Source organism: Bacillus sp. N1(2025), assembly GCF_053470005.1.
In genome coordinates this window covers 1-97,890 of record NZ_JBLTJB010000012.1, presented here as the reverse complement: position 1 = coordinate 97,890, position 97,890 = coordinate 1, and the positions used below count along the sequence as shown (strand labels likewise).

At 36.5% G+C, this 97,890-nt stretch carries 138 protein-coding genes and 9 pseudogenes; 16 read left to right on the top strand and 131 right to left on the bottom strand.

Annotated features, from left to right (window positions below):
* The 5 genes from ACNFN4_RS20040 to ACNFN4_RS20020 all read right to left on the bottom strand — a co-directional run.
* A partial coding sequence (locus tag ACNFN4_RS20040) for a T7SS effector LXG polymorphic toxin (protein WP_269770609.1) occupies positions 1–176 on the bottom strand: 176 nt, incomplete at its 3' end.
* A 327-nt stretch (positions 177–503) separates the two neighbouring features.
* Complete coding sequence (locus tag ACNFN4_RS20035) at positions 504–1,259, bottom strand: N-acetyltransferase (RefSeq protein ID WP_022553297.1); 756 nt, start codon at positions 1,257–1,259, stop codon at positions 504–506.
* Between the two features lie 96 nt (positions 1,260–1,355).
* Positions 1,356–1,772: a UPF0715 family protein gene (locus ACNFN4_RS20030; RefSeq protein WP_022553298.1), complete on the bottom strand. Its 417-nt coding sequence runs from the start codon at positions 1,770–1,772 to the stop codon at positions 1,356–1,358.
* 180 nt (positions 1,773–1,952) lie between these two features.
* Positions 1,953–2,096: a hypothetical protein gene (locus ACNFN4_RS20025; protein ID WP_007611678.1), complete on the bottom strand. Its 144-nt coding sequence runs from the start codon at positions 2,094–2,096 to the stop codon at positions 1,953–1,955.
* Positions 2,097–2,188: 92 nt separating this feature from the next.
* Positions 2,189–2,392 carry a hypothetical protein gene (locus ACNFN4_RS20020; protein ID WP_017417852.1) on the bottom strand — a complete coding sequence of 68 codons (204 nt, stop codon included), beginning with the start codon at positions 2,390–2,392 and terminating at the stop codon, positions 2,189–2,191.
* Between the two features lie 908 nt (positions 2,393–3,300).
* On the opposite strand from ACNFN4_RS20020, the gene adhP reads away from it, so the two are divergent.
* Entirely contained in the window at positions 3,301–4,317 is a 1,017-nt protein-coding gene (gene adhP / locus ACNFN4_RS20015) for an alcohol dehydrogenase AdhP (protein ID WP_205160584.1), read from the top strand.
* A 149-nt stretch (positions 4,318–4,466) separates the two neighbouring features.
* Here the strand turns inward: adhP and ACNFN4_RS20010 are convergent, their stop codons facing one another.
* The 3 genes from ACNFN4_RS20010 to ACNFN4_RS20000 form a co-directional block, all read right to left on the bottom strand.
* Complete coding sequence (locus tag ACNFN4_RS20010; RefSeq protein WP_072177783.1) at positions 4,467–4,967, bottom strand: DinB family protein; 501 nt, start codon at positions 4,965–4,967, stop codon at positions 4,467–4,469.
* A 63-nt stretch (positions 4,968–5,030) separates the two neighbouring features.
* Complete coding sequence (locus ACNFN4_RS20005; protein WP_110124169.1) at positions 5,031–5,945, bottom strand: helix-turn-helix transcriptional regulator; 915 nt, start codon at positions 5,943–5,945, stop codon at positions 5,031–5,033.
* Positions 5,946–6,558: 613 nt separating this feature from the next.
* A complete protein-coding gene (locus tag ACNFN4_RS20000) occupies positions 6,559–6,744 on the bottom strand; it encodes a hypothetical protein (RefSeq protein ID WP_003154035.1) in 186 nt (61 codons plus the stop codon).
* Between the two features lie 499 nt (positions 6,745–7,243).
* Between ACNFN4_RS20000 and ACNFN4_RS19995 the strand changes: the two genes are divergently transcribed.
* Positions 7,244–7,342 (top strand): YjcZ family sporulation protein, encoded by a 99-nt coding sequence (locus tag ACNFN4_RS19995; protein ID WP_003154037.1) that lies wholly within the window; start codon positions 7,244–7,246, stop codon positions 7,340–7,342.
* Positions 7,343–8,126: 784 nt separating this feature from the next.
* Here the strand turns inward: ACNFN4_RS19995 and ppsA are convergent.
* The 3 genes from ppsA to xylA form a co-directional block, all read right to left on the bottom strand.
* Entirely contained in the window at positions 8,127–10,724 is a 2,598-nt protein-coding gene (gene ppsA, locus ACNFN4_RS19990; protein ID WP_182072743.1) for a phosphoenolpyruvate synthase, read from the bottom strand.
* A 174-nt stretch (positions 10,725–10,898) separates the two neighbouring features.
* On the bottom strand, positions 10,899–12,398 hold the full coding sequence (gene xylB / locus ACNFN4_RS19985; RefSeq protein WP_088056496.1) for a xylulokinase: 1,500 nt from the start codon (positions 12,396–12,398) through the stop codon (positions 10,899–10,901).
* Positions 12,399–12,529: 131 nt separating this feature from the next.
* On the bottom strand, positions 12,530–13,867 hold the full coding sequence (gene xylA, locus ACNFN4_RS19980; protein ID WP_017417840.1) for a xylose isomerase: 1,338 nt from the start codon (positions 13,865–13,867) through the stop codon (positions 12,530–12,532).
* A 263-nt stretch (positions 13,868–14,130) separates the two neighbouring features.
* Between xylA and xylR the strand changes: the two genes are divergently transcribed.
* On the top strand, positions 14,131–15,285 hold the full coding sequence (gene xylR, locus ACNFN4_RS19975) for a transcriptional repressor XylR (protein WP_448200437.1): 1,155 nt from the start codon (positions 14,131–14,133) through the stop codon (positions 15,283–15,285).
* Positions 15,286–15,427: 142 nt separating this feature from the next.
* Here xylR and xynB read toward each other — a convergent pair whose 3' ends face one another.
* The 3 genes from xynB to ACNFN4_RS19960 form a co-directional block, all read right to left on the bottom strand.
* Positions 15,428–17,029: a xylan 1,4-beta-xylosidase gene (gene xynB, locus ACNFN4_RS19970; protein ID WP_448200436.1), complete on the bottom strand. Its 1,602-nt coding sequence runs from the start codon at positions 17,027–17,029 to the stop codon at positions 15,428–15,430.
* Between the two features lie 42 nt (positions 17,030–17,071).
* Positions 17,072–18,463: an MFS transporter gene (locus tag ACNFN4_RS19965; protein ID WP_021493442.1), complete on the bottom strand. Its 1,392-nt coding sequence runs from the start codon at positions 18,461–18,463 to the stop codon at positions 17,072–17,074.
* A 948-nt stretch (positions 18,464–19,411) separates the two neighbouring features.
* Positions 19,412–19,591, bottom strand: coding sequence for a hypothetical protein (locus ACNFN4_RS19960; RefSeq protein WP_191389769.1), 180 nt, complete (start codon positions 19,589–19,591; stop codon positions 19,412–19,414).
* 791 nt (positions 19,592–20,382) lie between these two features.
* Between ACNFN4_RS19960 and ACNFN4_RS19955 the strand changes: the two genes are divergently transcribed.
* Positions 20,383–21,438: a DUF4917 family protein gene (locus ACNFN4_RS19955; RefSeq protein WP_448200435.1), complete on the top strand. Its 1,056-nt coding sequence runs from the start codon at positions 20,383–20,385 to the stop codon at positions 21,436–21,438.
* Between the two features lie 20 nt (positions 21,439–21,458).
* Positions 21,459–21,878, top strand: coding sequence for a hypothetical protein (locus ACNFN4_RS19950; protein WP_191389765.1), 420 nt, complete (start codon positions 21,459–21,461; stop codon positions 21,876–21,878).
* 25 nt (positions 21,879–21,903) lie between these two features.
* Here ACNFN4_RS19950 and ACNFN4_RS19945 read toward each other — a convergent pair.
* Positions 21,904–22,473: pseudogene (locus ACNFN4_RS19945) on the bottom strand (peptidoglycan-binding protein); the annotation flags it as partial.
* Between the two features lie 128 nt (positions 22,474–22,601).
* Positions 22,602–22,814, bottom strand: coding sequence for a hypothetical protein (locus tag ACNFN4_RS19940; RefSeq protein ID WP_448200434.1), 213 nt, complete (start codon positions 22,812–22,814; stop codon positions 22,602–22,604).
* A gap of 413 nt (positions 22,815–23,227) precedes the next feature.
* Between ACNFN4_RS19940 and ACNFN4_RS19935 the strand changes: the two genes are divergently transcribed.
* Together ACNFN4_RS19935 and ACNFN4_RS19930 are read left to right on the top strand one after the other, a co-directional pair.
* A complete protein-coding gene (locus ACNFN4_RS19935; protein WP_448200433.1) occupies positions 23,228–23,410 on the top strand; it encodes a type II toxin-antitoxin system HicA family toxin in 183 nt (60 codons plus the stop codon).
* 67 nt (positions 23,411–23,477) lie between these two features.
* On the top strand, positions 23,478–23,894 hold the full coding sequence (locus ACNFN4_RS19930; RefSeq protein ID WP_191389759.1) for a type II toxin-antitoxin system HicB family antitoxin: 417 nt from the start codon (positions 23,478–23,480) through the stop codon (positions 23,892–23,894).
* Positions 23,895–24,561: 667 nt separating this feature from the next.
* On the opposite strand, the gene ACNFN4_RS19925 is transcribed toward ACNFN4_RS19930, so the two are convergent.
* The 11 genes and pseudogenes from ACNFN4_RS19925 to ACNFN4_RS19875 all read right to left on the bottom strand — a co-directional run bounded on the left by ACNFN4_RS19925 (position 24,562) and on the right by ACNFN4_RS19875 (position 34,298).
* Positions 24,562–24,816 carry a hypothetical protein gene (locus tag ACNFN4_RS19925; protein WP_017417832.1) on the bottom strand — a complete coding sequence of 85 codons (255 nt, stop codon included), beginning with the start codon at positions 24,814–24,816 and terminating at the stop codon, positions 24,562–24,564.
* Between the two features lie 20 nt (positions 24,817–24,836).
* Entirely contained in the window at positions 24,837–25,010 is a 174-nt protein-coding gene (locus tag ACNFN4_RS19920; protein ID WP_014417984.1) for a hypothetical protein, read from the bottom strand.
* A 777-nt stretch (positions 25,011–25,787) separates the two neighbouring features.
* Positions 25,788–26,201, bottom strand: a pseudogene (locus tag ACNFN4_RS19915) (ERCC4 domain-containing protein).
* A gap of 594 nt (positions 26,202–26,795) precedes the next feature.
* The gene (gene glnA, locus ACNFN4_RS19910; protein WP_007410365.1) at positions 26,796–28,130 is read right to left on the bottom strand and encodes a type I glutamate--ammonia ligase; all 1,335 of its coding nucleotides are present in this window, start codon (positions 28,128–28,130) and stop codon (positions 26,796–26,798) included.
* Between the two features lie 57 nt (positions 28,131–28,187).
* Positions 28,188–28,592, bottom strand: a complete 405-nt coding sequence (gene glnR, locus ACNFN4_RS19905) for a transcriptional repressor GlnR (protein ID WP_007611631.1) — start codon at positions 28,590–28,592, stop codon at positions 28,188–28,190.
* 109 nt (positions 28,593–28,701) lie between these two features.
* Positions 28,702–29,967 carry a methionine gamma-lyase family protein gene (locus ACNFN4_RS19900; protein ID WP_448200432.1) on the bottom strand — a complete coding sequence of 422 codons (1,266 nt, stop codon included), beginning with the start codon at positions 29,965–29,967 and terminating at the stop codon, positions 28,702–28,704.
* A gap of 16 nt (positions 29,968–29,983) precedes the next feature.
* Positions 29,984–31,246, bottom strand: coding sequence for a GTPase HflX (hflX, locus tag ACNFN4_RS19895; protein WP_015239904.1), 1,263 nt, complete (start codon positions 31,244–31,246; stop codon positions 29,984–29,986).
* Between the two features lie 129 nt (positions 31,247–31,375).
* Positions 31,376–31,801: pseudogene (locus ACNFN4_RS19890) on the bottom strand (stage V sporulation protein K); the annotation flags it as partial.
* A complete protein-coding gene (locus ACNFN4_RS19885; protein WP_029974580.1) occupies positions 31,767–33,470 on the bottom strand; it encodes a recombinase family protein in 1,704 nt (567 codons plus the stop codon). The gene ACNFN4_RS19885 and the pseudogene ACNFN4_RS19890, both read right to left, overlap by 35 nt.
* 85 nt (positions 33,471–33,555) lie before the next feature.
* A complete protein-coding gene (locus ACNFN4_RS19880) occupies positions 33,556–33,702 on the bottom strand; it encodes a hypothetical protein (protein WP_215532348.1) in 147 nt (48 codons plus the stop codon).
* Complete coding sequence (locus ACNFN4_RS19875; protein ID WP_161512154.1) at positions 33,699–34,298, bottom strand: Holliday junction resolvase RecU; 600 nt, start codon at positions 34,296–34,298, stop codon at positions 33,699–33,701. The genes ACNFN4_RS19880 and ACNFN4_RS19875 overlap by 4 nt, the downstream gene beginning before the upstream one ends.
* 97 nt (positions 34,299–34,395) lie before the next feature.
* Between ACNFN4_RS19875 and ACNFN4_RS19870 the strand changes: the two genes are divergently transcribed.
* Positions 34,396–34,635: a helix-turn-helix domain-containing protein gene (locus ACNFN4_RS19870; protein WP_014470254.1), complete on the top strand. Its 240-nt coding sequence runs from the start codon at positions 34,396–34,398 to the stop codon at positions 34,633–34,635.
* Positions 34,636–34,859: 224 nt separating this feature from the next.
* Here the strand turns inward: ACNFN4_RS19870 and ACNFN4_RS19865 are convergent, their stop codons facing one another.
* From ACNFN4_RS19865 to ACNFN4_RS19845, 5 genes are all read right to left on the bottom strand, one after another.
* A complete protein-coding gene (locus ACNFN4_RS19865) occupies positions 34,860–35,312 on the bottom strand; it encodes a macro domain-containing protein (RefSeq protein ID WP_448200431.1) in 453 nt (150 codons plus the stop codon).
* Positions 35,305–35,982 carry a hypothetical protein gene (locus ACNFN4_RS19860; protein WP_160182744.1) on the bottom strand — a complete coding sequence of 226 codons (678 nt, stop codon included), beginning with the start codon at positions 35,980–35,982 and terminating at the stop codon, positions 35,305–35,307. Before ACNFN4_RS19860 ends, ACNFN4_RS19865 begins: the two co-directional genes overlap by 8 nt.
* A 3-nt stretch (positions 35,983–35,985) precedes the next feature.
* Positions 35,986–36,150 carry a hypothetical protein gene (locus ACNFN4_RS19855; RefSeq protein ID WP_160182745.1) on the bottom strand — a complete coding sequence of 55 codons (165 nt, stop codon included), beginning with the start codon at positions 36,148–36,150 and terminating at the stop codon, positions 35,986–35,988.
* Between the two features lie 36 nt (positions 36,151–36,186).
* Positions 36,187–36,492 carry a hypothetical protein gene (locus ACNFN4_RS19850; protein WP_448200430.1) on the bottom strand — a complete coding sequence of 102 codons (306 nt, stop codon included), beginning with the start codon at positions 36,490–36,492 and terminating at the stop codon, positions 36,187–36,189.
* A gap of 207 nt (positions 36,493–36,699) precedes the next feature.
* A complete protein-coding gene (locus tag ACNFN4_RS19845; protein WP_094295867.1) occupies positions 36,700–37,029 on the bottom strand; it encodes a hypothetical protein in 330 nt (109 codons plus the stop codon).
* Positions 37,030–37,195: 166 nt separating this feature from the next.
* On the opposite strand from ACNFN4_RS19845, the gene ACNFN4_RS19840 reads away from it, so the two are divergent.
* On the top strand, positions 37,196–37,408 hold the full coding sequence (locus ACNFN4_RS19840) for an alpha/beta-type small acid-soluble spore protein (RefSeq protein WP_094295866.1): 213 nt from the start codon (positions 37,196–37,198) through the stop codon (positions 37,406–37,408).
* Here the strand turns inward: ACNFN4_RS19840 and ACNFN4_RS19835 are convergent.
* The 7 genes from ACNFN4_RS19835 to ACNFN4_RS19805 form a co-directional block, all read right to left on the bottom strand.
* A complete protein-coding gene (locus tag ACNFN4_RS19835) occupies positions 37,405–37,740 on the bottom strand; it encodes a hypothetical protein (RefSeq protein ID WP_448200429.1) in 336 nt (111 codons plus the stop codon). The genes ACNFN4_RS19840 and ACNFN4_RS19835 overlap by 4 nt on opposite strands.
* A 218-nt stretch (positions 37,741–37,958) precedes the next feature.
* Positions 37,959–38,729 carry a hypothetical protein gene (locus ACNFN4_RS19830; protein WP_448200428.1) on the bottom strand — a complete coding sequence of 257 codons (771 nt, stop codon included), beginning with the start codon at positions 38,727–38,729 and terminating at the stop codon, positions 37,959–37,961.
* Entirely contained in the window at positions 38,717–39,073 is a 357-nt protein-coding gene (locus ACNFN4_RS19825; protein WP_448200427.1) for a hypothetical protein, read from the bottom strand. Before ACNFN4_RS19825 ends, ACNFN4_RS19830 begins: the two co-directional genes overlap by 13 nt.
* Positions 39,074–39,132: 59 nt before the next feature.
* Positions 39,133–39,498: a hypothetical protein gene (locus ACNFN4_RS19820; RefSeq protein ID WP_448200426.1), complete on the bottom strand. Its 366-nt coding sequence runs from the start codon at positions 39,496–39,498 to the stop codon at positions 39,133–39,135.
* A 129-nt stretch (positions 39,499–39,627) separates the two neighbouring features.
* A complete protein-coding gene (locus ACNFN4_RS19815) occupies positions 39,628–40,134 on the bottom strand; it encodes a dihydrofolate reductase (RefSeq protein WP_448200425.1) in 507 nt (168 codons plus the stop codon).
* Positions 40,134–40,973 (bottom strand): thymidylate synthase, encoded by an 840-nt coding sequence (locus ACNFN4_RS19810; RefSeq protein WP_448200424.1) that lies wholly within the window; start codon positions 40,971–40,973, stop codon positions 40,134–40,136. Before ACNFN4_RS19810 ends, ACNFN4_RS19815 begins: the two co-directional genes overlap by 1 nt.
* 775 nt (positions 40,974–41,748) lie before the next feature.
* Positions 41,749–42,048, bottom strand: coding sequence for a hypothetical protein (locus ACNFN4_RS19805; protein ID WP_448200423.1), 300 nt, complete (start codon positions 42,046–42,048; stop codon positions 41,749–41,751).
* A gap of 115 nt (positions 42,049–42,163) precedes the next feature.
* Between ACNFN4_RS19805 and ACNFN4_RS19800 the strand changes: the two genes are divergently transcribed.
* A complete protein-coding gene (locus ACNFN4_RS19800) occupies positions 42,164–42,598 on the top strand; it encodes a hypothetical protein (protein WP_064778443.1) in 435 nt (144 codons plus the stop codon).
* Positions 42,599–42,697: 99 nt separating this feature from the next.
* Here ACNFN4_RS19800 and ACNFN4_RS19795 read toward each other — a convergent pair whose 3' ends face one another.
* From ACNFN4_RS19795 to ACNFN4_RS19570, 46 genes and pseudogenes are all read right to left on the bottom strand, one after another.
* Complete coding sequence (locus ACNFN4_RS19795; RefSeq protein ID WP_448200422.1) at positions 42,698–43,126, bottom strand: dUTP diphosphatase; 429 nt, start codon at positions 43,124–43,126, stop codon at positions 42,698–42,700.
* Between the two features lie 81 nt (positions 43,127–43,207).
* The gene (locus ACNFN4_RS19790; protein WP_448200421.1) at positions 43,208–43,417 is read right to left on the bottom strand and encodes a hypothetical protein; all 210 of its coding nucleotides are present in this window, start codon (positions 43,415–43,417) and stop codon (positions 43,208–43,210) included.
* Positions 43,410–43,652 (bottom strand): thioredoxin domain-containing protein, encoded by a 243-nt coding sequence (locus ACNFN4_RS19785; protein ID WP_448200420.1) that lies wholly within the window; start codon positions 43,650–43,652, stop codon positions 43,410–43,412. Before ACNFN4_RS19785 ends, ACNFN4_RS19790 begins: the two co-directional genes overlap by 8 nt.
* Positions 43,649–44,056: pseudogene (locus tag ACNFN4_RS19780) on the bottom strand (ribonucleotide-diphosphate reductase subunit beta); the annotation flags it as partial. The gene ACNFN4_RS19785 and the pseudogene ACNFN4_RS19780, both read right to left, overlap by 4 nt.
* Positions 44,057–44,232: 176 nt before the next feature.
* Positions 44,233–44,754 carry an HNH endonuclease signature motif containing protein gene (locus tag ACNFN4_RS19775; protein WP_448200419.1) on the bottom strand — a complete coding sequence of 174 codons (522 nt, stop codon included), beginning with the start codon at positions 44,752–44,754 and terminating at the stop codon, positions 44,233–44,235.
* 107 nt (positions 44,755–44,861) lie between these two features.
* Positions 44,862–45,446 (bottom strand): annotated as a pseudogene (locus ACNFN4_RS19770) (ribonucleotide-diphosphate reductase subunit beta); the annotation flags it as partial.
* Between the two features lie 230 nt (positions 45,447–45,676).
* Positions 45,677–46,633 (bottom strand): annotated as a pseudogene (locus tag ACNFN4_RS19765) (ribonucleotide-diphosphate reductase subunit alpha); the annotation flags it as partial.
* Between the two features lie 280 nt (positions 46,634–46,913).
* Positions 46,914–47,336, bottom strand: a pseudogene (locus ACNFN4_RS19760) (ribonucleotide-diphosphate reductase subunit alpha); the annotation flags it as partial.
* Positions 47,337–47,489: 153 nt separating this feature from the next.
* Positions 47,490–48,173, bottom strand: a complete 684-nt coding sequence (locus ACNFN4_RS19755) for an HNH endonuclease (RefSeq protein WP_264818652.1) — start codon at positions 48,171–48,173, stop codon at positions 47,490–47,492.
* A gap of 106 nt (positions 48,174–48,279) precedes the next feature.
* Positions 48,280–48,999: pseudogene (locus ACNFN4_RS19750) on the bottom strand (ribonucleotide reductase N-terminal alpha domain-containing protein); the annotation flags it as partial.
* The gene (nrdI, locus tag ACNFN4_RS19745; RefSeq protein ID WP_448200418.1) at positions 48,962–49,357 is read right to left on the bottom strand and encodes a class Ib ribonucleoside-diphosphate reductase assembly flavoprotein NrdI; all 396 of its coding nucleotides are present in this window, start codon (positions 49,355–49,357) and stop codon (positions 48,962–48,964) included. The gene nrdI and the pseudogene ACNFN4_RS19750, both read right to left, overlap by 38 nt.
* A complete protein-coding gene (locus ACNFN4_RS19740) occupies positions 49,354–49,704 on the bottom strand; it encodes a hypothetical protein (RefSeq protein ID WP_022553148.1) in 351 nt (116 codons plus the stop codon). Before ACNFN4_RS19740 ends, nrdI begins: the two co-directional genes overlap by 4 nt.
* A gap of 18 nt (positions 49,705–49,722) precedes the next feature.
* On the bottom strand, positions 49,723–49,872 hold the full coding sequence (locus tag ACNFN4_RS19735) for a hypothetical protein (protein ID WP_020954075.1): 150 nt from the start codon (positions 49,870–49,872) through the stop codon (positions 49,723–49,725).
* Positions 49,873–49,902: 30 nt separating this feature from the next.
* On the bottom strand, positions 49,903–50,262 hold the full coding sequence (locus ACNFN4_RS19730) for a hypothetical protein (protein ID WP_326156187.1): 360 nt from the start codon (positions 50,260–50,262) through the stop codon (positions 49,903–49,905).
* Positions 50,263–50,283: 21 nt separating this feature from the next.
* Positions 50,284–50,514, bottom strand: coding sequence for a hypothetical protein (locus ACNFN4_RS19725; RefSeq protein ID WP_448200417.1), 231 nt, complete (start codon positions 50,512–50,514; stop codon positions 50,284–50,286).
* 104 nt (positions 50,515–50,618) lie between these two features.
* Positions 50,619–50,825, bottom strand: coding sequence for a hypothetical protein (locus ACNFN4_RS19720; RefSeq protein WP_448200416.1), 207 nt, complete (start codon positions 50,823–50,825; stop codon positions 50,619–50,621).
* Between the two features lie 89 nt (positions 50,826–50,914).
* Positions 50,915–51,382, bottom strand: a complete 468-nt coding sequence (locus ACNFN4_RS19715) for a hypothetical protein (RefSeq protein WP_448200415.1) — start codon at positions 51,380–51,382, stop codon at positions 50,915–50,917.
* Between the two features lie 80 nt (positions 51,383–51,462).
* The gene (locus ACNFN4_RS19710; protein WP_448200438.1) at positions 51,463–51,591 is read right to left on the bottom strand and encodes a DUF1653 domain-containing protein; all 129 of its coding nucleotides are present in this window, start codon (positions 51,589–51,591) and stop codon (positions 51,463–51,465) included.
* A 32-nt stretch (positions 51,592–51,623) separates the two neighbouring features.
* Positions 51,624–51,815, bottom strand: coding sequence for a hypothetical protein (locus tag ACNFN4_RS19705; protein ID WP_448200414.1), 192 nt, complete (start codon positions 51,813–51,815; stop codon positions 51,624–51,626).
* Positions 51,816–51,851: 36 nt separating this feature from the next.
* A complete protein-coding gene (locus tag ACNFN4_RS19700) occupies positions 51,852–52,145 on the bottom strand; it encodes a hypothetical protein (RefSeq protein ID WP_014470225.1) in 294 nt (97 codons plus the stop codon).
* A 44-nt stretch (positions 52,146–52,189) separates the two neighbouring features.
* Positions 52,190–52,387, bottom strand: a complete 198-nt coding sequence (locus tag ACNFN4_RS19695) for a hypothetical protein (protein WP_041482547.1) — start codon at positions 52,385–52,387, stop codon at positions 52,190–52,192.
* On the bottom strand, positions 52,380–52,820 hold the full coding sequence (locus tag ACNFN4_RS19690) for a hypothetical protein (protein ID WP_022553144.1): 441 nt from the start codon (positions 52,818–52,820) through the stop codon (positions 52,380–52,382). Before ACNFN4_RS19690 ends, ACNFN4_RS19695 begins: the two co-directional genes overlap by 8 nt.
* Positions 52,821–53,189 (bottom strand): hypothetical protein, encoded by a 369-nt coding sequence (locus tag ACNFN4_RS19685; RefSeq protein ID WP_423734638.1) that lies wholly within the window; start codon positions 53,187–53,189, stop codon positions 52,821–52,823.
* Between the two features lie 92 nt (positions 53,190–53,281).
* Complete coding sequence (locus tag ACNFN4_RS19680; protein ID WP_041482546.1) at positions 53,282–53,461, bottom strand: hypothetical protein; 180 nt, start codon at positions 53,459–53,461, stop codon at positions 53,282–53,284.
* A 62-nt stretch (positions 53,462–53,523) separates the two neighbouring features.
* Positions 53,524–53,862: a hypothetical protein gene (locus ACNFN4_RS19675; RefSeq protein WP_021493493.1), complete on the bottom strand. Its 339-nt coding sequence runs from the start codon at positions 53,860–53,862 to the stop codon at positions 53,524–53,526.
* A gap of 72 nt (positions 53,863–53,934) precedes the next feature.
* Complete coding sequence (locus ACNFN4_RS19670; protein WP_021493494.1) at positions 53,935–54,132, bottom strand: hypothetical protein; 198 nt, start codon at positions 54,130–54,132, stop codon at positions 53,935–53,937.
* Positions 54,133–54,360: a hypothetical protein gene (locus ACNFN4_RS19665; protein ID WP_448200413.1), complete on the bottom strand. Its 228-nt coding sequence runs from the start codon at positions 54,358–54,360 to the stop codon at positions 54,133–54,135.
* A gap of 535 nt (positions 54,361–54,895) precedes the next feature.
* Positions 54,896–55,654: a hypothetical protein gene (locus ACNFN4_RS19660; protein WP_103526879.1), complete on the bottom strand. Its 759-nt coding sequence runs from the start codon at positions 55,652–55,654 to the stop codon at positions 54,896–54,898.
* A gap of 187 nt (positions 55,655–55,841) precedes the next feature.
* Positions 55,842–56,039 carry a hypothetical protein gene (locus ACNFN4_RS19655; RefSeq protein WP_041482544.1) on the bottom strand — a complete coding sequence of 66 codons (198 nt, stop codon included), beginning with the start codon at positions 56,037–56,039 and terminating at the stop codon, positions 55,842–55,844.
* A gap of 279 nt (positions 56,040–56,318) precedes the next feature.
* Positions 56,319–56,537, bottom strand: coding sequence for a hypothetical protein (locus ACNFN4_RS19650; protein WP_014417940.1), 219 nt, complete (start codon positions 56,535–56,537; stop codon positions 56,319–56,321).
* Positions 56,538–56,587: 50 nt separating this feature from the next.
* A complete protein-coding gene (locus ACNFN4_RS19645; protein WP_022553141.1) occupies positions 56,588–57,373 on the bottom strand; it encodes a DNA-methyltransferase in 786 nt (261 codons plus the stop codon).
* Between the two features lie 38 nt (positions 57,374–57,411).
* The gene (locus tag ACNFN4_RS19640) at positions 57,412–58,173 is read right to left on the bottom strand and encodes a DNA-methyltransferase (protein ID WP_022553140.1); all 762 of its coding nucleotides are present in this window, start codon (positions 58,171–58,173) and stop codon (positions 57,412–57,414) included.
* A 39-nt stretch (positions 58,174–58,212) separates the two neighbouring features.
* Complete coding sequence (locus ACNFN4_RS19635) at positions 58,213–58,710, bottom strand: AAA family ATPase (RefSeq protein WP_022553139.1); 498 nt, start codon at positions 58,708–58,710, stop codon at positions 58,213–58,215.
* Positions 58,707–58,865 (bottom strand): hypothetical protein, encoded by a 159-nt coding sequence (locus ACNFN4_RS19630; RefSeq protein WP_022553138.1) that lies wholly within the window; start codon positions 58,863–58,865, stop codon positions 58,707–58,709. Before ACNFN4_RS19630 ends, ACNFN4_RS19635 begins: the two co-directional genes overlap by 4 nt.
* Before the next feature lie 4 nt (positions 58,866–58,869).
* A complete protein-coding gene (locus ACNFN4_RS19625) occupies positions 58,870–59,073 on the bottom strand; it encodes a YorP family protein (RefSeq protein WP_022553137.1) in 204 nt (67 codons plus the stop codon).
* A gap of 11 nt (positions 59,074–59,084) precedes the next feature.
* Positions 59,085–59,810, bottom strand: a complete 726-nt coding sequence (locus ACNFN4_RS19620) for a 3D domain-containing protein (RefSeq protein ID WP_448200412.1) — start codon at positions 59,808–59,810, stop codon at positions 59,085–59,087.
* Positions 59,807–61,531, bottom strand: coding sequence for a DNA polymerase domain-containing protein (locus ACNFN4_RS19615; protein ID WP_169061528.1), 1,725 nt, complete (start codon positions 61,529–61,531; stop codon positions 59,807–59,809). The genes ACNFN4_RS19620 and ACNFN4_RS19615 overlap by 4 nt, the downstream gene beginning before the upstream one ends.
* A 6-nt stretch (positions 61,532–61,537) precedes the next feature.
* A complete protein-coding gene (locus ACNFN4_RS19610) occupies positions 61,538–62,605 on the bottom strand; it encodes a PD-(D/E)XK nuclease family protein (RefSeq protein WP_169061529.1) in 1,068 nt (355 codons plus the stop codon).
* 15 nt (positions 62,606–62,620) lie between these two features.
* Positions 62,621–63,637 carry a hypothetical protein gene (locus ACNFN4_RS19605; protein WP_103526884.1) on the bottom strand — a complete coding sequence of 339 codons (1,017 nt, stop codon included), beginning with the start codon at positions 63,635–63,637 and terminating at the stop codon, positions 62,621–62,623.
* 21 nt (positions 63,638–63,658) lie between these two features.
* Positions 63,659–65,140, bottom strand: a complete 1,482-nt coding sequence (locus ACNFN4_RS19600) for a DnaB-like helicase C-terminal domain-containing protein (protein ID WP_094295836.1) — start codon at positions 65,138–65,140, stop codon at positions 63,659–63,661.
* Complete coding sequence (locus ACNFN4_RS19595) at positions 65,137–65,688, bottom strand: hypothetical protein (RefSeq protein WP_103526885.1); 552 nt, start codon at positions 65,686–65,688, stop codon at positions 65,137–65,139. Before ACNFN4_RS19595 ends, ACNFN4_RS19600 begins: the two co-directional genes overlap by 4 nt.
* Positions 65,689–65,736: 48 nt before the next feature.
* The gene (locus tag ACNFN4_RS19590) at positions 65,737–66,852 is read right to left on the bottom strand and encodes an AAA family ATPase (RefSeq protein WP_053574344.1); all 1,116 of its coding nucleotides are present in this window, start codon (positions 66,850–66,852) and stop codon (positions 65,737–65,739) included.
* Between the two features lie 55 nt (positions 66,853–66,907).
* A complete protein-coding gene (locus ACNFN4_RS19585; RefSeq protein ID WP_053574345.1) occupies positions 66,908–68,149 on the bottom strand; it encodes a hypothetical protein in 1,242 nt (413 codons plus the stop codon).
* 20 nt (positions 68,150–68,169) lie between these two features.
* Entirely contained in the window at positions 68,170–69,099 is a 930-nt protein-coding gene (locus tag ACNFN4_RS19580) for a DHH family phosphoesterase (RefSeq protein WP_053574346.1), read from the bottom strand.
* Between the two features lie 14 nt (positions 69,100–69,113).
* Positions 69,114–69,488: a hypothetical protein gene (locus ACNFN4_RS19575; RefSeq protein WP_103526886.1), complete on the bottom strand. Its 375-nt coding sequence runs from the start codon at positions 69,486–69,488 to the stop codon at positions 69,114–69,116.
* A gap of 506 nt (positions 69,489–69,994) precedes the next feature.
* A complete protein-coding gene (locus ACNFN4_RS19570) occupies positions 69,995–70,372 on the bottom strand; it encodes a hypothetical protein (protein WP_029974400.1) in 378 nt (125 codons plus the stop codon).
* 72 nt (positions 70,373–70,444) lie between these two features.
* On the opposite strand from ACNFN4_RS19570, the gene ACNFN4_RS19565 reads away from it, so the two are divergent.
* Positions 70,445–70,681 carry a hypothetical protein gene (locus tag ACNFN4_RS19565; protein ID WP_029974402.1) on the top strand — a complete coding sequence of 79 codons (237 nt, stop codon included), beginning with the start codon at positions 70,445–70,447 and terminating at the stop codon, positions 70,679–70,681.
* Between the two features lie 37 nt (positions 70,682–70,718).
* Here ACNFN4_RS19565 and ACNFN4_RS19560 read toward each other — a convergent pair whose 3' ends face one another.
* The 6 genes from ACNFN4_RS19560 to ACNFN4_RS19535 form a co-directional block, all read right to left on the bottom strand.
* Positions 70,719–71,243, bottom strand: coding sequence for a hypothetical protein (locus tag ACNFN4_RS19560; RefSeq protein ID WP_174747191.1), 525 nt, complete (start codon positions 71,241–71,243; stop codon positions 70,719–70,721).
* Positions 71,244–71,409: 166 nt separating this feature from the next.
* Complete coding sequence (locus ACNFN4_RS19555; RefSeq protein ID WP_014417926.1) at positions 71,410–71,805, bottom strand: hypothetical protein; 396 nt, start codon at positions 71,803–71,805, stop codon at positions 71,410–71,412.
* Positions 71,806–71,888: 83 nt separating this feature from the next.
* Positions 71,889–73,634, bottom strand: a complete 1,746-nt coding sequence (locus ACNFN4_RS19550) for a right-handed parallel beta-helix repeat-containing protein (RefSeq protein ID WP_094295829.1) — start codon at positions 73,632–73,634, stop codon at positions 71,889–71,891.
* Positions 73,631–74,455: a poly-gamma-glutamate hydrolase family protein gene (locus ACNFN4_RS19545; protein ID WP_014417924.1), complete on the bottom strand. Its 825-nt coding sequence runs from the start codon at positions 74,453–74,455 to the stop codon at positions 73,631–73,633. The genes ACNFN4_RS19550 and ACNFN4_RS19545 overlap by 4 nt, the downstream gene beginning before the upstream one ends.
* A gap of 261 nt (positions 74,456–74,716) precedes the next feature.
* Positions 74,717–75,127 carry a YopX family protein gene (locus tag ACNFN4_RS19540; protein ID WP_160342513.1) on the bottom strand — a complete coding sequence of 137 codons (411 nt, stop codon included), beginning with the start codon at positions 75,125–75,127 and terminating at the stop codon, positions 74,717–74,719.
* A gap of 61 nt (positions 75,128–75,188) precedes the next feature.
* Entirely contained in the window at positions 75,189–75,407 is a 219-nt protein-coding gene (locus ACNFN4_RS19535) for a hypothetical protein (RefSeq protein WP_160342514.1), read from the bottom strand.
* Between the two features lie 72 nt (positions 75,408–75,479).
* Between ACNFN4_RS19535 and ACNFN4_RS19530 the strand changes: the two are divergent.
* A pseudogene (locus ACNFN4_RS19530) lies at positions 75,480–76,149 on the top strand (SOS response-associated peptidase).
* Between the two features lie 69 nt (positions 76,150–76,218).
* On the top strand, positions 76,219–77,031 hold the full coding sequence (locus ACNFN4_RS19525) for an ATP-dependent DNA ligase (protein WP_160342515.1): 813 nt from the start codon (positions 76,219–76,221) through the stop codon (positions 77,029–77,031).
* A gap of 73 nt (positions 77,032–77,104) precedes the next feature.
* Here ACNFN4_RS19525 and ACNFN4_RS19520 read toward each other — a convergent pair whose 3' ends face one another.
* The 6 genes from ACNFN4_RS19520 to ACNFN4_RS19495 form a co-directional block, all read right to left on the bottom strand.
* Complete coding sequence (locus tag ACNFN4_RS19520; protein ID WP_160342516.1) at positions 77,105–77,512, bottom strand: hypothetical protein; 408 nt, start codon at positions 77,510–77,512, stop codon at positions 77,105–77,107.
* A 169-nt stretch (positions 77,513–77,681) separates the two neighbouring features.
* Positions 77,682–78,515 carry a hypothetical protein gene (locus ACNFN4_RS19515; RefSeq protein WP_448200411.1) on the bottom strand — a complete coding sequence of 278 codons (834 nt, stop codon included), beginning with the start codon at positions 78,513–78,515 and terminating at the stop codon, positions 77,682–77,684.
* A 294-nt stretch (positions 78,516–78,809) separates the two neighbouring features.
* A complete protein-coding gene (locus ACNFN4_RS19510) occupies positions 78,810–79,304 on the bottom strand; it encodes a dUTP diphosphatase (protein WP_276351197.1) in 495 nt (164 codons plus the stop codon).
* Between the two features lie 40 nt (positions 79,305–79,344).
* Positions 79,345–79,566 (bottom strand): hypothetical protein, encoded by a 222-nt coding sequence (locus ACNFN4_RS19505; RefSeq protein ID WP_029974422.1) that lies wholly within the window; start codon positions 79,564–79,566, stop codon positions 79,345–79,347.
* Between the two features lie 226 nt (positions 79,567–79,792).
* A complete protein-coding gene (locus tag ACNFN4_RS19500) occupies positions 79,793–79,984 on the bottom strand; it encodes a hypothetical protein (RefSeq protein WP_029974423.1) in 192 nt (63 codons plus the stop codon).
* 342 nt (positions 79,985–80,326) lie between these two features.
* Positions 80,327–80,491, bottom strand: coding sequence for a hypothetical protein (locus ACNFN4_RS19495; RefSeq protein ID WP_165882051.1), 165 nt, complete (start codon positions 80,489–80,491; stop codon positions 80,327–80,329).
* Positions 80,492–80,605: 114 nt separating this feature from the next.
* Between ACNFN4_RS19495 and ACNFN4_RS19490 the strand changes: the two genes are divergently transcribed.
* Positions 80,606–80,980 (top strand): YoqO family protein, encoded by a 375-nt coding sequence (locus ACNFN4_RS19490; protein WP_029974427.1) that lies wholly within the window; start codon positions 80,606–80,608, stop codon positions 80,978–80,980.
* A 13-nt stretch (positions 80,981–80,993) separates the two neighbouring features.
* Here ACNFN4_RS19490 and ACNFN4_RS19485 read toward each other — a convergent pair whose 3' ends face one another.
* The 10 genes from ACNFN4_RS19485 to ACNFN4_RS19440 all read right to left on the bottom strand — a co-directional run bounded on the left by ACNFN4_RS19485 (position 80,994) and on the right by ACNFN4_RS19440 (position 85,513).
* Complete coding sequence (locus tag ACNFN4_RS19485; protein WP_029974429.1) at positions 80,994–81,209, bottom strand: hypothetical protein; 216 nt, start codon at positions 81,207–81,209, stop codon at positions 80,994–80,996.
* A 251-nt stretch (positions 81,210–81,460) separates the two neighbouring features.
* The gene (locus ACNFN4_RS19480; protein ID WP_050569593.1) at positions 81,461–82,882 is read right to left on the bottom strand and encodes an SEFIR domain-containing protein; all 1,422 of its coding nucleotides are present in this window, start codon (positions 82,880–82,882) and stop codon (positions 81,461–81,463) included.
* 93 nt (positions 82,883–82,975) lie between these two features.
* Positions 82,976–83,404, bottom strand: a complete 429-nt coding sequence (locus tag ACNFN4_RS19475; RefSeq protein ID WP_448200410.1) for a hypothetical protein — start codon at positions 83,402–83,404, stop codon at positions 82,976–82,978.
* A complete protein-coding gene (locus ACNFN4_RS19470; RefSeq protein WP_014418499.1) occupies positions 83,401–83,619 on the bottom strand; it encodes a hypothetical protein in 219 nt (72 codons plus the stop codon). Before ACNFN4_RS19470 ends, ACNFN4_RS19475 begins: the two co-directional genes overlap by 4 nt.
* Positions 83,616–83,819 (bottom strand): hypothetical protein, encoded by a 204-nt coding sequence (locus ACNFN4_RS19465; protein WP_003231041.1) that lies wholly within the window; start codon positions 83,817–83,819, stop codon positions 83,616–83,618. The genes ACNFN4_RS19470 and ACNFN4_RS19465 overlap by 4 nt, the downstream gene beginning before the upstream one ends.
* A complete protein-coding gene (locus tag ACNFN4_RS19460) occupies positions 83,816–84,250 on the bottom strand; it encodes a YopX family protein (protein WP_423734326.1) in 435 nt (144 codons plus the stop codon). Before ACNFN4_RS19460 ends, ACNFN4_RS19465 begins: the two co-directional genes overlap by 4 nt.
* On the bottom strand, positions 84,247–84,528 hold the full coding sequence (locus ACNFN4_RS19455) for a hypothetical protein (protein WP_185855142.1): 282 nt from the start codon (positions 84,526–84,528) through the stop codon (positions 84,247–84,249). Before ACNFN4_RS19455 ends, ACNFN4_RS19460 begins: the two co-directional genes overlap by 4 nt.
* 32 nt (positions 84,529–84,560) lie before the next feature.
* The gene (locus ACNFN4_RS19450; protein WP_448200409.1) at positions 84,561–84,785 is read right to left on the bottom strand and encodes a hypothetical protein; all 225 of its coding nucleotides are present in this window, start codon (positions 84,783–84,785) and stop codon (positions 84,561–84,563) included.
* A gap of 108 nt (positions 84,786–84,893) precedes the next feature.
* On the bottom strand, positions 84,894–85,139 hold the full coding sequence (locus ACNFN4_RS19445) for a hypothetical protein (RefSeq protein WP_021493551.1): 246 nt from the start codon (positions 85,137–85,139) through the stop codon (positions 84,894–84,896).
* 74 nt (positions 85,140–85,213) lie between these two features.
* Positions 85,214–85,513 carry a hypothetical protein gene (locus tag ACNFN4_RS19440; RefSeq protein ID WP_014417911.1) on the bottom strand — a complete coding sequence of 100 codons (300 nt, stop codon included), beginning with the start codon at positions 85,511–85,513 and terminating at the stop codon, positions 85,214–85,216.
* Between the two features lie 165 nt (positions 85,514–85,678).
* Between ACNFN4_RS19440 and ACNFN4_RS19435 the strand changes: the two genes are divergently transcribed.
* On the top strand, positions 85,679–85,900 hold the full coding sequence (locus ACNFN4_RS19435) for a helix-turn-helix domain-containing protein (protein WP_021493552.1): 222 nt from the start codon (positions 85,679–85,681) through the stop codon (positions 85,898–85,900).
* Between the two features lie 220 nt (positions 85,901–86,120).
* On the opposite strand, the gene ACNFN4_RS19430 is transcribed toward ACNFN4_RS19435, so the two are convergent.
* From ACNFN4_RS19430 to ACNFN4_RS19360, 15 genes are all read right to left on the bottom strand, one after another.
* Entirely contained in the window at positions 86,121–87,104 is a 984-nt protein-coding gene (locus ACNFN4_RS19430; protein WP_021493553.1) for a phage lytic cycle repressor MrpR family protein, read from the bottom strand.
* Positions 87,105–87,124: 20 nt separating this feature from the next.
* Complete coding sequence (locus tag ACNFN4_RS19425; RefSeq protein WP_021493554.1) at positions 87,125–88,474, bottom strand: DNA sulfur modification protein DndB; 1,350 nt, start codon at positions 88,472–88,474, stop codon at positions 87,125–87,127.
* A 76-nt stretch (positions 88,475–88,550) separates the two neighbouring features.
* A complete protein-coding gene (locus tag ACNFN4_RS19420; protein ID WP_021493555.1) occupies positions 88,551–89,609 on the bottom strand; it encodes a tyrosine-type recombinase/integrase in 1,059 nt (352 codons plus the stop codon).
* A gap of 9 nt (positions 89,610–89,618) precedes the next feature.
* Positions 89,619–89,783: a hypothetical protein gene (locus ACNFN4_RS19415; protein WP_021493556.1), complete on the bottom strand. Its 165-nt coding sequence runs from the start codon at positions 89,781–89,783 to the stop codon at positions 89,619–89,621.
* A 38-nt stretch (positions 89,784–89,821) separates the two neighbouring features.
* A complete protein-coding gene (locus tag ACNFN4_RS19410) occupies positions 89,822–90,052 on the bottom strand; it encodes a hypothetical protein (protein ID WP_014471999.1) in 231 nt (76 codons plus the stop codon).
* Between the two features lie 25 nt (positions 90,053–90,077).
* Positions 90,078–90,278, bottom strand: a complete 201-nt coding sequence (locus ACNFN4_RS19405) for a hypothetical protein (protein ID WP_448200408.1) — start codon at positions 90,276–90,278, stop codon at positions 90,078–90,080.
* 149 nt (positions 90,279–90,427) lie between these two features.
* Positions 90,428–90,583: a hypothetical protein gene (locus ACNFN4_RS19400; protein ID WP_021493558.1), complete on the bottom strand. Its 156-nt coding sequence runs from the start codon at positions 90,581–90,583 to the stop codon at positions 90,428–90,430.
* Positions 90,584–90,710: 127 nt separating this feature from the next.
* Positions 90,711–90,842, bottom strand: coding sequence for a lysogeny pheromone AimP family peptide (locus tag ACNFN4_RS19395; protein ID WP_021493559.1), 132 nt, complete (start codon positions 90,840–90,842; stop codon positions 90,711–90,713).
* 29 nt (positions 90,843–90,871) lie between these two features.
* Positions 90,872–92,011 (bottom strand): AimR family lysis-lysogeny pheromone receptor, encoded by a 1,140-nt coding sequence (locus ACNFN4_RS19390; RefSeq protein WP_127010664.1) that lies wholly within the window; start codon positions 92,009–92,011, stop codon positions 90,872–90,874.
* A gap of 161 nt (positions 92,012–92,172) precedes the next feature.
* The gene (locus tag ACNFN4_RS19385) at positions 92,173–92,583 is read right to left on the bottom strand and encodes a type II toxin-antitoxin system HicB family antitoxin (protein WP_022553109.1); all 411 of its coding nucleotides are present in this window, start codon (positions 92,581–92,583) and stop codon (positions 92,173–92,175) included.
* A gap of 82 nt (positions 92,584–92,665) precedes the next feature.
* Complete coding sequence (locus tag ACNFN4_RS19380; RefSeq protein ID WP_021493562.1) at positions 92,666–92,998, bottom strand: hypothetical protein; 333 nt, start codon at positions 92,996–92,998, stop codon at positions 92,666–92,668.
* Positions 92,999–93,003: 5 nt separating this feature from the next.
* On the bottom strand, positions 93,004–93,549 hold the full coding sequence (locus tag ACNFN4_RS19375) for a hypothetical protein (protein WP_022553107.1): 546 nt from the start codon (positions 93,547–93,549) through the stop codon (positions 93,004–93,006).
* 48 nt (positions 93,550–93,597) lie between these two features.
* The gene (locus ACNFN4_RS19370) at positions 93,598–93,729 is read right to left on the bottom strand and encodes a hypothetical protein (protein WP_021493564.1); all 132 of its coding nucleotides are present in this window, start codon (positions 93,727–93,729) and stop codon (positions 93,598–93,600) included.
* Between the two features lie 11 nt (positions 93,730–93,740).
* A complete protein-coding gene (locus ACNFN4_RS19365; protein ID WP_041482534.1) occupies positions 93,741–93,956 on the bottom strand; it encodes a hypothetical protein in 216 nt (71 codons plus the stop codon).
* A 2-nt stretch (positions 93,957–93,958) separates the two neighbouring features.
* A complete protein-coding gene (locus tag ACNFN4_RS19360) occupies positions 93,959–94,210 on the bottom strand; it encodes a hypothetical protein (RefSeq protein WP_014470146.1) in 252 nt (83 codons plus the stop codon).
* Between the two features lie 70 nt (positions 94,211–94,280).
* On the opposite strand from ACNFN4_RS19360, the gene ACNFN4_RS19355 reads away from it, so the two are divergent.
* Complete coding sequence (locus ACNFN4_RS19355; RefSeq protein WP_448200407.1) at positions 94,281–94,463, top strand: hypothetical protein; 183 nt, start codon at positions 94,281–94,283, stop codon at positions 94,461–94,463.
* A 10-nt stretch (positions 94,464–94,473) separates the two neighbouring features.
* Here the strand turns inward: ACNFN4_RS19355 and ACNFN4_RS19350 are convergent, their stop codons facing one another.
* From ACNFN4_RS19350 to ACNFN4_RS19310, 9 genes are all read right to left on the bottom strand, one after another.
* On the bottom strand, positions 94,474–94,698 hold the full coding sequence (locus ACNFN4_RS19350; RefSeq protein ID WP_448200406.1) for a hypothetical protein: 225 nt from the start codon (positions 94,696–94,698) through the stop codon (positions 94,474–94,476).
* 30 nt (positions 94,699–94,728) lie between these two features.
* Positions 94,729–94,953: a hypothetical protein gene (locus tag ACNFN4_RS19345; protein ID WP_113792290.1), complete on the bottom strand. Its 225-nt coding sequence runs from the start codon at positions 94,951–94,953 to the stop codon at positions 94,729–94,731.
* Between the two features lie 52 nt (positions 94,954–95,005).
* Entirely contained in the window at positions 95,006–95,476 is a 471-nt protein-coding gene (locus ACNFN4_RS19340; RefSeq protein WP_448200405.1) for a hypothetical protein, read from the bottom strand.
* 12 nt (positions 95,477–95,488) lie between these two features.
* Complete coding sequence (locus ACNFN4_RS19335; RefSeq protein ID WP_238810272.1) at positions 95,489–95,806, bottom strand: hypothetical protein; 318 nt, start codon at positions 95,804–95,806, stop codon at positions 95,489–95,491.
* A 53-nt stretch (positions 95,807–95,859) separates the two neighbouring features.
* On the bottom strand, positions 95,860–96,135 hold the full coding sequence (locus ACNFN4_RS19330) for a hypothetical protein (RefSeq protein WP_033885301.1): 276 nt from the start codon (positions 96,133–96,135) through the stop codon (positions 95,860–95,862).
* Between the two features lie 107 nt (positions 96,136–96,242).
* Positions 96,243–96,458 (bottom strand): hypothetical protein, encoded by a 216-nt coding sequence (locus tag ACNFN4_RS19325; protein WP_062623507.1) that lies wholly within the window; start codon positions 96,456–96,458, stop codon positions 96,243–96,245.
* Positions 96,459–96,536: 78 nt separating this feature from the next.
* Positions 96,537–96,764, bottom strand: a complete 228-nt coding sequence (locus ACNFN4_RS19320) for a helix-turn-helix domain-containing protein (protein ID WP_448200404.1) — start codon at positions 96,762–96,764, stop codon at positions 96,537–96,539.
* 58 nt (positions 96,765–96,822) lie between these two features.
* Positions 96,823–97,035, bottom strand: a complete 213-nt coding sequence (locus ACNFN4_RS19315; RefSeq protein ID WP_215601714.1) for a helix-turn-helix domain-containing protein — start codon at positions 97,033–97,035, stop codon at positions 96,823–96,825.
* 93 nt (positions 97,036–97,128) lie between these two features.
* Positions 97,129–97,566 carry a hypothetical protein gene (locus ACNFN4_RS19310; RefSeq protein WP_215601715.1) on the bottom strand — a complete coding sequence of 146 codons (438 nt, stop codon included), beginning with the start codon at positions 97,564–97,566 and terminating at the stop codon, positions 97,129–97,131.
* Between the last annotated feature and the right edge of the window lie 324 nt (positions 97,567–97,890).

Sequence of the window (97,890 nt, the reverse complement as noted above, 5' to 3'; positions counted from 1 at the left end):
TCCTGGAAAAAGGCTTTGATATTGTCGGCGCCTTTGCCTGAAAACTCACTGTCGTCTAAGTCAGCCATTCCCTGAAACGCTTTTCTGAGATTAATAAATTGTTCTCTAATCTGATCGTATTGTTTAGCCCGCTTTTCTGCGGCTGAAATGAACGAGGCTGCTTCAAATACTTTCATTTACGTCTCCTTTCCGCTTCTTTCTGTCTAAATTTCACCATAGGATATAATGCCTGAAGAACTTCTTTTTTGTTGCGTTGAACTTTCTCCGTTCATAAAAATAACCATCAAACTGATGTTTTCTCCCGCAAGTCAAATCAGGGAAAATGCACCGGCTGATGGTTATAAAGAGTATGGATCCCAGTCTTAAATGCAGGGAAGTGAGATAACGAGTACACCTAGATGCCTTCATATGTGACAACCCAATATTATTTATGCCATAAACAGCTAACAGCGCAGTAAAGGTCATTACAGCATTCATTTCCCTCGAAGTTATTCTTAAGATCGTTAAATTAAACTATTGAGTATTTTTTCAAACTTATTCACGCTCATCATCTCATGAGTGAGAAATGTCCCATTATAAAACACGCTGAAAGTCGTCCAAACTGCCGGGGATTTTTGCGCCATATCTTTTGTCGTTATTCGCCGGGCCTGAAAATGTAGTCCTTTCTTTTCAGTCAGTTCCTTTACATCCTTTAACAATCCGACTGCAAATGGGCATTGAGCTGTATAAAATATTTTGATTCCCTCATCATTAACGGAATTACTTTTCACCTGTTTTTTAAATACAGAAGGATGTGCATGTTTATTCCACGTCAGTGACATCAACTGAAAATAGGGTTCTGCTTCATCTTGCACAGCAAATCCCATATGTTCAAAGAAATGCTTATCACTTAAATAAGGGAGTTTTTTCTTCCCCACTATATGAACTATCCCATCCATACCGCGGGATTTTGCATCTGACACACATTTTTCTAACAAGTGTTTGGCATGTCCGTTATTCTTATATTTACCTGAGACCCAAAGACAATTAATAAACATAAAATTAGGTGCGCTTACCGGAACCCACGCTTCTTCTGCAGGTAAATATTCAATAAAAACTTTTGCCCGTTCGTTTAGGCGATAGAACACCAAGCCATCACTCATCCGATCTTTGAGCCAGCTCTTCTTTTCATTTACCGCATCCTCATATTGTTTCGTACCTAATGCACAGCAAATATGATTGTCATCAATATTGTCCCTAGTCAACTCAATGTATTCCATTTTTCCTCACCCGCTTTCTGGATTCATCACATGAATTTCAATTTGAACAATGCAGACTGGGCATGGCGCTAGTCGGTCTTTTTTAGAACATCAGCTTTACTTCTGGGGAGTATTGTAAATTCTCAGAAATATAGAGTCCCAGAACCAATATATGAACGCAGCAACAATGCTCATTATGTAATAAATGAAAGTTCTGAAAACTGAGAAATCAATTAGCGGATTATCTATGTACCAGAACAAGAACACAGCTAAAAAAGCGACTGCTGTATAAATGAAAAGATGAACCAAACTAAACTTTTTAGGCTTCTTTCTTAGCCATAGTTGCACAGGAACAGCAAACAAAAGGTAAGTAATGAATGCGTAAAAAGCAATGATAACCACAGTAACCAATGCAAATGGCACAAAACCCGAGTATACAAACATATATAGTCCGAAGATCAAACCATACGACAAACTTGAAAAAGCCAATGTGTAGGTACAGCTTTGACTTTTGCTCCAAGACGCTGCTTCCATATAGTTCACCTGCTTTTTATCAAAATACATTTCTCATTTTTTCCTACTGTTTAAAATCAATATATATCCATCACTTTAAAAGATCTATGTTTTTTGGCAGATCATCAATTCACTATCTTAATATCCAGAAATTTTATTGCCATTAAAAAAGGTCAAGGAAATACCTTGACTGTGTATCGCTCACCAATCTGCATCCGGTTCATCGTGTTCGAATCCGTAAAAGCCTTTAATCCACACATCTCCGCAGCCGGCTCCTTTTGTGATCAATAAGTAATGATTTCTGTTTGCATCACCATTCACCTTATCAGCCGCGCTCAAGTTCAAATGATTACCCGTGAAATTCTTTTCACTAAGGGTAAAATCATATCCTGCCAGTATAATTCTCTGCAGTTTAAGCTCAAATATCGGCAGAAAGATTATGACCACAAATTCAAAGCAAGAAACGACAGCCCCCATGCAGATAGACCAAACATTACAAAGAACCTAAGCAAAGCTTCGAATTTTGTAAGTCTTCGCTCCCTTTTCGTTTTACCCAATTTCCAATAAACGGCGTAGCAGGAAAACACCAAAATGAGTTGTCCAAGTCGCGACACAGATTCTAAGAATTCTATACCATTCATTGATTTTCACCTCGTTTATTTAAACAGAGAGTCTTTCTTACAGCGTTTATCCAAAGCACTGATTTTAAAAACCGCTTGAGGAATTGTTTGTAAAATGGTTTGCCTGCCGCTTGATAAAAACGGCCCATCCTTACTCCCCCATGTATCAATCAATATGATTTTTATTATCTCAGATAGAAAGACGATTTCCAACAGTTAAGTAAAAATAAGTAACTTGCAAGATGTTTAATTGTATAAGAAAAGTTGTCTTATCCAGCAGAACCATGAGTGCTGCATTTCTCCATTAAAGCGTTAAAGGTGAATTATAAAAGAGCCGCTTTTAGGCTCATTCGCGAAGCTTTAGGGCCATGAATGAGAGCATCATGTCCGACACTTACATTGTTTCCGATATAAATGAAATATGCCTTATCTTTGACTGAAACAAATTGTGTTAACAAACCATGTAAAATGACTCCGTCTTGATTTGAACCAATCGCACGAATAGCTGCATTTGACGTTACTTAAACATTGTCCTTTATTCTCACGTCTCCTTTCACGCTGGAAAACGGACTTATGAACGAAGTTTTATCGATTTTAGGGTGTCTTTGAACCGGATTAAATGATGTAACAGGGTTAGGGCTGATAAGGGCAAAAACTTAGTGAGCCGGTGATTGTCAAATTTATCTTCCGTCAGCTTTTTATCGCTCAAAAAAAGGCCTCCTTTGAAAACGTATCTATTCATGTATATATGTAAATTCTGTGCATTTGGAGATGATAAATCATCCATAGAATCCTCCCTGCATAGCTCCCTCAATTTTTATAGAGACACTTGTCCGCAAAAAAATGTAAGGGTTTTCAAAAGAAGAGCAGTGTGCTAAATTGTAAGATAAGTAAAAATTTTCTGCGAATATTTGAAAGGGGTGTATGATTTGAAAGCAGTAGTAGCAACAAAAGACAAAAGTATAGCGATCGTACAAAAAGAATTACGTCCTTTGCGACATGGTGAAGCCAAAGTTAAGATGGAATACTGCGGTGTATGTCATACTGACTTACATGTTAAAAATGCTGATTTCGGGGATGTTACAGGCGTCACTTTAGGTCATGAGGGAATCGGCATTGTAACTGAGATTGGTGAAGGTGTAACAAGCCTGAAAAAGGGCGACCGCGTCTCTATTGCCTGGATGTTTGAAAGCTGCGGCTGCTGTGAATATTGCCTAACTGGCCGTGAAACCTTGTGCCGGGATGTAAAAAATGCCGGCTATACAGTTGACGGCGCAATGGCTGAAGAAGCAATCGTAGCGGTTGATTATGCAATAAAGGTGCCGGAAAATTTAGATCCTGCAGCAGCAAGCAGCATTACTTGTGCGGGTGTAACAACTTATAAAGCCGTTAAAGTCAGTGAAATTAAACCAGGTCAATGGATCGGTGTATTTGGAGTCGGCGGTTTAGGCAACTTGGCTGTTCAATATGCAAAAAACGTCTTTAACGCTAAAGTGATTGCTTTCGACATTAGCGATGAAAAATTGAATTTTGCTAAGAGCTTAGGCGCTGATGCGGTTGTAAACAGTTTAAACGAAGACCCCGTCGCTAAAGCAAAAGAAGTGACTAACGATTCAGGGCTTGATGCTGTGGTCATCACGGCTGTCTCTAAAACCCCTTTCAATCAAGCGGTTGATGTTGTAAAAGCAGGAGCCCGTGTAGTCGCTGTCGGTTTACCGGTGGACAAAATGGATTTAGATATTCCCCGTCTCGTGTTAGATGGGATTCAGGTAGTAGGTTCATTAGTAGGTACCAGAGAAGATTTGAAGGAAGCTTTTCAATTTGCTGCAGACGGTAAAGTTGTACCTAAAGTGACAAAGCGCCCGATTGAAGATGTGAATGATATTTTTGAAGAAATGGAGCAAGGTAAAGTGACCGGCCGCATGGTTATCGATTTTACTTCCTAATCTTAAGGCTGCCGGGAATGATACGGCAGCCTTTGATCTCGATTCTTGCTCAGCGCCCCACCCAGACTGAATGAGACTTTGTCATTTAGTTCAGAAAAGAAGCTCTACAGACCATTCAGCGGACATTCATTTAGCGAGTACTGCCTGAACTAACCCTGATACCAATATAATGCAAGGTCAGTCATTGCCGAAGCGTAGCCCTGCTGTCTTAACATAGTTGTTATGCTGCCCCGATGATAAGTTCCGTGATTGGCAACATGGAATAAAATTTCTGAGTAAGCAGTTTCTCTGTAACCTAACCAAGGATTATTTAAGTTCATTTTTTGTTCTAAATCTGTTTGGCTATTCATCCATTCTTCAAACTGTGAAGCCAGTTCTTCATAAGACGCCGCAAATTCATCTGCAGAATATAAATGAGCCCTTTCCGCATAAGCCATAGAACCTTCCAATGCTTCCTGCATGTCTATTCCTTTAAGTACTTGCAGCCACATAACATCCACCGCGCAAATGTGACTGAACGTTTGAGCAATTGTAGGATATGAACTGTGAACCTCTTCATAAAGGACATTACTTGGTAATTCCTTTATTCTTTCTAATAACGCTTTATTCGCCCAAACATGGTACTGATACATGTTTTTCACATGGTTCATTTAACATCTCTCCTTTAAAGTTGATACTTGTGATTATAAAAAAAGATATATGACAGCAGATTGTCATACATCTTTATAAATTTTCATTATTTTTTCAGCTTCATCTATTAAAATTGATTGCAGTTCCACCGGTTTTATAATTTTAGCGCCACTGCCAAAGCTCAAAAGAATTGATTTAAGCCATCCGGCATGCTGAGGCCGATACACAGAGATTGTAAACGTCATACTTCCATCTCTGTTCATGACTTTTGAAGCGTTCTGAAATTGATCTAATACTTTAGCTATGGAATTAGGATTAACCCAAATGACTACATCCGCAAACCCTCCCAGGTCGGATTCTGAATAAGATGGTTCATCTTTCACTTTGTGACTGCGCAAAAACTCTTCTTGAGTAAGCGTTATATTCATCATACGTGATACTCTAAATTCTCTATCATCTTGACGTTCTCTGCAGAAGCCATATACATACCAATTACGAAACTTATAATGAAGGTGGATAGGTTCTACTTCACGTGATGTAAATTCATTTTTATTACTGACATAATCAAAGCGTACTGCCTTTTTTTCCTGTATAGCTTTTCGCAGCCGGATTAATGAATTCGGTTCTGTTCTAAGGCTTTCCAAGTTAACATACAAAGTCCTGCTGCTTTCGCTTGTATCCAGAGATTTTAATCTATCTATCGTGTGTTCAACTTCCTTATCTTCAAAAACACTCGACAAACTGCTTAATACTGTAATTAAATTCAATACATCATGAGAACCGATTAAACTTTTATCAAATTTGTATCCTCTCATTATCCCAAAACCGCCGTTAGCCCCTTGGTATGAAACGACTGGTATTCCAGCTGCACAAATCACTTCGATGTCTCTATAAATTGTCCGCGTTGATACTTGAAATTCATCAGCTAAACTGGAAGCAGATAAAATTTCATTATGTAAGAGCTTGAATATGATTGATAACAAACGTTCTAATTTCAATTCTCAATTCCTTTCCTTATTAGAATTGGAAGTGCTCTTTTTGCTCTGACACATTTATGCCGCTCACCTCCTGTCACTTCAAGATACCACGCAGAAAGCTTAATTTTTTCACCTAACCGCATAATACGCGAATTACCATATGCTTTATACTTTGCGACACCGATAAACCCTTCTATTGCTTCATCTGATATTCAATAAAACGCCTGTTGAACCTTTGCTTATGTATACAGCTTCATCTTCACTGAGTAATTTGACGCCCAATTTAATCTACATAATAGTTCACTGAATCTCTCAACAATTTTAGATAAACATCTTCTTTTTATAGAGATGTTCGGTCAATCGACATCCTTGTGTTATATATGGTAAAATTTATAAAAACAAAGGAGCGTTGTTACATATGAGTCTTATCATTTTAGCATCCATGCTTTTATGGGGTGCAGTGATCCACGAGCTAAACAAACCTTCAAAAAAGCAAAGTAAACGAAAAATGATCCCTTTGGTATCCCTCAGTTCTTTATCTACTTTAATCATCACAATTTCGCTTTTTTCTCATTTAATTGGTTGATATTTGTTATGAGGAAACCCGCCAGAGGTTCCTCATAACACTAAAAACCTACTCACTGCACTTTTTACAGCAGACCTTATCAGAGTGTTTGCTTAACACTTTGTCCATTCTCCCCACAGGCATCTTCTTCTCACTCGGAAGTGTAAGATAAGCTGTTATCTCATCCCCTGATTTTAATGTTTTTCCGCAGATAGAGCATTTTAACTCAGTATTAAAGAAATTTTTTAATCCCATTCAGAAGCCTCCTTACTTACCTTTATAAAAGTAATACGTTAATGCTTTATAAAAGTTTCACGTTAAAGAAATACTCCTTTGCTTGGGAATATACTTCGTTTCAGTTGATCCGCAGCCGCCCCGGTCATCGTTGCCTATAACTTTATCTACATCACAAACCCGCAAGCAGCCTCCTTGTATCGTACCTTCCGTCCCTTTGTGATTTGTTTTGATTTGTCGTATACTGCGCTTGCCCGGGAAATGATGAATATTTTCGTTAACTATAATTTCCCTGTACCTCTTCGTATGTGGCTCTGCATGATGAAGTAACTTCATGATCACCAATTTCATACACAGTTTTATTGCGTGTTTGGCCATATCCCTCCTCTATTATTTATTGTCTTAGAAGCTCTTCATTTTAGACATAACATCCATTTTTTCTTATTTAGACTTAAATCTATGTCGAAATTTATCGTCCGGCATATTATGTACTATCCTAACAACAGGAGGTGGCAATAATATGGGGAACTACGGTGGAAATTACGGTGGAAGCTCTTTCGTATTGATCGTTGTGCTGTTCATTTTGTTAATCATTGTAGGTGCTGCATTCCTTTTCTAGCACATTGACGATTTATATTCGTCTCCCAAACATTGCATCCCTTAGTTCGGACAGACGCCATAAGAAGTTTTATGGCGTTTTTACTTTTTGAAAAAATCCATCTAAGATAAACATTTTTTATTTTTATTCTGGTAAGCGGGAGAGTTTCCTCCCCTGCCTGCGCCAATATTGCCGCTATGAAGGATGAGGCGAACAATCCAAAAAGCATTGATCTATTCTTTAAAAACGATTCCGAAAATCAACAATTCGTAAGCAGTTCCATATAAAATAGCTAAACCAGTGATTGCCCATTGGCTAATATTCTTATCGCCTAAACAATCTGATACATTTCCAGTCCAACACTTAGCACTCAGCATGTTTGATGATGGCCCCGTTGTATCTTCTGCAGACTTTTCTCTTTCAAAGACACCAGACTTATCTTCATCTTTAACTCCCTTAACCCAAAATGTCATTTTGTTTTGAATAAAGACTTGTTCATGAACATAGCCCCTAAATAGTTGTTACTAAGGCGTTTTTAATTCATCAGGATTACAGATGTTGTGAACTTAAAAAGGATATTACTCACCTTTATAAAATTGTCATTTGTTAGATTTAGTCACTGAATCTTTTTGTTTGGTATCTTAGCGGCCTTCCACACTCATATAAAAAGGGTTCACCCACAAAATGCGGTGTTCACACATTAAGTCATTTTCACATAAAAAAAACCGGATTCCTCCTCTAAGAGGTTCCGGTCTTTCTTAGTAAAATGCAGGAAATATCTAGTGACGTGCTGCACACCCCGCTATTATAATATTTCAATAGAGCCTTCTGTTCCATGAACGCGTATTCGCTGTCCATCTTTTATCAATTGGGTTGCATTTTCAACTCCAACAACTGCAGGTAAGCCGTATTCACGCGCGATAACCGCTCCATGGGTCATCAGTCCGCCAACTTCAGTGACCAGGCCTTTTATGGATACAAACAATGGCGTCCAGCTGGGATCAGTATAGGAGGTAACTAATATATCTCCATCTTCCAAATCGGCATCTTCCATGTTTAAAATAACCCGTGCCCGCCCTTCTATGACTCCCGAGGAAACGGGCAGCCCTGCAATCGCACCGGCCGGGAGATTTTCTCGTTTGTACTCGCCTGTAACGATTTCACCGTCAGATGTGATAACACGCGGCGGAGCTAGTTTTTCATATACTTTGTACTCGCCTTTTCGTGTGCTGATGATTTGGTAATCCAATTTATGTGTGCGTACGACTTCCTGAAGTTCTTCAAAAGTGAGATAGTATATGTCTTCTTTTTCATGAATAACGCCCGCTTCTGCGAGTTGTTCGGCTTCTTTCAGTAAAGCCTGCTTATAAACGAAGTAGCGGCTGATCATGCCGTATTTTGGATATTCTCTGAACCCGCTGAAGTTCCGGATGATGCGGATCATTCGTTTGGTTTCTTTGGCTTTTTGTTCACCATCCGGTAATTGCTTCAATCGGTCTAATAACTCTTGTTCTTTCTTCAACGCCTCCTGCCGCCCTTGCTCAAATTTCCGCTGGCTGGCATTTGGCTCAAAGTTTTTGAGATTATTAAGAATCATAGAGACAAGTGCAGTTGGTTTTTCGCTCCATCGAGTTCTTGTCATATCAATTTCTCCGGCACATCGCATTCCGTACTTGTTGAGATAAGCATAGATAGCGTCATAGGTTTCCCGCCCGCCTTCAAACGTCACCAGCCTATCCAAAAAGTGATCATCTTTTACATTCTCTAAATAGGCAATTACTTCTGGATAAGGGCGGATCACATCAGCGACGTCTAATAGCGCAAGCCCCATTTCTGAGGTAATATTATGGGATACAGATTGAGAAAGCGTGTCTGCTGCGTTTTTTTCACCTAACCACTCGTTCATTTTTTCGTTAATCCATGATGAAGCATCCATTGCAGTTCGAATCAACACCGAACTTTTTGGGTTAAATAAAATCTTCTTTAATTCCTGGATATCTTCCAAAATAAAACGAAATAAATCAGATCCTGATTTCGCCTGGATGTTTTGTTTTAACTCTTCTATCGATGCTTGACTGCTCTTAATCAAATCAGAAACAATTGCCGGATCGTTTTCAGCTTGTTCCGGCATATCTGCATCGCCTTTGCCGGGAATCGGTGCCGTTTTATCAGGTATCGGCTTAATGAAATCATCTCGCTCTATTATGGTCATAAGTGCGTCTTTTAAGAGCGGATCGTGCTGCCCCATGCCTTTTAAGAAAACTTCTCTGACATTAGGAGATGCCAGCTGATGTGTGACATCAACGAATAGCCTTCCGCCGGCTTTACGCATGGGTGCAGCAGTCGTCAACAGAAAAAAAGACAATCCAAGGGGTTTTATGGGATCCGTCATCATTTGCTGATGACCAACAGAGATATAGACGTGATTTTCTTGATCGTTCGCTTCAGGAACGGGGTATAACGTTGTGATCGGACGACTTTGGACAATATAAAAAGTATCGCGATCCAAACACCATTCGATATCTTGCGGCTGGCCGAAATGAGCTTCGATCTGTCTCCCGATACGTGCCAGCTGTAAAATTTGTTCATCAGTCAGTGTTTGAATCTTTTGCTGATCAAGAGCGATCTCCTGTGTTTCTGTTCCGCCTTCTTTTCGTCCATAGATAGCCAATTTTTTAGTTTCTATTCTCTTATCGACGATTTGCCCGTCCTGTACTTTATAACAATCGGCAGAGACTAAGCCGGAGACAAGTGCTTCACCAAGTCCAAAACTGGCATCGATGGACAGCAGCTTTCGGTTTCCGGTTATCGGATCAGCGGTAAATAAAATTCCCGAAGCCTGAGGGAACACCATCCTTTGGATGATAACGGATAAATAAACTTGGCTGTGATCAAATCCATTTTGCATACGGTAAATGACCGCGCGATCCGTAAATAGGGACGCCCAACATTTACTGATATGCTGCAAGATCGCATCGACGCCGGTAATATTTAAATAGGTGTCTTGTTGACCGGCAAAAGAGGCATGCGGTAAATCCTCAGCTGTCGCACTGGAACGTACGGCATAGGCATGTTCTTCGCCGAATCGGGAGAGATGGCAAGCAACTGCTTTGACTACATCTGAAGGAATTTCTGCTTCCATAATGGTTTGCCGGATTTTTTTGCTGACTTCACCAATTTGATTCCGATTCTCCACTTTCAGCATGGTCAGTTGATCCAACAGCGCTTGTAACGTTTCGTTTTGTTCAATGGCTTTTTGATATCCTGCGGTTGTGACACAAAATCCTTCCGGTACTTGTATTCCTTGAATTTTTGATAATTCCCCTAAATGTAACCCTTTTCCTCCAACGAGCAAAGGCTGTGTTTTTTCAATTTCGTGAATGCCGAGAACCAAAGAACTCATTCTATATCTCCCCTTCAAAAAAATTTGACAAGAGCTTTTCAGCATGATATAATCATAATATAAGATGGATAACTATGAATTTTCACACAGAAAGCACGCGTGTTCTGATTATATCACCGTGTCTGTTTTTGTGCAATATAAAAAGAACCTGGCCAATTTGGCGAGGTTCTTTCTTTATTTTTGTCTAAAGCTCTTTAAAGCTGTGTTGAGATCTTTTGTGTGAACGTAAATGTTCTTATACAACTCGAATAGTGTTTTATATTTTTGAACATTTTGTTCTTTTGGATAAAATGCAGCTGCTTCATGAATGAACTGCTCTGCGCATTCTTCAAGAGAGTCAAACCACCCGCTTCCGAAGGCAGCTAACATCGCAGCCCCCATGGCGGGACCTTGTTCATTCTCTAACTTAACCACCCTCGTATTGAAAATATCAGCCTGCATTTGAAGCCACGTTTCATTTTTAGCTCCCCCGCCAATAGAGACAACCGTATCAACTGATTTTCCCGCTTCGCGGAATAGCTCAATTGATTCATATAAAGAGAATGTGATGCCTTCCATTATCGCCCTCAAAAAGTGCTCTCTTTTATGGGCTCCGTCCATTCCGATCAAGCTTCCCCGAATAGATGAATCAGCATGCGGCGTTCTTTCACCGACTAAGTAAGGAGTGTACAGCAGTCCATTTGCTCCTATCGGAACAGATTCCACTCCCCGCAATAATTGTTCAAACGATTCGTTTGGCGCAAACGTTTTTTTAAACCAGTCCAAGCTGTACCCTGCAGCGAGCGTGACCCCCATCGTATAAAATGAATCCTTTTTTCCATGATTAAAAAAGTGCACTTTCCCTTTAAAATCTCTTTCTTTGTCTTCTTCACAGGAAAGTATGACTCCTGACGTCCCAATGCTGCATAACGTTTTTCCGGAAGAAAGAATACCGGCTCCGACAGCACCGCAAGCATTATCTGCTCCCCCAGCGTACACTTTTGTTTTTTCCAACAGCCCAGTCTCCGCCGCAACGCTCGGAAGCAGCGATCCTACACAGTCATGGGATTCAACAAGCGGAGGACAAATTTCCGCTGAAATACCAAATTGATTGCAAATCTCATCGCTCCACTCTTTGCGGGTCATATGTAAAAGTAACGTTCCCGCCGCATCGGAGTATTCGGTGTGAATGGCGCCAGTCATGCGGAATCTCACATAGTCTTTCGGAAGCAAAAAAACAGCGGTTTTGTTAAAAAGTTCAGGCTCATGTTCCTTCACCCATAACATTTTAGGTAATGTAAACCCTTCAAGAACACGGTTTTTTGTGATATCAAGCAGATGATCGCCAAATGTCTCGGTTATCCTGCTACATTGAGGCGTCGTTCTGGTATCATTCCAAAGAATCGCATGACGCAGCACCCGCCGATCTTGGTCAAGCAGTACTAACCCATGCATTTGTCCTGAATAGCTAATCCCGTCAATATCCCCGGCTTGAACGTTGGATATCGAAATCAATTCAGCCAATGCTTCAATTGTATGCTGCACCCAGTCTTCAGGATTTTGCTCACTATATCCCGCCTTCTCTTGGATGAGCGGGTAACTTTTGGACGTTTCTGCACAAACCTTGCCGTTTTGATTGACTAAAATGGTTTTAACGGCACTCGTTCCAAGATCTATTCCAATGACATACTTCATTTTTTCACTCCTTCCTCTCTAAATAGATCCCCATTGAAATGACCCGCCATAACAGTAACTTCATGACGGGCAATTCCGGGAACTTGGCTGCCTGCATTTTTTTACAGCGGGATCTGGAGCTTCTTTTTTCATTATACCTGTAAAATGTATTGGTTTAATATCGCTTTTAACCGCTCCTGTCTCCCTGATTCGTTTTTAATTGGCTGATTGTTCAGCGCATATTGCTCAAGTGTCTTAAAATCAGCTCTTCCTTCTGCAATTTCAAGACCAATCCCTTCAGTAAAACTGCGGTAACGGTGTTGAATCACATCTTCAAACACACGATCTTCGATTAATTTGTGGGCGGCTTTCAACCCTCTTGCAAATGTATCCATCCCTGCAACATGGGCATATAGTAAATCATCAGGCTCAAAAGAAGATCTTCTGACTTTTGCGTCAAAGTTTAATCCGCCGCTTCCAAGACCGCCATTTTGCAGGATTTCGTACATTGCTAATGTCGCAGAATATAAATCTGTCGGAAATTCATCTGTGTCCCAGCCTAAAAGGGGATCACCCTGATTCGCGTCAACAGAGCCAAGAAGGCCATGCACTCTCGCCATGCGTAATTCATGTTCGAATGTATGCCCGGCTAATGTGGCATGATTGGCTTCGAGATTTAATTTAAAATGATTGTCTAAGCCATATTGCTTTAAAAAGGCAATGGTTGTTGCTGCGTCCGTATCATATTGATGGGTGGTCGGCTCTTTTGGTTTTGGTTCAATCAAAAACTGCCCTGTATACCCGATTTCCTTCGCATAATCCACTGCCATATGCATAAATCTGGCCATATTATCAAGCTCAAATTTTAAATCGGTATTTAACAAAGTTTCGTACCCTTCACGTCCGCCCCAAAATACATAGTTCTCCGCGCCAAGCTCTTTTGCTGTTTCTAATCCTTTTTTTACTTGGGCTGCGGCATACGCAAATACATCTGCATTACAAGAAGTCGCCGCACCATGGACGAAACGGGGATTCGTAAACATGTTTGCAGTATTCCATAATAACTTAACGCCGCTGGTTCTCATGTAGTCTTTTATCATGTCCACGATTATATCCAGATTTTGATTTGTCTCTTTTAACGTACTTCCTTCCGGTGCGATATCCCGGTCATGAAAAGCAAAAAATGGCGCATCCAGTTTTTCAAACAGCTCAAACGCTGCATCTACCCTCGCTCTCGCCAGATCCATGCCTTTATAGTGATCCCACGGTCTCTGCATCGTAGCTGCGCCAAAAATGTCTGTGCCGTCAGCGGTAAATGTATGCCAATAGGCAATAGAAAATCGCAAATGCTCTTTCATCGTTTTTCCGCCAATTACTTCTTGAGAATTATAGTATTTAAATGCTAAAGGATTCGTGGATTCTTTCCCTTCGTAAATCACTTTGTTTACGCTTTCAAAATAGTTGACTGAACCGGAATGAGAGTGAGCCATGTGTGATTTCCCCCTTAAAAATAAATTCTAAACATGATCATTCAAATACAGATGCTTTTATGTCATGTTGCACATTAGTTTGTTGCCCAAACAAACTAACTTATTTTCATCTTATATAACCTCATCAGTATTTTCAATATTTTTTTTAGTTTTTTACGAACACATTAGATATAATAAAGGTTGGATTCGCTATGTACTGCGTTTCGCACGATAACACAGAACGTTCAACTTAATTTAAAGATTATACAAATGGAGTGGATGAAGTGGATATCGCTGATCAAGCCTTTGTCAAAAAAGTTAACCAAAAGTTATTACTAAACGAAATACTTAAGAATTCTCCTATTTCAAGAGCAAAATTATCTGAAATGACCGGATTAAATAAATCAACTGTTTCGTCACAGGTAAACACATTAATGAAAGAAAACCTCGTATTTGAAATAGGTCAGGGACAATCCAGCGGCGGCAGAAGACCTGTCATGCTTGTTTTTAATAAAAAAGCAGGATACTCCGTAGGAATAGATGTTGGCGTGGATTATGTTAATGGCATTTTAACAGATCTTGAAGGGACGATCGTCCTTGATCAACACCATCGTTTGGAATGCAATTCTCCAGAAATCACTAAAGATATTTTAATTGAGATGATTCATCACTTTATTACGCATATGCCCCAATCTCCGTACGGGCTTATTGGTATAGGTATTTGCGTGCCCGGGCTGATTGACAAAAATCAAAAAATTGTTTTCACTCCGAACTCCAACTGGAGAGATATTGACTTAAAATCTTTCATCCGAGAGAAGTTCAATGTGCCCGTTTTTATTGAAAATGAGGCAAATGCCGGCGCATATGGAGAGAAAGTATTTGGAGCTGCAAAAAATCACGATAACATGATTTATGCAAGTATCGGTACAGGAATAGGGATCGGCGTTATAATCAACAATCATTTATATAGAGGGGTTGGCGGATTTTCTGGAGAAATGGGACATATGACAATAGACTTTAAGGGTCCTAAATGCAGCTGCGGAAACCGAGGCTGCTGGGAATTGTATGCTTCAGAGAAGGCTTTATTAACATCTCTTCAGACGAAAGAGAAAAAAGTGTCCAGCCAAGATATCATAGACCTCGCCCATCTGAATGATGTTGGAACTTTACAGGCATTACAAAATTTTGGTTTCTATTTAGGAATAGGCCTGACCAATATTTTAAATACATTTAATCCGCAAGCCGTCATTTTAAGAAACAGCATCATTGAATCGCATCCTATGGTTTTACATTCAATTAAAAGTGAAGTGTCATCCAGGGTTTATTCCCATTTAGACAATAGCTATGAATTATTACCATCTATCCTAGGAAAAAATGCACCCGCTTTAGGAATGTCCTCTATTGTGATTGATCATTTTCTCGACATGGTTCATAACTGAAATGTACATACTTCTATGTTTACGCTCATCTTTAAAGATGGGTTTTTTTATTCTATGAGTATTTCTGAATCAATACTGACATAGGCACCTTCTAATATGAAAAAGGAGTTCTAAAATAGAAATCTCCTTTTTCATGTGCTAATTATTTTTCTTTATAACGGAAATATCTGAAGTCGGCCGGAATATGATTACCGCTCGTATCTTGGCATTGCATCCCTACAAAAGCTCCTGTAAAGAATCCCCCGCCGCGGATGTAATCATCTGATAATTTTTTCGATTCCAATGCAATGTCAATTTTGTGCCAATCTTCGTTGTTAAATGAATAGAAATAATAATATTTTTCGTTTTCAATATTCACTTTTAAATAGACATACTTGTCTTCACGAGGAATCACAATTTTATTTTTTAACGGTTGTGAAAAAGAGAAATTATCACATATCGTTAATTCAAGAATACGGCCAAGTTCTTCATCATACGTGACTTGAAGAGCCGTCCAGTTCTCTGTATTGTAATAGTTCACCAATCCAGCGGCTTGCTGAAAATTTTCCGGATAAAACGCAACAGCCGTTTCGGCTTCAAAATGGAGACTTTGCCAGCGTCTGGCTACAAATGCCTGAGTAAATGTCGAAGTTAAGGATTCATGGCCGTATAATCGTAAATGATTTGGCACTTGAGTTAATGATCCTAATTTCTCCGTAAACGGAATTCTTAACGTTTGAAAATTAATATTTAATGTTGCATCCTCAAATTCATCAACTTCCGGGTACGTTGCTTCAAACATTGTTTCAGGTATAGAAGGCGCATCCACCTCCAAGCTCCCTTCTTTTCCGCCTTTTACATAAGGCCAGCCATCTTTCCAATAGAGCTTTTGAATAGCAGTTTCTCTGCCCAGAGGACAATATCCTCTCTGCTGAAAAATTGAATCATTGTCCGGATGAATGGGACGTCCCGTTAAATGAGCTAAATACCACTCATCTGTATGTGTTTGTACAATGGATGCATGTCCGCATTTTTGCAGCGGATTTTCCGGCGCATGCCATGACGTTAAGATAGGATTATCAGGATGAACTTCATATGGACCCTCAATATTTGCAGAACGGGCAATTGTAGCAGCATGTTCGAACCGCGTTCCTCCTTCTGCGGTTAATAAATAATAATAGTTCCCGATACGGTAAAGGTGCGGCGCTTCTGTCAGCTTTCTTTCAGTTCCTTTAAATATCACTTTCGGTTTACCGATTAGTTTTTGCTCCTTATCAGAATATTCCTGCATGACAATACCTCCAAAGGAGTGCCGATCAATACGCTGATCCCATAACATATTTAATAAATATTTTTTTCCATCCGTATCATGGAACAAAGAAGCATCAAAACCCGAGCTGTTTAATGTGATCGGCTCCCCCCACTCACCATTAATCGTGTCACAAGTCACTAAATAATTGTGGCAATCTTTCCAGGCGCCATCTACGACCTTAACATCCGTATAGATCAGCCAAAACTTTCCGTCACTGTAACTTAAACATGGCGCCCAGACCCCGCCTGAATTAGGATTTCCTTTCATGTCTAATTGCGATACTCTCTGTAATGGATGTGCAACTAAGTGCCAATTGACTAAATCTTTTGAGTGGTGTATCTGGACTCCCGGAAACCACTCAAATGTAGATACAGCGATATAATAATCCTCTCCAACCCTGCAAATACTCGGATCGGGGTTGAATCCTTTAAGTACTGGATTGATAATCTTCATTTTGAACTCCTCCTCAGCTATTTTCTGTTGACTCATCATGTTTTAAGCTTTGAAATCGTCAATATGATCCAAATAAACTTTGTCTCTATTCTCTAATTCTCGAACCATGCTTTTATATTTTTTCTCATCTAAGTTATAGAAATTAATATCAATCATGGCCAGAACCAGTAAGAACACGGGAATAATGGTTGTTGTAATTAAAATTCCCGTCAATGCCTCCGGCGTTTGCACCTGATTTGCCACATATCCAAACTGATCTAGAACCAAACCCGGTACAACCCCTCCCAAAGCCATACCGAATTTAAAGAAAAATCCGATAATAGCGTATATGAGACCGCCCATTCTTTTCCCAGTCTTATACTCTCCATATTCTATTGTTTCAGGAATAAGCGCCCACATATATCCCCCGGCAGTGAGACTTCCGGCAGCGGCCAGTAATCGAAAGGAAAGTATGAGGAATACATTACTTGACGGAACGAAAAGTAAAGCTAAGAGGCCGATCATATTCAGTAATAATGCATAGTTTAGTAATTTCTTCTTCCCTAATAATTGATGAAGCTTTGGAATAAACGGTAAAATGACCAAAGCAGGCAAACTTCCCAACAAACCGTACCACTTCACCAAATCCGCTCTTTCTAAATTATACGTTACGTAATAAATGCCGACCGAATTACTGATTGAATTCACTCCAAAAATAATAATAAAGAAAATACTTAATACAACTAGAGGCCGATTCACACGAAACTGCTCAAATATATCCGAAAATTTAATTTTTTCTTCGGATTTTTGAAGCGTGACACGCTCTTTTGTGCTTTTAAAACAAAAGATTAAAAGGCACCCGCCTATAACTCCCATAATACCCATGGTTAGCTGCCAGCCAAGAGATTCGCTGCCGGAAGTATCGCTTAAATAAGCAGCCAGTAAGGGAACAAAAAATGCAACGACAAGTCCCCCAAGATTCGCAAATAACATACGGACAGACGTTATACTAACAACTTCTTGATTATTTCTGGTCATTGCAGATGTTAACGCGCCATATGGCACGTTTATCATGGTGTATGTAAGCGATAAGCCGACATAGGTGATATAGGCATATATTAATTTCCCCATATCCGAAAAATCCGGGGTTGTAAAACAGAGTATTGCCAATATGACAAAGGGAAAAGCTCCGAATAAAAGATACGGTCTAAAGCGGCCAAACCTGCTATTTGTTCTGTCAACTATTGTTCCGATAAAAGGATCAGCGAGAGCGTCGATGATTCTAACCACTAAAAACATCGTACCGGCTGCTGCTGCCGATAAACCAAAAACATCTGTATAGAAGAACAAAAGATACGTAGACACTGTTGCATAAATTAAATTACATGCAAAATCTCCAGACGCATATCCAACTTTTTCAACCATGCTGATCTTCTTTACATTTTCACTGAGCATGATTTCCTCCCCTTTTCGATCCTTTACATAAGGAACATGATGAAATGGTATAACATTTCTTCAATTTTATCGGCCAGTGAGCGGCATATAAAAGCGCTTTCAAAAAATGACAGCGGTTTACTTTCACAGAGCATTTTCAACATCCAAATGGTGATCAGATAGCAGTGAACAGGATAAAAGCTTGGCTTTCGCTTTTTATATACCTCCAATTAAATCGAGCCTCTTATCCCCCTCCCATTTAAGACCTTTACATGATGGACAATTAAAGTGGTTTTATTAGTTTGTTGATCGAACAAACTAACTTGATTTCATATTATAAAATCTTTTCTGCTTTTTCAACTCTTTTTTCAGAGAATTTAAATCAGGTTTGAAACAAAATGACTGCTCCAGTTTTTGTATATTCAGGTTCGCAAATATTAAGAAATGTCAGCGTGCGGTAAAACTGAATTAGAGTTGGTAAAGGTGGCTGCAGAGATAAGTATGGAAAGTCTGTAATGACTAACCGAGGGTTTAATGGATATGTGAAACAGAAACACACTGCGGTTAAAAATATCGGCAGCATCTTAACTTTTAAGTGACAGTTTCCCTCAATCGTCCTCTGTGCCAACCTGAAAATAAAAAAGCCAGAGAGTATGTGAGGATACTACCTGGCCTAGTGCTGTTTAACCCGGCAAGAGCAGGAAAAATGACTTTGAGAAGGCTCAGTAGGGTCGTTTGAAGAAGTTAACGATAATGAGCAATTCACGAGACAACCGTGAGTTTTCCGCCGCTGGGGACTAAAAGCGGGTATTTTTTTGTTATTAAGTTCATTTGTCAGGTGTAGAAGGAGCCAGCTGGATTTTGCACAGCGATAAACAGCCTTTTATGCTCAGCACAAGAAGTTCCTCCGTGAGCTACTGACATAGGTGAGATGGTTAAGAAAAAAACTAGAGTAACAGAAATTATAAGTCATTTACTCTTTTTTTCAACTTTTACTTTGTCATTACCAAACATGTAGCCAAAAGCTATCAATATTGCCCCGCCAAAACGAAGATATTGGCGATATTCAAAATCTTTAAAAACAGTAACCGCTCCAACTATCAACAAAATACCTATTATAATAAAGGCATTCAAAACTTTATCTCTCAAAAAAACGCCTCTTTTATAAATTGTATCTACACTTCATTATACCTATTGTGGATTATTTTACCACACAAAACACTTCTTGATAACTGGAACAGGTCTAAAATATATAAGTACGCAAGTTATCAATAATCTCCTTCGGTGGTTTCCCCAGCGCCTATCCGACTTATCTTTCATCTCCACATAAAAATATAACCATCACTTCTGACGTGTACTCTGATATCTCAGAGAAACGAAAATTCGTCAGTTGATGGTTATGAAGAATATATGAACTACTCCCCCATGTCTGGTCAAAAGATGGTTAAGTGGACTGCCGATTTCAACTATATCTTATGGCCAAAATCAAAAAATCCCCTGACACCAATAGTGTCAAGGGATTGAGAGATTAATACTGAGACATGTATTGTTCGCACTCCTACGGATGAACCTGTGTGTGGATTATAACTTAGGCAATATTTCAATGTCATAACACATGATAAACGTTGAATTAAAAAGGTTTTGTTATGTCTCTTCGAATAAGAAATCATCAAGTATATTATATTTGCGGGTATTTTGGGGTGCCCACACCTGTTCATTTTTAAATTTTTATTGTAATCTAAAGATATACATATAAAGGGAATGATGTCATTGAATATAAATAAAATAAGATCGACTTTATATAAGACTGCGAAGATTTTAGGCGATGTAAACGCAGCAAAAAACGGCACATTAGGAAAAAGAGTGGCTCGCCGTGCAACTGGAAAAGCTACAAGTAAGATTATCAAAAGTATATTTAAGTAAGGAATGAGGCATTTAATTTGGCTGAACTATATAAGTTTGAAACGTTATCTAATGATTACCCTGAATTATTAGAGAACCTTCTAACAGGGAATGGGTTCTCCATTGAATTTAATGATAGTTTTAAATACGGTGGGCTCCTTGATTATCTAAATCATGAGCAAAAGTTGGACAATATAGAGCAAGAATTGTTCAAATCATTTAATACCACTAACTTTGAATTTGTCTTAAATTCTTTATTAACAGCAATTAAAATTAATGGGACTTATAAAATAAAAACTGAAGATTTATGGAAAAGCTATGAGACAATAAAACAACACTTGATTTATGCAGTAAAAGGAATTCACCCTGAACGATATAGCCTGGATATCAAGAAATTAGCTTGGAGTTTTAATATATTTAAAAGCAACATCTTCACTACAAATTACGACTTATTGTCATATTGGGCATTATTAGAGGTGAAAAGGTCTAAGGGGAAGAACAATACTGGTGATTTCTTTCTCGGAAGAAGACCGGAAAATTTGACTTTTCAACCGGATTATTTTGAAGAACATCAGTTCAAACTTTATTATCTCCATGGAGGATTGCACTTTTTTGAAAGTAACGGAGATATAATAAAAATTAGATCGGATAAGTACAAGATATTAGACACTTTAACTAATGAATATGATAGAGGGAAATTTCCTTTATATGTATCTGAGGGCACTTATCAAAATAAACTTGCACAAATTAAAAGAAACAGATACTTAAATTTTTGTTATGACAGACTTTCAAAAACTTGTAAAGGAATAACTTTATTTGGGCAGAGTCTACAACCTAAATATGACCAACACCTCATTGACGCTATAAAAAAGTCTAATGTAAAGTATATAGCTTTTGGAGTTTATGAAACTCCCGTAGAATCTAAGGAATTTATTATGGAAAATATAAAAAAGAATTTTAGTGATATAGGTGATAAAGAAATACTTTACTTTGATTCTCATAAATTCTTTGATTCAGTTAAATCAATAGCTCACAAAAAAGCTAATACGCAAGGCTTTGGAACAATATTTGATGAATTCCCTGACCTTGTCTAATTCTAAAAGGAGTGATTTTTTTGAAAGAATTTTATGAAATTAAAGAGATAAAAACAGATGTTAATAGATACATAAAAGATGGTTGGATATTAATTGATTCTTATAAAAAAAGAAATTATGACGATGGGGAATATATAATTTATACAGTTGGTTATCCGTACAATAGGAAACTAGAGGATCTAACAGAGATAATTAATATCTATGAAAAATACGGTTTTAAAGAGCATTTATTTAAAAAAGTTGCAAAAGATAATGGTGAAGACTTCTCTAAAATAACTGATTATAGCTACATAGATTCTGAAACAAATAAAACAACCACATTTATGAATTGGTTTGAGAAAAAATTAGGAACTAATCGAAAATATGCTGTAAAAGTGAAAGAAAAAAAGAGCCGGGATGATGAAAGTAAAATATTTGAAGAAAACCTCCCTTTTGAATAAAGCCCTCCTCAATGAAGGGCTTTTTTTATTTTAATGAAGCTTCCAATTTTGCTTTCATTTTCGGCCCGAAGATACCGTCAGCAGACAGGCCATACATGGACTGGAATCGTTTGACCGCATTTGCTGTTTTCGGCCCGTAATAGCCATCTATTCCGTTGTTCTTTGCTCCTTTGTCCGGATAGTAATAAAGAGCCGCCAGAGCTGTCTGGATTTGTTTTACGGCCGATCCCTTAGTTAAAGGGCTTGTCACTTTAAAAACGCCTGATGGCAGCGTGTAAGATGATTTCTTTTTACCGGATGAAGAGCTAGCCGAGCCAGTCAGCTTTAATACTTGGCCGACTTTGATAAAATTCGGATTCTTGATGCCGTTCAACCTTTGCAGGGTGGCCATGCTCACGCCATTTTTCTATGCAATGACAGAAAGAGCGTCGCCTTTCTTGACGGTGTACGTCGCCCCGCTTGTCTTGGTTTCTGTCTTCGCTGGTGAAGATGGCCCGCCGCTTATACCGGCCTTAAAAGAGTCCCACCGATCAAGCAACTTGCGCGGACAATACTTACCGGACCAGTGTTGATGCGGAACGACATTTGCAAGGTTCCCGGGGTTAAGACTGTTTAAAAGGCTAACCCTCCCCTAACGTTCCTTTCCTCCGGTTCATATGTGCACCTGCTCCCCATCGGTGGTATGAGAAACTACCCAAATAAAAAAGCACCCCGCAGGATGCATCAAGTTATTATATTTAAAACAATGTTATATATTGTTCCACTTATTGAATACAACGACTTCATTGTTTCAACATCACCAGTAAATTGACTTATTTTATTTATGATTTTTTGATATTTACTTACAACTTCTTCGTTAGTCTCACTTTTCATTATTTCTAGAATTTCAACAATTAGAGCAAATGTTTGTTCTTGTTTGTCATTGTTTTTTCTCATTAAAAATGAAATCTCTTGCAGGACAGCCGTATTTCTCTCTATACCAGTTAGAAGTTTAAGAGTTTGTTCCCTATATTCTTTTTCTTCCGCATCTCTAAGTTCAATTTCTGCATCTGTTTCTTCTGCTAATATTCATCCATTTGTTTAGAAAGGTCTTCTCTAAATTTGTTATGAAAATCAAAATCAAGGTCAACCCGCTGAAATAAGTTTGATTTGTTAGTCGACATATTTTCCACCCCTACTTTATTATCGGTGAAAGAGATGAAACAAGGAACAATTTGCGAAATTTGTCGAACAAAAGTCCTTTCACATAGTAGTCTCAAACGTAAGATGCTTTTTTTCAAAAATAGGAGTAAACACGTATTATAATACGTGTTATAATAAATATATAGAAAGGAGATGGTAATCATCTAATGAGTTCGCAAGAAATAATCAAGCTAATTGAAAAAGATGGTTGGTACGAAGTCCGAGCAAAAGGAAGTCATCATCAATTCAAACATCCGACAAAGCCCGGAACGGTTACCATCCCACATCCTAAAAAAGACTTTCCAAAGAAAACATTGAAATCAATCCTTGAGCAGGCGGGGCTAAAATAGCCCTCCTTGCAAAAGGATATATAAATATAAATAATAAGAATAAAAATAAAATAAAGGGGTTAATAAATTGAAGAAAGATCGTTACATTTATCCTGCTCTTTTCGATTATGATGACGACGGCATCACTGTAACATTTCCAGATTTACCTGGGTGTATCACTTTTGGCAACTCCGACGAAGAAGCTTTAGCAATGGCAAAAGAAGCTATGGCCTTGCACCTTTATGGCTTCGAACAAGACGGCGATATAATACCTGAAGCTACACCTTCAAGGGAAATCAAAGCAGAGGAAAGCCAAAGCATCGTTTTAATTGAAACTTGGATGCCCCCATTTCGTCATGATATGGAAAATGCAGCAGTTAAGAAAACACTTACTATCCCCCGCTGGATGGATGACATCGCAAAAGAGCATAAAGTGAATTATTCACAGTTGCTTCAAGAGGCCATTAAAGAACATCTTGGGATTTACAAAAATCCAAGGTCTTAATTGCCTTAAGTTAAGCAAAAGTATTACAATAAAAAGTAACAAGCGCAAAAAATAATTATTTAAATGGGCAGCCTACCGGTTGCTCTTTTTTATCAACTCCTTATGCTAATCGCTTAATAAGAATTGCGCCTCACACATACTTCGAGAGGAAGCCAAGTACAGTAAGATCGAAGGTAAAACGAAATTACTATTCCCCGATACGGCCGCCGCAGACTAGCTGCTATCCAGGTTCAGAATGTTCCTCTCGTTCGGCTTCATTCCTCAACACCTTTGTCCCGTATCCGGATACGCCATTAATAAGGGTTAGGCGCGTCACCCGTGTTTTGTTGATAGGTTAAGTTTATCGAGATTTCAAACATAAATAGTCCCCCTTTTCTCCCCCAATTTGTTCCCTGTTTTGTCGGAAATTTGACGCTTATTTGTCGTGTTTTACACCCAAATAAAATAAACAAAAAAGAGCAGACCTAAGTCTGCTCCCTTCAAAATTTTATGATTTGTCATTATCAGATAGCCTTAGAACCGTAATACTCAATAATATTAAGCCTATAAACGTGCCGTATTTTCCGGTATCTATATCTGTGAGTGGAGCCACAATATATTCAATTAAGAATATAATAATAGCTATTGAGACTAATATACGATTCATTTGACATTACCACCTTAATAATTAACCATTTCTCCAAGGTACAACAACAGGGGTACCAATTATCCAATTATAAGAAATTCCGTACTTTCCATTATCGGATACTTTTTTTATGGCATACTTACCAGCAAACATTGCCCCTGCAATTGCTCCAGCATATACTGAAATCCCAGGTTCCATATAAATATGGATGTCTTTCGTTTGGCTGGCTGCTAAGGATTTTTTCTCAATGATCATGCGTTCTTCATCATCCAGGCTGTTTTCTAACGCCCTTTCCATCTGCTTAACCTTCAGTTCATTTAATATATGAAAGAATCTCTGATTGAAGGAAACGGGCTGATGCCAGCGTCAACCGATTCCTTTTTATTCTCAAGCTGTACTTTTAATGCTCGATAATCTTTGAGTTCTTTGATCACGATTTTACGGACTGCCTTCAAATCTACTGGATGAAGGAATGAAAGTTGTTCTGTCACACCCGTCCTCCTTTCATAATTAGGCAATGTTTTATTCAATATCAAGTTTATAAAAACCCAAGCGCGTGATTAAATACCTAAAACAAGAACGATAAAATTTACCTAACACGGAATACATAATTTGGAAATAAGATGCCACTGTAAATAATTTTCCAAATGAGCTGTTTGAGAATGTATCCAGTGTATTACCCTTATTTTGTTCCATATTCAGTTAACCAAGAATTTGATTCATATCGAATTCATGATGAATTCGATCAAAGAAAGTATGAAGGTCGCGTAGGCCAAATTGTTAGAGCCCCTGCAGACACTGAATTTTGGAAAGTTGGTACACGTGTATTTATTCACAGAGTATTCTTTGACTCGCGTGGTAGAGAACATTTATATGTAGTCTATCCAATACAAAACCCTTCAGGACAATGCAGAATAAACGGTGTACAAATCAGCCAACGAAAGTTTGATGGAGTAGCATCCTATAGTGCAATGGAGTAGTTTCTTCTTTCTAGAATAAATTTATTTGACATTTAAACAGAGTTTGCACATGCTCTGCTGTAATATTATAGCCCCTTTATCTTTTTATTAGTTTCATGCTTCTTAATCTTTTCCAATTACAACATTATTTTCCTAAGCATTTCTTCAATTCTTAAAGGGGCCGTATATTTTATTTTTAATAACTAAAACAAACTCACGGTCGGTTCCAATGCACGCAAAATCTCCAAATACAATGTTCCTGACTAATCCCATTACTATTTCCTTCTTTTGATCTTCTTAAGATTTAATTCACACAAGCCCGCCTTTCAACAGTTCCCGGGCCATATAACGAAAGGGGTGGTAAATGTAATTTCCGGTAGCGTAGGTCTGATAAATACCGTTAAAAAATTGTAACGAACTTCAAATGTTTTCAAGCTACCCAGCAACGCTTTCGGTTCATACTTTGAACGATATTTCCCGATGAGAATCTTTTGGTATCCTTCCAGGTCTTCCACCAGAAGAGTGAAAGGATGTCTGGATGCCCGAATCAATTCATTTTCAGAACGGGAGCGGTCTTTTATCGACTGCACCAGCTCGTCCACTCCGTTTTTCCGCAATTGCTGCATTCAAATTTCCTTTGAAATTGATTGCCGCTTTCTTTTTACGGAGATAATCAAGAACATGCTGATTTTTTTGCTCCCTCGTATCCACAATTATGACCATGCTGCCCAGAATTTCTTTTAACTCCGTTTCCGATTAGTTACAGTGAATAATTGTCATGCTTTCTTCCCCTTAAAATACGACATGTCCCCATCATAAATTTCTATGGAAAGCTGGTCCTTTTCCTCGCTCTCAAAGTTTGAAACGGATTCTTTTAGCTCCCTCCAGCCGTTCTCCCAAAAGAGAACGAGTAATTTCATCACTTTCATAACTGATTCAAAATCATGATTGAACCAGTCGTCTATTTTTCTATTAATATCTTGATCAATGCCCATGTAATAATTAATAATTTTATCTATGGTCTGTTTTACACTATGTTCATGATCCGAGTATTCACCTTTCAAATATCGAATAATACAAGAACGACTGGATCATAAAAGTATTCAAGTTACGTCAAATATTTACTCACACATCAGCAAAAAGATTGACAGAGATTCAATGAATAAGTACGAGGACTATATCTCCACACTTATGGAGTAATTTTTTATTGATTTTTTGTGGGTGTTTTGTGGATGATACTTGATTTATATTAAGATATTAAACTTGTTAAGAAACCAAAAAATCCCCTGACACCAATAGTGCCAAGGGATTGAGAGATTAATACTGAGACATATACTGTTCGCGCTCCCACGGATGAACCTGTGTGCGGAACATATCCCATTCGATTTCTTTTGCTTCGATGAAGTGTTCGAACAGGTGCTCGCCGAGCGCTGCAACCATGACTTCGTTTGATTTGAATTCGTCGAGAGCTTCCGCCAGTGTCGCCGGAAGATCTACGATGCCGTTTTCCATGCGCTCTTCTTTGCTCATGACGTAGATGTTGCGGTCAATCGGAGCCGGTGCTTCAAGTTTGTTTTTGATTCCGTCAAGGCCTGCTGCAAGCAATACGCTTAACGCCAGGTACGGGTTTGCCGCCGGGTCTACGCTGCGGACTTCAACACGCGTGCTGATGCCGCGGGAAGCCGGGATACGGATCAGCGGGCTTCTGTTTTGCGCGCTCCAAGCCACGTAGCAAGGTGCTTCATAGCCCGGAACAAGGCGTTTGTAAGAGTTCACTGTCGGGTTTGTGACAGCCGTAAAGCTTGTCGCGTGTTTTACGATACCGGCAATGAAATGTTTTGCTGTTTCACTCAGCTGAAGATCAGCGTCTTTATCAAAGAATGCGTTAACGCTATCTTTAAAGAGTGATAGGTTACAGTGCATACCGGAACCGTTTACGCCGAACAGCGGTTTTGGCATGAATGTCGCATGCAGACCGTGTTTGCGGGCGATCGTTTTGACAACCAGTTTGAAAGTTTGGATGTCGTCACAAGAACGGATGGCACCGGCATATTTAAAATCGATTTCGTGCTGACCCGGAGCAACTTCATGGTGAGATGCTTCGATTTCAAAGCCCATTTCTTCAAGCTCAAGCACGATATCGCGGCGGCAGTTTTCTCCCAAGTCAGTCGGAGCCAGGTCGAAGTATCCGCCTTTATCGTTCAATTCAAGCGTCGGTTCGCCTTTTTCATCTAATTTAAACAGGAAGAATTCAGGCTCAGGTCCAAGATTGAAATCGCTGAAACCGAGTTCTTTCATTTCTTTCAGAATCCGTTTGAGGTTGTTACGCGGGTCACCTTCGAACGGCGTGCCGTCCGGATTGTAAATGTCACAGATGAAGCGTGCTACTTTACCTTTTTCAGCCGTCCATGGGAAGATTACAAATGTGTTCAGATCAGGATATAAGTACATATCAGACTCTTCGATACGGACAAAACCTTCGATGGAAGAACCGTCGAACATGCATTTATTATCAAGTGCTTTTTCAAGCTGGCTCACAGGAATTTCCACGTTTTTAATCGTTCCGAGAATGTCTGTGAACTGAAGGCGGATATACTTTACGTTTTCCTCATTTACTAATTTTACGATGTCTTCTCTTGTGTACTTTGCCATTTCGTAAAACTCCTCCTCTAAAAGGTAAATGTATATAGCAAAACAGTTGCTAACGGATTAATGAAAGAATCGGGACATGTCACCTTGGCGGAAAGTATTTCCCCGCTGGAAACGGCCTGCCTGCATCAGTTCGTTTTTCAGAAGCTTTCTGAGTTCGTCATCAGACAGATCGTGCTTCATCGGTTTGGCGGTTTTTTCGGATTTTTCTTCCGGTTCGGCAGATGCCTTATCCAGAATTTGTTTGATTCCCGCCATATTGACGCCTTGTTCAATCAGATTTTTGATTTCTAACAGTTTATCTACATCATGGAATGAAAATAATCGTCTATTTCCTTCGCTTCTCGCTGGAAATATCAATCCATTTTCCTCATAATATCGAATTTGCCGGGCAGAAAGTTCTGTTAACTGCATGACAATCCCAATTGGAAATAAAGGCATTGAGCGGCGAATGTTATCACTCATCTCAATTTCCTCCTTTTCTTATCTTAGTCTCATTATAGGTGATGTTATATTTTGTGTCAACACAATGTAAGGAATCTTAACATCAAATTCTTTGAAAATTGCAAACGGCCTAGATCAGCTCTTTTTCCATTAAAGCATTTACAGCGCTGCAAATCGCATTTTTCACGTGCGCGTAGGTTAATCCTCCTTGGACATACGCAACATAAGGCGGTCTGATAGGTCCATCTGCTGATAATTCAATGCTTGCTCCCTGTACGAAAGTGCCCGCTGCCATAATGACATCGTCTTCATATCCCGGCATATAGCTCGGATAAGGCGTCACATGCGCATTAATCGGTGAAGCATATTGTATCGCCTGGCAAAAAGCGATCATCTTATCAGGGTCCTGAAACTCAACTGATTGAATCAGATCCGTTCTCGGCGCATTCCATGCAGGGTTTGACGTAAAGCCGAGCTTTTCCAGAAAACGGGCGGTAAATACCGCTCCCTTCAAGCTTTGCGCCACTACATGCGGAGCGAGAAAGAAACCTTGATACATTTCCTGCAGTGAATAAAGCGAAGCCCCGGCTTCACTTCCGATTCCCGGGGAGGTCATCCGGTAAGAGCAGGCCTCAATCCACTTGGCTTTCCCTACAAGATAGCCGCCCGTTTTAGCAAGGCCGCCGCCCGGGTTTTTAATCAGGGAGCCGGCCATAAGATCCGCTCCGACGTGGCAGGGTTCCCGCTCTTCTGCAAATTCTCCGTAGCAATTGTCCACAAAAACAATGACATCTTCTTTGATTTCCTTTACGAAACGAATCATCTCTTCAATTTCATTTATTCTGAAAGACGGACGATTCGCATATCCTTTTGAACGCTGGATGCCGATCACTTTTGTATTCGGCCGGATTGCAGCCCGGACCGCTTCAAAGTCCACTCTGCCTTCTGATGTTAAATCGACTGCATTGTATCCGATTTGAAATTCCTTAAGCGAGCCTGAATACTCCCCGCCTCTTACTCCGACGATTTCCTCGAGTGTATCGTAAGGCTTGCCTGTTATATAAAGCAATTCGTCCCCGGGTCTCAGCACACCGAAGAGCGCGATTGAAATCGCATGCGTTCCGGAAATGACATGCGGCCGCACGAGTCCCGCCTCTCCTCCGAACACATCAGCATAGATCTTCTCCAGTGTATCTCGTCCGATATCGTCATAACCGTATCCGGTTGAAGGCGTAAAATGCGTATCGCTTACTTTATGTTTTCTGTAGCTTTGCAGGACTCTCCATTCATTCCGTTCACTGATTTCTTCTATTCTTTTATGAACGGCGGAGATTTCCGCTTCTGTTTCTTCGGCGGTTTTTTGTAAAAGAGCGCCGTGGGTCAGTGTGTCAAACATGTTGTGTATACCTTCCTTACATGAATTTCTTCAGTTCTCCGAGTATGCTTTGTTCTTCCTGTACATAACCTGAGACTTCGTAGCGTTCATTTTCTTCATTAAAATAAAGGCTGTCGATCATGGTCTCTGATTTGATGCGTGACATCAATTTGCCTTCGGCGGCAGGCACATGAACTTCATACGGCGTCATCAGCTCCCGGCGCAAATAAGCTTCGATTTCCGCTTTTAGTTTTGCTTCATCCCCGGCGATTCTGGCGCTGATCATGATGTGGCCTTCTCCCGCTGTCGGGATGAAGTCAGGAAGTGTCTCATCACGTTTGTTATAAGCGGTCAGCACCGGAATATCATCTGCCTCAAGCTCTTTTAACAGACCGAGGACAGTCTGTTCATGTCCGGCATAATCTTCATTGGATGAATCAATGACATGAATGATCAAGTCTGCTTCCTTCACTTCCTCAAGCGTTGAGCGGAAAGCGGCAATCAGCGTCGTCGGCAGATCCTGAATAAAGCCGACCGTATCAGACAAAAGGACGCTGTAGCCGCTTGGGAGCGCCATCTTTCTCGTCATCGGATCAAGTGTTGCAAACAGCAGATCTTCTTCATAGCTGTCTGAGCTCGTTAATTGATTGAACCATGTTGATTTTCCGGCATTGGTATACCCGACGAGTGCAGCCTGAAGCACGCCGTTCTTTTTTCGTCTCTCCCGATAACGGCTTCTGTGGCGGATAACCGTTGAAAGCTGCACGTTAATTTCGTGTATGCGGTTTCTAATGTGGCGCCGGTCTGTTTCAAGCTTTGTCTCACCGGGCCCTCTCGTCCCGATTCCGCCGCCTTGTCTTGAGAGATTGATTCCTTGTCCGCTCAGACGCGGCAGCGCGTATTGAAGCTGAGCCAATTCGATCTGAAGCTTTCCTTCTCTCGTCTTCGCCCTTTTTGCGAAAATATCCAAAATAAGCTGCGTGCGGTCGATGATCTTCGCTTCAATTGCAGTGGCGAGTGATTTAAGCTGGCTCGGTGACAGTTCATCATTAAAAATGACCAGATCTGCTTCAAGCTCTTCACACAGCGCCTTCAGCTCGTCTACTTTCCCCTTGCCTATATATGTAGCGGCATCCGCTCTGTTCCGTTTTTGCGTAATCCGGGTCAGCACCGTTCCGTCAGCCGTTTTTGTCAATGAAGCAAGCTCTTCCATGGAATGTTCAAAGTGCTCATCTGTCATGTGCGGAAGCTGGCAGCCGACCAAAATGACCGTTTCTTTTTTTCCTTCCTGTTCGTTCAAATGGATGTTCCTTTCTGTGTCGTATTGGGCAGTAGTACTATCATACCAAACCCGCAGGGCGTATACCACACATCCGGCGGGTTTTAAAGAGAGAAATAAAAAAGAGACCCCTCAGACCGGCTGAGAGGTCTATTCGTGAGCTGCCGCCTCATCTTTTATAAGTAAATCCTGGCTCTTGATCGTCATTAAATCGTTTTTTAAGTATTGGTCTCCCATTAAAAGTCTCATAGCCTGAGCGCGGATCGATTTTTCAATCACGTTTCTGACAAAGCGCCCGTTGCTGAATTTAATGGGGCTTGTCGTGCTTTTCACTGTCATTAAGTAATCTTTTAACTTCCACTCGGCTTCCTGGCTTAATTGATACTCCCGCTCTGCTATCATGCGCTTTGCGATGTCCATCAGCTGAGTGACAGAGTAATCCGGAAAATCGATGCTGATAGGGAAACGCGATTGCAGGCCGGGATTTAATGACAGGAAATGTGTCATTTCTCTCGAGTACCCTGCCAGGATCAGAATAAATTCATGCTGTTTGTCTTCCATATGCTTGAATACGGTTTAATCTTTTATGTTGATTATCAGAAGCCTCTTCCGGTTCACCCTCAGTAAAATCAACTGTTTGACTCCTGTCCTCATTTAGTGTTTTGTTCTTCCAAACAACCTCCATATGATCGTCATCATACAATGTGACCTTCTCAATGAAAAAGTCTAAGAAATTTCTTTTTTCACTCATTGATAAATCCTTGTCAACCATTTCTGCAAATGAATTCATGTACTTGATTGTTTGTTCGTTTCTGTCCTCCACTTTCTTGTTTGCATTTAACTGCGATTGCAGTATTTCTAATTCATTTTCAACATGTTCTTTATTTAGCTCTAATGGCCGTGTTAATTCATCGAACATACTTTCTTTTATTTTTCCTTTACCAAAGAGGATTACGTAATTGGCTATTTCGGAATCGATTTCCTCATGTTGTTTTTGTAACCGATTAATCTTGATTTTTATGTCCTCAATACTTTTTTCATTAGATGCTTCTTCTAAGAATTGATCCAAGAATTTTTTCGGATTCTTAATCAGTTTCTTAAACCATTTCCAAAAAACTTCGTCTACAATGTCTACTCTCCAGTTCTTTCCTTTGCATTTAAATAGCTCTTTGCCATTTTGATATGCTTTTGTGCTTTTATTACAACATGAATAATACTTATAAATGCCTGATTTCGTTTTTGACGTTATTCCGGATCCGCAAGACCCGCCACAACGACCACATACCGCTTTTCCTTTTAATAAGTAATCTCGTGTTGATCGACTTCTTCCTTTGAAATTCGCTTTTAATTGTTTAATGATTTGATCTCGGGTCTCATGATCCCACATTGGAGGAATTTTAATAAGAATCCATTCATCTTTAGGTGTTGCAATTTGCTTTTTCTTGCCGTTTACTTGAACCACTTTTGACTTACCGTAATAAAAGTCTCCAGTGTAGTCTTCATTTTGTAGCATCCTGCTTACCGTAGACTGGAACCACGTTTTACCATTCGGAGCTGCCACGCCCCTTCTGGAAAGTTCTTTGGCAATTTCATTTGAAGATAATTTTTTATTTAGCAACATATCCTTCATCTCTAACAATATTTCTTTTTCCTCTTCATTGTACTCTGGAAGGTCTGTTACCGTATTAAACTTGTAACCGTACAACCTTTTAAATGAAGGAAACTCACCTTTCTTTGCTTTTGCAAGGCGTCCACGTTTTGAGTTAGCATGTATTTTCGCTTTGTTGTATTGGGCAATAGATCCTTGAATGTTGTACATTAGCATTGATTCAGGATCATTTGGATTCACTTCAAACTCGATAAACTCAATATCAACGCCCATCCCCCAGATTCTCCGTGAAATAACCCCTTGTAAAGTGTTATCCCTTGTTAAGCGATCTGGGTGAAGAACTAAAAATTTCTTACCTAATCCCTTTTGGAGTAAATAAAGAGCATGATTTAGAGCCGGTCTATTAGGATCATCGCCCATTCCACCTGGTTCAACTAAAGCAATCAGCTCACTGTCCTTGTAACCGAATTTGCTCATAGCCCTTTCTTTGCACCTATCCAACTGTGACTCAATTGAGAAACCTTTTTTAGCTTGATCTGTGGTTGATACCCTTGCATAAATTAGTGCATTTACTTTTCCAATGAGGGACATAATCTGCTCAGTATTTAATTTTTGGTCACCTTTTAATATAAGCAATGGTCATCTTTCCCCCTATTGTTTAATCTTTTACGTCTGTACATGTTAAGAAGTATACCATCATAATCGACGGTATACTTAAGTCTTAAGCTTTTTTGTACTTGTACATAAGCATTGCAGCAAAATCAAAAAACTCCTTGCCCCCCATTACCTCATCAATCCATTCACGCACACTCTCTGTTACTTCTGTGGTTACTTTGTAATTCTCTGGGCACTCTTTTCGCTTGCTCATTGATGTATCACCCCTATTGATGACTTGCCATCAATGTATGATTTATTGGGGTTGTCCAATGCATTGGATTTCTTAATCAAATCATCGCAAAGCTTGTTCAAGTAATATGTATAGTTAACTTTTTTCTTCATCCAACGGACTTCTGTGCCGATCTCCTCACATATGGAAATCGGAATACTGGACTTGTTTATTTTGTTTTTATATGTATGTGGCAACTGATTTTCAGCTATGTTCTTATATGTAAGGAAATCATTAATATGTACGAAATAAACTTTGTTTTCTGGCTCTCTAAATTGAAACAGAAAACCAGGAATTATGTTTGGATACTGCGTTGCCTCTTTTAAGTGTTTAATCTGTTGTGGCTTGATGATCTTTTCACTGAAAGATACAGACTTGTTCTTTGTTGATTTAAGTTCAAAAGGAAAAAGATAACCTTTAAAGTGCAGGAAGCAATCGTATTTGTTTTTTGATACAGCTGCTCCCCTTTTCAAAAACATTGGGTTAACATCTTTAATTCTATAGAAGAACAGGTTTTGATCTGCAGCTGATTTTTCTATATTTGCTTCAAAAACCTTGCCTTGGTTTGTACCTCCCAATCAATCACTCTCCTAAAATATTGAAACCAAAATTGAAATTAGAATAAACCTTTGCTACACTGTTTTATGTTAATTAATATTGAAAGAAGTGTTCGAAATGAAGCAATGGACGCCCCTGCGCCCTCGTTTAAATGAATTAATGTTTGAATATGACCTCACAGTTGATGACCTTTTCAAACGTACAGGATACCCCAGACAACGTATCCACGATTATATAAGTGGAGCTAAAGCAAACATGAACTTGGCTACAGGCATGACTTTTGCTGATGCCATTGGCTGCTCAATTGAAGAGCTGTACGAATGGAACCATGAAGAAAGAAGAAAAGTTAAATCTTAATCCCTTTCCGAGCCCACCTGATTTCCTGCATTAATTCTTCATTGTTATCTGAAAGGTTGATTAGGTTACGGTGGGCTCTTTCGTATTCTTTGTTCTCGAGAGCTTCTTTCACCGTACCCATTTGTCTTTCCATTTTGTTGAACAGTATTTGAATAGTTTTATATTCTTCAGCTATTACCATCCACCTCTAATTCTCTTATTTTATTTTTATCCTAAAATTAGTTTTAATCTAACTTGTAAATTGTCACATCGTAGTCCCCGAAAATGGATTCGATCATTTTGTTTACCTCATTCCAATTTCCACCTGCCAAACCGCACCCGATTCCATAAGGCAAGGCAATGGATCTTCTATTTGTCATGGCTGAGGTTTTAATTAGCTCTAAGCCACACTTTAAAGCCTCATAGTCAGTGAATACCCTTCCTCTTCCATAAGAGAGTTGTCCAAAGATATGGGCGATAATCTTTCCGTCATGCTCTTTTACTTCTCGAACCTTTCCCAACAAGTCAGGCTTGTACACTACGTTGTCGCACATGTATTTATAAACTCTGTATGCAGATGGATACTTTTCTTTGATTTGCTTCGCCAATCCAGCCCCCATAACTCCTTGACAATTTACTTGATGACAAATAATATCTTCAGAGGCATTTAAAATATTGCCATTTACAACTTTAATCAAAAAACCATTCCTTTCTTTTTAAAAATAGTTGAGAATTTATTTTTTTGAGTTCTGTTAAGAAAACTAATTTTCTAAGTATCTTATACATATTTGAGCTATTGACTCGGATAAACATCATATCCTTGTCGTTTATATGATCTAAAATGCCATTTTGTCTATGATTATCATTTATTGCAACCGAATTGCGCTTATGATATTCTTCATCGTACTCAATAAATATTTTTAATTCAGGTATAAATAAATCAACAAAATAGTTTAACACCCTATATTGTGGTTCAACTTTTATGCTTGGCATTAATTTTTTCATTAAAGTGATAAACTGATTTTCAGAAAAAGTCTTTGGCATATATCTTTCCTTATCATTATCACTCATGTAATCTAGCATTTGAGTTGCTTTTATGTAATTTTTTCTTGTACACGTCTTAAGAAGTTCTAATACAACCTCTCTAGACACTACATACATCTTTTGTTGTTTATTTTGTGAATTAATATAGAACGATGTTTTTATAAATTCATTTGGACTATTTAGTGATATCAGCATTCTTTCAGCTATAAGTCTTACTTTTTTCAATATATCTTTATGATCGTTATCCAATCTTCTTGAAATTTCAAGAGTGCTTATGTAAAAGGATTCCGCCTCAGAAATAGACTCTTTCTCTTTACTATCCATTGATTAGGAAAATTCCTCTCCTTTCCTCAAAAGCTCGTTTAAACGCTCAACTTCAGCAACCAACCATTCAGCATAACTAATGTGAATTTTTATCACCCTTGTTGATCTAAATTGTCTAGACATTACTTCAACAAATTTCTTAACTTCATCAAATTCAATCTCTTTCATTAAACTTACCCCCTTCTAAATGAAATCAACATTTTATCAATAATAAAACTCCATTAACGCATCTCTTCCTGCTCTGTTCAATAATTCAATATCGAAAATTACATCTCTTCCCTTTAATTCGTTGTAATGATAATTAGGGCCATGCTTTTCATTGTAATGAGTGAAGGAGATGTTATGAGAAGTATATACGTCATAACGATTTTTCAAAATAATCAACATTCCATTTATCTCAATTGCTCCGATTGAAACATTGTTTAGCATTGTCCTACTGGGTAAAGAATGACTTAGTACACTTCTAAGTTCTTCGAATTTTTCACTTCTCTTATAACCATAACTGTTCATATTGATCGTGCTCCTTTTCTGTATAAAATTAGAATTTTATTTTCCTTAAATTGAATAACCGCCGCATGCAACACACAAAACAAAAACGACTGCAATAGACAGGAAAGCTAGTATAAAAATACAACCGTATAAAAACCCATTTAAAAACCCATGTGTATACTCTTTTAACTTAATCACCTTCTTTTTTTAGAGCTTACTCACCTCTACCTAACTCAGATTAATAATTTTGATTGTAGGAATATCTTTTAATCTTGTCATGTTGTCATGATAAATAACTCCTACAGTCTCATCATGGAATTGCTTTTCGATAAATTGCTCAACTTTTCCGAGAGCTTCCACGAATTTTTGACTATTTAAAAAGCGAAAGTCAATTTGTCTTGAACTTATAGTTAGAAATAAACCGAGGTCTTCATGTACTCCAGAGGAGAATCCCATTACTGGTCTATCTAATTGCATATTGAAGTCGATTTCACAACGTTTAATTAACATTCGTAAGGGAAGCTTCTTGCTAAGAACTAATGAAAATGAATGTGACAATATGTATCCCCCTATCTAATCCCATGGTAAAGTGTGTGTTAATTCATGCTCCATGACCAATTGACATTTAAATCACCTCTTTTCAAATTAATGTGTATAATCTTAAAACATCTCCACACAATACAATTGAACAAGTTTGTTACATACTACTTTAGGAGATGATCATATGGCTCAACAATACAGATCAAACAACAGCAATGAATTACTAGTACCTCAGGCTGCTGGTGCCCTTGAACAAATGAAGTATGAAATTGCTTCTGAGTTCGGTGTGAACTTAGGGCCTGAGACAACTAGCCGAGCAAACGGATCAGTAGGTGGAGAAATCACAAAACGTTTGGTTCGCCTAGCTCAGCAAAGTATGAATGGACAATTTCATTAATGTATGAGGGGAGTAATCCCCTCTCTTTTATGCTCCTTTCCCAAACCCGTACACCTGCTAAATTCTTCTCTCAACCATTTATAAATTTTTTCTCTGACCTCTGTGTCATTCCATCTCCATTCTTCTGCTAACAAATGAATATCTTTCGGCAGGTGTTTATGTATTTGAACAATAGATGTTGGGTCTGGTTTTTTGCCATAATAATCATAATAACAATCGAAAATCTGGTCATACGCATCTTCGTCTATCCACAAATAATGACAAACAGCACATCCTGAAATTCCCTTTGGACAAGGTATTTTAATTCTATACCTGCCATTGATTTTCTCCATAGCTCACTATCCTTCTCTTTAAAATACAGATTTCATATTAACTTAGTCCTAATAACTAATTTCTTTTTTATCCATCACTTTTCGGATTATTCGCTCATGTTTCGATCGCTTTCTTTTATCGCTGCCTTTCACTCTTGGTTTTTCAAACATTCCATCGCAAGTCCAATCATATCCGCTATACTTTTTAAACACCGTCGTCTTCAGGCGTCTGTGGTACGTCACTCACCGCCCACCTCTTCGCGTGAGTCGTCGATGATTTTTGCATAATGCGATGGGTACTGTATAATCCTTCCCGGCAAATGCGCATTTAGACTTCCTGCTTTTAAAGAAATAACGGGCTTTTTCTCTATTTCTCCGCTATCTAATGTAACTTCTATAACATCGCCCACACGAACCTCAGTCGGCTGCGGAGCGTTCAAGTATTCGTCCGGCACCGTCAATCCCAACGCACGTCTTAGCGCAATCGCCTTTCCGATATGAACGTTGAAACAGTCATCAGGTGCGGCTTTTGCTCGGCCGACATGAATGGGTCTACCTGATATGAAACCGAAACGACCGATAGGATAGATTAATGCGCTTACCTTCCGCTTGTTGGAACTGACCTTAAACTCAACCGAATAATAATACTCTCTATACGTTAAATTTCCGAGGCTGGTAGATCTTGACGACTGCTTTCCGTACGCCTTCAAATTCTCAACGTCCGCCTTTGCCATCTCAACGATTTCATCACGGCGGGCTTGGGCGCTTTTCTCCGGCTTCCATAAACGTTCCTCTAGCGTTGTACAGACCGGAGTCGTTACCGTATTTACATCGCCAGATATAATAACAACATCTTGATTCGTTTTTGCATAGTGAACAACGAATCTATAAGAATACGCGCCGCCAATAACAATATCTCCAAAACGAGATTTATAGCCTAAATATTTATCGTCCTTCTTTTCAAATACCGTATTTGCATTATTGATCACCGCTTGATTTACGTTTTCCATCCCCTATCTCCTCCGCTTCCAATTAAATTAATTTGATTCTCAATTTCATCAATAAACCTCTCCAAAGCTTCTTCATCAACCATTACTTGTCCAACCTGGACTTTGATGATTTCTTTCATTCGGCCATCCATATTTCTAAACTCTTCTGCTTGCTGCACAGTAAACATTGCTCTGTATTTCTTTATGTACAAAAGAAAATCTTTAAGTACTCCGATCTCCCCAATTTTGTGGAGATTGAAATCTTCTTGTTCCACTTCTAGCCGGAGTAAAGCTGCTTCCTTTTCTAAAACATCAATTTCAAGCTGTTCTTTCTTTGACAACAATTCTCGCTCTTTTTGTTGCAATTAATCACCTCCTTATAAGGATTCAATATGTATTCACAAGGTGAATGTAGATCATGTCTTTAAACTGATTCATACTTTAAATGCTTGTTTTTCTTTTTGCTAATTTTATATTCGGCAATCTTCAGTGACTCAAGAGTCCATCCATTATTGTTTAAGCTTCCGAAAAGTGTGTTCAATAATTGGAGCTCTTGTTTTAAGCTTCTTCGCTTTCTCAATATCTTTTGACCTTTTAATGAAAGATGATATCCCTCTGATGCATTAAATTTGTCCTCTTCCAACTTGTGATAAAATTCATTGAGCTCTTTATCAACTTTCCCCAGCTCTTTATAAAGGTTATCAATTTCATTTTGAAGTCGTTGTTTAGTCTCCTCAATTGCAACAAGAGGTTTGGAAATGGAAACAAGATAATCTTTTGCAGTTTTCATATCGTCACTCCTATTTATTATTTTATTTTTATTCTAAAAGTATGTAAAAAAAAGACAAGCTTTTAACTTGTCTTTATCTTATCATTCAACTTCTTAAAAGTCTATAACTATTTTATTTTTATCCTTAAATTATTTTGAGTAAGTCACAAATGAATAATTAAATGTGGTATTGTTGTTTGCTTTTCTGTGATCCTTTTCAATTACTCTCCAATCGTCATTTAACCTTGGAAAATATGAATCTGCCTTCGCAGCGACTGAATCAACAATCGTTAAATAAACCTTATCAGCATGTGGTAAGAATGCCTCGTATATAGCACATCCTCCAATGACCATTACCTCTTCATCTTTATCCAGCTGTCCTCGTACAAGCTTTAATACATCGTTAACCGAATGATAAACAAATGAAGAGTGACCAGGCTTGAAATCTTTATTTTTAGTCAATATGATATTCCTTCGGTTTTGAAGTGGTTTTCCTGTAATGTTTACGATTGATTCGTATGTAAGCCTTCCCTGTATACACAGCTTTCCTGTAGTGAGTTCTTTAAAGTGTTTCATGTCTTCAGGAATATGGTAAAGCAGATTATTTTCATATCCAATGGCCATTGATTTGTCGCAGCAAGCAATAAGAGATAGCATTATACTGCTACCTCAAAGTAAAGCTTGTCTCCATGCTTATAATTAATCAGCTTGAAATCGTTAATTGTGAAATCATAGAAGTCCTTTACATCTGGATTGATCCATAGTTCAGGTGCTTCATATTGCTCTCTGTCCATTTGAATTTTTAAATTGTCTATATGACGAGTGTACACGTGACAGTCTCCAATATTGAAGATATACTCACCTAGATCATATCCAGTAACTTGAGCAATCATACGCTGCAATACATTGTACTGGAATACATTAAACGGATTCCCGAGCGCGAGATCATTACTGCGACAGAAAACTTCTAAATGCAACTTCCCGCCTTTTACAAGCCATTGAGTACCATAAACACAGGGCGTCAATGCCATCGAGTCTAATTCATCAGGATTCCAAAGCGTAGTAATATGTCTGCGTGATGATGGATTATTTTTCAACTGATGAAGAAGATAATCAACCTGATCAACCTTTTCTCCGTTTAGTATTCTGTTCTTCTTACCAAGCTGATAGCCATATGCTTTGCCGATCGTGCCGTCTTCTTGTTTCCATTGATCCCAAATATGTACGCCCATCTTGTTTAACTCATTAACATCATTTGATTTAAGCTGCCATATCCAAAGCAATTCCTTGATTGCTGTTTTCCAGGCTACTTTTTTAGTCGTTAAAATCGGTACTTCGGAATTATCAAACCGCAATTGCTTACTGATTACACTTAGTGTATGTGCTGGTGTTCCATCTGTATCCCACTTGGTTCTCACATCGAATTCTTCGTCGGATACTCCATTATTAATTATGTCATTTATGATTGTGTTGTACTGTTTATCAAATTGAGTCATATTTCTATTCTCCTTTATCTAAACCAACTGATAATAAAGTTAACCACGAAGACAATATTACCGCAAACAAACAACATGTACACGAACTTGTTTTGTTTATTGTTTGAGTCACCGTCCAAAACATCAAGAATTTTAAACATTGTTAAACCGGTATAAATTAAAGCAAAAGCTGTCCAAGCTAACATTAGCAAGTTACCGTGCGTGATCAGTCCAATAGTAGCCAAGGGGATAATGAACGAAATCCCCTTGAACAATGTAATGGCATATACTAAGTTCTTATTCTTCTTCAGTTCTTTATATGGTGAATTAGAAAGCATATGCGTAATTTTAGCGTATACATTCTGTTCTCCTCGTGAAATGAGTATAATTTCATTAATATTTAATGCAAATAAGTATGCTGCAAGTATTAACGTAAAATATGTAATTACAATACATCTCCTTATTTTATTTTTTAGAGCAGAGGAATTAAATCCAACTGCTCTGTTTAAGTTTATCGATAGATTGTGCCGTAGCAGTTTCTATGACACCATTCAGCATTACCATGAGTTTGGTACATACATTGTTGAAAACATCGTTCAGCACTATTCAAGTAAGCAATGTATGGTGAAAATTGTGGCAAGTAATTCAAAGTATACAGCGACGGTGTGTACCATATTGGATATTGTCTAAACACATTAAGACCTCCAGTTGTTCAAAGTATTCAATGTATTGTATTTAAGCTCACACCCAATCGATACTTGTCACTGTTTATATAGGCATGTTTAAAATTCAAACATCAATCAAAAAGCTCGCCGGCTCTCTTCATGTCTTTGATTTCTTCACTTACACTTTCTTTGATTGTATGAGGTAGCTGGGCAATTCCTCGTTGTATTCTTTTCTGACCTGTATTTCTTATATGTAAAGTTAATTCTTTAAACCCTTCCATTGATTCATCTGAAATTAAATCAAACTGATGTTGAATCTTAGCTAATAAGCTTATGTATTCTTCTTCATCTTCACTGAATAATGACAATCCTTTTTCAAGCTCAGCAATTTTATGAAGATGTTCTTTAATTTTATCTACATAATTGTTCACTGAATCTCACCTCACTTTTCTATAAAAGTCTTCTTTTATTTAGTCCTTTTTCCTGATTATTGGTATAATATACTTGTCTTAAAATTCCCAATATACGAAAAGGTGGTAATATTTAATGAGCATTACTCAACATCCTATTATTCAAGGTTCCATTAAAAATGTAGGCTTCCATAGCAAGAGCGAATTTACCTACACATATGAAATGGACAAGGAAATTCTTCATGTTTATGACAACTTAAAACATAAAAGCACATCTGCCATCAACTGCATTGAAGAAGTTATTTCGTTGCTAAAAGAAACACTTCAACCAAATAAAACTGGTGTTAGTAGGATTTTAGAAGTAATTAAAAATGCAATCTCACCAACTTCTCCATTTAAGAAGGTCATTATTTATACGGAGATGGATGAATTTACATCAGACTATACCAATAAAGGTCAGCAACTTAATATTGCCGCATATATTCCCGAGCAAAAAGACTTTAATGGCTGGGATGATTCAGAGCTTTACCAATTGTATTGCGATAATGCCAAACAAGAAGCAAAAGCTTAATTAAATTCTTAAGAACAGGGTACTTTATAAAGAGTCCTGACTGCGACCCTCCACTGGAAAGACATACATCATTAGACCTCAGTCAGGACTTGACTTGTATTACTTAGTTCCTGTTGATCCGTGACCACCTCGATCATTGTTGCCTAAATGATCTACCTCAATCAATTCAACTGCAGGCATCTTCTTCATGATTCTGAACTGACAGATACGCTCTCCTTTTTTAATTTCTGTATCTCGTAATGCATAAGCCGGAAAGAACCATAAATCATTGTCTCCCTTGTACGACTCATCAATAACACCCATTGAGTTTGTTTCAATGATGCCAAAGTTTTTAAATGTACTTGAACGTGGAACAACATGAGCCTCATATCCTTCTGGCAGCTCCATTGCCACTCCTAACGGAATAAGTTTAAATTCGTCCTTTTTGATGGCTACATCTTCAGCTGCTCGAAGATCAATCCAATCCCCTTGCTCAATTTTGCTGATTCTCGTTTGAGTTTCGTCTAGATATTTGATTTTAATTTGCATTAAGTATTATCTCCTTTAATTTATGTTGTTTATTTTTATTCTCTTATTCCTACTTAAGCTCAACGTTGGAACTCTGATTTTTTAAACAATTTCCCACTGTCCTAAATCCAATCCCTCTACTGTATGGGGAGATATTTCATCACACCATATAACTGGCGTACTAGTATTGTCTGGCATATCTCCATAAACTGTGTAAATGCAATTAGTTTCAAAATGCCAATCCCCTCTTAGGCATTTAAGTTTGTCTCCAATCTTTATTAACGATTTTTGTTCTTCTGAAATTTCAAACAACCTCCCTTGCTAACTTATCAAGCTCATCGGGCTTAAAGCCAATGCTTCGTTTTACTTCCTCTCCTTGATCACTCAGCAGAATGGTTACCGGTACTCCCATGACACCAAATCTTGCTGCTACTTCTGGTTCCTGTGTAACGTCAACTGTCTCAAATTGAATATTTGCTTGTTTTAAGTAATTGGACACCGTTTTACACGGATTGCAATTAGGCTGCTCTAATTTAATTAATCTCATTGAATACATCCTTTCTCGGTAAAAATGAAATCAGAATCCTTTAATGGCTCAACAGTTGCTTTTTTGTACCCATTTCCTTTAGTTGAAAAGAAGTCATGGGATTTAGTCTTTGTGCTTAATCCATTAATAACAATTGGGTTAACGTCTTCTTCCTCAAACAGATGATCGAATCCAAGATTGTTTAATGCTTTATTTGCATTGTATCTGATGAATTTCTTTACATCTGTAGCTAAACCAACCTGATCATAAACATCTTCTGTATACTCCAATTCATTTTCATAAAGCTCCTGTAGAAAGCTTAAAGCCCATCCATACAATTCTTTTTGCTTCTTAGGAGTTTGATTCTTATATATCTCCTGTGCTAATAAACCGACGTAAACGCCGTGCAGTGCTTCGTCTCTAATACCTTTAGTTCAACCGAGTTCGCTACTCTCAGCTCGTTGCCCTGTCGCAACCGCCTTACGTTACCGTAAGGAGCAGACTATATCATCATCCCTGTAGGATGCCTCCCGTTTCGATTTAAGGGGTTCTCACCCACGCCAATAGCTTGCGCCCTACTCGTTTTGCGGAATTTCGCCGCCTATGCGATAGTCGTTGAACGTTCTATGCGATCCCATAAAGTCTTCCATCTTCTATTATGTCGAATCAGACTAACGTAACGAGGATGAAGGCTGTATTTTTCACCAGCTTCAACATTATTCATTCCAGCAAGCAAATCATAGATTAAATTTGTTGCCTCTGAGTCTGTGAGCTTTGACATTGAATTACTTTCTCCAGGTTGTCCTGACATTAATCCAATTTTCATTGCATGTAGAGTATTTTCTTTAGGTGTAACTATCTCTAAGTTCCGAACGTGATTGTTTAGTTTATTTCCGTCTATGTGGTTTACAAACATTCCTTTTGGTATTTCATGAATAAAATATTTCGCGACTAACCTATGTACTAAAAAGTTCTGTGTTCCTCTTTTCGGATGCGTGTATCCTATCATTTCATAGCCATGTGGAGTAATAAATGTCTTTCTTGGCTTCTTTAATTTTTTTGATATGATAACTCCCGTTTCCGTTATCCACCAAGGCGCTTCTTCGACTTCTTTCCTTATCATTTTCACCTCCTTTGGGTTCGCATAGCTTCGCTGCTGATTGTCCTAAAAAGGATTTTCCAGCAATTAGAGAGGTTCGCATTTGCCGTTGCCGACAAAAGGGACTATTAAATAATCAGGTTAATGATCTCACCGCTCTGCATGAGCTTCCCTTGTCCATAAAAGTAAAGTGGATAATAAAACCCTGAGTAAAACAAGAAACTCTCCAGAAACACAGATGCAACCATTGCTTTGAATAAGGAAATATCATCGTTTTTCTCAACTGCTTTATAAATTGAAACAATTGTTCTTGCTTTCTTTTGAAGAAACTTATTGTTTTTCACCCATTCGAAGACTTCATTGATCTTCTCGGTTGGAGCCAAAGTTAGAAAGATGTTGCTGTAAGATTTCGCATGGACAGCATTTTCCATCATGGCCATAAAGTTTAATACTGCTTTTCTTTGATGCCCTTCAACGTGCTCGGCCACAATCGGCATACCCGTGTTCCCCTGCTCTGTATCTAATAAGGTAAGCCCAGCTAAAACTTTCATATAAGTGTCTTGTTCCTTTGTTCCAAGATACTTCCAAGTGAGGAGATCGCCGTTTAATGCGATCTCTTCGGGAAGCCAGAACTGCTTCACATTTTGGTTGTAAAACATCTGGGTGAAATCATCTTCATGCTTTGACCAGTTTGCTGCGTCATAAATTTTTGTCAATTATTCGTCCTCCTTAACTTCTGGAACTCCAATAGCTACTGCAAGGTAATAACAATAAAAGAAGAAAACATTTCGATCTTTCTTAAAAAATATAGGAATCCGTCGTTTTCTTCCCTTCTCATACCAAACTGTTTCTCCTAACGCAAATACAAGTCGAAAGCATCCAAGGCTAATATATAGATATCGAAAGACTTCACCGACTTCTGTGATGCGTTTGTCCGTATAGATATTTAAACAACGCATGACAAGCAACCCTCTTGAGTTGTATCCTTCGTTCGAGCATAATACAGCGTTTTAATACCTTTGTGATGCGCATATAAATCAATCCGGTTTAAATCTCTTGTCGTCATCGTATCCTTCAAGAACAACGTAAATGAAATCCCTTGGTCAACGTGCTGCTGAATAGTGGCAATAAGATCAACTACCTTAAACATATCCATGTCGTATGCTTCCTTATAAAAGAACCAATTCTGAGCCGATAAACCTGGCATTGGATAATATGTCTTACTGTTTCCGTATGTACGTTCCTCGATTCTCTCCATAATAGGCATTACACCGGCCGTAGATGATTGAACATATGAGATGCTTCCAGTAGGTGCAACAGCTTGCCTATACGAATGATACAAACCATATTTCATCACATCCTCTTTAAGCTTCATCCAATCTTCAATGTTAGGAATATGTTGATCTCCAAATAGGCTTTTAACCTTTTCATATTTAGGGCTATAATCATTTGTCACGTACTTTTCGAAATACTCGCCTGATTTGTAGGTTGATCCATCAAACTTGTAGTATGTCTCCCCTGTTTCTTTTGCAATTTCCATTGAACGCTGCAAGGAGTAGAAATTAACCATCATAAAGTATGTATTTGCAAAGTCCTTAGCCTCTTCACTTTCATAAGAGATTTTATTTTGAGCCAGAAAACCATGTAGGTTCATCTGTCCTAGACCAATTGATCGCATTAGTGTATTTGCTCTCGCAACAGCTGGGGCATTTACAATGTTTGTTTTCCTTGTAACAGTTGTCAGCGAGTCAATTGCTATTCTGACCGTTGATGCAATTGATTGATTACTCATTACATTTACAATGTTCATGGATCCAAGATTACATGAGATATCTAATCCAATTTCATCTTCCTGATCGTAATCTGTATAAACTGATACTTGTGATGCTTGGAGTACCTCTGACTTTAATATTCAACGAAAGGCGCAACACTCTCGTCCGTTCTCTTATGAACTGCTTACGATCACTCGTAAGAATAGACTATATCATCGACCTATAAGGTCGCCCGCCGTTTCCATCGCCATATGCTTGCGATGTACTCTACTCCCTTACGCGTATGCGTGGTTTCGATAGTCGTTCGGCATTTCCGCAAGGTGCGGTTTAGCACGGTATTGTCTATTGAATAGAGTTTCACCGTTTAGACGGGTTTGCTACGATCATTGCTGACCGAAGGTGCTACAGTTAACACAAATTAGAAAACTTCACTTTTGAAATATGTTCATTTGGATGCACTTTATTTACATTGTCAGCAAACATGATATACGGATAGCCAGATTCACTTCTTAGAATGGCCAATTGCTCCAACAACTTTCGAGCATTTCCTTTGGCTTTTCTAACCCTAGGGTTTTCAACAAGCTCATCATACATTTTATTGATGTCCATCTCATCAAGATACTGTCCATATTCTTTGTAAACTGAATGAGGATAGAACATGTAAAAATCCTTATCTTCTCTTGCCAATTCAATAAATTTATCAGGAAGAACTACACCAATAGACAGTGTTTTAACTCGGACATCTTCATCAGCACTTATTTTTTTGGTATCCAGGAAGTCTGTGATGTCTGGATGGAATACACTTAGATAAACTGCTCCTGACCCTTGTCTTTGCAGACCATTCAGACGTGTTCGCTAAGCACGCCCCGCCATACGGCTGCTTCATGTTACCATGAAGGTTAGACTATATCTTCACCCTCTAAGGGTGCCTCCTGTTTCGACTGCCAATAGCTTGCAGCCTACGCCTTTCGGCTAGTCGTTGCACGTTCAAGACGTTTGATCTAAGTGTTTCCACTTTTGCCGCAAACAGATTTTTTTAATGATTGTTTTACTCGCATATGTATGTATTTCAGAGAGTTCTTTAATGGACTTACCACTTTTAAAATCATTTAAAATTGACAGTGCTTGAATTTCAGTAATTTTAGCCTTTGGGCTTTTTTCTCCAATCAAAAGCAGTCCATGTTTTAAAGCATGCTGAGCATTTCCTTTTGGTGTAACCCACTCTAAATTTGAGAGCTTTGGATTCGCTTTGTTACCGTCGATATGATTTACATAAGGCAAATTTTCAGGATTAGGTATAAAATTGAGTGCAACTAACCTATGTACTCGTTTACCGACCTGCTTACCTTCCTTATATAAGGTCACTTTTACATATCCTTCACCATCAATCTTAGTCTTTAAAACAGTGTTCTTTTTCAAATTAATCACTCTGCTATGATTTGTAATCCCGTACCCAGGGAAATCAGGAATTGGAGTAACTATCTCTCCCTTCATTAAAACAAAGGGAATTTGTGTTTTCCTTAGCCCCATCTTTATTACACGGTGATTAATTGCTTCTCTGGAAACGCCCAATTTTTCTCCTATTTCTTTGGCAGTCATTGAACTATAATTTTCGCGAATAAAATTCTCATCAATATCTAACTTGTTATGCGGTCGTCTTGCTTCGCTCATGATTGTCCCCCTTTATTTTGGCTTGTGATTGACCCAAACCATCTGAGGAGTTCCCATGAATTAAAGAGGTTTTCGATCGCCATTTCTGACGAAAGGGGCCAAATCAACCCATTTGGTCAGCGTAACGGAACGCATTATCAAGAAGTTTCATCACGCCTACGACACCTTTTGTTACATTTTCCACATCTTTAATGGCTTCGCCTTTGGCTCTTAATTTATTTAAGTTTAATGCTACGCCACCGCCTAACTTAGACAGTTGCATTGAAATATCAATAGCACGTGAAATATCATTCAAACTGTCACCTACTTCAAGTAGGAAGCAACTGACCATTTCACCCCTTCGCTTACGACCTGCATTAATGAAAGCCGGCGTAGCTGGTTGATACTCTTGTTTCATCATAGTACGCACATTCTTAACCGCTTTCTCATAGTCTCCACCTGCGAAATATAAAGCTACAATTGAGACACGATCCTCGTATCTCTCCAGGATCTTTGTTTTGTCGTTTGTCTTCAATGCATAGTCATTGTAGAACTTAAAGGCACTCATGAAAGATGGGAATCTGAATTTGTAACTGTAAGCAATTTTAAAAATCGATTTAATCTGTTCAAATGTGTATTCGCTTAAGAATTCATCTTCGTAATAATCATTTTTAATCAGATAATCCAGTTTCTCTTTCAAGTCATGGAAAAAGACTGTATTTTGATTAATGTAATCAACAAAGTAGCTGTGTACTGCCTCCTTATCCTTATCAAATTGAAACTTCCCGTCTTTCTGAATCATGATCTCATTATTGAGCTTGATCCACTTTGGTATTGTGTTTGTCAATAAGTTGTACCTCCCGATTAATCTTCTGCAAGTCTTGTTTTGTTCCACTTAGTTCAAACTTTAATAACAATGGTACGTGGAACATTGCTGAAAGCTTGTCCCCAGCTAAACCATAGTTATCACCCCAAGCCTTGTTACCACTCACAGCAACTCCTTTTATTTTATTTTTATTCTTAATAATAAAATTAAAAGTCCTTTCAGGTACTTCCCCAAAGCCTATCGTATATGTAATATGTATGAATTCTTCTTCAACGATTAAGTCATCTGTAATTTCAATGACATCGAAGTTTAACTCCCTTTGTAATGCTTGGGCAAACCTTTTCACGTTACCTGTCTTGCTTTCATATGTAATAATCAATATTCTTTATATTCCCCGTTAACTAAGCTGTTTGTAGTTGTTTCTGCTTCATTTTCAGCATAATGGAATGCTTCAGACATTTCTAAATTAATATCTCCCATTTCCATGTAACCTTTGGCCATTTTAGCTTTTAAATCAGAAAGCTCTGACATTGGTACTGGGATATAATCTGCTTTCTGCTCTTGTGTGATAACCATTTGATCCCCTTCAAAATTGGTCGCAATCAGCTCTCCTTTTAAAGCAGTGTAAGAACCACCATTCTTCATATGTACTTGCGTATTTTCTTTTGCTTCATCCAAAGTTACAAAGTGACTGCGCTTCACGTATAACTGTTTAGCAGCTCCCATTCCACAACTCCCTTTTCTTTATTTTTTGTTTTTATCTTTGTCATGTCTTACGTCTAACTTATCCATATCATTGAGAATATGGTCAATAACAACATCGCTGAACTTACCGTAGACCTTATATCCAATTAATTTGCTTCTCAAATCTCTCCACTTTCTTGCTGCACTCATTTTGCTTCCCCTTCCTATGAAACTGTGATTTTATCCACAAATAACTGTAGCCTGTTTTGGTTTATCAATGTATGGATCAATCGTTTTACTCAAAATATGCTCCAAAGTTTTGTATCTACCTTCCTTATTTTTTTGGAAACATAGGAGTTCTCCAATATCCTCCAAACTAATGCTAAAAGGATCATTACGTACTTTTTCTTTAAATGCAGTTAATTCACTGAATTTATCTTTGAATTCCATAAGTTGTTCTTGATCCAACTTATCGATTTTATAACCAAGCATTTCAACAAGTTCCAATCTTCTGTATTCAATTAGTTCCCTTAATTTTGATCTCAGACCCAAGAACTTTTCATCTTTTCTCTGCTCATCAATAAACTCTCTAATATTCATTTTCCTCATCCTTTCTTGAAGTTAAAGTTTTTTATCTACAATGCTTTTAATGTTTTGTAATGTTTGTTTATACTCGCTATCCAAGCCATCTACATCTAATTTTGTTGAGACTCGATAGTTTCCTGAGTTGTCGTACATTGTTATGAAAGCTTCCGTATCATCCTCTTTAGCACTAAAAGTGATATCATGAGCCTCAACCTGATCTGCACCGTTTTCTTGCTTTAATTCTTCAATATAGTCTGGCTGCATCATGTTGAATAACTCTTTAACTGTGGTGAATTTTACTTGTTCTAATAAGCTATCTTCTTTGTATTCAAATGTCTCAAAATAAAGATTGAATGTTATATAGCCTTCTACTAAATTTCCATGTTTAGTGTATTCCAGTCTTCATCATCCTTTCCTGTTCTTTGAAGTTTATTGATACTTTCATACAGCTCCATGAGCTCATTTAATCTTATTTCCACTTCTCCAAAATTGTATCGGCTTTGAAGAAGCAACACTCTTTCCCTTAATAGAAGCAACACTTCACTAACAGCTTTATCACGACCAATTATTTCTGCCATTGAATTTGTTTCTTCAATCGATTCTTTGGTATATTTTCCCTGTCTTTGACTTATTCCCAGATGAGTTCACCTCCTTGTATTTTTATCCGTTACAGTAAACTGCCCTCGATAAGCAACACCATTTCTTCGTCATTAGAAATCTCTTCAAGAACCTGTTTAAACGGCATAAGCTCTTTATCTTCTCCTGAAGCCCTTCCTTGTCGTATTGCCGCATAAACTTGCCCAACTTCAGTCATCTCATCACTTAATTCCCCGTTATCATCAGCAACTTCTTTTGTATACAGCTTCATTGCCTTTTCTTTTGAATAAGCTTTAATTAACGCATAATAGGGATCGCTCACTTCAAAATACTTCATAACGGGTTTTTCAACTTCCAATTCCTCAACGTAATCGCCTTTAATTTTCACATCATCAACACCGTTTTCGAGCAAATGATCTACGATGTCCTTGCCTAGTTGTTCTAACGCAGCCCCTTGAACAGATTCACTTTCGTCATTAAACCCTTCATGAGCGTAACAAGTTGCTTTTATTTTAAAAACTGCTGCTTTAATTCCCATAACCAATTCTCCTTTTATTTTGTTTTTGTGAATCTCTTAATCTCTTTGCCATCAATAATCACTTTTCCAAAGAATATTTCTTAAGGTCTTGCCCAAAGAGCACCGTCTTGGTCTTCATATGTAACCAGCTTTTCTTCTATTTCAGTGTGAATGACCTCTCCAATAATCTTGTAAATCCCACCTTTATAGTGTTTATAATGACATCCGATAAAATCAAATGTGTCTATTGTAGCTTTCCTCCTTAAACTTCCTCTAAATGCAACACAAGAACATTTTTATATGGATCTAATTGAATTTCATTACTTGTTTCTTCACCATCAATCCTGAAGTTAATTAGCGTATCTCCATTAAAATCAAGTTGGTCTTGCAACGCTTTAATTACATCACTAACTTTAGGATTAATTAATTTCCCATTGATCTCATCATAAGCCATTACGTCTTCCCCCCTTACCTCTTTAAAATCATCCTTTTAATTAAAATTTATAACTCCATCCCAGCTTTCCAATTCTTTAATATCGTTATTAATTTCTTTGCTTCTTAATAAACGTTTTCTTGCAGCTCTTGCAGACTCTTCAAACGCACCTTTAAGTGTCTGGGCACTTCCGAAGAATGGATTGCCTCGGTATACAACTTTGTTTTTTTCATTGTCCTTAACCACAACTTCGTCTATTAACCACTGTCCGAGGCGACTGGTTTCTTTGGCAAAGAATGTGATTCTAAATTGATATCCATCAATTACAACAAGTTTTTCAAAACTTTTCATTATTCGCCCCTCGTTTTCAATGAAATAAAACTTTTAATTAAATTTCAATCAACTGCATCATATCTAACCTTTGGATAGGTTGTTTTCATATAAACTTTTTTCATGCACAATGGGCATTGAAACGGATACTTCGGCGGGTTTGATGTGAGCATCATATTTGAAAATACAAGCTCTGGAGCTTTATCACATTCATCACAATGTAACGTCTCTCTAAAAACATTAACTTTCTGAGATTTAATCATTTTCAGATGCCTCCTTTTTTTCATTACGACAATATATTTGCCACCACTTTATTTTTAAATCTCCATTTTCCAAAGCCCTTAAATTATTGTGAAGGTTGTCGGGATGAATTCCAAAAACCATTTTTCCTTTAATGAAGACAGCCGCCCCTTCATTTTTATAAAAATCATAAGACAGCTCTCCGCTGTAGTCCTCCTCTTCTAATACCGTAAAATCATTAGATAAAGCATTATAGTATGCAATTCGATTTTTCTCTGAACTTCTTACAAAATCAACGACTGTTGAAATTTGTTTTTGAGTTTCTCCCTCATACTTATTGCTGTGTTTGTAATGACATAATAAATTTTCAAATTTATAAAGCTCAGCTTTTCCAATCGTTTTGACTAACTCCTTTAATGCAGTCCCAACCTTATAATTAAGTATAATATTATTCATTCAAAATTCCCCTTTGTCATTCTTTAATTTAGAAAACCAAAACCTCTTCCACCAGGAAGTTTTACGTTTTTCTTCCTCTTTAAAGCGTTCATAGTTTTCTTTAACTTGCTGATTCCATTTCTCTATTTTTTCTTGTGTTTGAATCGCTTTTTCAAGGCTCTCTTTATCTTCAATTGTTTTAATGACCTTGTCAGTCTGATATGTCCATTCATTTTTTGTGTTGCGCTGCCTGTCTGTTACGACTACATATTCGTTAAACCCTGGGATATACACTTTCCCTTCGACTTCAATTGGGTCTAAGTCGATGATCCCTTCAAAAAATGTCTGATATTCACATTGCTGTTCAATTGGTACAAGGGCATCACACAGGCCTAATGTCCAACTTTTCTTAATTACCTTCCCTTCAAATGTTGCTTTATGGCGTCCCACTCATTCACCTCCTTATAAGGATGTCTTTAACGTTACATTTCATTAAATGCATTTATTGCCACCAATAGCTGTTTGGCCTCAACTTCTGCCATTTGATCTCCAATTTGTACCTTTACCCATGTATCTGGATAATCAATACTCTTAGTTGCCAGGAGTTTCAGAGTTTTCCTGTTTACTCCTCTTAATGTGAATTCGGATGTAATGTCTCTCATGGTTTTCCCCTTTCTTTATAAAAATTGAATTTTATTTATAATTGATTGCTTTAAATAGCCTCTTACAGCCTAGGCTCAAAATTTTCACGTCCTAGTGGAATTGATTCCAAGAGTGTTTTGCTCCCGTCTTCATTCCACTTATAAAGATAAACACCATAATTCAACCCATTTTTGAAATATCTTTTACTTGCATATTCATATAGCTTTTTCTTTGCTTTTTCCTCTTTTTCAAATTGCATTGAGTAATGCCCACTATATGCTGAGACATTTGCTACATAAGGCTTTTGCATATTATTAATTTTAGTAATATTAGACTCAACATCTTTCAGTTTCTCTTCTAAAATCCTTTTCTCTTTCTCTAGCTTTTCTTTTTTCTCTTTTAAAGATTGTGTGTTGGCCATTTACTCCACCCTTTCTTAAAACAGTGATCTCTGATTGTTCTAATTTGTCGTATACTGCGCTTGCCCGGGAAATTATGAATATTTCCGTTGATTAAATTTCCCCTCTAACTCTTCATATGTAGCCCTAAATGGTGAAATAACTTCATGCTCCCCAACTTGTAAATACTTAAATCCTGTTACATATCCTTTCTTATATACTCTATCTACATAGACGGTTTCATTTGCATCTAGCCGGTTATCCCAATAACCGTTTAGTCTTGTTTTAGCCATTTATACCTCCTCTTTGTATTCATACGCCTCTTGAACTGCATTGAAGTCTTCTTCTAAAACATCTTTTGCTACTTGGCACCAATATCCTAAATCACTAACCGCTTCAGCTAGTTCATTAATTGCTTGATCCTGAGTAATTTGTTTTGAATCTAATATCCAGCCCCCATTAACAGTTCTTTCTAACGTATGAGCACCTTTTTTATGTAAACAAACTTTCAATTTATCCATTTAACATCTCTCCATTTCATTTGAATCTCGATAAAAGGAATATTTTATTTTTACTCTTAAAGTAGTTGTAAGTAACCCAATGTCTTTTCTAATTTCATGTCTTTACAATTTTCAATGCATTCTTTCTTGATTGCTTCTCCACATTCTTTATGTACCGCGAATTCCTTATATTCTTTGTTGTCAGCTATTCTTATGTAATAAACTATGTCGCCAATGTGATCCTTGCATTTAACACACTCCAATGCATCACCTCGCTTCCTATATTTCTAATATACTCGCATCTCATCAATTAATCAATAACTATTTTATTTTTATTCTAAATATTTTTTAAAAAGTAGGAGAGTTTCCTCCCCTACAGTACAATAAGGCTGCTGCTAATGGTTTTGAGTTCGTTTATGAAATACACGAACGATTATTGCTGCTATGAAGAATAAGGCAAACAACCCAAAAGCCATTGATCCATCCTTTAAAATTATCCCAAAGATCAACAATGCGCAACCAGACAAAATAAATAGTATTTTACTTAAGATATTTATCATTTACACTTCTCCATACAATCAAAGAATGCATTTACACCAATAATACCAGCAGAATTTACACAAGCATAGCAAGCAGTCCCCGCTGTTGCTGGAACACCAGCTGTGCATGAAACTCCACATAAAATAGCTAAACCGGTAATTGCCCATTGGCTAATATTCTTATCACCTAAGCAATCTGATACGCATCCAGTCCAACTCTTCTGAGCACTCATCATGTTAGATGAACTTACTTTGTCCTCTGAAGTTTGTTTTGTTTCAAAGACCCCTGACTTGTCCTCATCCTTAACACCATTAACCCAATAATTCATTTCGTTTTGAGTACTGCTGATTTTCTTCATGTCAACTTCATAGTACTCTTCAATATTCATATCGCTATCAAACGAAACATTGAATGAGCTAACTCTGTCTACTTTTTCATTGTCCACGTATAAATAAGAAACCGAATAAGTTACTGTTCCATCATCATACTTGATACCTCTAACTGATGCATTATCAAATACCTTTTCGTTTGATTTATGATACTTAATGTCTCCATCTTCAATTGCTTTTTCTGCCTTGGATAGAAGTTTTTCCTTAGTCTTTTTACTCACATCAATAGTGTGATCTGCAATAAATTCTGCCTCTGATTTTACTTTACCCTTGTCGACATTATCTGTTGAGATTGTGCTCTTTGCATCACTGTTCGGAGGAAATGTTGAAAAGGCCAGGACAAACACGGCAACTAGTGCTAAGATCGTTCGATAAAAATTGTTCATTAAAATATCCCCTTTGTAAAAATATAATCCTCATCTGGCATCAAAACTTATCAAACAGACAATCTCATAAATCACCTTCTTTCTTTAATAAATGCTACCAATCATATAAATAATTGTTAAGAAATACTGATGATTTTGAATATTAAGTAACACACATGTCCTTATAACAAAGGGATATTGCTCACCTTTATAAACAACTTATGTAATTTTGTAATTCCTTAGATTTAGTAAATATCTCACCGAATTTTTTGTCTATAGTTTTCCATTGTCTTTCAGATGTTGAAGGCAACTCATTTTCAAGGTAAATGAACAACTCATCAACTCTGATGCTAAGTTGATCCATATTTTGCACAAGCGTTTCTTTTATTGGATCAGATATGTACACGGATCCGTCCTCCCTTATGAAAAGATAATTACTGCCTTGCTGTTGTTATTTTTTATGTATGGAGAATATTTTCGTTCAAGATAATTCCTTGACGTTCCTTCACCAATGCTCACGTTATAAACGATCTTTACTTTATGTATGTCTAATGCCTTTCGTTTTGCCTGTTCAGGTGATAGTGCCTCAATTATCAAAGACGTATTTTCGTCTTTATGATCTTTACATCTAACATAGTACCTTTTCAATAAACATCCCTTTATCCTTTCTTGTTATCCTGTTGTATTAATCCTTTTTTAGATAAGACTTGAAGAACTCATCTAGGTTTGCGGCAATCGCTCCAGCAACTTCTGCACAATGAGCATGACTCTTTTCTTGAGATCTTAAAAACTCAACCGCAGACTTAGCAATGGCTTTTATTTTCCCCTCGTCTAATTTGCCGCTTCTTACTTCATCTTTAATTTTTTCGGCTTCCTCTTTTAAACTTTCTGGATAGTTAACCATAGGATCGACTCACCTCTTGTATTTTATTTTTACTCTTTAAAAGACAAATTTTATACAGTTTGGAATACTTGCTGCTCATGCTCCTTAATCCATTCTAATGAACGTCCATAATATTGATCAGGATTGTCTTTATTCCATTCAAAACAAATGTAATTCCTATTTGTGTTTATACAGGCAATCGCTGCAGTTCCAGCTCCACTACAATTATCTAAAACCGTGTCGCCTTCATTTGAATATGTTTTAATAATTTTTTCGTAAAGCTCTACGGGTTTTTGAGTTGGGTGAAACTTTCTGGGATCATCGTTATTCATTACAGGTATTCTCCAAACACTTGTTGGGTATCTGTCAGTTTGTCCGCCACCTGATATTCCTGATTTTGTTTCTCCGTAGTTTGTTCCATCACTCGTGTGCTTTGTATATGTATTTGCGCGCTTATGCCCAGTTGTTTTCTGTGGATTATAAGTCGGTAATTTTTTATAGAAAACTAAGATTTCCTCATGTGATCTCAATGGCATTTTTTTAGCATTCAAAAAACCAGTGCTTTTATTTTTCTCCCAAATGATATCGTATCTGTACATCTTAGGGTTGCTCGCAATAAGCAATGAAGAAAAAGGTTTTACAGCTGTTAAAACAATTGCGCCATTGTCTTTAATAACCCTTTTGTATTGTTTCCATAGCTCTTCCAAAGGCAAAATTTCATCCCACTTATTTCGATTTGTTACACCATATGGTAGATCGCATATAATCAAATCAATTGATTTATCTGGAACACGATTCATTCCTTTATTGTGTTCATTACTTAAGCAATTTTCATTGAAAAGCTTGTTCAACTCCAATAATCCAACTCCTTTTTCTCTTTAAAATTGATCATTTATCAGGACTCGCTAATACTATGAAAGTAATCCAACCTCTTATTTGCTATCGCTATATATTCCTTAACAATTTCAAAACCAATCCACTTCCTATTTAATTTTTCACACGCCACTGCTGTTGTTCCCGAACCCATACAATTGTCTAACACTATATCTCCTTCGTTTGAATAAGTTTTAATGAGATATTCAAAGAGTTCAACAGGCTTTTGTGTAGGGTGACAAATGTTACGTTGTGCAATACCTTCTACTCTAATTATTGACTTTGGATACCTTTTTCCATTTGAAATTGTTGTTTTTCTATTTATGTTGTCTGCTATCCCTTTTAGAGATTCCTCTTTTCTAATTTGTTTGTACGGTTTTCCCTCTGTCATTTGTGGATTGTAAACAGGTTGTTGATTATAAAAAACAACCACATACTCATGAACATTTAATGGCATTCTTTTGACATGAGGGAAATTTGCTCCTTTGTTTTTATCCCAAACCCATTCATATCTATAATTTTTAAAGTTACTGTTAATTAAATTTATTTTAAATTTTCCTTTTGCTGTCAATACAATTGCTCCATTGTCTTTGATTATTCTATTGTATTGCTTCCATAATTTATCTAATGGTAGAACTGAATCCCATGAATTTGATGTTTGTCCATAAGGTAAATCGCATAAAATCATATCAATGCTATTATCCGGAATCAATTTCATTCCTTCCAGACAATCCATTTGATAAATACGATTCAATTCTAAACTTCCTAAAATCTCTTTCGTCATTGGCATTCTCCTATCCTATGATTTAATTTAAAGCGGTTTTTACCTAAATAAATGAACCAAACCCTCAACAATCTCATCACTGTTCCACTGTCGTGTATCCCATGAATATGTATGTAAACCTACATCGCTCATTATTTCACTGTATAACCCTAAGACCGGCTCAATATCTCGATCATTTATGTATTCGTCACCACGTTCAAGTAAACGCAGCTTAATAACTTTCGGGTCAGCATATAAGTAGATCACCTTGGCTTTACCTCTAATCTTCTTCTCAATCGCTCTTTGCTGCTCTTCCGTTAAGATAGAGTAATCTTTGAATTTTCTCGCATACACCAAATTTGAATATATGTATCGGTCAATAATTACATTGTCCTCATCGGCCAGCTTGTTGAAGTGTTCAAACAGCTTCTCATTGCCGTTTTTAGCTAATTCAAAGCTGGATCCTTTTATTACCGGGTATCCGAGTTCTTTGCTTAGCTTTTCTGCTACTGTTGATTTGTAGCAGCAGTCAGTGCCTTCTAAAATTATCATCGTCATTTATCTTCCACCCTTCTTACATTGCTGAAGCCAAGCACTCTATATGAGCCGTCTGGATACTCAACTTCTAACTGCTCATGTCCTTTATCAACTTGTGCAACAACACCAATCTCTCCTGTGAAACTTGCAATCACCTTCTCTCCCTTTTTAAACATACAATTAACCTCCTTTAACTGGATTTAATTCATGCTCCTTGAAGAATGTAATATCACCTGTTTCATCACTGACTGCGTAGTCATATGTGGCAGAGTGCAACAGCTCAATAATTTTCCCTTTTCGTCCAACATGATGAGGACAAGCGTTCTTTGCGTTCTCATTTATGATGACTTTTAACCCTTCTGGATAAGACCAAAACTTCGGCAATTTATCGCCTCCTAACTAATAATTGAGATTGTCCCCTTTTGCTTGCCAAAATTAATTGCGTCACTCTCGGTTTCAACAAGCAAGTCCACTTTATTTCCAACGATTGCGCCTCCAGTATCAATTGCAATTGCTTTGAACGTTTTCCCACCAATGCTTACTTCAACTATTGAATTCAAGGGAATAACACTTGGGTCGGTTGCAATAACACGATACCCTTTGTAATAGATTGATTGAGTGACATCAACACCTGTTCTAGTTGTTCCTGTGCATCCTTCTTGGCAGTGGGCAATATAAGCACTCAGCTTAACCTGGATGGTTTTCTTTGCGGCCGGTGGCTTGTTTTCTTTTTCGTGTGTGTTTATTTTATTTTTACTCTTAAAAAGTTTATGCTTTACCGTCTCACCTCCCTTCCTGTGCCTTTTCTTACTTTGCTTAGGTTTAATGAGTTTTGCTGAGATAATCTTCTCTGTATGCCTTTTTAATTGTTGTTCTTTGTTCGTTTGAGCTTTTTTAAATAGCCGTAAGACAATATTCTCACTTGATGGTATCCTAATCTGTCTAGGCTTCTTATAAAATGATTCTTTTATTGAGTCTTCATTTCCCTCTGTTTTATGTAAATGTTGCTCATAACTTATGTAAGAAAAAGTGGCTAAGGGAATTAAAATCATCATACCATAAACTGAATTAAAAATGTGTTTTTTGATTTTATTTTTACTCTTAATTGCGATGCATATCACTTCTCCTTCTTTGTTTTCTTTCTATTCGATATTCCTAAATAATCATTTATTCGTTTTTTGGCTATCTCTATGTAATATTCCTTATCAAGATAATCAGGAACTTTTAAATCAATAACGTTATCATTATTTATAAAGCAGCGCGGTGGAGTATTTCCGATTTTTTCAATTCGTTCTTCTGTTTTAACCTTGAAAACACCTTTAGCATCTTCATCATTAGAAGCAAAAACTCTTAAAACTTTTTCAGGTAGCCTTTCTTCTCCATAGAGAGCGTACATATATTTGTTTGAAACCTTTGATATCTTTTGAAATTCTCTTAACTGATCACATTCATTGATGGTTTTTTCAACTGGAATGTCTTTTGTAAAATACTCAATCATGGCTTTATTAACAATTGGTAAGTCATAATCCAGGTTGTTTAGTTTTTTAACATAAGCACCTTTAGATTTATACTTCTGGTCTTTATCAATGATTATATAGTTGTTTACATCCTTCTGATAAATCTTCTCATAAACATCCCACTCTAAATCTAATCGTGTTCTGGTTTCCCACTCCTTTGCCACTTCCTTAATTAAATCAATATCAGATTCCTTTTCAACTTTCATAAACAACCCATCAGTATTTGACTGAATCAGTTTACAGTACGGTTCAATTTTCTCGATCAAATCTAATAACAACAGCTGTCCGGCTAAACATACGTTATTGGCCATTAACGGGTCGTAAAGTGGATTATACTGATCTTTCATTGCTCCATACGTTGAGTTTAGGACGATCTTGTAGGGAGCCTGCTTAGGATCTTTTTTCCGTTTAAGTTCTAACCGTGTATCTCTGATTTCAGTATATTTTAAAGGGTTTTTCACGTTACGACTGATGTAATCATATTCAATCATGATTGAAGGATATAGAGATGCAACATCACAACATAAAATTATCCCTTCATCTTTATACTTTGGTAATGCACCATGTAAGCCTCCCCAGGCAAAAATATGAGGTACACCTGCAACATCAACCTTTAAATTTTTTTTATAATCTAGATTTTCAGGATTTCTATACCAATCAACAATGTGTTTGTATTTTTCAATTTTTAATGTATTAGGAAATCTAAGTTCAAACTCATCTCCCCTGTTTCCTTGCTTTTCAGCCCCCAAGATAAATGCAGATAATTGGGCTTTTGTCTTTGTAAACATAGACATTTCTAAATCAAAGGCTTCAATTAAAGCCAATTGACTTTCGAATTCCTCTTTTTTATTATCAAACACTTCAATTGTTTGTTTCACATCGTGAATACAGTACTCAACAACTTCCTTAATTTCTTTTTCTGTCAAAGCCCTGGAGATATCAAATGGTACTGATGACTCCTTAATCCTTGAACCCATAAAGCCTTCTAGCTGCTTTAAGCTGTGGAAACCAGTTGTTATGTCAAAGTTATTCAGTGGGATCTTATAACCTTCTCTAACAACATTAAATCCCTTTACATTATCATTAATAATTCTTGAACTAATATAATAAGGATTCATTCCTAACAGGATTCCCTTTAAAATGTATTGGTCGTACATTCTAGAGTTGTAACCAATCCAAATATCATCTTTAAACATCTTATAGAATCGTTTCAGTTCATCAACATCATCTACAATAACCTTACCCTTTTTAGTATCATAATCGATCAGCACAACCATCCAGTTATTTTTAAAAACTTCAAAGTCATAGAATATCTTCCTCATCATTACCCCCTAAGAAAATAGGTTATCAAACAAATCGGTCTTATCCTTTTTCTTGAATTTATTTGATGATTTATTTAAAAAATCCTTATAAAACTTGCATGTTTTTCGGTGACCACATAAGACACTGCAATAAAAGGAATTGTATTTATCTATTTTCACTGGTTCCCATTGGGTTTCATCTTCACAGTCTTTATTTTCAATCTTTTTAACAGTATCAGTAATATAATCTTTCAGTTCATTAATTTTCTCTTCAGTAACTTCGTATTCAACTAAACAATCTTCAAGCCAATACTTATTTTTAATCTCTGCAGGTAAGCAGTCAATGCTATTTTCTTTTACTGCGTTATCTAACAAGAGGTCAATTTCGAAATCATCATATTCCAGAGTGCGCATCTCTTTTTCAAGCTGCATTCGTATTTCCTTTACCCACTTACCTCTGTTACACATTTTCTTTTTTACTTTGGTTTTTCCTTGGGTACATACATAAACGTATTTAACCATGAACCATAGGATTTTATCTACTTTTAAGTCAGTTGTTTGCTCCAACGCAAGCTTGTACATCAATAACTGTCTTCCTGCTTCATTTAATTTCTTGCCGGCAAACTTACTTGATGTCTTCCAGTCATAAATACTAACGTACGGTTTTCCTTTTTCACTGGGCAGGATTGCATCTACATATCCTTGAAGATATATTCCATCTGATATTTCAAATACAAGCAGCTTCTCTAAAACCATTTTGCTGTCAATTTTATTAAAATTGTTTAGGAAATGACCAACGTCTGCTTTCCAGCTGTCCCCGATTGAGTCACTCGGAAAGTTGACTCCATTCAGCTCTAATTCAATTAATCTATTTTCAAATCCCTTTTTAAATTCTCCAATGTTTAATTCATTTTTATAAATCTGTTCAATTCCGTTATGTAATTCAGAACCCATAAGGGTATAAATATTATCTATGCCTTTCTTTTTCAAAACGTATGTATTGTAGTATTCATATTCACAGTTATTAAAGGTTCCGAGCTTTGAAAAGGAATAAATGTTTTTCCCTTGTTGTCTCAATTCATTTAATTTTTCTTTCAATCAATCATCTCCTTTTCATATCCAAACTGTACAGTCTCTAATTAGACGGTGTAGAGTGCTTTTATCAAGGTCTGCTGGTGCCATTTTTGATCCCTTAGGCAGATACTTGTTTTCACGATCAAATATGTACCCAACTTCATTTTCAAAGAAATTTTCAAACTTAAGGCTGTTGGCAATTTCTACGCTATGTTCTTCACCTAATCCTTCATCCATCATGACTAATGACTTTTTCGGAAACATTGATTTTATGTGATTTGCTTGAATTTCACTTAAAAAGCTGCCTCCCAAAGAAACTCCAACATTCAATCCCTTGCTTGCTAAAGCCATTGAATGTTTTTCGGATTCCCCGATCATAACAATGCTCTTTTCTCTAATTGAACTGTAATTTTCAACAAACCCGTATAGCGTTTTAGACTTAGGAAATGAAATAATAGGTAGCCATTTTGTTTCCTCATCATTAACTTCCTTCTTATTAAGACGCCCCATTACACCACACAATTCACCACTAAGAGATTTCCATGGAACCGTTATTCTTCCGGAAACACTATCGTAACCAACCTGGAACAAAGATTGAGTTAAAGGTAATATTCCATCCTCATAAAACAACTTATTTGGAACAGATACAAATTGATCTAAAATGTCTTCGGAATACGTTTCTAGATCCAAATCCATTGGATTACTTAGCTTTCTTATCTTCTTATAAAAACCTCCGAATGGTAACTCAGGTGGTTTATATTCTTCTTCACTTTTATAATCAACTATTTCAGATATCCTTTTGATTGTTTTGGGAAAAGATAAACCCAATTTATTTTGAACAAGTGTTATCAAGTCACCTTTTAAGTTGGTTGAAAAACAGGTTGCACCTAAAGTGGTTTTATTTACTTTTACTGATGTCGGATTTCTTCCTTTTTTTCTTGCACATCTGTACTCATTTCCGCGTTCATCAACGTTGTAAAACCCCGTCTTTTCTAAAATAAGTACTATGTATTCTGGCTTTTCAATAATGTAATTCTTAAGATCATATACGTCCATGATTTCACCGTCCCTTGGTAATCATGTCCGCTCTGTAGTTCTCTGATGTTTAGGAGTACAATAACCGAGCTCAATCCATTTATTCCATGCACCGTCAAATTGATATAGCAACACTGTATCGCCTTCGTCATTCCGTGTCTTATTCAAAAAGAATAATCTATACTTCTTATTTGGGTCTAGCTGAATTTCTTCTTTAATGTTTGTAAATTTTCCCGACGAGTCTTTTTTGAATCTATAGGGTTTAACATCGAATTTTCCTCCTGGGAATTCATCCTCCCATAAAGGTCTTGTTAGAACTAACTCTGAAACAATCTCCTTAACTGCTTTGGCATTTGATAAACAAGACGCTGTTAAATATCTCGTATTCTCCATATAAATGGCCAATTGCATTGTAATGATGATGCAAATATCCTCTTTTTCCGCAACTTGCAATAACTGTTTTGAGGCTTCAATTAGCTCACCTGTTACATTGGTTGAAGCCGCGTCTTCAGCTTTAAATGTATCGTAAAGCATATAACCGAAGCCTTGTTTTGCCATTCTTCTCATTATTCTCTTTACATCATTAATGCTGTAATCATATATCTTGGCAAATTTGATACGCCCCTTGTAATGCTTCTCATAATATTCAATTGCCTTTTGTAACATTTCCTTTTGCTCATGCTTTAGGTTGCCCATTTTTTGTTTCTTTCTTGGCAAACCATAATAACCAAGTTTATGACTTAAAATTGTAGCCATAAAAATATGTTGCCAAGCCCTTTTATTCATTTCATTGGCAATAATTGTTACCTTTTCACCCTGATCTAAAATTGACATGATATAAGAAGAAACACAAAAACTTGTTTTCCCTGTCCCACTAAATCCAGCAAAAATTTGAACATTAGATTTATGAAGTCCAAGCGTGTGATAATTCAATAATGGACATGCAGCTGAATAGCTTAATCCCATTTCTTCCCCGTTTTCAATTGATTCGACAAACTCTTCATTCAAATCAAGATCCTCAATTTTCACTCCTGAACCGCGACCTAGAAAAACATTATCTAATTGAAATTCAAAGTAACTGTACAATTGTTGACTCGTCATCTTCTTGAATTTATCAAGCTCGTTCGAAACATTGAATCCCTTATCATGAAGCTTTAGTATCATGTTAAATTTAATTAGTTCATCATAGTATGTCTCAACGTTTTCATCGTTTAGTACGTGCTTAAGTTCATCAATGGTTTTCATTCCACCTCGCCGAATAAAACCATTTTTTAATGTTTCTTTACCTTCTATGTAGCTGAAAACACTCGCATCATCAAAGCTCTTATAATTCATGTTGCTCAGTTCTAAACCTAGAGAGTAATAAAATTTCCCGTCTTCTGTTAGAAAATCTCTATCCGCTCTCACGTGGTCTTTATAATCCTCATACAAATCAGGGTTTTTCCATAAACAAAATATAAAGCTTCCTTCAATTTGTCCCCTGTTTTCAACTAATTCCTTTGGATAAGAATCTAAGTTGTTCAATACTCGTCCTCCCCATCCAGAAACTCTGTTATATTTTTTGGTGAATTGTTTTGTTTTAAAGATGTGGAATCAACGATATTAGTTTGATTTACAATTGCAATATCAAGATTATGATTTTTTTCAATCATTCTCTGATTTTGTTCATGCAGCCATTCCTTATAAACATCATTGATGTTACTTTCAACAATCTTAAAAATATAGCTAATCATTCCATACTCGTTGTAAAACTCTTTATTAGTTAACCAATATTGAATTGTTTGTTGGTTCTTCTCAAAGCAAATTTGTATCACTTCATAATCATAAAAACTTTTTAGTTCGGCTATCTTTTTTAGAAAAATTGGAGAAATGACTTGACCCTCGCTATAATTCAAGACATCTTTCGCTATGTAATTTAAGAGGTTTTTTCGTTTCACCTTATCCTTGATATAGTTTTCATATTCATCCTTAGAACAGTAGTATTTATTTTTCCCCTTATCGTCAGAAACCCTGAAAAAAGTATCGACAGTTCCATTAGCTTTACATATTTGACATACACATCTTCTGGCCAAGAATACCCTCTCCTATTGATAAGGGGGAGACTCTCCCCCTCTTTTCCTTCAGTTAGATAGTGCTTCGACTATCTTTTCGAATGCTGTAGTTGGTACAATGTCTACCCCTTTAAAATCTTTCATATTAAATTGATCCATAATTTTCTTCATTTCCCCCTTAGCTTCGTCAGTTGCATTAGGGAATAGTGTCTTAATCTCTTCTGCCAATCTCTCATTCTCTTCTTTATCAATAAAAGATGAGTTGTTAACTTCGTTGTGAATTTGAATTTCTTTAATTTGCTCTTGTTCTTTTCTTTCTTCTTCAATGTTATTTGTGTTATTTTTTTGTTTATCAAAAGCCACATGGATAGCTTGTTCAATTGCTTTAATAAATTCATTCGGATCTAATGGAATTGATGGTGTGATATCTGAGAATCTTGACTTTGAATCAATATTAAAGTTATCATCTCTAAAAGTGATGATTCTTGATTCATCAACAACTGTTCCCACTGTTTTGTCAGGCCCAATTTTTTGTTTTACTGTTTTCTTTTCAATTGACCGATTAATAGATGCTACTCCCAAGACGTGGAGCTTGGTTTTAATCGCATTGAAGTATTTATGTGTCATATTGGTTGTCAGCATGTCATATTCCAAACCAGTAACTACGTCTGTCATTGTTCTTTTCTTCGTATGACCTAAAATAAACATGCTAATACCGACCTTTTTAAGTTTCCACATCTTTTCAAGAATTAACTCAATTACCTTGTCTTCTCCTGCCTGGAAACCACCGAATGCTGCTTTAATGGTATTCACTCTTTTTTCAGGATTTGCTTTATTGTGTAGTCTAATAACTTCTGGTTCTGTAATTTTAATCAACTCATCAAATGTGTCATATACTAAAACCTTTAAATCAGCATAATCTGTTGTTCTGTTTTTAATAATATCTTTAGTAATTTCATCAAAGGTTGTCCAATCAGGAACATCTTCATAAGAGGCATTGGGGATGGCATCAATACCATCCTCTTTACCAATATTCAAGATTATATACCCGTCTTCTCCGACTAATTTTTCGCAAACTTCTTTAGCTAGAGTTGTTTTACCGATCCCCGATTCACCAATAATTCCAGTGTTATAATCGAGAGGATTAACTTTAATTTTATTCTTTTTACCAAATTTTCTTGCCATATGGATAAACATCTCCTTATTGTTTTTAAATAAATGTTAGTCAGGTCTTTTCAAATCAAGCAAATAACTCATCAAATGCATTATCTTTTTCTTCTTCAGTCACTTTAGGTTCTTCTTTTTCTACGGGTGGTGTAGAATTTTGAATCTGTTGTGGAATATATGTAAGATCTTCAATTTCATATGTAGATGTTGCGGCACCTTCTGTAAAATCATTAGAATCATTAAACTTTTTTAAAATAGGTTTTAAAAGTCTATTTTCTTCACGATTTTCGCCCAATAACCCTCCCTTAGGTTTAAAGTCATCCAGTGTGTTTAAACCTAAAGCAATCATTTCCTTTTGACTTTCCGTGAGTTCCTCTTCGGTAAACTCAATCTCATCAGCACCCCTGAAAATATTCACAACCCATTGAAGGTGAAAAACTTCATCATTTTCAACTTTAAAGAAGTTTTTCAAGAGATCTAACCGTTTCATATGTAATTCATTTTCAAAGTCCAATTTTTGTGCATTGATGACTAATTGCTGAGGAAAAAATCGATCTTTTTTTGCCTGATTATCATAGCTAAGTACGTACGCATCAACAAAGTACCTTTTTTCTTCCTCAAATGACGATTCATCTAAAGATTCACTTGTGAAAAATACATCCATGGTGGCTCTTAGTTGAGATGGTGTATCACTACTTACAATTTCAATGGTTTTGATTTTGAACTTTCTAAAATTCCGTCCATTCCATGAATTGTATTCAATATTTCCTGTGATTTTAAATTTATTGTCTTTATGCTTTTCGAGGTTTTGGGACAAGTACTGAATAGCATCATATTCATGAATGAATTCTGCACCGTTTACGTTTAATTGTTTATATTCTCCCTTGAGAGTAGATAAAGTTTTATTTTCTTCTTCAGTAAGAGAGCCTTTCATTTCCAACCCTCTAATTTTAAATTTCAATTCATTTAATTTGGCTTTTGTTGACTCATCGTTTAAGTTAATTAGGATCTTAGAAAAATCAGCAACCATGTTTACTGTTTCTTCTTTCAACCGATCTTCCCATGGAATTTCGAGTCTTGATCCTTTTTCATTTTCTGTACCCTTGCTAAATGAAAACACTTTATTTTGTTTACTTTTTGAGTAACCACCTTCAATCTCAACAAAAACACTGTTTGTTTTTGACTCTTGAACTGCGAAGCTCAATCTTTCCTTAACCCATCCGCTGTCATATTCCTTAATTTCATGGAATTTCTCTTTATTGTTTGAAATAAATAGGTTACCGATAAATTCAAATGTATTATAAAGTTTGCTCAATATAATTCCTCCCAGAATAATTAGTTTAAGATTAATTTAAGAACTGAATCTATGACTCTTTGATTAATTTGACTACCGGCTGCTCGGGGGTGACCTCCACCACCAAATTTAGCAGCAATGTCTTTTCCTAAATCAATTTTCTCCTTGACTCCCCTATAACTGACCTTTAATGAACCAGGATCAATTATGATAATGAAATCTAAATTAGGATTTTTCTGAGCAAGTTCATTCCCTAGTTCAGATTGATATGTATCAGCAAACACTACTCCTGCACTGTAATCAAGCACTTGCAAAGTTCTCAGTTGTTTTTCCTTTTTAGATATGTATTCTTTAATTTTAAATTTCTCAATGTCCAAAATATGTAGTTCATGATCTGAAAAATAAATGGATGGATTTGTTGAGAATCTTTTTATAAAGTTTTCTCTCCCAATAATATAAAGAAGATCATTCAGTTTTTTGGCATGGGTGTCATTATATTTTGTTGACCACTCCCAGGTGTCATATCTTCTTACTTTTTCTACAAATTCACTCAATTCTTCACACTCATTATTTTGAAACTTAATGAGATGGTCATAAACCATACTTGTAGCAGATGTCTTTAGGTTTTCTTCGCATGGTGATTTAATATAGTAATCATTAACATTTGCCCATTTATAAATATTTAACCACTTCGCTGTCGCATGATGATCAATAAGTACCCATTTAGACGTTGATTGAATTTCATTTATTTTTTCAGCAAGATCCTTATTAACAGATATATCTGTAACGAGAATTAAATCATATTCCTTAAACCTGTTATTATTTATGAATTCAAGAACTTTTTGATCTATATTATGATAATCACAAAACTCTACTTCCACGTCATTTAATAAGTGGTTACATACTATTGCACAACCAACTCCGTCTAGGTCAGTGTGTGTAAATAATTTTACCTTTTTAATATTCCGCACCTCTTTCTTTTTGTTTATATTTTATTTTTATCCTTAAAATGCCTATAATGAGACTTGCTACTAAACTTACAATCCTTTATACCAAGTAGCTTGTTTAATTCTATGTATCTTTTTTTTGGAAAGTCCCAAGGTTCTGGATCACCTTTTACATTTTCAATCCTTATTACTGTTCCATGCCGAATTGTGATCTTTAAATTTCCATATGAGTATGTTTTAGAAAAAAGACCTCTCTTAATTCCTCTTGGTTTAAATTCCTTTACCAACATCACATTCCTGGTTAATTTTCTTCTTGCTTGGTCTTCGTCAATGTCGTAATTCCTTTTTACATCATTTTTGTAGGTATGCAAGGCTTCGGCAGATACTTTCAGTATCTTTAATTCCTTTTTCATCTCTTTCCTCCTTTCTCTCTTTGGGATAACTTAATCTTACATCATTAAAAAGGCATGGTCAATAACTATTTTATTTTTATCCTGAAAAGTTTTAATGAGTATCTTTATTAATTGGGGTACAGACTGCATCTGAAGAATGATTTTCTTGTTTCCACCCCCAACAGCGTAATTTTATAAAATCATATCGAGAGTTAAGAAGCACCTTTGCTTAGGCGCTTCTGTATAACAAACTATCCTATACCCGAAATTCGGCTACGTATCTCTTATCTGATCCTTCATTACCGTAATCAGAAACTTTTGCAAAGTCCGTTGTGAAAGTTTCATCTGGGTACTCACGGAACATTTTTCTACATAGGTTAGACAGAGCTTCTTGCTTCGTTCTGCCATATTCATATACCAACACATTAAACACCCCTTAACATTATTATGAGAGAACCTTTTCCTTCTCATCCTTAATGTACCCACTTAACGATATGACAAATCAAAACAAGTGAAAATTCATAAAATTAAACAACTTCACTCCATGACCACATGTTCATTGTTTGCAGCGTAAAACCGTCAGGAAGCTTTTTCATTTTTACATTCACATTATATCTTTTCCCAGTGGTCTTATGAATTACAGCAAGTTCTTCACCATCATAGAACCGCACAATTGCTTCATTAAATTCAATTGGCTGATCAACCACGTAACCTTCTTTGAGCGCTTTGATATACAGATAAGGATCTGTTTTATAAAGCTCATATAGTCTATTGCCAAAGTCTTCGTGTTTATCTCTAAGCAGATTAAAATTAATTAGGGATATGTACAGTTTTTCCGATATGTTTAGCTTGTTCTTGAAGTACCGGATTGCTTCATCTTGCTCTTTACTTAAAATGTTAATCATTTAATCAAGCTCCTTTAAGTATAATGTTTAAGTGTTTTTATATGGGGGAATATGTATATGGAGGTGGTTCATTTGGAAAATAATCAGAAAATAACGCTAAACTCTTCTTTCGCGTTATCCACTCTTATTGTCTTACTTATTGCATTGTACCCGTCCTATTCTTCTTGGTTTGTCACAATATTCTTTTTAGGGTTTGCACTAATTTACACATTTGAAAAAAATAAGAGTAAATCCTCAAAATTAATTGCCATTATCTCTTATCCATTGTTTGTTGTAGCATTAGTTTACAGCATAATAAACAGCATATAATAATCCTCCCACCTAAGGGAGGATTATTTTTTATCCATTACATTTCAACAACTTTTGGGCCACCTTTGTCTGTGATGATAAAGCTGTCACTCCCGATTTTTTTCTTTCGATCCTTATCTTCATAAATCGTTACATGGTGCTTTGTCATGAGAGTTGCCCCTGCCATCTTAAATTCCTGCTTATCCTTAAAGTAAACAATTTTATATTCACCTAGAATAATCATGTTAGCTAGTCCAGCTAAATAAGAAGACCATCCCCCTGTAGGCAAATTTAATGCAAATCCTAATGTTTGAACGACTGCAGCAGTTGAATACTTGTCAAACTTGGTATCGCCGTATGTAGTTCCGGCATCTTGCCAATCATCCGCAGTTGTCGAAAAACCTGGGCTCTTAATATTTGAGGCGGTCTTAAGTACATTGATTGGTTGGTGGTAGACATTGCTTTCAGTATCATTCCTACTTTGATTTAGCTCTTTTGCATTTACTCCTACTCCAAAATCACAAAGCAAACCACTTACGAGTAAAGTTCCAACAACTCCAATTTTACCAATGTTGTTTTTCACACCTAATTCCTCCTCTGAGTGTTTTAATTATATTACACTCAGACATTACCCCAAAAATATCCATATAAACCACTTTCTATTTAATTTGTTTTCTTTTAAAACTACAATTTTATTTAATCTAATAAAGTTGACAAAGCTGGTTAAGCCCTGTCAACTTTTTGTTTATCTAAATCGTTTCGTATCCTTTAAATTTAAAAAATGTTATTTCTGTATGTCTTGTTGAAACCTTCAAATAGTCTTTGAAAAAGCTCTCTACTAGAAGTTTGGTATAAAATTCAAATATGGCTCGTCCAAACTCTGCATTATTTTCTGTTGATGTTCTTTCACGGAATTTGTCATCACTAAAATGATGTTTATAATGGAAGATTACATTTGTGAACTCATATTCAACTCTGATTTCATTATCCTTTTCTTCAAATTCTAATTTTTCAATTTTAATCGGAGTGGTTTCAATATACGTTTTAAATAGTTCTTTTAAAGCTGATTTCAATTCACCTAATAAGCCGTCTTTTTTCTTAACAATTTCAAAACTTAACAATCCTTGTATTTTTCGTTTTTCCATTTTTATCAATCCCCTTCTTTGTAATTACATCTTTATTATATCTCAAATTTCTTAATAATAAGATATTAAAGCTTTACGTAGCCTTAAATGACTACAATATCTCCTTCTGCAGTCTTCAGCGTTCCACTATCATATGTGTTATGGATTAAGGTTGTATTCTTTGCTTTATCTGTGCAATAAGGGTGGGATAATAACTTGCCTCCAATTCCGCGCACATCGTTCCTTACGAGACGTACCTTGTCTGTATTCTCCAAATAAACGCCGTATCCTTGGTCTACTGAACGATTAAACATTATCTCATTATCCTTTAAAATGTGTTCTGAGCCACCAGTCAGTTGAATAGCGATCAATGATTTACAGAAATAAATCTGATTCTCACTAATCTGGCAACTGTATTTCTCAGGAGTGCCTTTAATTGCAACATTCCTAGGCTCATGAATTTCATTTCGATGTAGTGAGACAGAAGAGTCTTTATCCCAAAAGATGCCGTACCCACTCCCACTTAACAACAAGTCATTTCCCTTTAAACGAACTGACTGAGACCTTTCGCAATAAATTCCACCGTATACATTAGCAAACTCATTATTAACGAGACTGATTCGGGTAGAATCCATTATCTTTGCAGCATATGATGAGCTCGTTCCTTTTCCTTTGGTATTCACAACCTTAATATCATTTGAGTTTCTAACCTGGACTTGAACACAATCACTGTTTTCTATCCTGTTGTCCGTAATTAAAAAGTCCTCTGCTTGATGTGTTGCAATAGGGCATGCTTTTATTTTTTCAAAAGTATTATTTGATACTGTGCCACCCTTTCCTCTTACACAAATGCCCACTTCAAAGCCGCTGATCGTATTGCCATCAATTTGAACTCTATTTCCAGACTCCGTACTTGAAACACCTACCGAGTCAACCCCATATGTCTTAATTTCATTTTCATTGATGATCTTGTTATTTTTGATACTGACATCCGTGCTATATCCATAGGAAATAACATGGTCACTGTAGTTTCCTTCAATAATTACCTTACCGCTTGTGTGAGCAGTAACGGATCCACGTCCATTGTTTTTAAACCTGCAGTTTCGAACAGTTAATTTATACGGGTGATCGTATTTAATTCCGTTTTCTCCAAAGCCCTCTAAATCAATTCCTAATTGTGGCCCAATTGTATCTCCACCAGCCTCCTCTATATCACAGTCATCGACAAGAAGACCTTCACAACCATTGGTAGCCAGATTATTTCTTCTTCCTCTTAAAAGCGTACACTTTCGAACGGTTACATTCTTTGAAGGCGTATATGTTCCTGAAGTGTTCATCATTCCATCAGCCGCTATCCAAATGTTGTCTCCAATACAGTCAGAAACTTGTACATTTTCAATTAGCACATTGCTACTTCCATTAACATGGATACCAAAGCCCCATTCATGCGTCTTCTTAATTGAGGTAATTTTTGAATAATCATGCTCATGTCGATCCCCAATAATTTGACCGCCACGAATCGTAACATTACTTGCTTGGCCGATATAAAAACAGGAGTAACCTTGATAATCATTTGGCTGCACTTTAAATATAGCCTCTGGATGAAGTATTAGCTCAATATTCGAAGGAACGTTGATACCTCCACCGAATTCAGGTAACCGCTTTGTCGTATTCACAGCATCGATCAAATAGATACCTTTTGGAATATGTACTTTATAAAATGATTTTGAGCTTGCGTATTCTAAAGCTCGGTTTAATCCTTCTGTTGTTTCAATTGCATTTGACCCTTTATCATCAATTCCCCAATCCAGAGCATCAACAAAATAGTATAAGGGCTGCTGCATGTTCATGTTGTCAAACCCTTCCCTTCAACATTTTCATTGAGAAACCCTGACAGAGTATCAATAAAGTTATAAAAGTTCTCGTTTCTTGTGTCTGAGCGTCCTTTTAGAGAAAAGGTGTTAAACATTGATTTGCGCAGTCCAGTGCTCAATTCCAGTTGAATGCTCTTTCCTGATTTATTTTTATTGGCAACATTATTTGGACTGCTACCGGATAACCTCGTCCCCTCATCAAGAAGCTCTGCAGAGTACCCGGCATTATTTAATGTTCTTGTTATCGCTTCAGCTTTGTTCCGATCTGTGCCGCCAACTAAAACATGTTCCTCATTACTTGCGTAGCCATGAAGTGACAGTGTGAACTCATGTCCCTTCAACATTTCAAGTGCTTGTGGTTCATCAAAATTCGTACTGGTTAAATGTAAATCAAATGCTCCTGGTGTCTTTAAAGCTTCAAAAAGATATGTAGAGTATGTTTCGCTTAATTCCTTTGCAAGCTCGCTTGTCCCCCCTTCTATGCCACCTCCATGGGGAGCAAGAATTAATACATCAGTGTCTTGCTCTTTTGAGAACACACTAAAATTGAACGGTGATTCATTCGCTTTAAGCTCTTCAAAGTTCCGATACTTGTCCGCTGCTAAAATACTCACTGGATTCAGGAATGAAACCAAAGCTGTCACCAAGATTGGAAAAGTCTTCTTAACTGTGTTATACTTTAATAGCTTCACTTCGCGGTGAGGTGGGCAGATTAGAGTGTACCGTCCAAAGTCTCTCTTTTCTGCTCCTTTAGTCTTTTTTAGCAATTCCTCTATTCTGTTTTTAATCCGTAACAATTAATAACCACTCCTTTTTATTTTTGTTTTATTCTTAAAACTCAAATCACATAGGTAACTCACATTGTTATCACCCCCTTAAATTAGACATACAAGTTAAATCCAAGACACAATGCTACCGCATTTTAAATGCACGTGTTCCCAATCTCCTTCCCAAGGGACTTCTACTAAATCAACTTCATCTTTTTCAATTACTTTTTCACATTCGTTGCAGAAACAAGTAAACATTTTTATTCATCCTCTTTCTGTAAAATATCGTTTTTATTTAGACTCTATAAGCTCTGGTTCTTCATAAATGTTTCCGATGACTTCCACATGGCCATGAAAAAGCAAGTCGCCCAGACCATTTTCTATATTTGAAACATTCCAAAATCCCCACTTAGTAAACCATTCAACTTTTCCAATTCCGCTATCAATTCCGCATATCTCTTCCGCGCCGCTAGTGACTTTCACAATATCCCCCTCATAAATCTCCTGACCGTTCTTATCCTTTAATCCGGTATATTGCAAATAAATCAGATGGTGCAACGTTTTAAAATTAGGTTCGTCTTCTGTAATGTCTGTAGCAACAATACCGCTTCCACCAAAATCAAAAACAATGTCATCTTCTTCGCCTAAATAAAGCATTCTGTCTTTGACATCGTCCCAAGCCCGAAACTTAACCTCTCTCATTCTCCTTACCTCCCGTCAAAATCTCTGTTTTATCTTTATCGAAGCTATCCTCTCACGCCTATTAATATACACTTATTTTATTTTTATCAAATAAATCAATTATGTAGGCTTCGTACATCTCATCCCAATAGGGATCTGTTCGTGCTATGTATTTCTTTGCTCTTCCATTTTCCTCAATCTTGAATGTTTGTCCCTTTTGGATATCCGTGAACTTCTTCTTTGTCCATATACCTCTAATCAACACTTCAACTTCTTTTACCTCAACTGTTTGCCGTTGCATCACATTCCTCCTTTTTGATTTTCGTGTATCAAGCCTGTACAATATTCAAAAAAACCCTAAAGGATGATGAACATGTGTGGCAGGTTCACTTTATTCTCTGAGTTTGACGACATCATCGAACAGTTCAATATAGATCAATTTTTGTCTAAAGAAGAATACCATCCAAGCTATAACGTTGCTCCTTCACAAAACATCCTGACAATCATTAATGACGGATCGAACAACCGGCTGGGCAAACTTAGATGGGGTCTTATCCCGCCCTGGGCTAAAGATGAAAAGATCGGCTATAAAATGATTAATGCTCGTGCTGAAACATTGGCCGAGAAAGCAAGCTTCAGAAAGCCGCTTGTAAGCAAACGCTGCATTATCCCTGCAGACAGTTTTTATGAATGGAAACGTCTTGATCCGAAGACTAAGATTCCTATGCGGATTAAGCTAAAATCCTCCAATCTCTTTGCGTTTGCCGGCTTATATGAAAAGTGGAATACACCAGAAGGCAATTCGTTATTCACCTGTACAATCATTACTACAAAGCCCAATGAGCTTATGGAGGACATACATGATCGTATGCCTGTTATTCTTACTGATGAGAATGAAAAGGAATGGCTAAATCCCAAAAACACCGATCCGAATTATCTTCAAAGTCTTCTGCTGCCGTATGACTCTGATGACATGGAAGCTTATCAAGTTTCATCCTTAGTTACCTAAAAACAACTCACCGGAACTGATTGAATCCCATTAAGTACCACAGTCATTCTGCTTTATATATCACCTTCGCTTAGCTATTATGTTCTAAGTAGGAGGTGATATTTTGTTTGTATCGCCAATGTTATTGCATTCAATCAAAGAACCATTTGATGACGATGATTATATTACCGAGCTGAAGTTTGATGGAATTAGACTGATCCTCTCCAAGTTTAATGATCAGATAAAGCTTTATACTCGTCACAACAATGAAGTAACAAGCAAGTTCCCAGAACTGTTGGATCTTAATATACCCAATGGAACTGTTTTAGACGGTGAAATCATTGTAGCTGCCCCAGGCGGTGCCCCTGATTTCGAAGCAGTCATGGAACGCTTTATGTCTAAGAAATCAGCTCATAAGGTGGTTTACTGTGTATTCGATGTAGTTTATATTGATGGACATTCAATCGCTAATAAGCCGCTCACTGAACGTAAGAGCATGCTTTCAGACCTAAACCTTGACCACGATAATATCTTTGTGATCGAAGGCCTGCAAGGAAACGGATTAGCTTACTTCAATCTGGCCAAAGAAAAGCATCTTGAAGGAATCGTACTAAAGAAAGCTAACTCCCCCTATGAAATTAATAAACGTTCCCATAGCTGGCTGAAAGTGATTAATTATGATTACACAGATGTGCTTATCACTGGCTACACCAAAGAGGATATAAAATTTCTTCTGTCTTATCCTGATGGTACTGCAGCTGGATTTATGGAATTCATGCCGAATGCAGAACGAAGTAAGTTCCACTCTATGAAACATGTAAAGTCTGAAACTGACGAATATGTATTTGTAGAACCTGTCTTATGTAAGGTTAAGCACAGATTTAAGACTAAGCATGGTAAACTCCGCATACCTTCCTTTGAATCCTGGAGAGTCTAGTCTCTCCGTTACATAATTCCTTAGTGCAAAGTTAATTAATCTCAATGAAAATTTAGTACAAGGATCAATTAGGTTAACTTGCCCATTCATCAAAACTGCAGGGGTAATCAACACTTTCAATGAAACCGATCTCCTTCGCCTTCTGACGGATTTTCATACAACCTTCATAGCTGTAAGCCCATATTTCTTTATAATCCCTCAGCTCGCCATATTTCCCTGTTATGATGAACTTTCTAAAGCTGTTGACCAGTTGCCACATGTTGCCTCCATGCGAAAAACCGTTTGCACGCCCGTATCCCAATTCATATGGGTAAACGTCAGCGCCCGTGTAATCATCAACGAAGAACAGTTTTTTCTTAAACCTGAAATACGCTATCCGATTCTTTGACTTACAGTAGAAAATACATCTATCAATACTTGCGATAAGCTTGATCAAATCGTTTATGTCGTTCATTCGCTTCAATTGCTCTGCTGATGCCATCTGCGCACCCTTCCCTTCTATAAAATAACTATTTTATTTTGATTCTATAATAATCACCAAATATCATAGCCCACAAAATCATTTAAAATATTCGTCATTTCCTCATCCTCTTCTTCTGTCAATCCATATTCATCAAGTCTGTTTAAATAATCTTCTCGTTCGTTCTTGGTCAATTCCCTTCCTCCTTTAATTCCACATTAATATTCAATACTTTTGCAATCCGTTTACCCACCTCATCAGAAACTGTTTGTGACACCCTTTCTTTAAATCCATACAGCAGTCGATCTCCATTTCTAAAACCTTCTTCAATAAGTGATTCAATCTTTTCTCCTGCAACTCTATCCAGTTTTCCTGACTCAGACATCTTCTGAACTTCATTGGAAACCGCATTGCTGATCATTTCCTGTATGTCTTGCCTGGAAATACCTAATTCATTATGTATGAGATTTTTCAATTCTTTGTATACATTATGTTTATTTTCAAAGGTCTTCTCTTTATCTAGTGGGACGAGAACGCAATAATATCCATGATAAAAACCGCTATATAATTCTCCTTCATCCTCGTATGTATCAACATCTACTCCATCATCGCCGGCTTTGCGAACATCTCGCACAATGCCGTTTGACTCTCCTTTATAAACATGAATAACTTTATCGCCTACTTCCCCTTCACGATCAACCATTTCGTAGCGCCGACCGTCAATGTGTACGATGTTGGTCGGTTCGAGTACGTGATATTCATCGTGATAGATAGCCCCACTACAATTACCATCGGATGCAGCTAGGTCACTTTCCACGAAATCTATTTTAGAGTGGAAATCACGATCTACTGTAAAAACATCGCCGTTCTCGTACCCTTCGAAATCATTTTTCTCAACAATTACGATCTTCTCGCCAACCTCCGCCTGCCGATCGACCTCGATGTATTCCCGCTTGATGCCGCCTAGTTTTTCATCAGCCAATACGTGAATCTTTGTATTTGTGTTTGCCTTAGTTTCGGTCATTTACTCCACCTCTATATTCTGTATGTTTTTTTAATTCTTTTTTGATTTTCATATTACTTTTCACTCTTTTATTAATAGATGCGTGTCATACACATGCCATCTATGAGAGATAGGACATTTTTGTCTCGGGAGGTGAAATGCAATGAAAATTCTAATGGATCTTTTCACAACTTGGATTTTTGATAAAGTTATGGATTATTCACTAGGAGCTGTAATTTGGTTTGTGTTTAAGTCAAAGCAGAATGAGTATCTCGATGACTTTGAGAAAAAGCGTCGATTCAGACTTTAAATTGACTAACTCGTATACTGATCGCTATCGCCAAGCGTATCAACTTCCGTAAATACCACCTGCTCGACCGGCTTGATTACGGCTTGGGCGATACGATCGCCTTTTCGGATGATGTACGAACCTTTCGCAAAATGATCCCAAGCTCTGAGGTAATCGAGAGCACTGACGATTTTATCTCTTATATCGAAAAGAAAGTCCTTTTCAATATCTGTATAACGATTTATATTGTCGACGATTACTCCGACCTCTCCTCGATATCCCGCGTCAACAGTGCCGAGCTGCACACGTAATTTAGTCTTCAGCGTAATGCCGGAGCGCGGTCGGATCTGCATTTCGTAACCTTCCGGAATCTCGAACGCCAAGCCCGTCGGCACACACGCCGTCTCGCCCGGCTCGATAATTACGTCCTCTGCCGCGACCAGATCAAAGCCGGCGTCCGTTGCGTGCGCATAAGCTGGAATCTGTGCGTCCGGTGATAACCGTTTGATATTTACGTTCATTTCGTTTCCTCCAAATAACTGATTAAAATCACGATTTCATCTAAATTGTTAAGCTTACATCACTGTCATTATTAAGATAGTCATCTACCATTAGCGTTAAACCATTTACGAAATCTTCAATTTTATCTTCACATTCACAAAAGCTGTCCTCTAAAAACCACCCTCCTGTTTTGTGCATCACGGTATAATAGATGTTTTCCCACCCTCCAAATGACGCATTTCTTGTTGCAACTATCTCAAACCCTTTGTAAATTATCTTCATGCAGCTTTACCACCTCTAATATTTTTTTATTTAACCTGGACTAAGATTTCATTTAAAATCACAGCGAACCTCATTTATTATGATTTTAAACAATTTGTTAATTCTCATTTCTTCTTTTTCTTTCAAAATGTCCTCTTCATTACTGCCAGCTTCATTTTCAACTTAACGTTTTCTTTAATCAATTTCTTCACGTTGCTCATATGTATTATCTCCCTCAAGATATGTGTTATTTATAGTCAAACAATGTCCCTTCTTCTGTCTTTGGAACTTTAGTACATTCATTTGAATTTGGTTTATGTCCAACATAAATGTATTCCTTTTCTTCGTCTAGAATTTCGTATTCCTTGTCCTTTTTGAAAATTGGATTGTTAGGATCCTCCGCAAACGCAATATCCTCTTTAAAAATTAACTTGTCCATGTCTTTCACCATCCTTTTTAGATTGTTTGCAGGCTATATACGACTTCCATCCAGCTGCAGTTCTCAAAGAAATGATTTCATTCAGTCCCACTGCCTGATGATCTTAAATCCCTTCTCTATATATAAGCAGCGCTGTATTATGAGTTCGACCTGTATTTATTGAATTATATTTGATATCAATAACTTCAATCTTTTTTGACTCTGCTCTTATGAAACCGTTTATAAGCCTATCAATTTCAACCCATTCACCATTGCAATATTCATCTTGGAATAGCCTTGTTTTAATCATTGTTTAAACCCTTTCTTTAATGAACTTCTTTCGTTTAACTTTCGGAAGACATATTAATCTACTAACATTAATAACTCATCGACTTCATAATTATATTCACCGTATTCACCAGAGTCCCATTCAACACCTACAGAACCTTGATTTGTCGTCCACAATATAATTCCCATCTCCTCATCTTCATGCCACCTTACTCGCTTCCCTATCTGATAACCAAGCATGTTTCCACCCCTTTCTTGAGAAAGCATTTAATTTAACTTTAATGTGTATTGCCTTGAGAAAATCCCCTTTAATTGGTAAACTCATACCTAACTTACATACGAGTGGGTGATCCCTTGAATAAAACAATCGGTATTACTGGATTAATCATCAGCATTGTAGTGCAATCATTTTCAGCCGATGATTCGCTATCCAAAAAGATTGCTACTGGTTTGTTATTTTTATCAATAATGATTTATAATTTTGAACATGCTAAAGATTATTCTAAAAAGTCACTTGTAATTTTAGGAGTTTCCTTTATTGTTTTTATGCTAGGAATTTATAAACTTCTTTCATTTGTCAGCGATTACTTTGAAGAGCTTAATATGAATTTTGGATACATCCTCTTATTTGAAATAGCATTGATTATTGCATTAGTGTCGATTGCAGTAAACGTAATGAAGTATATTGCGAATCGGTTAAGGAAATCACCTAATGGTAAAGAGCTTTGACTCTTTGCCTTTTTTAAGCTAAATACTTCTTCTTATGTGGTCTTCTATGTACAAAATCAAATGCTATATCAACCTTTACCGGTTCCTTCTTCTCTGCTACTCGTTCCGTAACAACAATCAGTTGTCCATTTTCCTGGCGTTCAATGCTATGGACTGAATATCCTTTACCAGCGTAATATTCACTAATAATCTCATCAACGTGGTTACTAAGCAGATTCCTCTTTATCACTCGAATAACCTCCACTTATTTTATTTTTATTCTTTAAAAGTTTATATGTATTCCATCCGCAGCCATCAAATACGCTTATGTCCGCTCCAAGATGCCATCTAAACCAAACTAAGTTAAACCAGGCTGTATCAATTATGTGCTTTAAATAACCTATGTGCCTTCCTCCTTACAATGAAATAATCCATTTATTCAAAAATGAAAATATTAAGGCGTCATTATATTATTAATATGTATTGACGCCTTTTATTCTGTTATGGCTTAGTTGCAATATCTTCTGGTTTTATAAATTTACTTGGAACAGGAGCGCTGTCAAAAATTGTTGGAAATGATACCGGTCTTCCAAAGTTCTTAATGTTATTCTTTAATTCTTCAATAGTATTAACACCGAATACACTTAAAGTTTTTTGCGCAAACTTTTCAGATTTTAATTTACTTAGAAACTTAATGTTTAAATGAAAAAGATTATGGATATATGTGATCGGAAACCAATCAAAGTTCACACTTCTCATTCTTAATAAATGAAAAAGTAATACATCAGCTACTATCAATTCGTCTCTTAAGTCGTTCGATCTTTGTATCAATAATTCTGAATGATAACTCACCCTATTCAATTTAAGATTCTCGTTTCTTTTCTCTATAGATGTTATGTAAAACCTGAATGCAGTTAAGTTTTCAGAGCTTCCCCTAAATGTCAAATTGTATTCCATATCTAATAGGTCAGCAATAATGTTGTACATTTTATACTTGAACAGTAGAGTAAAGGTGTATATAACGATTTCATGGAGTAAAAACTTAAAGTGATCAAATTGCTCAGGATGACAATTATCCATTCCTTTTTGTATATCTGTGAAAATATATATTCTTTCAAAGAACTCTGACAAAGCATCCGAATCAACCTTGTCTGCCTCAATTAGTACTTTTATATAATTCACAAAATCGTCTTTTAATGGTAGTGACTTATCAATTCCTTCTTTAACCAAATCGTCAATTTGGTTATTTTCAATTTTTTCATTTTGGATTTGTATCTCTTTTAAAGATTCAACAAATGCTTCAATAAATTCTTCTGAAAGGAAACTAATTCTTGAAGAATTTTTCTCAAGGGCGTTTCTCATTTTTCTAATAATATTTTTAGTTTTAAAATGGTTTATTTCTTCATCAAATAAATATAAAGGCAGTTCACCTAAAGGTGGTTTTTTATACTTTGGTGCTTTCAATATATTTCTAATCAATTTTTCATAATTTTCTTCAAAAGTTTCTTCATTAGAGAGTTCAATATAAATTCTATTCTTAACATAAGCCGGAATGAAAGCATTCCCTTTTTCATCTCTTTCTGCGATAATAGGGATAAACTTTTCTTGTTTTGTATCCGAATAAATATTTGGAGTGATTATTTGAGTTTCATCCCCTACTCCACCTGTCCTATTATCAGCTTTATTTTGATAACCAGAATCACAAATGATTAATACCCTGTCTATTTCTGTAGAAGTAACCATACTCTCCATGAATGCATATTTATCTTGTCCTTCTTTTAAATCCCACTTATCAAGTATAACCTCTATACCATCTCCTTCAGACAATCGTACTGCTAGATCTAAAACCCAATCTTCATGTTCATCAGAAGTCCAACAATATGATATGAAAACTTTTGGTCTTTTAATGGCTTTTTTATTCATAAATTATTCTCCCTTTGTTCTTAATTTTCTCTACTAAAGTTTATATGGTTTTATTCCTCCAAACAAGGCAACTCTTTAAAATGCATCTTTTAATCACTTCTTTGCAGCATAGCTTTTAAAGAATTCTTCAACTGATCTCAGGTATCGGTATTTATTTGCATCTTCCGGATCTCTAAATCTTTTCGATAGTACCAATGACCAATTAAACATCAATGGAGAAAATCTCGCCCATTTGCTAAAGCTTAACTGAAGACCTTTCCATTCTCTCCCCGCTAATTCCGCTAACTCTAGAATTTGATCTTCTTTTAAATTTACTTCTTCAAACATTACTTGAATTTCCTCATATGGTTTATGTCCAAAACAACAGTGGCGTGTTTTCAATCCAATCTTGAAATTCAAAATATCAATTAAATTGATCATTTGTGTATCAAGTTCATCATAGGGAATGCCATTTGCAATGAATTTTTCTCTTTGATTTGATTTCACATTATTCCTTAATAACAGGTTAGACCTCTTACTCATTCCGCGTCCTCCCAATGTCCATGCTTTCTCATAATGTCCGTTACCTCGTTGATATAGGGTTCATCCTGGTTGATGACGGCATAATTATTAAACTTTTTCCCTTCGGCTTCTCTGCATACGTTAATCTTTTCGATGGACGTCCATAAAAGGAGCTGTTCTTCAATAGTTAAATGATCTTTGATGTCATCCATTTTCAAAACGATGAATTTACTCATTCCGCACCCGCCTCAGTCCAAAACAATGTCTCATTCGTTATTTTTTCCACTTTATAATTTTTGAGGTAGTTATTATTTACGTATTCCTCTGCGTATTCCAATGCGGTTTTATCATCATTGGCGCCGAAACTGAAATGCTTCCAACCGAACTTAACTTCGTACCAAAGCTTATATTCAATACGTTTTACATCAGCATTCATTCCGCGCCCTCCAATAACTCAGGATTTTGGTAAACGTCGCCGATGACTTTATTTGTCGCCGTCTCAGAAAACAACGGTCGGCACTCTTCTTTTTTCTCATTGATGATGCACCATGATCCGTCAATCATTTTCACTTCGCCGATGAACGGTTCCGGCCCAAACAAACCGCCGGGCGCTGTTTCCTCCTGTTTAACGATATCGCTCGCATAAATTCGCTTCAGTCTCGAGTGTGTTTGAAACTGATCAGTTCCATTCATGAGAACGGATTTTCCGTCTCCGCTGTGTGCGATCACACCATAACCTCCTAACCATACAGACCATCCGAAAACTTTTCCTTCAATTGAACCCAATTCACCGATGGAAAGGCATATGCCTTCATCACCGCAATAACACATCTGCTCGCCGTCCCAAACTCTATATGCTGTGTTCACAATTCCCTCGCCTCCTTTGGGTTTACGTTACACATTTCCTTCAACACATCAACAAACTCTTTTTCGCTCATGTTCAGCGGTGTGTACCACTTTATTACTTCATGAAACGGCTGGAGATAATTCACCAATGTATCTTCAGCATCTTCCCTGCCTTTTGTTGTGCCAGTAAAATTATTTAAATAGTCTTCACGCGTCATATTTATGTGCGTCGGACAGTCAACCACTGAACTAAATCGGCAGTACCGTCCATTCGGCTGCTTAGTGATTAATGCACCCATGTTATTCCCCCTTACCTGAATCTCTATAAAACTTACATTTTATTTTTATCCTTAATATATTCATGCTGATTCACAACATCACGAAGTATGTATTGTATTTCCTCTAAATTATCTTTAACAAAATCTAGATCCCCAATTGCCATTCTGATTTCATTATTCTCTATGCTGCGCAAAGACCTTTCACATGATGCTAAGAGCTTTGCATATTTCTTTAAAACCATGGTTCTTATTTGATTGTTAGTTGGTTCATTAATCAATAATTAAAGCTATCTCCTTTCCTGATTCTAATTTGATTATATAACCTCAACCATATGTTGTAAATACTTATTTTATTTTTATTCTGAATAATTTTAAAAAAATCAGCTTTACTCATACTGTAAAGCTGCTGTCTTCATATACGTCTTCATGCCATCCAATTTCCAAAGAGTTTCATTTATTTTATCTCTAAATTCTAAAACTGAAGCATGATCCATTCTAATCCTCAAACAATCCCCATTGTTTTTAAAAATAATGTCTATGTAGTACTCTCCACTTTGGATGTTCTTAGAACCAACACTCATGGAAACTGATCTCATAATGTCTTTCAAGTCAATTTCAAGATTAAAATCCATTGTATGCTCCAGTCTGACTAAAAAGTCACCAATTTTTTATGTCTCATGATGACTGACAAGATGTGTATGTATTTTTACTTCGATGATAACAATTGTGAAGATTTATAATCCTCATTTTCAAACGAATCGTCTATTTCTTCGGCATAAGAGGTTGTTAATTCAGCATCCTCTGTACACATGATATCTACATCAAATAGTGCCTCATATTTTTCTTGATCTTTTTGAAGAAACCCCATTTTCCCTGTTTTATTTCTTAATTTCTTTTTAATTGATTGATATGCGAACAAAAGTGCTTCCTCTTCATTCTTGGCTTTTATTCTGCCGAAAAAAGGTATGCACAGCTCCCCTTGAATGAAATAATCCTTTTCTGACATACGTTTCCCTCTCTCTGGTAGTAATTAACCGAACCTACGTTCCCTTTTTTGTTGACTTAATTATAACCTTTTACCTAGTTAGTGGCAAATCTTTTTTCTTTCATTTAAAAACTTGGAAAGAATTGATATAGTATGATAAGCAATACTATATCAGGAGGTTGTCCGATGCTTGAGGTTGAAATCGGACAATGTTTGATATCCATTCTCCTTGAACGTAGAGGAATGTCCCTAGGGCAACTTTCGAACCTAACAGGCATCAGTAAGCAAAGGTTAAGTGATTACGCTAATGGCGTTAGACCTTCTATGAATATAAAAACAGCGAGAATCATTGCTATTGCCCTAAACTGTTCGATTGAAGACCTCTATGAATGGAAAATCAAACATTGACTTAATCGCTAGGGAGTTTGACCTAGCGAACCTCCTTGTACCCTTTTTAGTGTATAGAACTATTTTACTGCATATGTACAAATTTGTCTCTGTCTAACTTTGTCGAATTCTGAAAAATATGAACAAAATCCTGATATTTTTTTAAAAATACCACGAGTTAACTCACATTTGTTTTATTTTTACTCTGAAAGTTATGTAAAGTTAATCCCTGTAACAGGGATTAAGAATTAGTCTCAATTACTTCAGACTTGATACAATATTTTTCTAAGTTCTCCATATTCACTACTTTCCTCAGTGTTTGTGAATTAAACTCCGCGTCTTCATTCAAGAACCCATATTGTCGAGTTATTTGTTTATAATCAGGTACTTTTAATTCACCCTTCTCTTTATATATCGCATACGCCATGTTGAGCTTTCCTGAATTGATAAGATTTTTAGGTGTAAAGAAGGGTTCTTCTAAAAATTTTTGAAACTGACTAAAAGAACGATGAATTAAAAATTTGTCAGCTTTCATACTCTGATTAGAGCTCTTATATTTTAGCCTAAAAATATTTTCGCTTTTAACTAATGTGGCAAATTTGTTTTTAAGGCTACTATCTGGCGAACCATTGCTAAGATGATATGTTCTTTGGTCATTAGCACGCTTAAGTAACTCATAACATTTATCGCTTACAGTAATTATTCTTACACCATGTTTATCATCTACTAGCTTTACCTTGTTATCATCGAGTAAATCGTCACCTGTTAAATTCAGTAACTCTGAATGCTGATAACCATCTATACCTTCATAAATAGCCTGTATCATGGCCTTATCCTGATAATTAATCATAAAATCAACATACTCTTCTACTTCTTTATTGGTGAATAGTGTTTTTTTGTTTTTATCTATAAACTGCTTTAAGTCACCATCCTGTATCTGATACACTTTGTTGATGTTACTGTTTGCCAAGCCATTTTCCATTGCCCAGGTTGTGTATTGTCCAATTACAGCTCGTGCTCCTCTTAATGAGTCTATAGATTTGCTATCCAAATCGAAAAATAACGTACGCAGCTCTTCCAAAGAAAAATTAAATATGTCTTTTTGAAGTATTTTTTCTGTAGCTGAGAAATCCCTTAGCCTTAGCCAATAATGGTTTCTTGTTGCTTCACTTTCGTATTTCTCTAAAAACTTTTCCTTCAATTCAGCATTATATATTTCACTCATATTAAATTCTCCTTTAGGCTTTAAACAACAGCAATTTCATGATAAAACATTCGCTTAAGTTTCTTCTTCATAATATTCTTTAGTTGATTCTCATTATTTTGTCTTCCTAATTCTTCAAACACTCTTCCGCTTTTACTAAAGTCAATCGTATTAAGGATATTTTCAAGCTTGTTTAGTTCTACATTGTTTTCCTTCATCTTCTTGGCCAAATAAACATAACCGTAAAACATTACGTTATGATTAATGTATGATTGCTTTCTAATGGACGATAAATCATCTTCAAGAAATTCGTCTGGGAAGGCATAAAAAAGGTTATCAAAAAAGTCTACCAAGTATTTCGCAATTTTCAACGCATCTTTTCGAGATTTCAGCTCAAATGCATCGTCTATAGCTTCTGATAAAGTATAATATGTTACAAGGAAATTGCTATCGATACCAATTTCACTTTGTGGGCTTATTTTATTTTTAAGTTCACTTTTAAATTTCAGCTGCTCGACAACGGTTGAAGAATACCGTTTTTGTCCCAATTCTTCAATTCTGGATTTTTCAACTGGGTTTATGGTATTCATTTGAGCAAAGTGAACCTTAGCCTTTTCTTCATCGTAATTGAGCACATTTAAAATGAATGGTTGATCTAATTCAGGGACTTCAGCAATGGCCTTAACAATACCTGAAATTCGATGATATCCATCAAGAGCATCTAATAAGGTTCCTCGTGTTACAGTGAGGGTTTGGTCGCTTGGATCATATTCAACTTCTTCATCACCATCAGATGTTCCAAGACGAGCGTTAAAAGTTAACATTGATACAATTAAATCGCCTTTAATAAACAATTCTTTGATCTCATCAACTGATTTAGGGTTTGTTTTAGGTACAGGGATAAGGCTGCCCTTAATGTATTTTCCTTCACGCTGAGTATTGTAATTGTACTGCAGGATGGAGCTATTATATAACTCACTAAGTTCCTTGGCAGTAATGGAAGTGACATAGTTATCCTCTTTAATTTTAATCACATTTTTGAACTTGTATGGTAGCTTAACTACTTCTTCACCGGCGAATACTCTCCCACCTTCAAGCTCTTTTGCCAATCTGGTTGGAAAATAATTTGAGGGATCTAAAGCTGGAGCCCCAAGAATTGAATACATCTCTTTTGAAACAATGTACACTTCTTTTTCGTTTAAACGCTGTACGTTGTTATCATTATTATTTAAAATTTCTTGGATATAACCAGGGAGTGCCTTGTATTTGTCCGCCATTGTGGCTTTTAATTCCTTCACCATATTGGAATCACTTTTAATATCAATAAGATTTTTCTCTATTTCAGTTTTTAACTTATAAAGTTTATCCGTTGTTAACAAAACTTCAGACACATTATCACCTCACATAATCATATTAAATTTATCATTATTTTCATAAGCAAGTAAAGCTTTTATGTGATTATTTATATCACTTGTTCAAAAACATTTTAAGTTTACTCTGTATATACATGTCTGATTTTAAAAAGAATTCTTTATATTGCTCTAAGGTAACATCTTCTAAAAAGGACATGTCTTCTTTTTGATCAACCAAAACCCCTGGATCTTGAGAATAATCCCTTTCATTGACTAAATAATGGTCATTTAAAGTATTGATATTGCTGTGACCAGAGAATGCTGCCACTTTTTTAATATCACTATTAACGCTGTAAGAAAAGTTTGTTGCAGTATTGCGTAAACTATGCGGAGTTATCTTTCTTTCTTTGGGAATACCCATAACTCTACATACGCGATTCCACATATCCTGTATTGAATCAACTGTTAACTTATGAAATAACAGTTCATGTTCCCCATACTCTTGCTTTAACAGCAACAACTCTTCATAGAAAGCTGTGGAAATTCCAACTGGCCTAGCCTTTTTTTGCTTAGTTTTTTTAAAGTTGACGAGATAGCATTGGTGCTTTTCTGAATAAGTAATATCATCCCACCCAACTCTAAGCACCTCTGATTTACGCCCACCAGTACGTGCACTAAACAAAATAAACATCTTTTTCATTAATCTGTTCTGACGCTCAGTAACATACGCTGCCTCAGCAAATTCATCAGCTTCAGATATTCCTTCAAAAGACCCTGCTGGGTTCTTTTCTGTTGGAAGAGGTCTAAAATTAAATACAGATGAATCACACTCATGTTCAGATTCAAGATACTTAATCATACTTTTCAGTGCGGCAATCTTATTGTTAATTGTTGAATTGGAGTTACTTTTATTTTTAGCCAAATGAGTTCGATAATCATACAGGTCGCTCTTCTTGATCGCCAGGTCACTCTCAGTTAAATATTCAATATCCTTGGCAGCATAGTGGTTGAAAAACTCTCTTATATGCCTTTCATACGTGGCTCTAGTATTAGACTTTTCAATTTCTCCAGTTTCTCGATCCCTGTTTCTTAAATCTAATTCATCAAACCACCTATTTATGTTATTGTATATTGAATAATCCCTTAGTGTTGACGCTTTCTTTTGAGCTTCCATAATGACACCTCATATCATTTTTTTCATTAAGTATTGATCAAATTCTTTCCACGCAACAATCCATTCATTCTCACCTTGAATATTACTCAGCAGCATTATATTGGCGTTACAGATTTCCATTTGCTTTAACATGTCGTATTCTTTAAGAGCGTTAATTAAGATGTCTGTATTCATTTTATCACACCTAATTTATTTTTATCCTATAATAAAATTCAGTTTAGGACATTTACCCTCTCGTCCTTACAGACGTTTATAATTGGCATCCCCGTCAATTCCTCATAAAGCTCCTCTTCGAACCCAACCCATTCATCACTTGTCGCTTCTCTTCGTAGGAACTCATTATAAGCTACTGCTATCTCAGGCTGCTCTAGAAACTTTAAAACGATCATATGCTTTTTCCAAACTTTAGCCTTGTTTTCTTCTGTATAATATTTATTATTCATTTTATTTTTACTCCTTAAATACATTTTATAGAATTTTTTGTTCTTTAATGAGGTTGTATTCTTTATGATTTTTTCTCATTGTAGTTACATTATTAGGTGTAAACACATCTGGATCCTCTAGGTGGAGATTGACTCGTGTGAAGTTCTTTAGTTGTTTTATGTATTGATATTGTCTTAATGATGTAATCTTCAACTCTTCCTTTTGAGTGGCACTGGTTGTTTCCATTGTTTCATCTCCCAACAACGTTCATCTTGTAACTTCATTATATATGTTGCTAGAATAATATGCAACAATTTATTTTATTTTTATCCAAGACAAATAACACATCCCCTTTGTATGTGTTAAAATGTCTGCTGATTTGTCTTTAATCTTCATTAGGATACCTTTGCTTTATATTTTGATCTAACCATTTCTGCTTCATTTTCAAGATGATTATCTTCCTGGGAAATTTCTAAGTTAAGGTCTCCCATTTCCATGTATCCCTTAGCCATATCCTCATAAGAAAGTGATTGTCCGAAATGCTTTTTCATTTTAATTCCTCCATGTTCTTGTTTTTTATATTATGAATTTCTGGAACATTCTCTTAAAATTAGAAAAGACGCCTGATCCACTGGATCAAACGTCTAACCATTGATTATGTAGTATCCTGTTGTATTATTAAGCTCCCCGAATTGCACTTGCTACAGAGATCTCATCAGAAGCTGATGCCGTATTAACTGAATGTTGACCTGCAATGAATGAAATTGCTAATGATGCTAAAATGGCTGTACCGAAAATAATTTTTTTCATTAAATTCACCTCCTTTCAAGTACTAAATTCTAAATTAAATTTAGCAGCTCCGGGTCACAGCCTAATTTTTCGAGTTCTATTATTGCCAATTGGATAAAATATTTATCATCTGATTCTTTAAAATATGTTATTGATTTAAAAAAATCAGATTTTTGCCTCGATATTAAACCTTTATAATAAAAATAAAATCCTAATTCATTTTCATCTTGATCTCTTTTTGATAAGTTTTCTAATAATTCGTTAGCCTTGTCGAGATTATTACTTTTTATGTAATAAAAAGCCCTTAGCTGTTGATATTTGATTTCATTTGATTCATAGTTAACCCATAGATTTTCCTTGTTCCATACATTAGCTAAGAAGCAAAGAGCGCCATTTAGCATTTCTTCATGAGTATCATTCAGAACATACTTCTTTGCCTCAACATACGCCAGCATAGCTTCTTCATAATTTTCGAAAATTAGGGTATTACCTATTGTCAGATGTGCAAAGAAACATATTCGGTTCACATTGGACTGCATTATTGCAATATTTGAATGTTTCCTTGCTTCGATTAAATTGTTTTCGTTTAAGCTTATATTCGCTTTTAACATTGACACTCTACTTTTGTACGAATCTTTTATAAATCCTTCTGGTAAGCTTTTAAAATCTAAAAGTGTTAAGGTGCTTTTCATCAATCCGAACTCACCAATATTCAAGTATTTATACATCAGCATTGCATCTGAAAAAAATGACATTTCTGGAGCTTTACATCTCCCACATTCTCTTATTGCTTCTGGTATTGAGATTTCGTTTTTATATAGCTTTCTATGTATGTTGTAGATGTTGCCCCATTCTTGACTTGTTGTGTTTTTTGAGTGGCATAAATTTAAAATAATCTTGTCTGTTAATGAATCCCATTGATTGATATCGGAGTATTCAACAGATTGTCTAGCGCATTTTTTGTTGGGATCCAGTGATAAGAAGTAATCACTTAGAAGCTGCTCCTCATTATCAGGAAACAAGCTTTTAACAATATTAATTAAACCGCCTAAGTTGTCCATTTCTTTCTCTGGGGTGTTGATGAATTTGTAAAAACCATTAACCTTTTCGTACCCTGCTATTTTTGAGAGTTTCGCTGCGAGCTGGCTGTCTTTTTCACATTCATTCTTAATCATCTGCTTAAGATTCATTGGTTACTCCACCCCTTCCCAACTAATGTTCCCTTGTTTATAATATACATTAGAGTTGTCAGAATTACAAGTATTTATTTTATTTTTATGCTAATTATTTTTTAAGGAATACTTATCTGTTTAAAATTCGTATTTTATGTAAACCGGCACAATAAGGATTCTTATTGTGCCTTAAAGATATTTAGTCCGAGTTTATCTTTTAATGCATCCTGCAGCACCTGAGAAAAATTAATGTTCTTTTCTTCAGCCACTTCATTCAACCACGCAGGAATAGTTAATGTTTTCTTGACTGATTTACGTCTATATTCATCGCGGAATGCATGCATAGGTATATCAATCAAGCACACAACTTCATTTTCCGCTGTCTTAATTTCCGAAAACGGTGAAGGGCCAGGATACTTCTCTCCGTCCATTTCTAACCCATATAAATGAAGCCCTAAAGCTTCTTTTGCCATGCTAATTGCCTCTGTGTCATTCGATCCACAGGTTACACACCCAGGAAGGTCTGGAAAGGTTACTGTAATACCATCATTTGCAAAGTGTAAAATAGAGGGGTAAGATACCCAATTCATTTATAATCAACTCCTTATTGAAGATTATAAATACATTTAAAAAGTTTGCAAATTCGATACGTATAATTAAACGTATTTGTCTTTATTGCTCACTTTCTCCCGGCCAAATGCACATCTCAATTTCACTTTTTAATTTCTTTTTTGTTTCTTCATCTAATTTTTTATAAAGAGCACGGGTAAGATTTCGCTGATCAATAATCATGTTGACTAAGACTGACTTAGTACGTTTATTTAAACCTGCTTTTGTTAGTAGCCACTCGTCTTCATACCCAATAAACCCAAGCAACACTGATTCAAGATCACGTATCCGTTTTTCCATTTGATCTTTGTATTCAGCTCCTGCACTAAAACCATTTTTAAACTCTTCATTATCAAATTTGTTCTTATTTAGATTATTGATAAATGTTTCATCCATGTCCATCAACCGCCAAAATATGTGAAATCAAAATAGTACTCAGAGGCATTATCTTTAAACTTCATGTCAAGTAATAGCTCTACCCCTTCGTTCCCTCTTTCAACCGGTATCACGGAAACATCATGTGTACCTAATGGGTAACAATTTAAAAAGAGTTTAGCACTTTCTTCTCCTCTCTTTATTGCTTTATCTATGTTGATATTTGAATTGTTTTCTTGAAATTCTTTATTAATACTTTGTAACACAAAAAATGCCTCAACTTTATCTTCAGATGCCCTGCTATTCGCAACAGTCCTATTTACTTTGCGATCAAATGAATCTCCGATTAATGGCAATGTAAAAAGTTTAAACGCTGTATCCTGAAGAATTTCTTTTTTACCTTTTTCATAAATATCAATGTAATACTCTTTATATAATATCTCATTAACAAATTCTTTTGTTTTTAAATCAACACTTTTTGAAGGATATTTCCCTTTTGGGGTTGCTACCAATAAAATAATGGATTCGTAATTCACATTAAGGCATTTTCTATAATGATTTAATTCTTCCATTCTAAAAACCTTCTCCCTTTACATTAATTTTATTTAGACTTGTGTTTTTTAAATTCTCTTCCATTCAACATACTCAAATCGTTGCTGATAAAGGTCTTCCAGGATTGTGACCCATTCCACCCAGCCCTCAGCAACAATACTTTTCTTCTCCCCATCCTCAATCCATTCAATCCAGTACACCTGAACACTCCTCACCTAGTAATAACTTCAATTTGCCTTATGGCAGAAGTGGCTTTAAACTCCATATGTAGCTCATTTGCGATCGCTAAGGCTTCTGACATTGTAGTGAACTTAGAAGCGCTATGAAGCCCCTTAGATGTCTTATAACCACTTCCATCTACTTTAAATGACTTGAAGTAATCATCATTTTCAAATTGAATAACAAAAAAGGTATCGATAACCGGCATAGCTAACTCCTCTTCAGCAGACCAGCAATTTTTATGGCCAGTGGCAGCAATCCAATTAATATGTAAAACACCATGATATTTATTTTATTCTTAAAGAACAGTTCAATCATATTCTGCTCCATACCTGGTGAAAATGAATCAATCAGTTCCTGCTTAAACTCTTCATCATAAACCTGATCAACGAATAAGGCCTTAAATCCTGTCAGAAAGCCAACACCAAGCCATAGTATTAAGAAATATGCTATTCCAATCAAATTAAACCCCTCCTTATATACATCGTCTGGTATTATAGTAGTGTTAAATACTTTGTGTAGGTGAAATTTAATGGAAGAGAAAGATTTTGAGACTAATGGCTACGATGTAACAGTTGTGTATGATTATAAGGAGTATCCCGATGTTAAATATGGACGCTGTGATAACTGTGATTACGCTTTATTCATGAGTTCAGTGAAAAGTGGTGTGTTTTTGCGTGAGTGTCGTAGATGTGGTATGAAGAAGAGCATTTAAATGCTCTTTTTTATTTCACTGGAATCATGTAGCTTACATATACTTCAATTCCGTCTTCAGTTTTATATTCCGCAATTTTGTCTGGATCCGATTCAATCTTTTCAATAAGCCGCTTTGCACTTTTATTGCCCTTTTCACTATTTGCAGCAACAATCCAAGACCAATAATTCCATTCAGAGATGCATGACTTAATCTTTTCTGGTATCTTGTGACCTATTGAGTAAACCTTGATCATTTACATACTCCCCTCCAAATCTTCAGATCATCATCTAATCCAATAAGCTGGCGGAACGCTCCATACTCGATATTGTTCATCTAAATAAGCATGTTTCCTCTCCCAATCACTTTTCTTCCATGCTTCTTGATTTGTGAATGACGGATCTAAAGGCTTTGGATATTCTCCATTCACCCATCCATCTTCAATGTGATTCAGTTTGGCTTCGTTGCCCTTATCATCGAATTTGAACCAAACAGTTATCATTTTTAACATTATTGTCCCACCTACTTCTCTTTAAAATTGAAATTGCAGTAATTCAAAGTACTTAATTCCTTGAGTACAGCTCGTTCAGTACTCTATCAGGATCAATACCATTACTATCTAGATTTTCACTTAACTGCCCCAATAATAGGGCAATCTCTTCTCGATTAAACTTAAATTCTTCCTTGTCTAAGTCTAATAACAGTTCTAATGACTTTATAACTTTAACAATTTGGACTGGTGAAAGATTTAGTTCGACTTCCTGTTCCCTGTCGATTGCAACGGGAACAGATAACAAAGAAGAAGGGACTTTTAAGCTTCTGCTTCCGAAAAGAATTCTTACCATTTGGCCGTTCAATTCGTAATACTTGCCTTCTAGTTGTCCTTGAGAACCTTTTTTTCTTATCAAGGCAGCTTTATCTGATGGCCCATTATAATAATCATCATGTAGCATGACTACAGTACCAGCATTCAAGTTTTGTTTTTCTTCATCAGAAAGTTCGCTTATTTTAACCCATTCTTTATCACTAGCCAATTTAAACCCACCTTAATTGTATTTTTCAATGATTCTTGAAGCAGCTTTATTAAAAGCTGTTTCTGCACACTCAGAATTAAAAATATTTAATAACTTTTCTTCAGTGAATTCCCTTTTCATATCCGCAATCATTTGGTTTTCACAGTCATAAGAATTAAAACTTAAATGGGCTAAATCACTGAGCGAAGATGATTCTCCTTCTGGGATTGGTAATTCGATTTGCTGGGGATCATACATATAAAAACCACCGATGTATTTAAAGCTTTGGGATTTATCCATCCTTTGAATTGTCGAGTCGTCTAAGTTCAGCTCTGATATGAATCTATACATTATGCACTCTCCTTTATCAATTAAGATGAAAGAATGATTTTAACTTAATTACTTTAATCGTTTAAGTATTCTTTTTCCGTTTCAGATCTTATTCCGCCCCACTCAGATGACCAGAGTGTAAATGTTTTGCCGGTTGTTAATTTAACGAAAATCGGGTAGGAATCAACTGGCTCTATTCTTGCCTTTTGTCCCAACATCTCTGAGTAAACTCCTTCAAAATCTTGTTTACTTGACCAGGAAGGCTTTTTTATGTATGCATATTCCACCACATCACCTAAAATATCTTTCAGTTCTTTAGTTAGAATAATTGTGTCATTGATTAGTTGCATATTGCACCCCTATCTAGTTAAAAGTACGATTTTATAAAAATTGCAGGCTATTTTCCTTCATGTCTACTGCAGGCTTCTGTAAAATTCTCACTTAGTTCTGCCCTAGTTTACTTTACTTTTTCAACGAATCTTGATGCTAACTCCCTGTAAATTACTTCACTAATCATATGTAGTTGAGTGATATTCGTATTAAAAGTATCATGTAAATTTCTAACCTTGCCCTGCTCCAGGACACCAGATTCCCGCCACTGTTTTAATTCATTAAAGCAATCTGCTAGAAAGGCATCCGTTTGCTCTTTTAAATGTTGTTCTAAATTATTCATTCTCTTCACTCTCTTTTCCATTGTTTTTTAATGTTTCCTTAACTTGTAACTTTAGTATATCATGATCCCTAAAACGGATCAACGATTTTTTCTATTATTTTCATCTTTTTTAAATTCCATCAGTTCATTAATTGTGACGTCAAAATAAGAGCATACTTTTTCAATTAGATCTGTTGGAACCCGCTTTATTTCACCCAGCCACATCAACCGAACACTTTTATAATCGTGTTCGAGAATCCTAGATAGTTCCCTTATACCGTTTATTCCTTTTTCTTCAGCTAGTTGCTTTAATTTGAATTCAATCATTTTAGAATCTCCCTTTATATTTTAATGAGGAATGTTTAAGACGACACATTGGAAACATTCAAGCGTTTTGATCTCTTTTGTAAATTAACAGCTCATGCAGCTCAATGTCTAAATATGTACAGACTTTATCAAGCAGATCCCTTGGATACCGCTCCATTTCGTCATGATACAGCTTCCTAACTGTGTTAAAACCATGGTCTATATCATTGGACAGCTTTCGAATGCTGATATTCTTTTCGTCTAATATCGGCTTTAAATTTGATTTAATCAATTTAACTACCCCACATTCATTATGTATGATCACTTTAAATTATCACCATATGCATAAAAAAGGTCAAGGATATACCTTGACTATGTATTAAGCTTACCAATCAAATGAATCTTCATGTTCAAATCCATAAATACCTTTAATCCACACATCTCCGCACCCTGGATTCTTTGTAATCTCTAACACATGATTACGATTTGCATCTCCCTCTACCCGATCTGCAGCAGTATAGTCGGCATAGTTCCCTACAAACTGCTTTTCACTCCGTGGGAATACCCAGCCAGCAAGAGTTATCCTACTGATTTTCATATTTAGAGTACACCCTTCTGCATTGCTAATTGTGAATTTGTAGAAGAGCCAAGTGCGATCATAATTCCGATCAAAATAATCTGCCATTGAAAAACTCTCTGAATCCTCACTCATGTGAAAATTCACATTTTTGTAGTCTAATGTAATCTTCGCCTCAGCACTTGGTGTGTTAAAACTCGATATAAAACCAATACAAATCACAGTCAAAAAGATTAGCTTTTTCATTTCCTCTCCCCCTTTTCCAAATTATACTATATTGGAAATAAAGGTGAAAGAACAGGCAGAAGCTTCATGATTTATCTGTACTCTTCATGATATAGCTAGATATACATGTATCTATGAATATCCGCGTGTATTTATTAGTATCTGCACCTCCCTATATCACGTAAATATACCTTATTGAGAACATAAATATTTATTTTAGTTCATTTTAGAGAACAATTCTTCCATTTTTATGATATAATCATCACTGCTTATAGGCAGCCTTACTGCTTATTTGCCAGATGGTATAGAAAAGAGGTTCTTTTAATGAACGTAAAGCATTCTAAT

Excerpts from the sequence above, each read along its gene's own strand:
- ACNFN4_RS20035 (WP_022553297.1), bottom strand. The coding sequence starts at position 1,259 with ATGGAATACATTGAGTTGACTAGGGACAATATTGATGACAATCATATT.
- ACNFN4_RS20030 (WP_022553298.1), bottom strand. The coding sequence starts at position 1,772 with ATGGAAGCAGCGTCTTGGAGCAAAAGTCAAAGCTGTACCTACACATTG.
- ACNFN4_RS20020 (WP_017417852.1), bottom strand. The coding sequence starts at position 2,392 with ATGAATGGTATAGAATTCTTAGAATCTGTGTCGCGACTTGGACAACTC.
- ACNFN4_RS20010 (WP_072177783.1), bottom strand. The coding sequence starts at position 4,967 with ATGAACCATGTGAAAAACATGTATCAGTACCATGTTTGGGCGAATAAA.
- ACNFN4_RS20000 (WP_003154035.1), bottom strand. The coding sequence starts at position 6,744 with ATGGGATTAAAAAATTTCTTTAATACTGAGTTAAAATGCTCTATCTGC.
- ACNFN4_RS19995 (WP_003154037.1), top strand. The coding sequence starts at position 7,244 with ATGGGGAACTACGGTGGAAATTACGGTGGAAGCTCTTTCGTATTGATC.
- ppsA (WP_182072743.1), bottom strand. The coding sequence starts at position 10,724 with ATGAGTTCTTTGGTTCTCGGCATTCACGAAATTGAAAAAACACAGCCT.
- xylB (WP_088056496.1), bottom strand. The coding sequence starts at position 12,398 with ATGAAGTATGTCATTGGAATAGATCTTGGAACGAGTGCCGTTAAAACC.
- xylA (WP_017417840.1), bottom strand. The coding sequence starts at position 13,867 with ATGGCTCACTCTCATTCCGGTTCAGTCAACTATTTTGAAAGCGTAAAC.
- xynB (WP_448200436.1), bottom strand. The coding sequence starts at position 17,029 with ATGAAGATTATCAATCCAGTACTTAAAGGATTCAACCCCGATCCGAGT.
- ACNFN4_RS19965 (WP_021493442.1), bottom strand. The coding sequence starts at position 18,463 with ATGCTCAGTGAAAATGTAAAGAAGATCAGCATGGTTGAAAAAGTTGGA.
- ACNFN4_RS19940 (WP_448200434.1), bottom strand. The coding sequence starts at position 22,814 with ATGAGAAAAAACAATGACAAACAAGAACAAACATTTGCTCTAATTGTT.
- ACNFN4_RS19935 (WP_448200433.1), top strand. The coding sequence starts at position 23,228 with ATGAGTTCGCAAGAAATAATCAAGCTAATTGAAAAAGATGGTTGGTAC.
- ACNFN4_RS19925 (WP_017417832.1), bottom strand. The coding sequence starts at position 24,816 with ATGGAAAGGGCGTTAGAAAACAGCCTGGATGATGAAGAACGCATGATC.
- glnA (WP_007410365.1), bottom strand. The coding sequence starts at position 28,130 with ATGGCAAAGTACACAAGAGAAGACATCGTAAAATTAGTAAATGAGGAA.
- glnR (WP_007611631.1), bottom strand. The coding sequence starts at position 28,592 with ATGAGTGATAACATTCGCCGCTCAATGCCTTTATTTCCAATTGGGATT.
- ACNFN4_RS19900 (WP_448200432.1), bottom strand. The coding sequence starts at position 29,967 with ATGTTTGACACACTGACCCACGGCGCTCTTTTACAAAAAACCGCCGAA.
- ACNFN4_RS19880 (WP_215532348.1), bottom strand. The coding sequence starts at position 33,702 with ATGAGCAAGCGAAAAGAGTGCCCAGAGAATTACAAAGTAACCACAGAA.
- ACNFN4_RS19870 (WP_014470254.1), top strand. The coding sequence starts at position 34,396 with ATGAAGCAATGGACGCCCCTGCGCCCTCGTTTAAATGAATTAATGTTT.
- ACNFN4_RS19860 (WP_160182744.1), bottom strand. The coding sequence starts at position 35,982 with ATGGATAGTAAAGAGAAAGAGTCTATTTCTGAGGCGGAATCCTTTTAC.
- ACNFN4_RS19855 (WP_160182745.1), bottom strand. The coding sequence starts at position 36,150 with ATGAAAGAGATTGAATTTGATGAAGTTAAGAAATTTGTTGAAGTAATG.
- ACNFN4_RS19850 (WP_448200430.1), bottom strand. The coding sequence starts at position 36,492 with ATGAACAGTTATGGTTATAAGAGAAGTGAAAAATTCGAAGAACTTAGA.
- ACNFN4_RS19840 (WP_094295866.1), top strand. The coding sequence starts at position 37,196 with ATGGCTCAACAATACAGATCAAACAACAGCAATGAATTACTAGTACCT.
- ACNFN4_RS19835 (WP_448200429.1), bottom strand. The coding sequence starts at position 37,740 with ATGGAGAAAATCAATGGCAGGTATAGAATTAAAATACCTTGTCCAAAG.
- ACNFN4_RS19830 (WP_448200428.1), bottom strand. The coding sequence starts at position 38,729 with ATGGAAAACGTAAATCAAGCGGTGATCAATAATGCAAATACGGTATTT.
- ACNFN4_RS19820 (WP_448200426.1), bottom strand. The coding sequence starts at position 39,498 with ATGAAAACTGCAAAAGATTATCTTGTTTCCATTTCCAAACCTCTTGTT.
- ACNFN4_RS19815 (WP_448200425.1), bottom strand. The coding sequence starts at position 40,134 with ATGCTATCTCTTATTGCTTGCTGCGACAAATCAATGGCCATTGGATAT.
- ACNFN4_RS19810 (WP_448200424.1), bottom strand. The coding sequence starts at position 40,973 with ATGACTCAATTTGATAAACAGTACAACACAATCATAAATGACATAATT.
- ACNFN4_RS19800 (WP_064778443.1), top strand. The coding sequence starts at position 42,164 with ATGAGCATTACTCAACATCCTATTATTCAAGGTTCCATTAAAAATGTA.
- ACNFN4_RS19795 (WP_448200422.1), bottom strand. The coding sequence starts at position 43,126 with ATGCAAATTAAAATCAAATATCTAGACGAAACTCAAACGAGAATCAGC.
- ACNFN4_RS19785 (WP_448200420.1), bottom strand. The coding sequence starts at position 43,652 with ATGAGATTAATTAAATTAGAGCAGCCTAATTGCAATCCGTGTAAAACG.
- ACNFN4_RS19775 (WP_448200419.1), bottom strand. The coding sequence starts at position 44,754 with ATGATAAGGAAAGAAGTCGAAGAAGCGCCTTGGTGGATAACGGAAACG.
- ACNFN4_RS19755 (WP_264818652.1), bottom strand. The coding sequence starts at position 48,173 with ATGAGCGAAGCAAGACGACCGCATAACAAGTTAGATATTGATGAGAAT.
- ACNFN4_RS19740 (WP_022553148.1), bottom strand. The coding sequence starts at position 49,704 with ATGGGAGCTGCTAAACAGTTATACGTGAAGCGCAGTCACTTTGTAACT.
- ACNFN4_RS19735 (WP_020954075.1), bottom strand. The coding sequence starts at position 49,872 with ATGAGTGCAGCAAGAAAGTGGAGAGATTTGAGAAGCAAATTAATTGGA.
- ACNFN4_RS19730 (WP_326156187.1), bottom strand. The coding sequence starts at position 50,262 with ATGAATATTAGAGAGTTTATTGATGAGCAGAGAAAAGATGAAAAGTTC.
- ACNFN4_RS19725 (WP_448200417.1), bottom strand. The coding sequence starts at position 50,514 with ATGATGCAGCCAGACTATATTGAAGAATTAAAGCAAGAAAACGGTGCA.
- ACNFN4_RS19720 (WP_448200416.1), bottom strand. The coding sequence starts at position 50,825 with ATGGCAGAAATAATTGGTCGTGATAAAGCTGTTAGTGAAGTGTTGCTT.
- ACNFN4_RS19715 (WP_448200415.1), bottom strand. The coding sequence starts at position 51,382 with ATGGGAATTAAAGCAGCAGTTTTTAAAATAAAAGCAACTTGTTACGCT.
- ACNFN4_RS19705 (WP_448200414.1), bottom strand. The coding sequence starts at position 51,815 with ATGGCTTATGATGAGATCAATGGGAAATTAATTAATCCTAAAGTTAGT.
- ACNFN4_RS19700 (WP_014470225.1), bottom strand. The coding sequence starts at position 52,145 with ATGAAAAGTTTTGAAAAACTTGTTGTAATTGATGGATATCAATTTAGA.
- ACNFN4_RS19695 (WP_041482547.1), bottom strand. The coding sequence starts at position 52,387 with ATGATTAAATCTCAGAAAGTTAATGTTTTTAGAGAGACGTTACATTGT.
- ACNFN4_RS19690 (WP_022553144.1), bottom strand. The coding sequence starts at position 52,820 with ATGAATAATATTATACTTAATTATAAGGTTGGGACTGCATTAAAGGAG.
- ACNFN4_RS19680 (WP_041482546.1), bottom strand. The coding sequence starts at position 53,461 with ATGAGAGACATTACATCCGAATTCACATTAAGAGGAGTAAACAGGAAA.
- ACNFN4_RS19675 (WP_021493493.1), bottom strand. The coding sequence starts at position 53,862 with ATGGCCAACACACAATCTTTAAAAGAGAAAAAAGAAAAGCTAGAGAAA.
- ACNFN4_RS19670 (WP_021493494.1), bottom strand. The coding sequence starts at position 54,132 with ATGGCTAAAACAAGACTAAACGGTTATTGGGATAACCGGCTAGATGCA.
- ACNFN4_RS19665 (WP_448200413.1), bottom strand. The coding sequence starts at position 54,360 with ATGGATAAATTGAAAGTTTGTTTACATAAAAAAGGTGCTCATACGTTA.
- ACNFN4_RS19660 (WP_103526879.1), bottom strand. The coding sequence starts at position 55,654 with ATGAACAATTTTTATCGAACGATCTTAGCACTAGTTGCCGTGTTTGTC.
- ACNFN4_RS19650 (WP_014417940.1), bottom strand. The coding sequence starts at position 56,537 with ATGGTTAACTATCCAGAAAGTTTAAAAGAGGAAGCCGAAAAAATTAAA.
- ACNFN4_RS19640 (WP_022553140.1), bottom strand. The coding sequence starts at position 58,173 with ATGACGAAAGAGATTTTAGGAAGTTTAGAATTGAATCGTATTTATCAA.
- ACNFN4_RS19635 (WP_022553139.1), bottom strand. The coding sequence starts at position 58,710 with ATGACGATGATAATTTTAGAAGGCACTGACTGCTGCTACAAATCAACA.
- ACNFN4_RS19630 (WP_022553138.1), bottom strand. The coding sequence starts at position 58,865 with ATGTTTAAAAAGGGAGAGAAGGTGATTGCAAGTTTCACAGGAGAGATT.
- ACNFN4_RS19615 (WP_169061528.1), bottom strand. The coding sequence starts at position 61,531 with ATGATGAGGAAGATATTCTATGACTTTGAAGTTTTTAAAAATAACTGG.
- ACNFN4_RS19605 (WP_103526884.1), bottom strand. The coding sequence starts at position 63,637 with ATGGACGTATATGATCTTAAGAATTACATTATTGAAAAGCCAGAATAC.
- ACNFN4_RS19590 (WP_053574344.1), bottom strand. The coding sequence starts at position 66,852 with ATGGCAAGAAAATTTGGTAAAAAGAATAAAATTAAAGTTAATCCTCTC.
- ACNFN4_RS19575 (WP_103526886.1), bottom strand. The coding sequence starts at position 69,488 with ATGAAAAAGGAATTAAAGATACTGAAAGTATCTGCCGAAGCCTTGCAT.
- ACNFN4_RS19570 (WP_029974400.1), bottom strand. The coding sequence starts at position 70,372 with ATGATTAACATTTTAAGTAAAGAGCAAGATGAAGCAATCCGGTACTTC.
- ACNFN4_RS19555 (WP_014417926.1), bottom strand. The coding sequence starts at position 71,805 with ATGGAAAAACGAAAAATACAAGGATTGTTAAGTTTTGAAATTGTTAAG.
- ACNFN4_RS19550 (WP_094295829.1), bottom strand. The coding sequence starts at position 73,634 with ATGAACATGCAGCAGCCCTTATACTATTTTGTTGATGCTCTGGATTGG.
- ACNFN4_RS19540 (WP_160342513.1), bottom strand. The coding sequence starts at position 75,127 with ATGAGAGAGGTTAAGTTTCGGGCTTGGGACGATGTCAAAGACAGAATG.
- ACNFN4_RS19535 (WP_160342514.1), bottom strand. The coding sequence starts at position 75,407 with ATGCAACGGCAAACAGTTGAGGTAAAAGAAGTTGAAGTGTTGATTAGA.
- ACNFN4_RS19520 (WP_160342516.1), bottom strand. The coding sequence starts at position 77,512 with ATGGCATCAGCAGAGCAATTGAAGCGAATGAACGACATAAACGATTTG.
- ACNFN4_RS19515 (WP_448200411.1), bottom strand. The coding sequence starts at position 78,515 with ATGACCGAAACTAAGGCAAACACAAATACAAAGATTCACGTATTGGCT.
- ACNFN4_RS19510 (WP_276351197.1), bottom strand. The coding sequence starts at position 79,304 with ATGAACGTAAATATCAAACGGTTATCACCGGACGCACAGATTCCAGCT.
- ACNFN4_RS19505 (WP_029974422.1), bottom strand. The coding sequence starts at position 79,566 with ATGAAGATAATTTACAAAGGGTTTGAGATAGTTGCAACAAGAAATGCG.
- ACNFN4_RS19500 (WP_029974423.1), bottom strand. The coding sequence starts at position 79,984 with ATGGACAAGTTAATTTTTAAAGAGGATATTGCGTTTGCGGAGGATCCT.
- ACNFN4_RS19495 (WP_165882051.1), bottom strand. The coding sequence starts at position 80,491 with ATGCTTGGTTATCAGATAGGGAAGCGAGTAAGGTGGCATGAAGATGAG.
- ACNFN4_RS19480 (WP_050569593.1), bottom strand. The coding sequence starts at position 82,882 with ATGAATAAAAAAGCCATTAAAAGACCAAAAGTTTTCATATCATATTGT.
- ACNFN4_RS19475 (WP_448200410.1), bottom strand. The coding sequence starts at position 83,404 with ATGAGTAAGAGGTCTAACCTGTTATTAAGGAATAATGTGAAATCAAAT.
- ACNFN4_RS19470 (WP_014418499.1), bottom strand. The coding sequence starts at position 83,619 with ATGAGTAAATTCATCGTTTTGAAAATGGATGACATCAAAGATCATTTA.
- ACNFN4_RS19465 (WP_003231041.1), bottom strand. The coding sequence starts at position 83,819 with ATGAATGCTGATGTAAAACGTATTGAATATAAGCTTTGGTACGAAGTT.
- ACNFN4_RS19455 (WP_185855142.1), bottom strand. The coding sequence starts at position 84,528 with ATGGGTGCATTAATCACTAAGCAGCCGAATGGACGGTACTGCCGATTT.
- ACNFN4_RS19445 (WP_021493551.1), bottom strand. The coding sequence starts at position 85,139 with ATGGATTTTAATCTTGAAATTGACTTGAAAGACATTATGAGATCAGTT.
- ACNFN4_RS19440 (WP_014417911.1), bottom strand. The coding sequence starts at position 85,513 with ATGTCAGAAAAGGATTATTTCATTCAAGGGGAGCTGTGCATACCTTTT.
- ACNFN4_RS19435 (WP_021493552.1), top strand. The coding sequence starts at position 85,679 with ATGCTTGAGGTTGAAATCGGACAATGTTTGATATCCATTCTCCTTGAA.
- ACNFN4_RS19430 (WP_021493553.1), bottom strand. The coding sequence starts at position 87,104 with ATGAGTGAAATATATAATGCTGAATTGAAGGAAAAGTTTTTAGAGAAA.
- ACNFN4_RS19420 (WP_021493555.1), bottom strand. The coding sequence starts at position 89,609 with ATGGAAGCTCAAAAGAAAGCGTCAACACTAAGGGATTATTCAATATAC.
- ACNFN4_RS19415 (WP_021493556.1), bottom strand. The coding sequence starts at position 89,783 with ATGAATACAGACATCTTAATTAACGCTCTTAAAGAATACGACATGTTA.
- ACNFN4_RS19410 (WP_014471999.1), bottom strand. The coding sequence starts at position 90,052 with ATGAATAATAAATATTATACAGAAGAAAACAAGGCTAAAGTTTGGAAA.
- ACNFN4_RS19405 (WP_448200408.1), bottom strand. The coding sequence starts at position 90,278 with ATGGAAACAACCAGTGCCACTCAAAAGGAAGAGTTGAAGATTACATCA.
- ACNFN4_RS19400 (WP_021493558.1), bottom strand. The coding sequence starts at position 90,583 with ATGAAAAAGCATTTCGGACAATCACTTTCTTATGAGGATATGGCTAAG.
- ACNFN4_RS19395 (WP_021493559.1), bottom strand. The coding sequence starts at position 90,842 with ATGAAAAAAATTATTTTCGGTACAGCCATTTTAGCATCATTAGCAATT.
- ACNFN4_RS19390 (WP_127010664.1), bottom strand. The coding sequence starts at position 92,011 with ATGAATCTTAAGCAGATGATTAAGAATGAATGTGAAAAAGACAGCCAG.
- ACNFN4_RS19385 (WP_022553109.1), bottom strand. The coding sequence starts at position 92,583 with ATGAATTGGGTATCTTACCCCTCTATTTTACACTTTGCAAATGATGGT.
- ACNFN4_RS19380 (WP_021493562.1), bottom strand. The coding sequence starts at position 92,998 with ATGGATGAAACATTTATCAATAATCTAAATAAGAACAAATTTGATAAT.
- ACNFN4_RS19375 (WP_022553107.1), bottom strand. The coding sequence starts at position 93,549 with ATGGAAGAATTAAATCATTATAGAAAATGCCTTAATGTGAATTACGAA.
- ACNFN4_RS19365 (WP_041482534.1), bottom strand. The coding sequence starts at position 93,956 with ATGCCGGTTATCGATACCTTTTTTGTTATTCAATTTGAAAATGATGAT.
- ACNFN4_RS19355 (WP_448200407.1), top strand. The coding sequence starts at position 94,281 with ATGGAAGAGAAAGATTTTGAGACTAATGGCTACGATGTAACAGTTGTG.
- ACNFN4_RS19350 (WP_448200406.1), bottom strand. The coding sequence starts at position 94,698 with ATGATCAAGGTTTACTCAATAGGTCACAAGATACCAGAAAAGATTAAG.
- ACNFN4_RS19345 (WP_113792290.1), bottom strand. The coding sequence starts at position 94,953 with ATGTTAAAAATGATAACTGTTTGGTTCAAATTCGATGATAAGGGCAAC.
- ACNFN4_RS19335 (WP_238810272.1), bottom strand. The coding sequence starts at position 95,806 with ATGTATAGATTCATATCAGAGCTGAACTTAGACGACTCGACAATTCAA.
- ACNFN4_RS19330 (WP_033885301.1), bottom strand. The coding sequence starts at position 96,135 with ATGCAACTAATCAATGACACAATTATTCTAACTAAAGAACTGAAAGAT.
- ACNFN4_RS19325 (WP_062623507.1), bottom strand. The coding sequence starts at position 96,458 with ATGAATAATTTAGAACAACATTTAAAAGAGCAAACGGATGCCTTTCTA.
- ACNFN4_RS19320 (WP_448200404.1), bottom strand. The coding sequence starts at position 96,764 with ATGATTGAATTCAAATTAAAGCAACTAGCTGAAGAAAAAGGAATAAAC.
- ACNFN4_RS19310 (WP_215601715.1), bottom strand. The coding sequence starts at position 97,566 with ATGAAAAAGCTAATCTTTTTGACTGTGATTTGTATTGGTTTTATATCG.